This window comes from Terriglobus albidus, assembly GCF_008000815.1.
Taxonomy (GTDB): domain Bacteria; phylum Acidobacteriota; class Terriglobia; order Terriglobales; family Acidobacteriaceae; genus Terriglobus; species Terriglobus albidus_A.
Map to the genome: position 1 here is coordinate 288089 of NZ_CP042806.1, position 115343 is coordinate 403431.

93 protein-coding genes and 1 tRNA gene (2 of these 94 running past the window's edge) are annotated in these 115343 nt (G+C 58.7%); 47 read left to right on the plus strand and 47 right to left on the minus strand.

Features of this window, described 5'->3' with window-relative positions; all coding sequences use genetic code 11:
• The 6 genes from FTW19_RS01150 to FTW19_RS01175 all read right to left on the minus strand — a co-directional run.
• A protein-coding gene (locus FTW19_RS01150; RefSeq protein ID WP_222705515.1) for a hybrid sensor histidine kinase/response regulator crosses the window boundary here: on the minus strand, positions 1-960 show its 5' portion. 1047 nt of this gene lie to the left of the window's left edge; the window shows 960 of its 2007 coding nt (coding positions 1-960); it begins with the start codon at positions 958-960; its stop codon lies beyond the left edge, outside the window.
• Positions 961-967: 7 nt separating this feature from the next.
• Positions 968-7267, minus strand: coding sequence for a HAMP domain-containing protein (locus FTW19_RS01155; RefSeq protein ID WP_222705516.1), 6300 nt, complete (start codon positions 7265-7267; stop codon positions 968-970).
• Positions 7268-7403: 136 nt separating this feature from the next.
• Positions 7404-7814 (minus strand): OsmC family protein, encoded by a 411-nt coding sequence (locus tag FTW19_RS01160; protein ID WP_147645871.1) that lies wholly within the window; start codon positions 7812-7814, stop codon positions 7404-7406.
• Positions 7815-7871: 57 nt separating this feature from the next.
• A complete protein-coding gene (locus FTW19_RS01165) occupies positions 7872-8411 on the minus strand; it encodes an RNA polymerase sigma factor (protein ID WP_187143191.1) in 540 nt (179 codons plus the stop codon).
• A complete protein-coding gene (locus tag FTW19_RS01170) occupies positions 8408-8920 on the minus strand; it encodes a rhodanese-like domain-containing protein (RefSeq protein WP_187143192.1) in 513 nt (170 codons plus the stop codon). Before FTW19_RS01170 ends, FTW19_RS01165 begins: the two co-directional genes overlap by 4 nt.
• Positions 8921-8972: 52 nt before the next feature.
• On the minus strand, positions 8973-9476 hold the full coding sequence (locus tag FTW19_RS01175; RefSeq protein WP_147645874.1) for a rhodanese-like domain-containing protein: 504 nt from the start codon (positions 9474-9476) through the stop codon (positions 8973-8975).
• Between the two features lie 186 nt (positions 9477-9662).
• Here FTW19_RS01175 and FTW19_RS01180 point away from each other — a divergent pair, with 186 nt between their 5' ends.
• The 7 genes from FTW19_RS01180 (at position 9663) to FTW19_RS01210 (ending at position 17367) form a co-directional block, all read left to right on the plus strand.
• Entirely contained in the window at positions 9663-10628 is a 966-nt protein-coding gene (locus FTW19_RS01180; RefSeq protein ID WP_147645875.1) for an alpha/beta fold hydrolase, read from the plus strand.
• Complete coding sequence (locus FTW19_RS01185) at positions 10629-11891, plus strand: DUF4331 family protein (protein ID WP_147645876.1); 1263 nt, start codon at positions 10629-10631, stop codon at positions 11889-11891. It begins immediately after the preceding gene.
• A complete protein-coding gene (locus tag FTW19_RS01190) occupies positions 11888-13024 on the plus strand; it encodes a tetratricopeptide repeat protein (protein ID WP_147645877.1) in 1137 nt (378 codons plus the stop codon). Before FTW19_RS01185 ends, FTW19_RS01190 begins: the two co-directional genes overlap by 4 nt.
• Before the next feature lie 84 nt (positions 13025-13108).
• Complete coding sequence (locus FTW19_RS01195; protein ID WP_147645878.1) at positions 13109-13969, plus strand: helix-turn-helix transcriptional regulator; 861 nt, start codon at positions 13109-13111, stop codon at positions 13967-13969.
• A 65-nt stretch (positions 13970-14034) separates the two neighbouring features.
• The gene (gene kdsA / locus FTW19_RS01200; protein WP_147645879.1) at positions 14035-14847 is read left to right on the plus strand and encodes a 3-deoxy-8-phosphooctulonate synthase; all 813 of its coding nucleotides are present in this window, start codon (positions 14035-14037) and stop codon (positions 14845-14847) included.
• A 305-nt stretch (positions 14848-15152) separates the two neighbouring features.
• Positions 15153-16514, plus strand: a complete 1362-nt coding sequence (locus tag FTW19_RS01205; protein ID WP_246153517.1) for an Nramp family divalent metal transporter — start codon at positions 15153-15155, stop codon at positions 16512-16514.
• 91 nt (positions 16515-16605) lie between these two features.
• A complete protein-coding gene (locus FTW19_RS01210) occupies positions 16606-17367 on the plus strand; it encodes an alpha/beta hydrolase (RefSeq protein ID WP_147645880.1) in 762 nt (253 codons plus the stop codon).
• 219 nt (positions 17368-17586) lie between these two features.
• On the opposite strand, the gene FTW19_RS01215 is transcribed toward FTW19_RS01210, so the two are convergent.
• From FTW19_RS01215 to FTW19_RS01225, 3 genes are all read right to left on the minus strand, one after another.
• Positions 17587-18663, minus strand: a complete 1077-nt coding sequence (locus FTW19_RS01215) for an IS5 family transposase (RefSeq protein WP_147645881.1) — start codon at positions 18661-18663, stop codon at positions 17587-17589.
• 166 nt (positions 18664-18829) lie between these two features.
• Positions 18830-20800, minus strand: a complete 1971-nt coding sequence (locus tag FTW19_RS26000) for a YXWGXW repeat-containing protein (protein ID WP_281292416.1) — start codon at positions 20798-20800, stop codon at positions 18830-18832.
• A 114-nt stretch (positions 20801-20914) separates the two neighbouring features.
• The gene (locus FTW19_RS01225) at positions 20915-22537 is read right to left on the minus strand and encodes an inorganic phosphate transporter (protein ID WP_147645882.1); all 1623 of its coding nucleotides are present in this window, start codon (positions 22535-22537) and stop codon (positions 20915-20917) included.
• Positions 22538-22773: 236 nt separating this feature from the next.
• On the opposite strand from FTW19_RS01225, the gene FTW19_RS01230 reads away from it, so the two are divergent.
• The 4 genes from FTW19_RS01230 (at position 22774) to acnA (ending at position 28003) form a co-directional block, all read left to right on the plus strand.
• Positions 22774-23145: a YciI family protein gene (locus FTW19_RS01230; RefSeq protein ID WP_147645883.1), complete on the plus strand. Its 372-nt coding sequence runs from the start codon at positions 22774-22776 to the stop codon at positions 23143-23145.
• A gap of 5 nt (positions 23146-23150) precedes the next feature.
• Positions 23151-24401: an RNA polymerase sigma factor gene (locus tag FTW19_RS01235; RefSeq protein WP_147645884.1), complete on the plus strand. Its 1251-nt coding sequence runs from the start codon at positions 23151-23153 to the stop codon at positions 24399-24401.
• Between the two features lie 47 nt (positions 24402-24448).
• Entirely contained in the window at positions 24449-24997 is a 549-nt protein-coding gene (locus FTW19_RS01240) for a hypothetical protein (protein ID WP_147645885.1), read from the plus strand.
• Between the two features lie 225 nt (positions 24998-25222).
• On the plus strand, positions 25223-28003 hold the full coding sequence (gene acnA, locus FTW19_RS01245) for an aconitate hydratase AcnA (protein WP_147645886.1): 2781 nt from the start codon (positions 25223-25225) through the stop codon (positions 28001-28003).
• Positions 28004-28560: 557 nt separating this feature from the next.
• Here the strand turns inward: acnA and FTW19_RS01250 are convergent.
• Together FTW19_RS01250 and FTW19_RS01255 are read right to left on the minus strand one after the other, a co-directional pair.
• Entirely contained in the window at positions 28561-29649 is a 1089-nt protein-coding gene (locus tag FTW19_RS01250; protein WP_246153518.1) for an IS110 family transposase, read from the minus strand.
• Positions 29650-30140: 491 nt separating this feature from the next.
• On the minus strand, positions 30141-31709 hold the full coding sequence (locus FTW19_RS01255; protein ID WP_147645887.1) for a hypothetical protein: 1569 nt from the start codon (positions 31707-31709) through the stop codon (positions 30141-30143).
• Positions 31710-31910: 201 nt separating this feature from the next.
• Between FTW19_RS01255 and FTW19_RS01260 the strand changes: the two genes are divergently transcribed.
• The 4 genes from FTW19_RS01260 (at position 31911) to FTW19_RS01275 (ending at position 37486) form a co-directional block, all read left to right on the plus strand.
• The gene (locus tag FTW19_RS01260) at positions 31911-32285 is read left to right on the plus strand and encodes a hypothetical protein (RefSeq protein ID WP_246153519.1); all 375 of its coding nucleotides are present in this window, start codon (positions 31911-31913) and stop codon (positions 32283-32285) included.
• A 120-nt stretch (positions 32286-32405) separates the two neighbouring features.
• Complete coding sequence (locus tag FTW19_RS01265) at positions 32406-34655, plus strand: glycoside hydrolase family 31 protein (RefSeq protein ID WP_147645888.1); 2250 nt, start codon at positions 32406-32408, stop codon at positions 34653-34655.
• A 333-nt stretch (positions 34656-34988) separates the two neighbouring features.
• The gene (rpoD, locus tag FTW19_RS01270) at positions 34989-36686 is read left to right on the plus strand and encodes an RNA polymerase sigma factor RpoD (RefSeq protein ID WP_147650414.1); all 1698 of its coding nucleotides are present in this window, start codon (positions 34989-34991) and stop codon (positions 36684-36686) included.
• A gap of 71 nt (positions 36687-36757) precedes the next feature.
• Complete coding sequence (locus FTW19_RS01275; protein ID WP_147645889.1) at positions 36758-37486, plus strand: endonuclease III domain-containing protein; 729 nt, start codon at positions 36758-36760, stop codon at positions 37484-37486.
• 10 nt (positions 37487-37496) lie between these two features.
• On the opposite strand, the gene FTW19_RS01280 is transcribed toward FTW19_RS01275, so the two are convergent.
• Complete coding sequence (locus FTW19_RS01280) at positions 37497-40292, minus strand: M16 family metallopeptidase (RefSeq protein WP_147645890.1); 2796 nt, start codon at positions 40290-40292, stop codon at positions 37497-37499.
• Positions 40293-40409: 117 nt separating this feature from the next.
• Positions 40410-40613 (minus strand): hypothetical protein, encoded by a 204-nt coding sequence (locus FTW19_RS01285; RefSeq protein ID WP_147645891.1) that lies wholly within the window; start codon positions 40611-40613, stop codon positions 40410-40412.
• Between the two features lie 183 nt (positions 40614-40796).
• Here FTW19_RS01285 and FTW19_RS01290 point away from each other — a divergent pair, with 183 nt between their 5' ends.
• Positions 40797-41231, plus strand: coding sequence for an NINE protein (locus FTW19_RS01290; protein WP_147645892.1), 435 nt, complete (start codon positions 40797-40799; stop codon positions 41229-41231).
• A gap of 299 nt (positions 41232-41530) precedes the next feature.
• Here FTW19_RS01290 and FTW19_RS01295 read toward each other — a convergent pair whose 3' ends face one another.
• Positions 41531-42460, minus strand: coding sequence for a sugar phosphate isomerase/epimerase family protein (locus tag FTW19_RS01295; RefSeq protein WP_187143193.1), 930 nt, complete (start codon positions 42458-42460; stop codon positions 41531-41533).
• Between the two features lie 109 nt (positions 42461-42569).
• On the opposite strand from FTW19_RS01295, the gene FTW19_RS01300 reads away from it, so the two are divergent.
• Both FTW19_RS01300 and FTW19_RS01305 read left to right on the plus strand, forming a co-directional pair.
• Positions 42570-42977, plus strand: a complete 408-nt coding sequence (locus tag FTW19_RS01300) for a hypothetical protein (RefSeq protein ID WP_147645894.1) — start codon at positions 42570-42572, stop codon at positions 42975-42977.
• Between the two features lie 137 nt (positions 42978-43114).
• Positions 43115-43645: an SRPBCC family protein gene (locus FTW19_RS01305; protein WP_147645895.1), complete on the plus strand. Its 531-nt coding sequence runs from the start codon at positions 43115-43117 to the stop codon at positions 43643-43645.
• Here FTW19_RS01305 and FTW19_RS01310 read toward each other — a convergent pair.
• Positions 43614-45290, minus strand: a complete 1677-nt coding sequence (locus FTW19_RS01310; protein WP_147645896.1) for a sensor domain-containing diguanylate cyclase — start codon at positions 45288-45290, stop codon at positions 43614-43616. The genes FTW19_RS01305 and FTW19_RS01310 overlap by 32 nt on opposite strands.
• A gap of 168 nt (positions 45291-45458) precedes the next feature.
• On the opposite strand from FTW19_RS01310, the gene FTW19_RS01315 reads away from it, so the two are divergent.
• Positions 45459-46214: an ROK family protein gene (locus tag FTW19_RS01315; protein WP_147645897.1), complete on the plus strand. Its 756-nt coding sequence runs from the start codon at positions 45459-45461 to the stop codon at positions 46212-46214.
• A gap of 105 nt (positions 46215-46319) precedes the next feature.
• Here the strand turns inward: FTW19_RS01315 and FTW19_RS01320 are convergent, their stop codons facing one another.
• Positions 46320-47402, minus strand: a complete 1083-nt coding sequence (locus tag FTW19_RS01320) for an SPL family radical SAM protein (protein WP_147645898.1) — start codon at positions 47400-47402, stop codon at positions 46320-46322.
• A 574-nt stretch (positions 47403-47976) separates the two neighbouring features.
• On the opposite strand from FTW19_RS01320, the gene FTW19_RS26060 reads away from it, so the two are divergent.
• Both FTW19_RS26060 and FTW19_RS01330 read left to right on the plus strand, forming a co-directional pair.
• Complete coding sequence (locus FTW19_RS26060) at positions 47977-48519, plus strand: hypothetical protein (protein WP_246153520.1); 543 nt, start codon at positions 47977-47979, stop codon at positions 48517-48519.
• Positions 48520-48527: 8 nt separating this feature from the next.
• On the plus strand, positions 48528-48944 hold the full coding sequence (locus FTW19_RS01330) for a hypothetical protein (protein WP_147645900.1): 417 nt from the start codon (positions 48528-48530) through the stop codon (positions 48942-48944).
• 83 nt (positions 48945-49027) lie between these two features.
• Here the strand turns inward: FTW19_RS01330 and FTW19_RS01335 are convergent, their stop codons facing one another.
• Both FTW19_RS01335 and FTW19_RS01340 read right to left on the minus strand, forming a co-directional pair.
• Entirely contained in the window at positions 49028-49291 is a 264-nt protein-coding gene (locus tag FTW19_RS01335; protein WP_147645901.1) for a hypothetical protein, read from the minus strand.
• Between the two features lie 67 nt (positions 49292-49358).
• Positions 49359-50744 (minus strand): TldD/PmbA family protein, encoded by a 1386-nt coding sequence (locus FTW19_RS01340; RefSeq protein ID WP_147645902.1) that lies wholly within the window; start codon positions 50742-50744, stop codon positions 49359-49361.
• Between the two features lie 90 nt (positions 50745-50834).
• Between FTW19_RS01340 and FTW19_RS01345 the strand changes: the two genes are divergently transcribed.
• Positions 50835-51611 (plus strand): SDR family NAD(P)-dependent oxidoreductase, encoded by a 777-nt coding sequence (locus FTW19_RS01345; protein ID WP_147645903.1) that lies wholly within the window; start codon positions 50835-50837, stop codon positions 51609-51611.
• A gap of 159 nt (positions 51612-51770) precedes the next feature.
• On the opposite strand, the gene tldD is transcribed toward FTW19_RS01345, so the two are convergent.
• Positions 51771-53213, minus strand: coding sequence for a metalloprotease TldD (gene tldD, locus FTW19_RS01350; protein WP_147645904.1), 1443 nt, complete (start codon positions 53211-53213; stop codon positions 51771-51773).
• Positions 53214-53439: 226 nt separating this feature from the next.
• On the opposite strand from tldD, the gene FTW19_RS01355 reads away from it, so the two are divergent.
• The 3 genes from FTW19_RS01355 to FTW19_RS01365 are packed head-to-tail and all read left to right on the plus strand — an operon-like array spanning position 53440 to position 55924.
• Positions 53440-54579 carry a DNA cytosine methyltransferase gene (locus tag FTW19_RS01355; RefSeq protein WP_222705517.1) on the plus strand — a complete coding sequence of 380 codons (1140 nt, stop codon included), beginning with the start codon at positions 53440-53442 and terminating at the stop codon, positions 54577-54579.
• Positions 54576-55523 carry a DUF4928 family protein gene (locus FTW19_RS01360; RefSeq protein WP_147645906.1) on the plus strand — a complete coding sequence of 316 codons (948 nt, stop codon included), beginning with the start codon at positions 54576-54578 and terminating at the stop codon, positions 55521-55523. The genes FTW19_RS01355 and FTW19_RS01360 overlap by 4 nt, the downstream gene beginning before the upstream one ends.
• Positions 55520-55924 carry a very short patch repair endonuclease gene (locus FTW19_RS01365; RefSeq protein ID WP_147645907.1) on the plus strand — a complete coding sequence of 135 codons (405 nt, stop codon included), beginning with the start codon at positions 55520-55522 and terminating at the stop codon, positions 55922-55924. Before FTW19_RS01360 ends, FTW19_RS01365 begins: the two co-directional genes overlap by 4 nt.
• A 108-nt stretch (positions 55925-56032) precedes the next feature.
• On the opposite strand, the gene FTW19_RS01370 is transcribed toward FTW19_RS01365, so the two are convergent.
• Both FTW19_RS01370 and FTW19_RS01375 read right to left on the minus strand, forming a co-directional pair.
• On the minus strand, positions 56033-56959 hold the full coding sequence (locus FTW19_RS01370; RefSeq protein WP_147645908.1) for a hypothetical protein: 927 nt from the start codon (positions 56957-56959) through the stop codon (positions 56033-56035).
• 165 nt (positions 56960-57124) lie between these two features.
• Positions 57125-58459, minus strand: coding sequence for an alkaline phosphatase family protein (locus tag FTW19_RS01375; protein WP_187143195.1), 1335 nt, complete (start codon positions 58457-58459; stop codon positions 57125-57127).
• 67 nt (positions 58460-58526) lie between these two features.
• Between FTW19_RS01375 and murQ the strand changes: the two genes are divergently transcribed.
• A complete protein-coding gene (gene murQ / locus FTW19_RS01380; protein WP_246153522.1) occupies positions 58527-59432 on the plus strand; it encodes an N-acetylmuramic acid 6-phosphate etherase in 906 nt (301 codons plus the stop codon).
• A gap of 64 nt (positions 59433-59496) precedes the next feature.
• Here the strand turns inward: murQ and FTW19_RS01385 are convergent, their stop codons facing one another.
• The 5 genes from FTW19_RS01385 to FTW19_RS01405 form a co-directional block, all read right to left on the minus strand.
• Positions 59497-60708 (minus strand): GGDEF domain-containing protein, encoded by a 1212-nt coding sequence (locus tag FTW19_RS01385; protein WP_147645911.1) that lies wholly within the window; start codon positions 60706-60708, stop codon positions 59497-59499.
• A 66-nt stretch (positions 60709-60774) separates the two neighbouring features.
• Complete coding sequence (gene ruvB / locus FTW19_RS01390; protein WP_348641861.1) at positions 60775-61815, minus strand: Holliday junction branch migration DNA helicase RuvB; 1041 nt, start codon at positions 61813-61815, stop codon at positions 60775-60777.
• A gap of 95 nt (positions 61816-61910) precedes the next feature.
• Positions 61911-62390 (minus strand): DUF488 domain-containing protein, encoded by a 480-nt coding sequence (locus FTW19_RS01395; RefSeq protein ID WP_187143197.1) that lies wholly within the window; start codon positions 62388-62390, stop codon positions 61911-61913.
• 11 nt (positions 62391-62401) lie between these two features.
• On the minus strand, positions 62402-62881 hold the full coding sequence (locus FTW19_RS01400; protein ID WP_147645913.1) for a group II truncated hemoglobin: 480 nt from the start codon (positions 62879-62881) through the stop codon (positions 62402-62404).
• A gap of 19 nt (positions 62882-62900) precedes the next feature.
• Positions 62901-63680 carry an SDR family NAD(P)-dependent oxidoreductase gene (locus tag FTW19_RS01405; protein WP_147645914.1) on the minus strand — a complete coding sequence of 260 codons (780 nt, stop codon included), beginning with the start codon at positions 63678-63680 and terminating at the stop codon, positions 62901-62903.
• On the opposite strand from FTW19_RS01405, the gene FTW19_RS01410 reads away from it, so the two are divergent.
• Positions 63679-63990 carry an AbrB/MazE/SpoVT family DNA-binding domain-containing protein gene (locus FTW19_RS01410; protein ID WP_246153523.1) on the plus strand — a complete coding sequence of 104 codons (312 nt, stop codon included), beginning with the start codon at positions 63679-63681 and terminating at the stop codon, positions 63988-63990. The genes FTW19_RS01405 and FTW19_RS01410 overlap by 2 nt on opposite strands.
• 2 nt (positions 63991-63992) lie before the next feature.
• Positions 63993-64385 carry a type II toxin-antitoxin system death-on-curing family toxin gene (locus FTW19_RS01415; RefSeq protein ID WP_147645915.1) on the plus strand — a complete coding sequence of 131 codons (393 nt, stop codon included), beginning with the start codon at positions 63993-63995 and terminating at the stop codon, positions 64383-64385.
• An 8-nt stretch (positions 64386-64393) separates the two neighbouring features.
• On the opposite strand, the gene FTW19_RS01420 is transcribed toward FTW19_RS01415, so the two are convergent.
• The gene (locus FTW19_RS01420) at positions 64394-64900 is read right to left on the minus strand and encodes a GNAT family N-acetyltransferase (RefSeq protein WP_147645916.1); all 507 of its coding nucleotides are present in this window, start codon (positions 64898-64900) and stop codon (positions 64394-64396) included.
• A 47-nt stretch (positions 64901-64947) separates the two neighbouring features.
• Here FTW19_RS01420 and FTW19_RS01425 point away from each other — a divergent pair, with 47 nt between their 5' ends.
• Positions 64948-65658: a methyltransferase domain-containing protein gene (locus tag FTW19_RS01425; protein WP_246153524.1), complete on the plus strand. Its 711-nt coding sequence runs from the start codon at positions 64948-64950 to the stop codon at positions 65656-65658.
• Positions 65659-66063: 405 nt separating this feature from the next.
• A complete protein-coding gene (locus tag FTW19_RS01430; protein ID WP_147645917.1) occupies positions 66064-66837 on the plus strand; it encodes a CHAD domain-containing protein in 774 nt (257 codons plus the stop codon).
• Positions 66838-66968: 131 nt separating this feature from the next.
• Here FTW19_RS01430 and FTW19_RS01435 read toward each other — a convergent pair whose 3' ends face one another.
• Complete coding sequence (locus FTW19_RS01435; RefSeq protein ID WP_187143198.1) at positions 66969-67862, minus strand: LysR family transcriptional regulator; 894 nt, start codon at positions 67860-67862, stop codon at positions 66969-66971.
• Positions 67863-68001: 139 nt separating this feature from the next.
• Here FTW19_RS01435 and FTW19_RS01440 point away from each other — a divergent pair, with 139 nt between their 5' ends.
• From FTW19_RS01440 to FTW19_RS01455, 4 genes are all read left to right on the plus strand, one after another.
• The gene (locus FTW19_RS01440) at positions 68002-71199 is read left to right on the plus strand and encodes an efflux RND transporter permease subunit (protein WP_147645919.1); all 3198 of its coding nucleotides are present in this window, start codon (positions 68002-68004) and stop codon (positions 71197-71199) included.
• A 14-nt stretch (positions 71200-71213) separates the two neighbouring features.
• Complete coding sequence (locus FTW19_RS01445) at positions 71214-72416, plus strand: efflux RND transporter periplasmic adaptor subunit (RefSeq protein WP_147645920.1); 1203 nt, start codon at positions 71214-71216, stop codon at positions 72414-72416.
• Entirely contained in the window at positions 72413-73849 is a 1437-nt protein-coding gene (locus FTW19_RS01450) for an efflux transporter outer membrane subunit (RefSeq protein ID WP_147645921.1), read from the plus strand. Before FTW19_RS01445 ends, FTW19_RS01450 begins: the two co-directional genes overlap by 4 nt.
• A gap of 337 nt (positions 73850-74186) precedes the next feature.
• Positions 74187-75857, plus strand: a complete 1671-nt coding sequence (locus FTW19_RS01455) for a trehalase family glycosidase (protein WP_147645922.1) — start codon at positions 74187-74189, stop codon at positions 75855-75857.
• A gap of 319 nt (positions 75858-76176) precedes the next feature.
• On the opposite strand, the gene FTW19_RS01460 is transcribed toward FTW19_RS01455, so the two are convergent.
• The 6 genes from FTW19_RS01460 to FTW19_RS01485 all read right to left on the minus strand — a co-directional run bounded on the left by FTW19_RS01460 (position 76177) and on the right by FTW19_RS01485 (position 84235).
• A complete protein-coding gene (locus tag FTW19_RS01460) occupies positions 76177-76965 on the minus strand; it encodes an NIPSNAP family protein (RefSeq protein WP_147645923.1) in 789 nt (262 codons plus the stop codon).
• A gap of 30 nt (positions 76966-76995) precedes the next feature.
• Positions 76996-79242: a xanthine dehydrogenase family protein molybdopterin-binding subunit gene (locus tag FTW19_RS01465; RefSeq protein WP_147645924.1), complete on the minus strand. Its 2247-nt coding sequence runs from the start codon at positions 79240-79242 to the stop codon at positions 76996-76998.
• 9 nt (positions 79243-79251) lie between these two features.
• Positions 79252-80259, minus strand: a complete 1008-nt coding sequence (locus FTW19_RS01470; protein ID WP_147645925.1) for an FAD binding domain-containing protein — start codon at positions 80257-80259, stop codon at positions 79252-79254.
• Positions 80256-80945 carry a (2Fe-2S)-binding protein gene (locus FTW19_RS01475; protein WP_147645926.1) on the minus strand — a complete coding sequence of 230 codons (690 nt, stop codon included), beginning with the start codon at positions 80943-80945 and terminating at the stop codon, positions 80256-80258. Before FTW19_RS01475 ends, FTW19_RS01470 begins: the two co-directional genes overlap by 4 nt.
• Positions 80946-81125: 180 nt before the next feature.
• The gene (locus FTW19_RS01480; RefSeq protein WP_147645927.1) at positions 81126-82640 is read right to left on the minus strand and encodes a PQQ-binding-like beta-propeller repeat protein; all 1515 of its coding nucleotides are present in this window, start codon (positions 82638-82640) and stop codon (positions 81126-81128) included.
• Entirely contained in the window at positions 82637-84235 is a 1599-nt protein-coding gene (locus tag FTW19_RS01485; protein WP_147645928.1) for a PQQ-binding-like beta-propeller repeat protein, read from the minus strand. The genes FTW19_RS01480 and FTW19_RS01485 overlap by 4 nt, the downstream gene beginning before the upstream one ends.
• Positions 84236-84576: 341 nt before the next feature.
• On the opposite strand from FTW19_RS01485, the gene FTW19_RS01490 reads away from it, so the two are divergent.
• Positions 84577-85059: a helix-hairpin-helix domain-containing protein gene (locus FTW19_RS01490; protein ID WP_147645929.1), complete on the plus strand. Its 483-nt coding sequence runs from the start codon at positions 84577-84579 to the stop codon at positions 85057-85059.
• Between the two features lie 15 nt (positions 85060-85074).
• Here FTW19_RS01490 and FTW19_RS01495 read toward each other — a convergent pair whose 3' ends face one another.
• On the minus strand, positions 85075-85761 hold the full coding sequence (locus FTW19_RS01495) for a phosphoribosylanthranilate isomerase (RefSeq protein WP_147645930.1): 687 nt from the start codon (positions 85759-85761) through the stop codon (positions 85075-85077).
• Positions 85762-85767: 6 nt separating this feature from the next.
• A complete protein-coding gene (gene trpC, locus FTW19_RS01500; protein ID WP_147645931.1) occupies positions 85768-86550 on the minus strand; it encodes an indole-3-glycerol phosphate synthase TrpC in 783 nt (260 codons plus the stop codon).
• A 33-nt stretch (positions 86551-86583) separates the two neighbouring features.
• Here trpC and FTW19_RS01505 point away from each other — a divergent pair, with 33 nt between their 5' ends.
• The gene (locus FTW19_RS01505; protein WP_147645932.1) at positions 86584-87132 is read left to right on the plus strand and encodes an outer membrane beta-barrel protein; all 549 of its coding nucleotides are present in this window, start codon (positions 86584-86586) and stop codon (positions 87130-87132) included.
• 55 nt (positions 87133-87187) lie between these two features.
• Here FTW19_RS01505 and FTW19_RS01510 read toward each other — a convergent pair.
• Positions 87188-87274, minus strand: a tRNA-Leu gene (locus FTW19_RS01510).
• Positions 87275-87447: 173 nt separating this feature from the next.
• Between FTW19_RS01510 and FTW19_RS01515 the strand changes: the two genes are divergently transcribed.
• A complete protein-coding gene (locus FTW19_RS01515) occupies positions 87448-87687 on the plus strand; it encodes a hypothetical protein (protein WP_147645933.1) in 240 nt (79 codons plus the stop codon).
• Positions 87688-87693: 6 nt separating this feature from the next.
• Here FTW19_RS01515 and FTW19_RS01520 read toward each other — a convergent pair whose 3' ends face one another.
• Positions 87694-89286, minus strand: a complete 1593-nt coding sequence (locus tag FTW19_RS01520) for a M28 family peptidase (RefSeq protein WP_147645934.1) — start codon at positions 89284-89286, stop codon at positions 87694-87696.
• A gap of 796 nt (positions 89287-90082) precedes the next feature.
• Here FTW19_RS01520 and FTW19_RS01525 point away from each other — a divergent pair.
• A complete protein-coding gene (locus FTW19_RS01525) occupies positions 90083-91546 on the plus strand; it encodes a capsule assembly Wzi family protein (RefSeq protein ID WP_187143199.1) in 1464 nt (487 codons plus the stop codon).
• 189 nt (positions 91547-91735) lie between these two features.
• Here the strand turns inward: FTW19_RS01525 and FTW19_RS01530 are convergent, their stop codons facing one another.
• Positions 91736-92665, minus strand: a complete 930-nt coding sequence (locus FTW19_RS01530; RefSeq protein WP_147645936.1) for a LysR family transcriptional regulator — start codon at positions 92663-92665, stop codon at positions 91736-91738.
• A gap of 81 nt (positions 92666-92746) precedes the next feature.
• On the opposite strand from FTW19_RS01530, the gene FTW19_RS01535 reads away from it, so the two are divergent.
• The 6 genes from FTW19_RS01535 (at position 92747) to FTW19_RS01560 (ending at position 99829) form a co-directional block, all read left to right on the plus strand.
• Positions 92747-93955: an MFS transporter gene (locus tag FTW19_RS01535; protein WP_147645937.1), complete on the plus strand. Its 1209-nt coding sequence runs from the start codon at positions 92747-92749 to the stop codon at positions 93953-93955.
• 337 nt (positions 93956-94292) lie between these two features.
• Entirely contained in the window at positions 94293-96107 is a 1815-nt protein-coding gene (locus FTW19_RS01540; RefSeq protein ID WP_147645938.1) for an ABC transporter ATP-binding protein, read from the plus strand.
• A 314-nt stretch (positions 96108-96421) separates the two neighbouring features.
• Complete coding sequence (locus FTW19_RS01545; protein WP_222705518.1) at positions 96422-97987, plus strand: sulfatase-like hydrolase/transferase; 1566 nt, start codon at positions 96422-96424, stop codon at positions 97985-97987.
• 46 nt (positions 97988-98033) lie between these two features.
• Positions 98034-98861 carry an aminoglycoside 3-N-acetyltransferase gene (gene aac(3), locus FTW19_RS01550; RefSeq protein ID WP_147645940.1) on the plus strand — a complete coding sequence of 276 codons (828 nt, stop codon included), beginning with the start codon at positions 98034-98036 and terminating at the stop codon, positions 98859-98861.
• A 73-nt stretch (positions 98862-98934) separates the two neighbouring features.
• On the plus strand, positions 98935-99267 hold the full coding sequence (locus FTW19_RS01555; RefSeq protein ID WP_147645941.1) for a hypothetical protein: 333 nt from the start codon (positions 98935-98937) through the stop codon (positions 99265-99267).
• Positions 99257-99829, plus strand: a complete 573-nt coding sequence (locus tag FTW19_RS01560) for a type II toxin-antitoxin system VapC family toxin (RefSeq protein WP_147645942.1) — start codon at positions 99257-99259, stop codon at positions 99827-99829. Before FTW19_RS01555 ends, FTW19_RS01560 begins: the two co-directional genes overlap by 11 nt.
• A gap of 48 nt (positions 99830-99877) precedes the next feature.
• On the opposite strand, the gene FTW19_RS01565 is transcribed toward FTW19_RS01560, so the two are convergent.
• The 4 genes from FTW19_RS01565 to FTW19_RS01580 form a co-directional block, all read right to left on the minus strand.
• Complete coding sequence (locus FTW19_RS01565) at positions 99878-101944, minus strand: beta-galactosidase trimerization domain-containing protein (protein WP_222705519.1); 2067 nt, start codon at positions 101942-101944, stop codon at positions 99878-99880.
• 296 nt (positions 101945-102240) lie between these two features.
• Positions 102241-104493: a beta-galactosidase gene (locus FTW19_RS01570; RefSeq protein WP_147645945.1), complete on the minus strand. Its 2253-nt coding sequence runs from the start codon at positions 104491-104493 to the stop codon at positions 102241-102243.
• A 233-nt stretch (positions 104494-104726) separates the two neighbouring features.
• Positions 104727-108203, minus strand: coding sequence for a TonB-dependent receptor (locus FTW19_RS01575; RefSeq protein ID WP_147645946.1), 3477 nt, complete (start codon positions 108201-108203; stop codon positions 104727-104729).
• A gap of 200 nt (positions 108204-108403) precedes the next feature.
• A complete protein-coding gene (locus tag FTW19_RS01580; RefSeq protein ID WP_246153525.1) occupies positions 108404-109411 on the minus strand; it encodes a substrate-binding domain-containing protein in 1008 nt (335 codons plus the stop codon).
• Between the two features lie 578 nt (positions 109412-109989).
• On the opposite strand from FTW19_RS01580, the gene FTW19_RS01585 reads away from it, so the two are divergent.
• The gene (locus FTW19_RS01585) at positions 109990-110490 is read left to right on the plus strand and encodes a lasso peptide biosynthesis B2 protein (protein WP_147645947.1); all 501 of its coding nucleotides are present in this window, start codon (positions 109990-109992) and stop codon (positions 110488-110490) included.
• On the opposite strand, the gene FTW19_RS01590 is transcribed toward FTW19_RS01585, so the two are convergent.
• The 4 genes from FTW19_RS01590 to FTW19_RS25660 form a co-directional block, all read right to left on the minus strand.
• Entirely contained in the window at positions 110483-110707 is a 225-nt protein-coding gene (locus FTW19_RS01590; RefSeq protein ID WP_147645948.1) for a hypothetical protein, read from the minus strand. The genes FTW19_RS01585 and FTW19_RS01590 overlap by 8 nt on opposite strands.
• A complete protein-coding gene (locus tag FTW19_RS01595) occupies positions 110704-112782 on the minus strand; it encodes a prenyltransferase/squalene oxidase repeat-containing protein (protein WP_147645950.1) in 2079 nt (692 codons plus the stop codon). Before FTW19_RS01595 ends, FTW19_RS01590 begins: the two co-directional genes overlap by 4 nt.
• Positions 112779-113528, minus strand: a complete 750-nt coding sequence (locus FTW19_RS01600) for a hypothetical protein (protein ID WP_187143200.1) — start codon at positions 113526-113528, stop codon at positions 112779-112781. The genes FTW19_RS01595 and FTW19_RS01600 overlap by 4 nt, the downstream gene beginning before the upstream one ends.
• Before the next feature lie 293 nt (positions 113529-113821).
• Positions 113822-113974: a hypothetical protein gene (locus tag FTW19_RS25660; protein WP_187143201.1), complete on the minus strand. Its 153-nt coding sequence runs from the start codon at positions 113972-113974 to the stop codon at positions 113822-113824.
• A 269-nt stretch (positions 113975-114243) separates the two neighbouring features.
• On the opposite strand from FTW19_RS25660, the gene FTW19_RS01605 reads away from it, so the two are divergent.
• Together FTW19_RS01605 and FTW19_RS01610 are read left to right on the plus strand one after the other, a co-directional pair.
• Positions 114244-114531 (plus strand): PqqD family protein, encoded by a 288-nt coding sequence (locus FTW19_RS01605; RefSeq protein ID WP_147645953.1) that lies wholly within the window; start codon positions 114244-114246, stop codon positions 114529-114531.
• Positions 114528-115343: the beginning of an asparagine synthetase B family protein gene (locus FTW19_RS01610; RefSeq protein WP_147645955.1), read on the plus strand. It continues 1119 nt past the right edge of the window; the window shows 816 of its 1935 coding nt (coding positions 1-816); the start codon lies at positions 114528-114530; its stop codon lies beyond the right edge, outside the window. Before FTW19_RS01605 ends, FTW19_RS01610 begins: the two co-directional genes overlap by 4 nt.

Sequence of the window (115343 nt, forward strand, 5' to 3'; positions counted from 1 at the left end):
CCGGAGTATCTCTTCCATGCGCTTCTGTTCGGTGATGTCGAAGAATGCGCCCACGGCGCCACGAACCTGCCCGGCTTCATCGAAGACAGGAGAGGCGCTCGCCAGAAGTGATTTCGCGAGACCACCATTGCGGCGCAGCTCCAGTTCCGTAAGGCCGGTGGGCTGCATGGTGCGCAGCGATGTTTGCACCGGCATCTCCTCCGCATCCAGTCGCCTGCCGTGCTGGTAGGCGATGTAGCCCGCGGCTGCAAAGGACTGATCGATCGGCTTGTCGGTACTACCCAGGTTGAGAATCTCACGCAAGGCCGCATTGGTAGTGATCTCGTTGCCCTCAGGGCTTTGGGCTACGGCAACACCGACCGGCAGAACCTTCATGATGGATTCCAGCTCGGCGACACGTTCCTGAAGCTGCGCATTGAGAACCCGTAACGCCTGGCTGCGTTCGGCAACGCGCGCCTCCAGCTCGCGGTTCAACTGCTGCAGCTGGCGCGTGGTGCGGTGCAGTTCGGCGAAGACGCTGACCTTTGCCCGCAGAACATCGGGAACCACCGGCACCGAGATGTAGTCCACGGCGCCGCTCTGGTAGGCGCGGATGCGATCGACATCGGTGAGGTGTACGGCGGAGACGAAGATGATGGGCGTCATCTGGAACCGCGGATGCTGGCGCATCATATCGGCCAGTTCGAAGCCGTCCATCTCGGGCATGCTGACGTCCAGAAGCACCACGGCCACGTCGAGCTTCAGCAGGCAGTCCAGGGCCTCGCGCGCAGACGTTGCTTTGACCAGATTCTCTCCCAGATCGCGCAGGACGACCTCATAGCTGAGCAGCTTTCCGGGCTGGTCATCCACCATCAGAATGGTGACCGGCGGCTTTCCTGTCTGCGGCTGAACCTGCACTTGGCCCTCTGCCGGAAGCGGTACGTCCGGGATAGTTTTTGGAGCGTCGATTTGAGCTGCCACGTTCATATCAGCGATGAAGCCACGTTCTTAGTCCGGAAAGCAGCTGGTCAGTATTGACCGGCTTTGCCATGTAATCAGAGGCTCCGGCCTCGAGGCACTTCTCGCGATCTCCCTTCATTGCCTTGGCGGTCAGAGCGATGATTGGCAGCCGGTGGAACTCAGGATTCTGCCGGATGACCTGCATGGTCTCATAACCATCCATCTCCGGCATCATGATATCCATCAGCACGATGGATATGTCAGGTGTTTTTGCAAGTGTTTCGATGGCCTCGCGTCCTGTTCCGGCGGTGAGCACCACCATACCGCGCCGCTCCAGCACGCTGCTGAGCGCGAAGATATTCCGGACGTCGTCGTCCACCACCAGAACCTTGGTCCCGACCAGCGCCTCATCCGACTGATGCAGGCGGTCGAGCATCCGCTGCTTCTCCACCGGCAGGTCGCTGACGACACGATGCAGGAAGAGTGCGGTCTCGTCCAGCAGGCGCTCGGGAGACTCGACGTCTTTCACAACAACGCTGCGGGCGAGCGTATGCAGGCGGGCATCCTCTTCCGGAGAAAGATCCTTTCCGGTGAAGACCACGACCGGAAGCTCGTGCAGTTTCTCGACCTCATGGATCTTCTCGAGGACCTCGAAACCGGTCATATCCGGAAGGCGAAGGTCAAGGACAACGCAGTCGAAGTTGTCCCGTTCGAGAGCGGCCAGGGCAGAGGCTCCGCTGTCGGTAATCTCCACATCGATATCGTCGTAGCCCAGCAGTGCACAGATGCTGGTCTGCTCGGCCGGGTTGTCTTCGACGATCAGCAGCTTCTTCCTGCGGGGCGTCGAAAATTCCTTGATGCGCGTGATGGCCTGCGCCAGACCTTCGGCGGTCGTGGGCTTGGTGACATAGGAGAATGCGCCACGTGACAAGCCATGGTGCCAGTCCTCGTCCTGGGTAAGCATCTGGACCGGAATGTGGCGTGTAAGAGGATCCTGCTTCAGATGATTCAGGACGGCCCAGCCCAGCATGTCGGGCAGGAAGACGTCGAGAGAGACGGCGGTAGGCCGGAACTCACGGGCGAAGGCCAGGGCCTCCGCTCCGCGCATCGCGACCAGCACCTTGAAGCCCTTGTCGCGTGCCATATCGCAAAGGATACGCGCAAAGTGGGGATCGTCCTCCACGATAAGCAGCGTGGGATCGCCGGGCTCGACAGTTGCGCGGTCGTCTTCCACGCGATCGACAATCTGTTCCGCTGTCGCAACAGGAAGACTCAGATTGACGGCGTAGTGGGCTTGAGCGCGCTCAGGATACGACATAACGGCGGCCGTCGGACCGACATAAGTCTGCGGGATATAGAGGGTGAAGGTGCTGCCCTCGCGGGGAACGCTGCGAAGCTGAATTTCGCCGCCGAGCAGGCTTGCGAGCTCACGGCTGATGGCCAGGCCGAGTCCGGTGCCGCCGTACTTACGGCTGGTGCCGGCATCCGCCTGTTGGAAGGCCTCGAAGATAATACGCTGCTTCTCCTGCGGAATACCGATACCGGTGTCGGTCACCTCAAAGGCAATGACGTTGCCGGCGCCGTTGAGAATGGGATGTCCGTCGCTCCATCCGGAGGTAACCGGGAAGACCTTGAGCTTCACGCTTCCCTTCTCCGTGAACTTGAACGCATTGGAGAGCAGGTTCTTCAACACCTGCTGCAGGCGTTTTGAGTCGGTGACCAGGCTGCGCGGCAAATGGGAGTCAGCATCGATATCGAAGCTGAGTCGCCGGTTCTCCGCCTCGTGACGGAAGGGCCGAGCGAGGGCTTCGAGCAAGGTGCCAAAGAAGAGCTCTTCCGCCTCGACGGAGACGGTTCCGGATTCGATCTTCGAGAGATCGAGGATGTCGCTGATCAGATTCAGCAGATCCGTTCCGGCGCCGTGAATGGTGCGTGCGAACTCTACCTGCTTGGGTGTGAGATTGCCGTCCGGGTTGTCGGTCAATTGCTGGCCCAGGACGAGAATGCTGTTCAGCGGTGTACGCAGCTCGTGCGACATGTTCGCCAGGAACTCTGACTTGTACTTCGAGGTCAGCGCCAGCTCCTTGGCCTTGTCTTCCAAAGCGCGGCGAGCCTGCTCGATCTCCTGGTTCTTGCGTTCCACTTCCGCATTCTGTTCGGCGAGCTGCTGTGCCTTCTGCGCGAGCTGCTCGTTCGTGGTCTGCAGCTCGGTCTGCTGCGTCTGCAGCTCGGTTGCAAGCTGCTGCGACTGTTTCAACAGACCCTCTGTCTGCATGGTCGCCTCGATACTGTTCAGCACGATACCGATGCTCGCTGTGAGCTGTTCGAGGAAGGCCATGTGTGAGGCGGTGAAGTAGTGCAGCGTACCGAGCTCGATGACGGCCTTCACGCGGCCTTCAAAGAGCACCGGGAGAACGATGACATTGCGCGGCACAGCTTCAAACAGGCCGGAACGAATCGGCAGCGTTCCCGGCGGCAGATCGTGGATCAGCAGACGGCGCTTCTCGAGCGCACACTGACCAATGAGTCCCTCACCAAGAAGGATGCGTTCCTGATGGGCTTCCGGCGTGCCGGAGTAGGCGGAGAGCAGCACCATCGTCCGCGCATCTTCCTCATCCATCTGATAGATGAGTCCCTGCTGCGCCGCCACCAGCGGAACCAGCTCAGAGAGCAGCAAGCGGCCCACGGTCGCCAGATCACGCTGGCCCTGCAACATGCCGGTAAAGCGGGCAAGGTTCGTCTTCAGCCAGTCCTGCTCGTTGTTACGGTCGGTGGTGAGACGAAGGTTATCAATCATCGTATTGATGTTGTCCTTCAGCTCGGCCACCTCGCCACGCGCCTCCACCTGAATCGACCGGGTAAGGTCACCCTTGGTCACGGCGGTCGCAACCTCGGCGATAGCGCGTACCTGGTTGGTGAGGTTGTCAGCCAGCAGGTTGACGTTACCGGTGAGATCTTTCCATGTACCGGCAGCTCCAGGCACGTTTGCCTGGCCGCCGAGACGACCTTCTACACCGACTTCGCGCGCGACTGTGGTCACCTGATCGGCAAAGATGGCCAATGTACCGGTCATGTTGTTGATGGTCTCGGCCAACGCGGCTACTTCGCCCTTCGCGTTTACGGTCAGCTTCTGCGTCAGGTCACCGTTGGCGACGGCCGTTACCACCTTCACAATGCCGCGCACCTGTTCGGTGAGGTTGTACGCCATGACGTTGACGTTGTCGGTAAGATCCTTCCACGTACCGGCGACGCCCTGCACCTCAGCCTGACCACCCAGCTTACCGTCGGTACCCACTTCACGGGCGACACGCGTTACTTCGCCGGCGAAGGCGTTGAGCTGGTCCACCATCGTGTTGATGGTGTTCTTCAGCTCGAGAATTTCGCCCTTCACGTCTACTGTGATCTTGCGCGAAAGGTCGCCACGGGCTACGGCCGTCGTCACTTCGGCGATGTTACGCACCTGGCCAGTGAGGTTACCGGCCATGGCGTTGACTGAGTCCGTAAGATCCTTCCAGGTACCGGCAACACCGGGCACATTCGCCTGACCGCCGAGACGGCCTTCGGTACCGACCTCACGCGCAACACGCGTAACTTCGGCGGCGAACGAGCGGAGCTGCTCGACCATGGTGTTCAGGGTCTCTTTCAGCTGCAGGATCTCGCCGCGTACGTCTACGGTGATCTTCTTCGAGAGATCGCCCGTCGCGATGGCCGTTGCGACTTCGGCGATGTTACGTACCTGGCCCGTCAGGTTCGAGGCCATGAAGTTGACGTTGTCGGTAAGATCTTTCCACGTTCCGGCGACGCCCGGCACTTCAGCCTGGCCGCCCAGCTTACCGTCCGTACCCACTTCGCGGGCAACACGGGTAACTTCGGCAGCGAAGGCGTTGAGCTGATCCACCATCGTATTAATGGTGTTCTTCAGCTCGAGAATTTCGCCCTTCACGTCTACCGTGATCTTGCGTGAGAGGTCGCCACGGGCGACAGCCGTTGTCACTTCGGCGATGTTACGGACCTGACCGGTAAGGTTGCCGGCCATGGAGTTTACTGAATCCGTGAGATCCTTCCACGTTCCGGCAACACCTGGCACATTGGCCTGGCCGCCAAGACGGCCTTCGGTACCTACTTCGCGGGCCACACGCGTTACTTCACCGGCGAACGCGTTGAGCTGATCCACCATCGTGTTGATGGTTTCTTTCAGCAGCAGGATTTCGCCGCGTACGTCTACGGTGATCTTCTTCGACAAGTCGCCGTTCGCGATGGCCGTAGAAACTTCAGCGATGTTACGCACCTGGCCAGTCAGGTTCGAGGCCATGGAGTTTACCGAGTCGGTAAGATCCTTCCACGTTCCGGCGACACCGGGCACCTCTGCCTGTCCGCCCAGCTTGCCGTCCGTACCCACTTCGCGGGCGACGCGCGTCACCTCGGAAGCAAAGGAGCGGAGCTGATCCACCATCGTGTTCAGCGTCTCTTTGAGCTGCAGGATCTCGCCGCGTACGTCCACGGTGATCTTGCGCGAGAGATCGCCACGGGCTACTGCGGTAGCAACTTCGGCGATGTTACGGACCTGGCCAGTCAGATTCGAGGCCATGAAGTTAACGTTGTCGGTAAGATCCTTCCAGGTTCCGGCAACACCAGGCACAGCAGCCTGTCCGCCAAGCTTGCCTTCGGTACCGACTTCGCGGGCAACACGTGTTACTTCGCCGGCGAAAGCGTTGAGCTGGTCCACCATCGTGTTGATGGTGTTCTTCAGCTCGAGAATTTCGCCCTTCACGTCTACCGTGATCTTGCGCGAGAGATCGCCGCCGGCCACAGCCGTTGTGACCTCAGCGATGTTACGGACCTGGGCCGTCAGGTTACCAGCCATGGAGTTAACCGAGTCGGTAAGGTCCTTCCAGGTTCCGGCCACACCAGGAACCTCGGCCTGGCCGCCCAGCTTACCGTCGGTACCGACTTCGCGGGCAACACGCGTCACTTCGCCGGCGAACCGGTTGAGCTGGTCGACCATCGTGTTGAGGGTCTCTTTCAGCTGCAGGATCTCGCCGCGCACGTCCACTGTGATCTTGCGGGAGAGGTCACCGTTGGCGATAGCCGTAGCGACCTCGGCGATGTTACGCACCTGGCCCGTGAGATTCGAGGCCATGAAGTTGACGTTGTCGGTAAGGTCCTTCCAGGTTCCGCCGACACCGGGCACCTGCGCCTGGCCGCCGAGCTTGCCTTCGGTACCGACTTCGCGGGCGACGCGCGTTACTTCGCCGGCGAAGGCGTTGAGCTGGTCCACCATGGTGTTGATGGTGTCTTTGAGCTCGAGAATTTCGCCCTTCACGTCGACCGTGATCTTGCGGGAGAGGTCGCCGCGGGCGACGGCCGTTGTTACCTCGGCGATATTACGGACCTGGGCCGTCAGGTTGCCCGCCATGGCGTTGACTGAGTCGGTAAGGTCCTTCCAGGTTCCGGCCACCCCAGGCACCACCGCCTGGCCGCCCAGCTTACCGTCGGTACCGACCTCGCGGGCGACGCGCGTCACTTCAGAGGCGAAGGAGCGCAACTGGTCGACCATCGTATTAATAGCCTCTTTCAGCTGCAGAATCTCGCCGCGCACGTCGACCGTGATCTTGCGGGAGAGGTCGCCGCTGGCTACTGCCGTTGCCACCTCGGCGATGTTACGCACCTGGCCGGTAAGGTTACTGGCCATGGAGTTTACGGAATCGGTAAGGTCTTTCCAGGTTCCGGCCACACCAGGCACCGCCGCCTGACCGCCCAGCTTTCCGTCTGTACCGACCTCACGGGCGACACGCGTCACCTCGGAGGTAAAGACGCTGAGCTGCTGAATCATCGTGTTGACGATGTTGGCCGAGCGCAGGAACTCGCCCTCGAGGGGGCGGCCATCGACGTCAAGCCGGACGGTTTGCGTCAGGTTGCCCTGGGCTACGGCGCCGATCGCTCGGGTTACCTCGACCGTGGGACGGAGCAGGTCTTCGACCAGCGTATTAACGCTGGCCTCCATCTCTCCCCAGGAACCCCGACGCTCCTGAAAGCGCGACCGTTCGCGGGTTCGTCCCTCTTTGCCAACGACCTGTCCGACGCGTTTCAGCTCGCCGGCCATCTGCTGGTTGGCTGAGACGATGTCGTTGAAGGAATCCGCGACCTTACCTTCAATTCCCGTCCAGTGATTGGGGAGGCGCACCGAGAAGTCGCCATCGCGCATGCGGCGCAAGGCGTCCAGAACGATCGCAATGTCAAACTGGGATCGGTCCGCGGCAGGGAGTTCAGCAGTAAGTACAGAAGCTGCAAGATCAGTCTTAGCTGACTTGCTGACAACTCGTTTCACGCATCACCCTCACTCAGGTGGTTGAGCGCTTGTTGCTCATCTACCAGACAGAATTTAAATGAAAAACAGGCAAAAGGTCAGATGCCCGATGCGTCAGGGGTGGTTGCTTAGTAACGGGGTCCCCTCACACCGGCAGTTATACAGATACTACGAGCGGTGTACCCACTTCCACTGTTACTTTTGGCGGATGGGTGAGTGTGTTGTGCAGAACACAGTGATGCACGCTGTCATCGACGCCGGCTTGATGCTCCGGAGTCAACTCTGAGGGGGTATGGACGACGATCCGTATCTCCCCCAGCCGAGCCGGGGAGGTCAGCTTCTCCGCGGAGATCTCCACCTCCGTCCCCTCGTACGGCAGCCCCTTCTTCTTCAGATAAGCCACTGCATAGAAGGCGGCGCAGGCGCCAATGGCCGATAGGAAGATCTCCGGAGGCGTCATGGCTTCGTCCCACCCGCCATTCTCCGCCGGCTGATCGGTGTAGAGCGTGTGGCTCCGTGTCCGCATGGAAAACTGCACGTCGCCAATGTGATTGACGGTCACCTTCATCTCGATTCTTCCTTCCGTTGCCCCTGGGGCAGGTCATCCAATTCCTGGCGTCAGCAGTCAGATGGCACGCCCTAAGAGGGCCTCATCGAGCCGCTGACGCACCATAAGACGCGCGCGATGCAGCCGTGACTTCATAGCCGCAAGAGAGATCTTGAGTTCGGCCGCGACCTGCTCCCCCGGCTGCTCGTCCATATCGCGGCGCTGGTACACCTCGCGTAGCCTGGGTGGCAGAGCCTTTACTGCGTCACGCAGCACGGTCTGCAGATAGCGGGCATCCATCTGCTCCTCCATGGCAGGTGTGGGAGAAGCGAGATCGTGCCCCTTTTCTTCAAGCTCTGTCAGCCGCAGCAGGGGCTGCAGGCGTTCGCGCTCGCGCAGGTTACTGCACACACGGCGGGCGATGATGGCCAGCCATCCGCGGAACGACTCGGCCGCACGCAATGAGTCCAGATGCTGATACGCGCGCAACAGCGCTTCGATCAGCACGTCTTCAGCGTCTTCTCGATTGCCGCAGGCGCGCAGCATCTGCCGGTAGATGGCATCTTTATGCTGGTTGGCCAACGCCTCAAAGTCGAATTGGCTGCCGGTCCGGCTCATGTGTTCCGCCGGTTCCACGGCATGTGCGCCAACAGATTGCCCATCATACAAATATCCGTCAACCCGGCGAAGGTCAGGCCGGCCCCGACGACACCGGTCAACAGCAACCATTTCGCATCGAGCAACGCCGATGCCAGCGTACCGAGCAACACCAGCATGCCTGCACCAAGACGCACCTGGCGCTCCAGCGACCACGACGTAGCCGTATCGCGTGCGATGGCACGGCCCTCCGCACGCCATGCCGCGGTACCACCGCATAGAACGCATGCCTCGACCCCGGCACTACGGAGCGCCTGCTGCGCCATGCGGGCACGGGTTCCTGCCTGGCAGAGCAGGACGATGCGCTCTCCGGACTCCCACGAGGCCGAACCTAACGTTTCCAGCGGGCGGTTGACGGCACCCGGCAGATGCCCGGAGGCGAACTCCGATGGAGAACGAACATCCACCAGCCGTAACCGCATCCCTTGTGTGATCCACGCATCCAGAGCCGCCGGGGCAATCTCTTCCATCGTCATTTCTCCCTATACATACAGGAAGAGCGATGACGCCGTGAAAAAGGATTCATTTTGCCGGGTGACGATCCATCAATGCCGTAACGACAAGACATACGCCGACGCAGGCGACCGCCACGAGCCACTTTGGGCTCATAAAGGCGGCAGCAAGCGTAGTAACCAGCACAAGCATCCCGGTGACAAGACGAAACTTCCGCTCGAACGACCAGCCGGCCGGCGCCTGATAGTGCAGAGGCCGCCCTTCGGTATACCACCCTGCCGTACCGCCGCGCAGCACGTAGGAATCTATGCCAAACTCCGCAAGGCGGCGCGCGGCCATCCGGGCACGCGCTTCGCCCTGGCAAACCAGAACGATACGCTCCCCGGGTTCGACAGGGATCGGCCCCAGCGTCTCCAGTGGATGGTTCACGGCCCCAGGCAGATGCCCGGCTGCAAATTCAGGCGCAGACCGAACATCGATCACTCGAACCGGCAGATGCCGTTGCCGCCACCCTTCGAGGATCGCGGAGGGGATCTCCACCACCGTCTTTTTATGTCGTGGCCCCGAGTTCATCGCTCATTCTCCTCAGACGAATAGCAAGGGCCCGCACAACGGCAACAAGGAGTGGGGATCATTCCTTGTTCTGCATCAACGGACGTTTGCGCCGGCGACAAAATCGCTAAAGATTCTGACAGCGCCTCCCTTTACCGCAATGGCCTACTAAGGTTCGGTTCTTCAACAACAAGGGAGTTGTCAATCATGCACCGTAGAGATTTTCTTCGCCTCAGCAGCGCCGCAGCGGCCTATGCAACCGCATGCCCTTTGTTCTTCGGCCAGATCTCCAAAAACTTAAGCGAGCTCAGCGCCGCTGACTTTCATGCGGCACGCCGGTTCCTCACCACATCGCAAGGCCGTATCTCTCATCTCGACCTTGGAAAGGGACCTGCCGCCCTCTTTCTGCATGGCTTTCCACTGAACAGCTTTCAATGGCGCGGTATCCTTCCGCAGCTTGCAAAGACACACCGCTGCATCGCTCCGGACTTCCTTGGGCTCGGCTACACCGAAGTTGCCGAAGGTCAGGAGGTTACGCCCCGGGCCCAGGTCGCGATGCTTGCGGAGTTACTGGATAAGCTCTCCATCGCAGATGTCGATATCGTCGCCAACGACAGCGGCGGCGCCGTTGCCCAGCTCTTCTCTGTTCGCTACCCTCACCGGGTCAAAAGTCTTTTGTTAACCAACTGCGATACCGAGCCCGACAGCCCGCCTCAGGCCGTAGCTCCCGTGATTGAGCTTGGCCGCAAGGGAAGGTTTGCCGACGAGTGGCTGGCTCCGTGGGTTGCGGACAAGCCGCTGGCTCGCTCTGAGATCGGACTTGGAGGCATGTGCTACGCGAACCCCCAACATCCGGGCGACGAAGCCATCGACATCTATCTCGCTCCCCTCGTCAGCTCCGAGAAACGCAAGAAGCTGACCAACGCCTACGCAGCCGCGCTCGCTCCCAATCCGCTGGCTGGCATCAGCGCCAAACTCAAGACATCGTCCATCGCAACGCGGGTCCTGTGGGGCACAGGCGACACCATCTTCTCGCAAAAGAGCCCTGAGTACTTTCATGCCACCGTTGGGAACTCACTTGGTTATCGTCTTGTGCCGGGAGCGAAGCTCTTCTTTCCTGAAGAGATGCCTTCTCTCATCGTCGAAGAAGCCGAGTTCGTTTGGAGCCTGTAAATGAACCTCTACAGATATGCAGCCTCTTATCTGCTCTCACTTGCGGCAGGGATCGTGAGTCTCTTCTTCGTTGCCACCGCGCCTGCCTCCGACCATCTGGATACACCGACCGTCATCAAGGACCCAGCGGCGGATATCGGCGACCTCTATTCCTGGATGTCACCCGACGGCAAACGACTGAACCTGGTGATGGACATCGTGGCCCATAAATTTTCCGACAGGCTGCAGTATGTCTTTCACATCGACAGTGGAAGCCGCTTCGGAACGACCTCTGCAAGCGCCATCGTCATCTGTACATTCGACGTTGCCAACAACGTCGAATGCTGGACAGACAAAGCAGATCATGTCAGAACCGATCATGTCAGGGGCAATCCGAATGTGGAGGCCGGCATCGAAAGTGACGCCCACAGTTTCACGGTCTTTGCGGGCCTGCGGGACGATCCTTTCTTCAACAACGTAAAGGGAACACGGGCCGCATACGATGTTGCAAAGACCGCTCTGCAACACGGGGCCTCCGTGGACGGTGCGGGTTGCCCCCGTTTCGACATATCAACCTCACATACCATTCTCGATACCTGGCGCCATACTAGCGGCGGCCCGGCATCAAACTTCCTCGCCGGATGGAAGACCTCCGCGCTGGTCGTCTCCATCGACGTCAATACCGTCGCGCGCGGAGGCAAGCTGCTGGCCGTCTGGGGATCGGTGCACAGGATGCCTCGCGCGGGAGAGAGCAGACGCACCGGTGTGCCCGCGCCCGGCGAACAGATCGAGCGCACCGCTCGTCCCCTGATCAAGAACGCTCTCGTCGGCGGTCCGCTCGCGCCGGAGGCAATAAGCGACCACCGGAAGGAAGCCTATAACCGTGTCTCGCGCTCAGGATGGCCGCAGTTCACGCGGGACATTGCAGCAACGCTCGGCCTGTATGACAGCTTCGATGGAGAGTGCGGAAACCAGTGGCTGGCTAATGTCCATGCCACTCCCGCACAGCGCTATAAGCCGCTTGCGGACCTGCTTGCGGACGATCGAATCTGGGTCAACAGCGCATCCGGTGTATGCACACAGTTTCTTGCTGTCGAGTTCAATGCCCTTCATCGTTCCGATGCTTTACCCAATGACTGTGGCGGTAGAACTCCTAACTACGACGCAAACAATATCTTTCGCTCGCTCCTGACTCTCGACCGGATGAATGGCGTCGACGATGGCGTGCTGCATGACGACCAACAACACTCCACCAGTACCTTTCCCTTTTTAGCGAAACCATGAATAGACTCGGATTCTCTCTTATCGGCATTGCGATCGGCCTCGGCCTGCAAACATCCGCCATAGGCGAAAGCCGCGCGGACATCGCACGGGAAACAACGGCGGGGGTAATCGCCATCGCGAACCTTGACGCACAGATTGCTCAGGTTGGAACTTCGCCCGGCGTCGAAGATCTGCTCCTGACCAGGGCACGTTATCTGGCGGATTACGATGCTCTGGAGCGGGCTTCCACTCTCACCGAGCAGCAGCAACCATCTACCGTGCAAGCGCTGTTGCAGCGAGCTCGCACGCGGGCTTCACTGCATCGCTTCAGCGATGCACTTCATGATGTCGAGGCCGCAGAGGCCGAGGGAGCTGATCGCGGCCAGACAATACCGTTGCGAGCCTCCATCCTCATCGCGACCGGCAATGCGGCCAAGGTAAGGCCATCCCTCGAAGCCGAGGTTAAACAACATCCCGGCCTTGCCTCGCGCACCATGCTTGCCACGACCTACGCGATGCTCGGGCGCTTGCGCGAAGCAGACCAACTGTATGCCGCAGCTCTGGCCGATCTCCATACAACCCTTCCGTTCCCCTATGCCTGGATCTGTTTTGCGCGCGGCTTAATGTGGGCAGAGCAGGGTCAAGATCTGAAGCGGGCAGAAGGGTTCTATCAACAGGCTCTCAGTTATCTTCCCGAATTCGTAGCGGCCACCATCAACCTTGCGGAGATCGAAGCGGCTCACGGCGAGACACAATCTGCCATCGATCGGCTAACCGGCGTTATCAAGGCTACGGATGAACCGGAAGCCTATGCCTTGCTGGGATCGCTGCATCTGCGAAGCGGTCTTCCAGAACAAGGCCGTCAGGAGATCGATCACGCCCGGCAACGCTTTGACCTGTTGCTGATGCATGCGCCACTCGCGTTTGCCGATCATGCCGCCGAGTTCTATCTCGGCCAGGGCCATGATGCCGAACGCGCGTGGGAGCTTGCGTTGCAGAATCTCCGCAATCGCGAGACAGATCGCTCCGTCGCGCTCGCCGTCAAGGCCGCTCTGGCCTCCGGCAGGCAACACGAAGCGGATTCGCTGCTCCGGACACATGGACCTTCCGTTGGGCTCTATCTTCAGAGCCTCGATCGCACTCTTCCCCAGTAACATGCCCACTCACGTCGCTTCCGTATATCGGAGAAAACGTGCATCTGCCGGTGGTATGCTTCATGGTGCCAGACGTCCAGAGCCGTGCGATCGAAGAGCCACAACAAATCGGTAACGCCGGAGCTTTCCGTCGATCTTCTGCTGCACTCCCCCAGTATTTCGGTGCGCGACATCTATTGCGCCGGTACCTGTAAGGGACACAGCCCGGAAGAACACGCAACCGCAACCGAGCTTGTCTTTCCCTATCGCGGCACCTACGTTCGCCACGTCGGACAAGACCAGTCCGTTGCCGAAGCGAATCAGGTACTGCTCTTCAATCGAGGGCAGGGCTATCGCGTCAGCCACCCCGTCGAAGGCGGGGACGCCAGTTTGTCTTTATTCCTCTCTCCCTCGCTGCTGGCAGAGCTTTCGCCGGTGTCACTTCTGATTGATCGCACCGAGCCCACGTTCCACGCACAGCGGCTTCGCGTCGATACCCGCTCCCAGTCGCTGCTTGCCACGCTGCGGCACCGGTTGCGTCAAGGAGTCGCAGCTTCGATGGAAGCGGAGACTCTCGCCCTGACCCTGGTGCAACATACTCTGGGACCTCGGACCGCCCACACCGCAGGCGGCAGTGCCGGCCGTCAGCGTCTGGTCGATCGGGCCAAGCTGGCTGTCGCAAGCGACCTTGGACGCCGGTGGACACTCGCAGAGGTTGCCGCTGAGGTTCGTTGTTCGCCGGTCTATCTCACACAGGTCTTTCAGCAGGTGGAGGGCATTCCGCTCTATCGCTATCAACTACGGCTGCGGCTCGCACGTGCGCTCGACCTTCTGGAAGAGTATGACGATCTCACCCAACTCAGCCTAGACCTTGGCTTCTCCAGCCATAGCCACTTCAGCGCCGCCTTCCGTGAGACGTATGGCAAGTCTCCGTCTGCCTTCAAGCAATCGGCCCTGGGACGCTGATCGTTCGCTCTCCGTCATCACCGGCACCAAGCGCTGACGATACTTGTGTTCCAATCCTAAGAAGTATGAGTTCCTTTGATCTCTCCGGAGTTCGAGTCGGCGGCGGCAAGCTCTTTCTGATCGCAGGCCCATGTGTGATCGAGAGCGAGGCCCACGTCCGCAAGATGGCGGATGCGATTCAGCGCATTACCTCCGACCTCGGCGTTCCCTATATCTTCAAGGCCAGCTACGACAAGGCCAACCGCACCTCCATCAAGAGCTTTCGCGGCCCCGGCCTGACGGAAGGCTGCCGCATCCTGAAAGCTGTACGCGAAGCCCATGGTCTGCCAGTACTGACGGACGTGCATACACCGCAGGACTGTGCCGCGGTCGGCGAGGCCGTGGACGTGCTGCAGATTCCCGCCTTCCTCTGCCGCCAGACCGACCTGCTGATCGCCGCGGCTGAGACCGGACGCGCCATCAATGTAAAGAAGGGCCAGTTCGTCGCTCCGCAGGACATGCGCCACGCCGCGGAGAAGATCCGCGAGAGCGGCAATGAACGTGTCTTCCTGACCGAGCGCGGAGCCAGCTTCGGCTACAACAACCTCGTCGTCGATATGCGCTCGCTGCCCATCATGCGCGGCTTTGCCCCCGTGGTCTTCGACGGAACCCACTCCGTGCAAACACCCTCAGCCGCCAACGGCGTCAGCGGCGGCCAGCCGGAGTTTATTCCCGTGCTCGCCCGCGCAGCCGTTGCCGCAGGTGTAGACGGAGTCTTCCTGGAGGTCCATGACGACCCGCCGAACGCCAAGAGCGACGGGGCCAACGCATTGCATCTGAATCACTTGAAGCGGATGCTGGAGCAGTTGCTGGCGGTGCATCAGGCTGTACAGATGTAGGGACTGGCAATAATTTTTGTCATTTCGTAGCGACCGGAGGGAGCGGAGAAATCTGCTTCTCTATGAAGGCGTGTCAGCAGATTCGTTTCTGTGTTTTGTTCGAAATTTAGGGTATTCCTCACCCACCCTAGCGTTGCGAGGGTGGGCACCCGGACCGTTCTATAGGTTTTCTGGCCAGCCGAATTTGTCGACACCTCAAGTTCCTTTATCAGGAAACAGAAAAAAGCAGATCTCTGCGGGATGACAAATAAAAACGTCTCAATGCTAGAATTAGGTATGCCTAAATTAGGCTTACCTAAGAATCCGTGATCGAGACCCAGACCAATCCGCAGACGCCGGCTACCGACGCGGCCTCGCACGGCCGTTTCCGCCTGCTGCCGGAGTTGAAGCGCGGCGAGCTATGGACATACTTCGGTCCGGCATTCGTGGCCTCGGTGGCCTACATCGATCCCGGCAACTTCGCCACCAACATCGACGGCGGAACCCGTTACGGCTATCGCCTGCTGTGGGTCTTGCTGTGGTCGAATGCCATGGCCATCATGATCCAGTACCTGTCGGCCAAGCTGGGCATCGTGACGGGACTTACCCTCCCCCAGAACTGCCGCAAGGTCTACTCGCGCGGCACCAACATCTTCCTGTGGGTAGCGGCGGAGATCGCCGCCCTGGCCACGGATCTGGCAGAGTTTCTGGGAGCGGCGCTGGGTTTCTATCTGCTCTTTGGGCCGGCGCTGCTGGAACATGGATGGTCGCGCACCGGTGTGATGTTTGCCGCCGCGATGCTCACCACGGTCTGCGTCTTCCTGATCCTTGCACTCGATCTTGCCGGCTTCCGCTTCCTGGAGTGGGGCATCATGGCCTTCGTCGGTGTGATCGGCATCTGCTACGCCATCGAGATCTTTCTGGTGCACCCGGACTGGAAGCTCGCCGCCTTCCACGCTCTGGTTCCATCCTTTGATCGCGCAGATTTGCACGGCAGCATTTATGTCGCCGTGGGCATGCTGGGCGCTACTGTAATGCCGCATGTGGTCTACCTGCACTCCGCCCTGGTGCAGCCTCGCATCAAGCAGGCGACCCATCGCTCCGGCCTTCCCGGAAGAAACTTCCGGTCGCGCTATCTGCGCTTCGAGCTGGTCGACGTCTTCGTCGCCATGAACGGCGCATGGCTGATCAACTCAGCGATGATCATCATGGCTGCTGGAGCCTTCGCCAGCTTCGCCGCACGCGGCCTGCCGCCGGTGGCAAGCATCGAAGATGCGCACCACACCCTGGGCCCGCTGCTCGGCGGCATCTCGGCGACGGTCTTCGCTGTGGCTTTGCTGTGCTCCGGCCTATCCTCCTCGACAGTCGGCGTCATGGCCGGCCAGGTGGTGCTGGAGGGTTTTCTCAACGTCAAGTTCTCCATCTTCCTGCGCCGCTTTCTGACCATTATTCCGGCGCTTGTGGTCATCGGCCTTGGCCTCGATCCACTGAAGATCCTGATCCTCTCGCAGGTGGTCCTGAGCTTTGCTCTTCCCTTCGCTCTGGTGCCGCTGCTTCTGCTCACCAGCCGCCGCGATGTGATGGACAGCTTCGCCAACCGCAAACGGACGAAGTACGCCGGCTGGCTGATCGTGACGATCATCGTGAGTCTGAATGTGCTGCTGTTGTGGCAGACATTTGTTCGCTAGAGCAATGAAAACGCCGCGGCACTCTTCTTCCGGGCTACCCAGCAACAGGAAAAATGCTCTAGACATACGGCACTGCCGCTAAGCTGGAGTCATGCTGGAAACGCGTGTCACGTTTGCAAACGGCCGCAATCAAACTCTCGTCGGTGATCTGGTCGTTACGAGCCCCACCCACGCCGTTATCCTCTCGCATGGCTTCGCGAGTGACCGCAACGGACGCGGACGTCACCCTGCGCTGGCTGATGCACTGAATGACGCGGGCATCTCCACATTGCGTTACGATTTTGCCGGATGCGGAGAGTCGGATGATGACACACTCACACCCGAAGGCCTGCGCGACGATCTCCGCTCCGCAATCCGTTTTCTACAGCAGCAGGGATTCACACACATCGGACTCTATGGGCACTCGCTTGGGGGAACCATCTCGCTGTGGTCGTTCACGCCGGAGATCAAAGCGCTTGCCGTTACCGGAGCAGCAACCGGGCCGGTACATTACAACTTCGACGAGTTCTTCCCGCAGACTGCGGTCAACAAGCTGCGCCGCACCGGCATCATGCCTGTGCCGTCAAAGTCAGAGCTCAGATCTGTCGTGCTCGCCTCACATGTACTGATGGATAGCTTCAGCACGTTCTCTTCGGAAGAGCTCTTGAGTCCCATCACGGTACCGGTTCTGCTGATTCATGGTGGAGGAGACGATGAAGAGCGCATGCTTGCGGCCACTTCACACGAAGGGATTCATCGTCTTCCAGAGGGATCGGTACTGGAGGTGTTTCCTGAGGCTCCCCATGACATGCATGCTATTTGGCCGCAGGTCACGGAGAAGCTGGCGAGTTGGTTTCGGGAGCATTTGGGTTAGTTGTACTGGGCTAGTTGTACTATGTTCATGCCCTCAGGGGCTGAAGCCCCTGAACCCAAAGGCCCGGGGCGGGACGGCTGAACAGTTTGCGGAAAAACGCGTCTTTTCGCCTGCGGGTCAGTCTGTTGTGAGGGATCGGTGAGTTGTTTTGGTTCTCTATGGCACGTTGTTATGCGGTTTGGGTGGGTTTAGAGGGTGTTTAGACACACTACGGCCGTGTCATGACTGTGCTGGGATGGGAGGTATCAGCTTCACCAGCCGCAGGAGATTATGGGCTGCGGCCATGAGCTGTACCATCCAGTCCACCTTGCGTAGCCCACGCAGCTTGGTCTGTCGCATCGAACGGTCCAGCTTCATCCAACCGAAGACCTTCTCAACCAGTTTGCGTTTCCTCTGACTGATCGCATATCCCGGCTCGCTGCGTTCCTTGCTGTTGAGCCAGTTGGGCCATTTGGGGTTCGGCTCATACTCGGCCACGTGCGGCCTGACCTTGCGACGGCGCAGGGCCTTGATGAACTTCTCGTACTGATAGCCCTTGTCGGCTCCCAGCGTGATCCGCTTTTTACGCTTGATCCGCTTCAACATCTTCAGAGCCGCTGCACGTTCCTCTGTCGTCCCGGCCTGTGTGGCCATGGCCGCCACCACCAGACCGTTGCGGTTCTCGGTGATCACATGGCCCAGATAGCTGGGAACCGATGCTCCGCTGGAGCTCTTGCGATACAGCCGCGCTTCCGGATCGGTAGAGGACTCATGAGTATCACGCAGTAGCTTCTTACCACCCGCTCCCGTCCCACGGTCCGGAGGATCGGCCTTCTCATGGAAGCTGCGCCGGTTGGCCCATGCCTGGATCAGCGTGCCGTCCACCGTGAAGTGTTCTTCGCTGAGCAGCTTGTGCTGGCTAGCTTCCTCCAGCACCGCCAGCAGAAGCTTCTGGCTGGCTTCGCCGGCGATCAGACGCTCCCGGTTCTTGGTAAATACCGTCACGTCCCACACCGGATCGTCAATCTCCATGCCCACGAACCAGCGGAACAACAGGTTATAGTTCAGCTGCTCCATCAACTGCCGTTCCGAGCGAATCGAGTACAGCACCATCAGCAACTGCGCACGCAGCAGACGTTCCGGCGCGATCGATGGTCGCCCTGTCGCCGCGTAAAGCTGCGACAACTCACCATCCATCCGCTTCAGTGCCGCATCCACCATAGTCCGGATCCTCCGCACCGGATGATCCGATGCGATCCGCTGCTCCATCGTTACGTAACTGAACATCCCGCTCTGCTTCGCTTCTTCTCCCCGCATACCTCTCTCTTACGACAATCCCCGAAAAACGAAAAGAGTTTTTCCGCAAACTGTGAAGCCGTCCCCTTAAGCAAGACATTCGCACCTTACCGTGCGAACCCAACTACAGCTTCTAAGCTGATAAAGAGAGGGGAGGCTTCCGCCTCCCCTCTCCATTGAGTGCTTGCTACCGCCCGTGGCCGCGATCTCCGCCACGCGGTTGGTCAGGACGTCCGCCTCCCTGCTGCGGACGTGGGGCTTCCATTCGCTGCTGCGGTTGTTGCTGGCGCTGCTGCATTTGTTCTTGCCGCATTTGCTGCATCTGCTGCTGGCGCTGTTGATCCATCTGCTGACGCTGCTGCTGTTGCATCTGCTGTTGGCGTTGTTGCTGCTCCTGCATGCGCTGTTGCTGCTGCATTTGCTGTTGCTGCTGCCGCTGCTGATCAGCTTGCCGTTGCTGCATCATCTGTTGTTGACGCTCCTGCATCTGCTGCGAACGCTGCTGGTTCTGCATCTCCTGCTGGCGTTGCTGCTGCATCTGTTGTTGACGCTGCTGATCCATCTGCTGACGTTGCTGCATCTGGCGTTGCTGATCAGCCTGACGTTGCTGTTGTTCCTGCACCTGTTGTTGCTGACGCTGCTGCATCTGCTCCTGCTGCGTCTGTTGGCGTTGCTGCATCATCTGCTGCTGACGCTGCTGGTCCTGCTGACGCTGCTGGTCGAAACCACCGCGGTTGATGTTCTGCTGCTGCCCATTCGGATTCTGTCCCGGAGGCACCAGGCCAGGATTCCGTCCGAAGCCGCCGCGCACCGCCTGACTCTGCGGTTGCTGGTTAGGCTGCTGCTGTTGCGTCTGTTGACGCTGTTGCATCATCTGCTGCTGGCGCTGCTGCTCCTGCTGACGCTGCTGGTCGAAACCGCCGCGGTTATTGTTCTGCTGCTGCCCATTCGGATTCTGTCCCGGGGGCACCAGGCCAGGATTCCGTCCGAAGCCGCCGCGCACCGCCTGGCTCTGCGGTTGCTGGTTAGGCTGCTGCCGTTGCTGCATCTGTTGCTGTTGTTGCTGACGCTGCTGCACCATCTGCTGGCGGGCAGCCCACTGCGGGTTCACTGCATTCGGAGCCGGACGCTGGAAACCGTGGTCGGCCTGCAGCGGACGGTTCACCGCAGCAACCTGCGGACGTCCACGATTCGCCGCGAAGAACGCATTGCGGTTCTGCATCGCCTCGCGCTGCACTGCCAATTGCTGCGTCATCGGACGCACATGCTGCTCGCGATAGGCGAAGCGCTCCTGCGGAGCCGGAGGACGATTGATGCCGCCGCGTCCACCGTAGTACGCCACACGCGTGTTGTTGATGTACGTGTTATTGATCACCGTGACATTGCGCTGGTAGACGTAGGTCGCCCGCGGAGGAACACGGTTGCACACGCGGTTGTAGTAAAAGTGCGGTCCATTCCAGTAGCCGCCCTGATAGCCGAAACCGATGTAGCCGAAGCCATAGTTAACGCCGCCGTAGAAACCGATGTGCGGTCCCCAGTAGCCGCGATAGAAGCGGTAGCGGCCGCCATACCAGCCCCAGTAGCCGGGGGTCCAGAGCGCGCCGACATACGGCGGATACACCCACGCACCCGGCACCCAGTAGTAGCCGGTATCGGCGTAGTACCAATAACCAGGAGTCCAGATGTAGTCGGGTCCGGGCGCCTCGGGCTGCTCATACTGCGGCAGTTGAGGCGGAGGGTTGTCGGCGACGACGTCATCAAGCGCGTCCGCGCCCTGCTGGTAGGTGTCGTCGTCATACTGTCCCTGATTGGGATCCTGGTATTGCGCATTTGGATCCTGATTCGCATACTGCGCATTCGGGTCCTGGTTTGCATATTGTGCGTTGGGATCCTGATATGCCGGCTGCTGTTGTGTCTGGGCTGGCTGATAGGTCTGCGCTGTCGGCTGACCGCCCTGGTAGCTTTGTGCCTGGGTTACTGCCTCATTCTGCTGGCTGTTTCCCTGGATGGGCACCTGGGCCATGTTGGAATCAGTAGGATTCCCCGCCCCCGGCTCCTGCAGCGCCGCCTGCACGCTGCTACCCCGGCAGCCGGCCAGCGGCAAAGCCAATAACGCCGCCATCACACTGATTCTGAGAGTATTTCCGTTCCCACCCATAGGTCACCTCTTCATACCGGATCTTTCTCTCCGCCCGGTTGATACCTATAGATAGACACGCCTCTGCGCGCACGCGTTGCCGCATCTTTTTGTTGCAAACGGGGTTGCAGAGGTTTACTTCACGAAGAGGCGAAGCGCGTAGTAGATACCGCCCGCAATCAACGCCGCGGCCGGAAGAGTGAAGAGCCACGCCAGGAGGATGTTGCGGATGGTTTGCATACGCAAGCCGCTCCCGTTGGCCAGCATGGTTCCGGCCACTCCTGAACTCAGCACATGGGTCGTACTCACCGGCAGATGGAAGCGGTCCGCTGCGATGATGGTCGCCGCGGCAACAATCTCCGCCGAGGCGCCCTGAGCGTAGGTGAGATGTTCCTTGCCGATGCGCTCGCCGACGGTGATAACGATGCGGCGCCAGCCGACCATGGTGCCCAGGCCGAGAGCCAGAGCCACCGCGACCTTGACCCACACCGGAATGAACTTGGTTGCGTGATCGAGGTGCTCCTCGTAGTTCTTCAGAGTGTCTTTGTCCGCGGAGGTGAAGGGCGGAACACCCTTTTCCTCATTCGACTTGGCGAGCAGACGCAGGGTCTCGCTCTCGATATACATATCGTTGCGGACGTTACGCTGCTGGTCGTCCGGAACATCGGAGAGCTGATGGTGCGGGGCGACCTGGTGGGTGATCTCGTCAGCCATACGCCGCGCAGCCGGAATAACGTCGGGCACCAGTTCCTTGGAGCGGATGTATGCCGTCAGCACTGTCCTGGCATCATTCACTTCGATGCCCTGCGGAGCGTAGTGCTGGAAGACGCGCGCCGCCGACTCGCTGACCGCAACGAAGTCCTGCGTCTGCGAGAAGCCGAGAGCATGGTTCAGGGCGTAGGCCGTCGGAACCGTGCCGATCAGGATCAGCATGATGAGTCCCATGCCCTTCTGACCGTCGTTCGATCCATGTCCGAAGCTGACACCGGTGCAGGTAAGAATGAGCAGAACGCGGATCCAGAACGGAGGCGGTTCGTTGCCGACCGGCGCCTCGTAGAGCTGCTGGTCCTTCACCACCTGCTTAAGGATGATGAGCATCAGCGCGGCGAAGGCGAATCCAGCGAGAGGAGAGATGAAGAGAGCGCGGAAGACGTTGGCGACCTGACCCCAATCGACTCCGCTGGCTCCGTTGGAGCCATTCATCAACTGGTTGGCGATGCCCACGCCAATCATCGATCCGATCAGGGTGTGCGAGCTGGATGCCGGAAGACCCAGCGCCCAGGTACCCAGGTTCCAGGCGATAGCCGCAAGCAGCAATGCAAAGACCGCGGCAAATCCCGCTCCGGAACCGGCCTTCAGAATGATCTCAATGGGAAGCAGCGAGAGTACCGCGAAGGCGACACCGCCGGAAGAGGTGAGCACGCCGATCAGGTTCCAGATGCCGGACCAGATCACGGCAACATGCGGATCAAGCGAATGGGTATAGATGACGGTGGCTACAGCATTGGCCGTGTCGTGAAAACCGTTGACGAATTCGAAGCCGAGAGCAATAAGCAGGGCGAGACCAAGCAGGATGTACGGCCATCCGCTGAGATTATGAACCCGGCTCAGGTCGTTGGCGACATGAACCCCGGCGTACACAATTCCCGCCAAAATAATGGCGCCGAAGACACCGAAGCTCTTCTTGCCTGGGGTGCGTTTGAGTTTGGCCTGTAATGCAGCGGATTGACTAACGCCTTCTTTGACGGCTACCGTCACAAATACACTCCGACGCGCTCGCCTTAGACAAGCCGCCTCATGGATAGTACCAATCCCGGCAGTGCCGGAGGCTACGGGTTTGTTACAGCACTGTTAAAAACCGGGGTGGTTGCACCATCGCTGGTGAAGCGGTGGAAAATCTGACAATTCTTCCCTCACTTTTTCGTAAGGCCTGTCGATCCATCCCCGGTTTGTTCGATTAACCCGCAGACAGGCAATAAGGAGGCCTGCGACCCATGCAATATCTGCTGCTGATCTACGACAACGAAGCCAAGCTCAACGCCCTTCCCCCGGCGCAACTTGTTGATATGTATGCCGAATACGGCGGCCTGACACAGTCGCTGAAGAACTCCGGCCAATTTCTCGCCGGCCGCCAGCTTCATCCGGTGGCGCAGGCCACGACCGTCCGGGTCAAGGATGGCAAGCAGACGGTCACCGACGGTCCATTTGCGGAGACGAAGGAACAACTCGGTGGCTTTTATATGGTGGAAGCGGCCGACCTCGATGAGGCTGTCGCCATCGCCGCCCGCATCCCCTCCGCCCGTACCGGATCGATCGAGGTCCGTCCCCTCGTGGAACGTCCAGCCGAGCGCAAGGACCAAAACTAAGCATCATGCCGTTACCGACGGAAACCGGGCAGGCCCACTTCGAGACCATCTATCGCGAAGAGGCTGCCCGGGTTCTGGCCACCCTGATCCGCCTGCTCGGCAGCTTTGACCTGGCCGAAGAGGTGACCCAGGAAGCCTTCACCATCGCCCTCCAGCAGTGGCCGATCGAGGGCCTGCCCGCCAATCCCCGCGCCTGGCTGATCTCGACCGCGCGGCACAAGGCGCTGGACCTGATCCGCCGTCGAGCGAGCTTTGCAGACAAACAGACCGAGCTGGTGCACTTCCTGCTGCCTTGCGAACACGAGGCGCCGGCCCAGGAGGCGGCAATGCTGCAGGCAGAGCAGCCGATCGAAGACGATCTGCTCCGCCTGATCTTTACCTGCTGCCACCCGGCTCTGTCGCAGGAGACCCAGGTCGCCCTGACCCTGCGTACCCTTTGTTCCCTAGATACTGAGCAGATCGCACGCGCCTTCCTGGTTCCGGTCGCCACCATGCAGCAGCGCATCGTCCGCGCCAAACAGAAGATCCGCGATGCCGGCATTCCCTACCGGGTTCCGTCGCACGGCGATCTGCCACAGCGGATCTCCGCTGTGGCGCTGACCGTCTACCTGGTCTTCAATGAGGGCTATACCCACAACAACCGCGAGTTTGCCGCAGAGGCCATCCGTCTGGCCCGCCTGCTGCACCGGCTGATGCCCGCCGAGGCTGAACTGACCGGGCTGCTCGCTCTCCTCTTATTGCAGGACTCGCGCGCTGCGGCCCGCCTCTCCACGGAAGGCGACCTTGTCCTTTTACAAGAGCAGGACCGCAGTCTGTGGAATCGCACCCAGATCGACGAGGGTCTGGTGCTCGTGGAAGAAGCTCTACGGCAGGGACCGCCCGGCCCCTATGCGCTGCAGTCAGCCATTGCTGCCCTGCATGCCCAGGCGCAGACCGCCTCAGCCACCGACTGGCCGCAGATCGCAGCGCTCTATACCCTGCTCTATCGCCAACAGGCCACACCGATTATCGAGCTGAACCGCGCAGCCGCTATCGCGATGGCCTATGGAGAAGAGGCCGGCCTCAGATTGCTGGCCGAGATCGAAGAGCGCGGCGACCTGAAATGCTATGGGCACTTCTATGCAGCGAAGGGTGAGCTGCTGCGGCGGCTTAACCGACGCGACGAAGCCGCCGCAGCATATGAACGGGCACTCGGGCTGGTGTGCTCAAAAGAAGAACAACGATTCCTTAGAAAGAGACTCGCAGAGTTGGAATAACGAATTGCCTTCGTCTAAGGCCATCATGTTAATCTGCCTTCGATCCCATGCCTCAATTTCGAAACGTCTTTGAACGCTTCTCTAAGATCTACGCCGGTTTAGGAGACGAGCAGCTTCTGTCACTGGCCAATGATCTCGATCAGCTTGAGCTCGATGCACAGGAAGCATTACAGGCAGAGTTACTGCACCGTCGACTTGAGTTACATAGTGCTGTCGGGGCGGAGACCCCGGAAGAGACTCATCCAGAACATGGCGAAAAGCTCGACGGCCCCGAATCGGAGTGGGTCTTCGAAACTACGAGTCAGGCACTTGCCGCTAAGAGTGCATTGGAAAGTGCGGGCATTCGGGCAATTGTGAATCTTCCGCCGTCGAAGTTTTATGCAAACTCTCCAAGCGTCACCTTCGTATCCAACGGCACGGAAAAACTCCGGGAGATTTATGAAGACCTGCAAGCGTCAGATAACGAGGAACCGGTCGGGGACTTCGTCTTCCCTACCTGCCCCGCATGTGGCCGCGAAGATGTTCTGCTTACCTCGGTCGAACCCTTCAATACATGGGAATGTGAAAGCTGCAGCCACACCTGGCAGGAATCCTGAGACATCTGGCGTATCGCAGCCTTCGGTCGCTACAATAATCGCCATGCGCAGCCTCTTCATCCTGAAGCGGTTTCGCCGCGGAAAACATGACCGCGGCCGCATCCTCCTGTAACCCTCCTTTTCCTGTAGATTTGTTACGCTTCCTACGCCTGCAGATCGCCCCCTTGGACCGTGCGATCTGCGGAAAACCGCGCCCTTTCGAGGCGCAATTTGAGGACCCATACCATGAGCACCGTCAATAGCTTTGGCGCAAAAGCCACACTGACCGCAGGCGGCAAGAGCTACACCTACTACCGCCTTGACGCACTGCACACCGTCCAGCTCACCCGACTTCCGTTCTCGCTGAAGATCCTGCTTGAGAACCTGCTGCGCCGCGAAGACGGAGTCTCCGTCACCGCCGACGATATTAACTTCCTCGTTAACTGGGACTGCTCCGCCGAGCCCAGCCGCGAGATCGCCTATATGCCCGCTCGCGTCCTCATGCAGGACTTCACCGGGGTTCCCGCCGTCGTGGATCTCGCGGCCATGCGCGATGCCATGAAGGCCCTGGGCGGTGATCCGCAGAAGATCAATCCGCTGCAGCCAGCCGAGCTGGTCATCGACCACTCCGTTCAGGTGGATGAATACGGCACCGCCAACGCCTATGAGCTGAACTCGCTGCTCGAGTTCCAGCGCAACCGCGAGCGCTACGCCTTCCTGAAGTGGGGCCAGACCGCCTTCCGCAACTTTTCCGCTGTGCCCCCAGGCATGGGTATCTGCCACCAGGTGAACCTGGAGTACCTGGCTCGCGTTGTCTTCACCACGGACGACAACGTCGCCTACCCCGACACCCTGGTCGGTACTGATTCACACACCACCATGGTCAACGGCCTGGGCGTTCTGGGCTGGGGCGTGGGCGGCATTGAAGCCGAGGCTGCCATGCTGGGCCAGCCCGTTTCCATGCTGGTGCCGCAGGTCGTCGGGTTCCGCCTGACCGGCAAGCTGAAGCAGGGCGCCACCGCCACCGATCTGGTTCTTACCGTCACCGAGATGCTGCGTAAGCACGGCGTAGTCGGCAAGTTCGTCGAGTTCTTCGGGCCTGGCATCAGCGCTCTGCCGCTGGCAGACCGTGCCACCATCGCCAACATGGCGCCTGAGTACGGCGCCACCTGCGGCATCTTCCCCGTCGACGTCGAGACCCTGAACTACCTGCGCCTGACCGGCCGCAGCGAGGAACAGATCGCTCTGGTCGAGGCCTACTACAAGGCCCAGGGCATGTTCCACACCGCAAACGCGAAGGAGGCCACCTACTCCTCCGTGCTGCACCTCGATCTCGGTATGGTGGAACCCTCTGTCGCCGGACCGAAGCGTCCGCAGGATCGCGTTGCGCTCTCCCGCACCGCAGAGAGCTTCAAGTCGCAGCTCCCGTCACTCTTCGGTCCTAACTCCAACAAGAATGGCGACCGTCAGATCGTTCGCTGGCAGGGCGAGGGTGGCCATCTTGCAGCCGACGAAGAAACCAAGAGCAGCAAGCCTACCGAGCCGATCGCCAGCATCAAAGACCGCCTGGGCGTGGACGTCGACAAGTATCTCCACCACGGATCCATTGTCATCGCGGCAATTACCTCCTGCACCAACACCTCGAACCCCAGTGTGATGCTGGCCGCAGGCCTGCTGGCGAAGAAGGCGGTGGAGAAGGGCCTCGTCACGCCGCCATGGGTGAAGACCTCGCTCGCTCCCGGATCGCGTGTCGTCACCGACTACTACGAGAAGGCCGGTCTGACTCCATACCTGGACAAGCTGCGCTTCAACACCGTCGGCTACGGCTGCACCACCTGCATCGGCAACTCGGGTGCGCTGCCCACCGATGTCACCAAGGCGATTGAAGATCACGGCCTGGTGGCGGTCTCCGTTCTCTCCGGAAACCGTAACTTCGAGGGCCGCATCAACTCCGATGTCCGTGCCAACTATCTGATGTCGCCGCCGCTGGTCGTTGCTTACGCACTGGCCGGCCGCATCGACTTTGACTTCGACAACGAACCACTGGGTAAGGGCAAGGATGGCATACCCATCTATCTGACCGACATCTGGCCGTCGCAAGAAGAAGTAGCTGCCACCGTCGCAAGCTCCATCGACAGCAGCATGTTCCACAAGGAGTACTCGACCGTCTCGAAGGGTGACGTCAACTGGCAGAACCTGAAGTTCCCCTCGGGCGACACCTATGGATGGGAGGGTGACTCCACCTACATCCGTCAGGCGCCGTACTTCGACAACATGCCTGCAACGCCGGAGCCGGTGACCGACATCGCCGGAGCCCGCGTTCTGGCGGTCCTGGGTGATTCCATCACCACCGACCACATCTCTCCTGCGGGCTCCATCAAGCTGAACAGCCCTGCCGGAAAGTACCTCACCAGCAATGGTGTGAAGCCGGCCGACTTCAACAGCTATGGCTCACGCCGCGGCAATCACGAGGTGATGGTGCGTGGCACCTTCGCTAACGTTCGCCTGAAGAACAAGCTGGCTCCGGGAACCGAAGGCGGCGTCACGCGTCTTCTGCCCGAGGGTGAGCAGATGTCGATCTACGACGCATCCGTGACTTATGCGGAGCGCGGTACGCCGCTGGCCATCCTCGCAGGCAAGGAGTACGGTTCCGGCTCCTCGCGCGACTGGGCCGCGAAGGGTACGCGTCTGCTAGGCGTACGCTTCGTACTCGCTGAGAGCTACGAGCGTATTCACCGCTCAAACCTGGTAGGCATGGGCATTCTTCCGCTGCAGTTCCTTCAAGGACAGTGCGTCGAGTCGCTCGGCCTGACGGGCGAGGAGGTCTATGACATCCCCGGCCTGAAGGCGATGCTCGACTCGAAGTTTGCCGACGGCAAGGTGATTACGGTGCACGCCAAAGCAGCGGATGGTTCCGTCAAGAACATCCAGGCTCAGGTACGCATCGATACACCGCAGGAGATCCTGTACTACCTGCACGGCGGCATTCTGCAGTACGTGCTGCGTCAGCTTGCAGGCAAGGCCTAGCACAACATCAGAAAGGTCGCTAAGCATAAGGCTCGGAAATATTCCGGGCCTTATGCTTTTGCATGGGTCACCTACCGGAGAAATGCTCTAGTGTTGTGAGTCTAAAGTTTGCGACGAAATTGTTTTCATTCTGAACGTTCGGGGTCATCAACGAATCCGGCCTTCAGCAAAGTTCTTGTCTTAACCGCGAGCGCCAAAGGGAGCTTTGTTTTGCTTAAGGGCACGGCTTTTAGCCGTGCCGTATGGATCCCCACTGAGACGCGGCTTTAGCCGCTGAGGGCATAATCTCGGTACCTCAGCGGCTTCTATGAGACGGCTGTATGGGTCAAGTTTTTTCCTTCATAGAGTTTTTGTATTTGCAGTTGCAGTTGCGGTTGTGTTTTGGATTCATCTCGGGGCTTCTATCCGCACTCGCAGTGAGCCGCTAAGGGACTCGGTGCCTGTTGGGACCCGATGGTGATGAATTGGGGCTGCTATCTGAAGCACGACCTGTATGGCCCAGCCGCTGAGCGCAGTCACCCGGACACGAGATTGTTCTGCTTTGGCCGATCCGCGGTTCAGGCTACGGTGGCCATTGCAGGTTGAGGGAAGTGTTGGAAGCTCTGTCCGCTGCGCCACATGCTGTGCAACAGGACCGCCAGTTTACGGGCCACCGCCACGATAGCTCGCTTTTTTGCTCTCTTGCCTCCACTGGATGCCAGCTTGAGGCCCCAGCGACGCAAGGCTGAGTCAGGACCGAAGCGACCCAGGATGTATTGCGCCGACTGCACCAGCAGACTTCGTAAATATCGGTTGCCGGTCTTGGAGATGCCTAACTCCGGATCCGAGTCCCCCGACTGACTTTGTCCGGGTCGCAGACCGAGCCACGCACCTGCGGAACGGTTGCTTGCTATATTGGGCCGGTCCAGCGTGAGTACATACGTGGCCGCCACCACAGGACCCACGCCTGGAACCGTACGCAGCACACCGATCTCCGGATACCTGGTACCCAGCTTTTCGATCTGTTCTTCCATACTGTCGATCTGACGGTTCAACGTCGCGATCTGCTCCAACAACGGAACCGCTACCGTCGTCAGCACAGACGGAATCGATGCCCGCACCCGCACAGGAAACGACTCGGTGGAACAGGCCGGCAGACGGCCACCGGCGCTTTTGACCAGGCCACGCAACGCGTTGACCAGCATCGTCCGCGCACGTACTAGCGTAGCCCGCGCCTGGATCAGGTTCAGGTCCTGCTGCCGCTCCATGCTGCGGTGAAGCAGCGGCGCCAGCAACTTAGGATCAGACGCCGCGAAGCGAGCCAGCTGCTCGGCATCGTTGCGATCGTTCTTCGATTCACTCGAGCTGATCGCCGCGATCTTGCGCGCATTGGCCACGATCACCTGATGACCTAAAGACTTGAGCAAACGGCTTACCCACGGAGAGTGCGTGCCGCACTCCAGTGCTATTCGCTGCCGCTCCTCGCCCTCGAAATGACGTCGGAACGCCGCCTCCGTACTCTGGATACGACCTTCCTCCATCACTTCCTTCCCTGCGTTCAACAGACAGTAGTGGCTGTAACGGTCCCCTAAATCAAGCCCTACCGTCAGCGCTGGCCTGTCACTCCCCATTTCCTCTAACCACTGCGCTTTGCTAACCTTCTTCATCGGCTGGTCTCCTTGAGCACCCCGAGTGCGTGCGAACAGCTTAGCTGCTTCGCGAGGCCAGCCGTCTCATCCCATCTAAAGCCGCATGTATTTCAGTGCGGGGACGGGACGGCTAAACAGGCTGCGGAAAAACTCGATTTTCGAGAAGCGCAAAAAAAACGATCGCGTCAGAATGACCTATAAGCGATCCGGGGACATTGGGTGATGATTTTCTATCCCCAAATTTGACCCGATTATCCCCTCATATAGAGTTTTTCCGCAGCCTGTAAAGCCGTCCCCTTAAGCAAGACATTCGTACCTGCGGGGCGAAGAGCGCTCGCTGAAACACTAGAACTCTTCATGATTTATGTCACGGACTTTAGACTCGGGGCACTAGACTAGAGCATTTCCCCTGTTACTGGGTATCCCGGGAGTAGCGTGCAGCGGCGTTTTCATTGCGGAAAACGCCCATAGATGCATAAGCCCTGCACGACACCTACAGGAGAAATGCTCTATCGCACGATCTCGATACGAACGCCCTCGGGAACCACTCGCGAGAACTGCTCTAGCTTCTCTCGTACGATCTCAGCCTCTTCAGGTGTGGTTGCAACCACATCAACAGCGGTCTCGGCAGTTGTCCGGTGAGCAATCAGCAGATTACGAATGTGGCCTGCAACGATCCACTCTTTCGGGATATCGGGGTACCACTTCGTATAGATCATCAGGAATTTCACATTGTGTTCCCTGGTGACTGAACGAAGAAACGCAGCAGTCTTGTCATGGGTCGCCGTCTCAAAGGAGCCTAGTCCAACGAGATCGAGTATGTAGATATTCGGGTCGTGATCGAAGGCGACACAGCCCAGGTCATTGACCGCCACAGGCTTGTGATAGAACATCTCTTCGAAACGATGCATCTGCATCTGCTGGAGATAGACGGAGCGGGCCGCATAAGGTACGCGTCCGACAACCTCAGCATAAGTCACGCACCAGATAATCGGCAGAATCAGAATCCATGCGGTGCGACGCCACTGAGCAATGAGACTCATGCAAAGCAGCAGGCAGAAACCGCTCACGGCGGCGTCGTACCGGTAGAACCAGCCTTGCGGCCCGAGAAGAAGAAGAAGAACGATCGCCGCCGTACCAGCAAGAATCGCATTTCGCTTTGTACTGTCGTGACGGACACGGAAGTACGCCGCGGCAAGAATCACCAGGCTGATGAGGAACCGCCCACGATGGATCAGGCTCTCCAGGTTGCCCTTGATGATCTGCATAATGTTGCTCGTCATCGAGCGATTCATGTTGGTGGTTGCCGTGGCCGTGGCGCCTTTGACCAACACCGATGTGGGTAGAAATGGGAGCCCCTTGGATCTCAGGTATAGACCGAACAGCACCAGGGGAGCAGCGCCGAGAATGAAAATCGCAATTGCCGAAGCGCGCTTCTGCTGGAACCAGCAAATCAGGGAAATCGCTAATGTGAATGCCAGGTCCTCATACCGGATTGCCGGGGCAAGCACGGCAGCAACCAGCACAAAGTTCGGCATAGGCCTTCCGGCATAGGCCTCCATCACACCGTAGGCGCAGGCAATTGCCAGAAGGAACTGCAGGGTGTGCTCCATGCCGACAAAACTCAACCCAATGAGGTTGAGCGCGAGCACGATGAAAAACGCGGCCGTCAGGCGATAGAGAAATGGCGATTTTCCATCTTTCCGCACAAGGACATTCCAGCGGTCAAAGAAGCGCCCAAGCAGGAAACAGCATCCCGCACCCGCGACAATGTTGTAGAGCAACGGAATCCAGATACGAACGGCACTCGTGCTGAACGGAACCAGAAGATAGGGCCACAGGATGCTCGACGCCGGAGACGCGGACTCTCCAAAGTTAATGGTGTAGCTGCCGTGCAGCAGACGCTGGGCCAATGCCAGGTGAATATAAGGATCGTCCAGAGCATAGGTAAAGCTTCCGTGGCAGAACCAGAGAACAACAGACAATGTTGCGACGCTCAGCAGGCCATACATTGCCAACAGCATTCGGCTGAAGCCGCCGGTTGCTTGAACTTCTCCAGCAGACTGGACAGTGGACATGTTTCCGAGTGTAGCCGGGTTAACTCAGTGCGGCAAACAATGTTGTATCGCAGTTTTATGAGTTTTTACGCACGCTTCATCCTCTCCCAACGGGCCTGGGCGCTAGGTATGAACTTAGATCCAACTTTCTCGCAGCAACTCTCTATCCCAACACGGGTATTCACAAGTGCCCGCGATGTACATCGGGTGGAGGAAAAGAAAATGATGAACAAACGCTTTGCAGGACTTACTCTCGCGGCTGTGATGATGATGGCGCCTTTTGCCACCCAGGCCGTAGCGCAACAGGGCCCGCCACCTCCGCCACCGTCGGGATATGGCCCGGCGTATGGATGGGATGCGCCTCCTCGTGAGTTTCAGGAGATTCAACGTCAGGGATTCCATGACGGCATCTATGGCGCGCAGAAAGACTTTGAGAACCACCGCCGGCCGACTCCGAACAATCGCGATGAGTATCGTCGTCCTCCGGTAAGTCCGCGCGATCGCTATGCATATCGTATGGGCTTTGAGCGCGGCTATCGCATTGGCTGGGATCACATTATGAATCGCGGCGGCGGCTACGGCTTCTATGGCCGATAACCGGACCTAGGGTCCGTCATCACGCATCACGCGTTGTTTCGAACCGGATAGAATGGCCTGCATCGCTAAACAAAAAGCATGCAGGCCGTTCTGCTTTAATCGCTCCTGGAGTGACTTCGCGTGACCTCTCTTCGCAGACTTCTTCCTATCCTTGCTCTTTCTGTGGCTGCGCTTGCGCAGAACCAGCGCGTTGCCGACCAACGTGTCGGTGAAGCTCCAGTGGATGGCTTTCAGCGCCGCGGCACTGACTCCATCGCTCTGACGATTCCAGGTCTGCGGCCAGGACCGACTGCGATCGACATCAAGGATCTGGTCCTGCATGAATTCACCTTCGAGGGATCGCCCGTCGCTGCATCAAAGCTTCATCTGAAGCAGTTGAGTGAGGGCGTCTATGAGGTCACCTCTACTGCATATGCGGTGGGCGACTGGGAGTTTCAGGTTCACGACGGCGCTGCCGGCTACTACGGTCTCGGCGAGCACTACAACACGCTGAACCACACGCATGAAGTCATTCGGAACCTGTCGCAGGACAACGCATACAGCAAAGGCGCAGGCACATATAAGCCGATTCCCTTCTATCTCTCGACTACCGGTTACGGTCTATGGGTCGACACCACAGCCGAAGCTGTCTTCGACATGAACGCTGCTGACCGCTATGAAGTGAATGTCTCTGTCCCCGCCGAGCGGTTGCGCATTGTGCTGTTCACCGGCCCGGAGTTTCCGAAGATCCTCGATCGCTTCACCGCGCTTGTAGGACGCACCATCCTTCCGCCGTACTGGGCCTTTGCTCCATGGGTCGGCCGCGACTACCACCGCAATGACGCCGATGTACGCGAAGACGTGGACAAGACGCGTGCCCTCGGCCTGCCTGCAAGTGTCGAGCTAATCGATTCACCGTGGTCCACCGGATACAACAGCTACGAGTTCAATCCGAAGCAGTTCTCTGATATCAGCGGCACCATCAAGTACGTCCATGACAATGGCTTTAAGCTGGTGCTGTGGCACACACCCTGGATCAATAACAAGACCAAGACGCCGGGCGAAGCTGGCTTTGCCGACAAGCTCGACGTTGAGAGCTCCAATTACAAGGAAGCTGCCGCCGGCGGCTACTTCGTCAAGAACGAGAACGGCACACCGTATGTTGGAACATGGTGGAAGGGCGAGGGCTCCATCATCGACTTCACCAGCCCGGCCGCGAAGGAGTGGTGGCAGAACCAGGTCCGCAAGGTCATCAAGCTTGGCGCGGACGGCTTCAAAGATGACGACGCCGAGGGTAACTTCATCGGTCCCGTGAAGTTTGCCGACGGCACCGATCCGCGGCTGATGCGCAACCGCTTTGCCGTGCTCTACAACAACGCAATGGAAGAGCTGATCCAAAAAGATCTGAAGGGCAACGGCGTTCTCTTCGCCCGCAGCGCCACCGTCGGCGATCACAACATCGCCATGCTCTGGGGCGGGGATAACGAAGGCAACTTCTCCGAGGAGGACGGCCTGCCCACCATCGTGACCGCAGGGCTGGGGGCTGGTCTTAGCGGGATGGCCATGTGGACCGCCGATCTGGGCGGCTACTTCGGAGGCGCGGAACCAGATCCAGCGAATTTCATGCGCTGGACGCAGGTCGCCGCCTTCTCGCCGGCGATGGAGGTCTTGAATACGAAGAACCGCGGTCCCTGGAGCTACGGCGACGAGGCCCTGAAGAACTACCGCAAATATGCCGTGCTGCACATGAGCCTCTTTCCTTACCGCTACGCGGCGGCGCAGCAGGCCCACAAAACCGGTATGCCGCTGATGCGTGCCCTGGTGCTGAACTACCAGGACGACAAGCAGGCCCGCGAAACCCGGGACGAATACCTCTTTGGCGATGACTTCCTGGTAGCTCCGGTGCTCCATGAAGGGACGCAGCGGCCGATTTACCTGCCTGCGGGCGGCTGGGTGAACTACTGGACCGGAGCGCAGGCCACTGGCGGCAAGACGGTCGTCGTCGATGCGCCAATGGACGTGCTCCCCGTCTACGTCCGCGCTGGAGCGGTGATCGCGAAAATCCCCGAAGACGTCATGACGCTGGTACCTGCCGAGGAGTCCGGCAATAAGGCCGTAAAAGCCCTGGACGATCGCCGTATCTATGAGTTGATTCAACCGTTTACCGGACCGGCCGCAACCACGACCGAAGATTTCGAGGGCCGCACCCTGACCCGCGACGCCGGTTCGCTGAAGATCAAGGGGAAAGCCGCCAAAGTCACCGTCCGCTGGAAGTTCAGCCAGGTACGCTCCGTCTCCGTAAACGGATCCCCGGTAAAGCTCCTGACCGACGCTACCGGGTCCTACGTCGAGCTGAACCACACCGGCGAATCCACCATCGAATGGAAATAACCCAATATTCCTCAGCTTCCGGGGGCGACCGTCCGGAGCGCTGCTGCATCCCTCTTGTAAGTACTTGACCGGGGTACGGAAATGAGTCCTGAAAGCGCTATAGCGCGTCTAAAGAATGTGGTATCCTGTGGTTCGCTGGGATTCTGCGCCCATACTATGCCCTCGCCCTTCGCGGAATAAGAGGAGCTGTGGCCCAGGCGGTATAAACCGCTACTCCGTTTTCCAGCCCCCGTAACAACCCCGGGATACGTGTCGACGATGATCGCCAGACACGAAAATATTTTTACCCCGCGACTCGATCGTGGGAAGGGATGCATTGTGGCTAACGAGGAAATGGATAATTTCGGAGAGACAGCACTAGACCAGGACAGTCTGGATAAGCTGATCGATGCCGGTAAAGAGAAGGGCTACCTCACCTACGGCGAGGCGAACGACCTGATTCCAGGTGACATGACCAATCCAGATGATCTGGATGACCTGCTGACCACCATCAATACGCAGGGTATCGATGTTCTGTCGCCTGACGCAAAGTTCGACAAGCGCGACTCCTACGACCTGGACTCTGAGGATGAGGACGTTGAGCTTGACCTGACTCCGGGACAGCTTGAGAAGACCAACGACCCCGTGCGCATGTATCTGCGCGAGATGGGTACGGTTCCGCTGCTCACCCGTGAGGGCGAAGTTGAGATCGCCAAGCGCATTGAGCGCGGCCAGTTGCGCGTCATGAAGGCTATCTCGCGCTCGCCGATCGTCATTCGCGAGATCCTCGCGCTTGGCGACGACCTGAAGCGCGGCGTACGTAACATCAAGGAAGTTGTCACCTTCGACGAAGAAGAGCTGACCGAAGAGATCCTGATGTCGCGCGTCAAGGCGACCGTCAAGAAGATCGACGCGATCGCCAACCACCAGAAGAAGGCCGAGGAGTACACAGCCAAGCTGGCCGATGGCAAGCTGAAGTCGCACAAGGATCAGCGCAAGCATCGCTGGCTGGTGGGCCGCGAGCGTGTGAAGGCGACGCGCATTGTGCGCGAGCTGAAGTACACCAACTCTGAGAAGAAGCGCCTGCTCGATAAGGTCAATAAGACCGTCGACTCCATGCGTACACTGGAGCGCCAGATCAAGTCGCTGGACCAGAAGTTCGAAGCTTCGCGCTCTGAAGAGCTGAAGAAGGAGTACCGCCGCCAGCAGAAGAACTGCCGCACCGATCTGGAGCGCCTGGAGAGCGAAGCCGGCCTCACCATCGATGAGCTGAAGCGCACGCAGCGCGAGATGATCCAGGGCGACATGGACGCCGAGAAGGCCAAGCGCGAGCTGATCGAGGCCAACCTTCGCCTCGTGGTCTCCATCGCGAAGAAGTACACCAATCGCGGCCTGCAGTTCCTCGACCTGATTCAGGAAGGCAACATCGGCCTGATGAAGGCCGTGGACAAGTTCGAGTACCGCCGCGGTTATAAGTTCTCGACCTACGCCACCTGGTGGATCCGTCAGGCCATCACCCGCGCCATCGCGGACCAGGCCCGCACCATCCGTATCCCGGTGCACATGATCGAGACCATCAACAAGCTGATCCGCACCAGCCGTCAGCTGGTGCAGGAGCTTGGCCGCGAGCCCAGCTCGGAAGAGATCGCGAAGCGTATGGATATCCCGGTCGCGAAGGTCCGTAAGGTCCTGAAGATCGCGCAGGAGCCCATCTCGCTGGAGACGCCGATCGGTGAAGAGGAAGATTCGCACCTTGGCGACTTCATCGAAGACCGCATGGCCGTCTCTCCGTCCGACGCTGTGATCTCAGTGAACCTGAAGGAGTACACCTCGCAGGTGCTGCGCACGCTGACTCCGCGCGAAGAGCGCGTGATCAAGATGCGCTTCGGCCTCGAAGATGGCTCCGAGCATACGCTCGAGGAAGTCGGTCAGAGCTTCCAGGTCACCCGTGAACGTATCCGTCAGATCGAAGCCAAGGCACTGCGCAAGCTGCGTCACCCCAGCCGCAGCCGCAAACTGCGCGCCTTCGTCGATGGCGTGAAGGAAATCTAACTCGCTGCGAGTTAGCATAGAGACAAAGGCCGCGATTCGCTCGCGGCCTTTGTATTGTCTGTATTGCCCAAATGTCTTCGCTTTTTGAACCCACACCGCCGAACATCCTGCCTGAGCTTCATCAGCGGCTGCTTGCCTTCCACGGCAAGCCGGCGCCACGCGATGTGTGGGATCCGCTGACGCAGTTGATCTATTCGCTGCTGTCGGCGCGCACCAAGACGGAAGTATCGCTGCAGATCATCCGCGACCTGCGCAACCGCTTCGATGGCTGGCAAGGTGACTGGACACGGCTGCGCGACGCCTCCATCGCGGAGATTGAAGAGGTCATTCGGCCAATAACGCACTACGAGAAGAAATCACACCAGTTGAAGGAAACGCTTCAACAGATCAGCGACCGTATTGGCGTACTGCGGCTGGAGCCGCTGGGACGATATCGCACGGAGAAGATCCGCGCCTGGATCGAGCAGCTTCCGGGTGTCGGTGTGAAGACCTCCGCCGCTGTCGTCAACTTCACCACACTACGTCGCCGCGCACTGTGTATCGACAGTCATCACCAACGCATTGCGCAGCGATTAGGTCTGAGCTCTCCCAAAGCCGATGCGCGCCAGGTGGAAGCAGACCTGATGGCGCTGGCGCCTGAGGACTGGACGCCGGAGATGCTGGACGAAGATCACTCGCTCTTCAAGCTGCAAGGCCAGACGCTGTGCACGAAGAATGAGGTGCGCTGCGGCAGGTGTCCGCTACTCGATCTATGCCCGACAGGGAAAGAAAGGGCCACGCCGAAGCGCGGCCCTTGGTAGATTGATGACTTTACTGCTTCGGTGTTGCGTCGACGGTCCACTCCTCGATCGGCGCCAGATTCAGATCCTTCAAACCGGCTTCGATCTTGGCCTTGTCGCCAACGGCAACCAGAATCATCTGATCTGGATGGATGTAGGTTGTCGCCGCATCGGCAGACTGCTTTGACGTGACGGCATCTACCTTCGCCGGCAGAGCGCGATAGTAGGTGAGCGGCAGGTCATAGGTGAAGATATTGCCCATGGCGCCAACCACGCCGGCATTGGTTTCGAAGTCACCGGGCAGCGAACGGGCATAGCTGTCACGCGCCATCTTCAGCTCGCTATCGCTCAACGGTTCCTTGCCGATGCGTGTGAGCTCATGCATCAGCTCTTTGGCAGCCGGCGCGGTGACATCCGTCCGAACAGACGCTCCTGCAAAGAACGGGCCGTTGCCGCGGCGGAAAGTGAAGCGCGAGCTCGCTCCGTAAGTGTAACCGTGCTCCTCGCGCAGGTTCATGTTGATGCGGCTGGAGAATAAGTCGCCAAGCATGGTGTTCATCACTACCACCGGAACATAGTCCGGAGTGGAGCGCGGCAGGCCAAGCTGGAAGGCATAGAGCGCCGTCTGCGGAGCTCCGGGCTTATCCACCAGGATCACGCGCTTGGTTGCAGCAGCAGGAGCTGTTGGAGGCTTCGGCACAGATGCCGTTCCCGTCCATCCACCGAAGTACTTGGTTGCCAGGGCACGCGCCTTCGCCAGGGTAATGTCACCGGACAGCACCAAAGCCGAGTTCTTTGGACCGACGTTCTTCGTATAGAAGCCTGACAGATCGGCGGAAGAGATCTCCTTCACCGAATCCGGCTTGCCGAGCGAGTTGTGTCCATAGGCGCTGGTGGGACCGAACAGAGCAGCAACACCGACCTGCTGCGCCACGATCGGCGGCTGGTCACGCTGCTGCAGCAACTGCGTCAGGCGGCGCTTGCGGACACGCTCCACCTCACCGCCATCGAAGGCCGGATGCAAAGCGACATCTGCAAAGAGATCGACTGCGTTGTCCAGCTTCGTCGTCAGTCCTCCTACAGAGACACTCATCGCATCAGAGGTAGCAGTGCCGTTAAGCGAGAGCGCAAGGTCTCCTGTCTGGTCTGCAATCGCTGTCGCCGAGCGAGTCTTCGTTCCCTCGATCAACATTGCTGCAGCGAATCCGGCAACACCGGGTTTATCGGATGGGTCTTGCGAGGCTCCGCTGAGAGAGACCAGATTCGCTGCGAAGAGCGGCAGCTTATGGTTCTCTGCCACATATACCTTCAAGCCATTCGCGAGCGTAAAGGTCTGCGGCACCGGTAGAGCGAACGACGGCGTCGGTCCAGGCTTGGGCGCGGTCTTGCGCCACGCCTGCGCCGCATCGAACTCGGCGGTGTACTCCTTTTCGATCTTGACGTCGGCATCCGTATTCTCCGGACTGCGCGCAACGTCATGAATCACCTTCTCGCCGGGCACACCGTAGACAACGACCCGATGATTGCTCGCCAGCAGATCCTGCGCATACTTCATCACGGAAGAACCATCCGCATTCTGATAGCGGGCGATATCTTTCGGAAGATATCCGGGGTCACCGGTGAAATGGTTGTAGTAGTTCAGCTTGTCTGCAACAACGCCAATGCGCTCCAGGGGACGAATCAGGCTGGCGATGGACTTGGTGCGGGCACGCTCAAGCTCTTCCGGCGTCGCACCGTTCTTCAGAAACTCATCGATCACTGCGTTTGCGGCCTTCTCCAGATCAGCCGCCTTCGTACCGGGACGCGCCGTGATCTCGCAATTGAAGATCGAAGCCACCTGGGCTGACTCGTTGTAGCACTGTGCTGCCTGTGCGATCTGCTGTTCGTAGACCAGCTTCTTATACAGGCGGCTGGAACGCCCGCCGCCCAGCACATCGGCTGTGATATCCATCTCCGCATCGCCCGGAGCAAACGCCTTGGGCGAGAGCCATGCAAGATAGACCTTCTCCAGTTGCACGGTATCGGTCACCGTGAGCCGCTTCTCTTCCGTGATCGACGGCGTAACGACATCGAGCTTCGGTACGGTCTCACCCTTCTGCAGTGGACCAAAGTACTTCTCCACCAGAGCCTTTGCCTGTGCCTTATCGAAGCTGCCGGCGACCACCAGCGTGGCATTATTCGGCGCATAGTAGGTCTTGAAGAAGTCGCGAACGTCCACCAGGCGTGCAGCCTCGATATCCTTGTGCGAACCGATCACGACACCGTGGTAGGGATGGGGCTCTGGGAACAGGTTGCCGTAGACCTCTTCTTCGACAACACCGTAGGGCTGGTTCTCACGCGACTGACGGCGCTCATTGCGCACAACGTCTCGCTGATTGGTCAGCTTGGCGCGGTCCAGCGTATCCAGCAGAAAGCCCATGCGGTCGCTCTCCAGCCACAAGGCCAGATCGAGCTGGTTGGACGGTACCGTTTCGAAGTAGTTCGTACGATCGAAGTTCGTGCTTCCGTTGATATCCGATGCACCGGCGGCTTCAAGGTATTTGAAGTGGTTCTTCTCGCCTACATTCCTCGATCCCTCGAACATCATGTGTTCGAAAAGATGAGCAAAGCCCGTGCGGCCCGGACGCTCATTCACGGCACCAACGTGATACCAGACATTCACGCTGACCAGAGGCAGGGACTTGTCTTCAGTAAGAAGGACCTGCAGACCGTTGGGCAGACGGTACTCTTCGTAGGCGATGGTGGGCGCCTTGATCGCGGATGTCTGCGCTAGAGAAGAGACGGTAAGAACAAGAGCAGAAAAGAGTGCTGCGAGGCGCAGTTTCATAGGGGACCTACTCCGTGAAAGCAGAATTGAGTTCACCCAGAGTATCCCTGCCCGCGCCAAAACGAAAGAGGCTGCGCTATGCGCAGCCTCCAGGTGAAATGGATAAGTTGAGGGAGACTAAGCTGCGGCCGCCGGAGTAAACCCGTCGCAACCGCTGATCGGGGTGACCTTCAGATGCAGGCCGGAATGCTTCGGATGACCGCAGTCATCGAGCATCGTAGCTTCCGCCTGATGGCTGGTGACAATGGTGATAAGTTTGTTGTCTCTATGCGTCTCACCGAAGTGAGAACAAAGACCGCATTGACCGTTCGAAATCTGCATAAGAACCTCCACTCGATTCGATTAGAGATCGCGGCAACGCCCTCACGTTGCCTTGCCAAGCATCATGCGCCTCTTTCCAGAAGCTTGTAAATTCCGACAAAACCGGACCGACATTCTGCTATATATCTACGGAACCGCAACTTCACCGGCTGCGTATCTGGCTGCCAGAGAAAGAGGTATCGGATGACAGGCGACCCTTACACAGCAGGCATGACGGACGCGCAGCGCGCGTACTTCTACTCCGAGTATCAGAATCAGCGTAAGGATGAGGTCGCGGGCATCCTGTTCGCCTTCTTCCTGGGAAGCTTCGGCGCACACCACTTCTACCTGAAACGCAACGGCATGGGTATTTTGTACGCCTGTTTCTTCTGGAGCGGGATTCCTGGCCTGATCGCCCTGGTCGAGTGCTTCTTTATGCCCGGACGTGTGCGGGAGTACAACGCTCTGCTGGCTCTACAGATACAGCAGATGATTCTGAATGGCACACCGGCGCCAGCACCCCCGCCCGCGAACAACCATAATCCCTATCTCGCCAACGGCCGCGTCTGCAGCCAATGCGGTGCACAGTTGGAGCAGGGCGCCCAGTTCTGCCCGAAGTGCGGCACGCGGGTTGCGTAGTTTGTCGAACTTGGTGGGAGCAGCGGGCTTCAGCCCGCTGATAAAGGCGTAAAAGTAAATGGGCTTTATAGCCCTGGGATCTCTTCACCGTCTGGAAAGGCCCAGGGCTAAAAAGCCCATTTTTCTGGATGCTGATTGACCGTGGCCTGAAGGCCACGGCTCCCACCGGGTTCGAGCTTCGCTCGAATAGTTCACCACGGGTGCCCCACCCATCGCGGTGCGATGGATCTTGCTTCTTCATACCAACAACAAAAGCGCGGGCTCTTCAGCCCGCGCTTCGTTGTTGAACTTACATTCGCTTACGACAGCGAATGCAGATAGTCGAAGTCAGCCTTCGCCGCCTCAAGCGGAGGCAGCGTATAAGGAGCTTCCTGCTCGACGAAGATATGCTCGACACCGGTGCCCTTTACACTGGCGAAGATCGCTTTGTAGTCCACCTTCCCCTTGCCGATCTCGGTGCCCTTGGCGCTCTCGCCGGTCTTACCGCTCTCCCAGCTCGAGAAATCCTTGATGTGCAGCATCTTGATGCGGCCGGGGAACTTCTTCACGTAGTCGCCCGGCTTGTATCCGGCGACTGTGATCCAGCCGCAGTCAATCTCGAACTTCACATTGGCCGGGTTGGTGTTCTTGAGCAGGTAGTCGTAGCCCGGAACGCCGTCCACCAGGGCAAATTCCATGGTGTGATTGTGTGCTGCGAAGACCAGGCCGTTCTTCTTGGCCTCTTCACCCACCTTGTTCATGACCTCAGCCAGCTTCTTGAAGTCGTCGCCCGTCAGCGGGGCGACCATCTTCGCGCGCCAGGCAGCGCGTTCGGCGTCTGACATCTCAGCCGGCGACTTGGTCAGCTTCTCCTGGATGAGCTGCTTCGGAACGGACGCCGTCGCGTATTTGCAACCCAGCGCCTTAGCGTCATCGAACGACTTCTGCAGATTGTTGATGTCCCACTGCAGGTGAGCGCTGGGGCACTTCAGGCCGGCATCGTCCAGCACCTTGCGGAACTCGGCTGCGGTTTTAATGGTGCCGTAACCGGCCGTCTCCACTTCCTTGTAGCCCATCCCGGCAATCTGCTTCACGGTGCCCACGGTGTCTTTCATCATGGGATCGCGCACGGTGTAAAGCTGGATACCGATAGGCAGGCCGAGCGGATCGGCCCATGCCATCCGTCCCATCACACCTGCCACCGCTACCGCCGCTGCGCCGCCCACAAACTGCCGCCGATTCATCCGCATCTCTCTTTTCTCCTTGGGGAACCTCGATTGCGAGTCTCTGCGCTTTTCTGGTGGCTTGTCAATCTGCGTCATGTATATTGGCTGCACCCATCCCCCGAGGAGACCATCGATGAAACGCTTCGCCGCGCTTTTGCTCTCACTAACAGCTACCGCCTTTGCCGCCTCCACTCCTATCGCGGGCAGCTGGAAGATCTATGGCGACGTCAGCGGCTATCCCGTCAATGAGAGCTGCACGTTCTCGATCGACAAAGACAACAAGATCACCGGAACCTGCTCGCTCGGCAACAAGTCGTACGACGTGACCGGGACGCTGGAGGACACGAAGCTTACCTTCAAGCACGGTGGCGAGTATGAAGGCCAGGCGCTCATTCTGACCTGGGTCGGCACTCTTGCGGAAGACGGCTCCCTGGCAGGCACCATCGACGTACAGCCTCTCGGCTATCCCGGCACCTTCACCGCCAAGAAGGCAGAAGAAGACAAGCCGAAGGCTGAAGATAAGCCCGCCGCGCAACAGTAGACCATTTTTCCTGTAGGTGTAGTGTAGGGTTTCGGCATCTATGGGCGTTTTCCGCAATGAAAACGCCGCGGTACTTCTCTTCCGGGATACCCAGCAACAGGAAAAATGGTCTAGACATCTCACTCAGGAGGCTTCGCATGTTGAAGCTGATTGCAGCTGTCGTTGTTCTCGCCGTAGCTATCATTCTGATTCTGGCCGCTACCAAGCCGGCCACCTTCCACGTCGAGCGTTCCGCTACCATTGCAGCCCCGCCGGAAAAGATTGCAGCCTTCGTCACCGACTTCCATCGCTGGGATGCATGGTCTCCGTGGGCGAAGCTTGACCCCGCCATGCAGATAGCCTACTCCGGACCCGACTCGGGAACGGGCGCCATCTATCACTGGAAGGGCAACAGCAGGGTCGGCGAAGGCGAGATGGAGATCCTCTCGGCCACGCCGGAAAAGACCGGCATCCGGCTGGACTTCATCAAGCCTTTCGAAGGCAAGAACACCGCGATGTTCTACTACTCCGGCTCGCCTGCAGGCCCCACGACGGTCCGCTGGACCATGGACGGCCCTTCCAGCTTCATGACGAAGCTCATGATGGTCTTTACCAGCATGGATAAGATGGTCGGTCCGGACTTTGAGCGCGGTCTGACTAATCTGAAGTCAGTTGCTGAACATCCGTAGCGGGCATGTGCCCGGCGAAGACCACCCGGTTCCGTCCCGACCGCTTGGCCTGGTAGAGAGCATCGTCAGAGAGCTGACGCAGTGTGTCCAAATCGAGACCGTCAGCCGGATAGATCGCGACACCGATGCTGATGGTGATGGGGATGATCAGACCGTTGATATGCAACGGCCGGTCAAACAGCCGCAGCAGGCTTTCTGCCAGGCTCCTGGCGCCGTCCTCTGACGAGACGTGGTTGACGATCAGGGTGAACTCCTCGCCTCCGGTGCGCGCCAGCGTATCGCTCTGCCGAATACGCGACTGCATGCGCGCGGCTGCCTGTTTCAGGCACTCATCGCCGACCAGATGACCGTAGGTGTCATTGATATGTTTGAACCGGTCGAGATCGAGCGTCATGAGCGCCGCCGGTTTGTCGCTGCGCTGCGCGATGGCAAGCCACTGGTTCATGCGGTCTTCCAACAGCGTCCTGTTCGGCAGCCCCGTCAGATGATCGTGTTGTGCCTGGCGCACCAGCTCCCGGTTGAGTTCCACATGCTCCGTCGTGTCGACCACCAGCAGAAACCGTGCCGATTGGCTCTGGAAGGTCACCGGATACATCGTCATCTCCGCGTGAAAGCTGCTTCCATCCTTGCGGCGGCTGAGCGTCTGGTATCTCTCGAACCTCCGTTCATACTGCAACATCTCCATGCGCGTTGGCGCATCCTCCGGCGGAAAGATCTCCGGCACTGCCAACCCGAGGAACTCTTCCATGCCATAGCCGTAGGCACGCAGCGCAGCCTCGTTGGCCGAGAGGAATCGTCCATCTTCCGGAGAAAAGACGAACATCGGATGCGGATTCCCCTCGTAGAGCAGACGGTACTCCTCGGTAAGGGTACGAACGCGCTCCTGGTCCTCCTCCATGACGCGCAGAATCATGCCGAAGGCAACGAGATACTTGGGTAGATACCACAGGCTGGTGAGTGTGATGAAGGACGATTCCCAACCGGGTCTGTCTCCCATCCACCAGTACAGCGGATACTGTAGCGCCCAGAAGAAGAAGCCCTGAGACGCGATCCACTGTCCCGCGCGATTGCGCGACGGCAGCGTCAGGAACATCAGACCGCAAGCAGTGAAGATCTCCGCCAGAATGACGGCGTAGATCACCTGCATCTGGTTGGTGGCTACCAGCCGGAGCATGGCCACACCGGAGACCACCGCCAGGATATCGAGCACCAGCAGCCGGGCCTTCGACTGCAAACCATAGCTGCGGCGCAACGACCAGTCCGCCAGCACCTCTCCGCCGACAATCAGAACGCAGATCATCCACTTCTGTGCCGTACCGGTATTGATGAGAAGAATTCCAAGGCAGGAAGGAACACTCAGCGCCAGGCCAAAGCTGCACAACTGGCGCAGCGTAAGGTCCTTCTGTCCGAAGGAAAGCAGGAACGCGATTCCCGCGAAGACGATGGCCCATATCCGCACCGTCTCGGTAGCTGGCGAGCTGATATGGGAGATCTGTTCCCACTCCCAGATGGCCATGCTGGTAAGCTCCAGCAGCCAGCCGGCGAGCCATAGCCGGTAGCGACGCTGCGGCCTTCCCTTTTGCAAGGCAGCAAAAAAGAAGGTCAGCAGCGGGACCATGATCAGATCGAATAATTCTTGCCGCATCAGGCTCCCGGACTACAGACCTGCGCCTTACGGTTCAGCAGAGATTTCCAAGGCATCAATTACTGTTACTATCCCATCCGAAACGCCGCATTGCAGCAGAAGTTTTCTGCAAAATCCGCAACGGTAACGGTTTTGAGTAATGTTGAAATGTGATTGGAGCACATTCGCATGAGTAAAGTCCTGGTGATCGATGTCGGCGGCACCCATATCAAAGTTCTGGCCACCGGAAAAAAGACCGCCATCAAGATCGCTTCCGGGCCGGACGCGACCGCCGCCTACATGGCAGAAGAGGTCCTGGCAGCTACCGAATCCTGGCAGTATGACTGCGTCTCCATCGGTTTTCCCGGTCCGGTCATCGGGAACCATCCGGCCGACGAACCGCATAATCTCGGCTCCGGCTGGGTGGACTATGACTATGAAAAAGCCTTCGGGAAGCCGGTCCGCATCCTGAACGATGCCGCCATGCAGGCGCTGGGCAGCTATAAGGGCGGCCGCATGCTCTTTCTCGGACTCGGCACCGGCCTGGGGTCAGCGATGATTCTGGACGGCGCCATCGCGCCCATGGAGCTGGCTCACCTGCCCTATCGCAAGGGCAAAACCTACGAAGAGTATGTCGGCAAAGAGGGCCTGGAACGCCGCGGCCGCAAGCGCTGGCAGCGGTCTGTCCACGACGTCATCGAGCGCCTGCGCACCGCCCTGCTCTGCGAATACGTGATGCTCGGTGGAGGCAACGCCAAGCTGCTGGACAAACTGCCCGAGGGAGTCCTGCTCGGCGAAAACGCGAACGCCTTCGCCGGCGGCTTCCGCCTCTGGGATCCCCCGACAAAAGAGGCGCCGCCACATGCCGCCATCGATGCCGGCCGGGCGCATGTACGCCTGTCAGCGGCCCAGAAGCACCAGGAAGCACACCCCAGGAAAAACTAGTTGGTTGGTTGAATCGTTGAATGGTTCCCTTAGCTGCTGTGGCATCCCGCAGAGTTCACGGGAGGAATACCGGCGTCCTGAGACACCATTCAACAATTCAACGATTCAACCAAAAAGCCGTTGCTGCGCCGGTCCTCTCACAGCAGCCGCAGGAATCTTCTGCGCAGTCTCCTGCGAGAGCAGTGAATCCATCGCACGCTTATTCAGGCCGTGCTTGCGGCAGATGGCCGTTACCATCGCACTCAGACGTGCTGCGTAGGCTTTATCGGCGAAGTCCCGATCCTGGAACTGGCGGGCGTATTCCGGCTCCAGGTCGGGAAAGTGCTCGCGAATGAAGCTCAGGTAAGTAGGTCGCGAACACGGTTTCAGGAACAGCGGGTTGGCCGAAAAGAAGCAGGCTCCATGATCGGCGGCCAGCTTCGCCATGCGATCGATGGCTGTCATGGTGTCGGTAATGCCGGGCAGCAGCGGTGAGTTCAGTACGCCCACGATGATGCCCGCCTGGCGCAGCTTCTGCACGGTTGCCAGCCGCAGGTCAGGACGCGGAGCACGCGGCTCCAGCTTCCGCGCCAGCTCCACATCCGGCGTAGTGATCGTGAGATGCACCACAAGGACACTCTTGCGGGCGATCTCCTGCAGCAGATCGAGGTCACGGACGATGAGCGTGGACTTGGTCACGATGCCGAGACGGATTCCGCTGCGGCGCGCCAGAACCTCCAGCAGGCTCCGCGTCACCTTCTGCCGCCGCTCGATCGGCTGCCATGGATCCGTAGCCGTACCAAGCGCGATCTCGTCCGTGATGTGCCCTTGCTTCTCCAGCCGGCGCAGCTCCTGTTCCAGCAGCCAGGCTGCGTTCTCCTTGACGAAGATCTTCCGTTCGAAGACCTCCGGATCGTGGAAGTTCGGCTGACCCTCCGCAGGCCCGTCCTTCGGCGCCAGGAACTCATGCGTGTAGCGCGCGTAGCAGTAACGGCAACCGAACTCGCATCCGCGGTAGGGATTGATGCTCCAGGCCATCCAGTGCATCCGCTTGGAGACGGAGCGGTTGAGGATGCCGCTGACCTTCATGCCGCAAAACTCGACATCGTGGCCATCATCCACATGTTCGGCATGCGCCGCCATGCGAACCATGCCGGTAGTTTCCGGCAGAATGGGAAAGAGTGTTTTCGCTTTTTCTTCGCCATTCATGAGACGAGCTTAGGCTTGTTTCGGCGTGGTCGTCAACTGTGGATTTGCCTGCTCTGCAGATCTCACGGCTTGCTGCTGGAGCAGCCATGAATCGTCGGAACGCATCTGAATGACTACTTCGTTTGGCAATTGCATTCCCCCGATGATTCATGAAGCCGGAAAATATAGGGTGCGACGCGGCGATTCTCTCTGGAAGATCGCACGATCGACATACGGACACGGCAGGATGTGGCGTGAGATTGAGCACGCGAACCATCTGCGCCCGGGCAAGCCCCTCCTTGTGGGACAATTTCTTCGCCTTCCCCATCTACGCCCAGGGGCCACTTCCTCCAGAGCTCACACTTCTGAGCCGACAGCATCGCAGACGCGCAGCTTGCAGCCCTCAGATCATCAGTCGTTGCCGACACCACCTCACTCGGCACACGTTCCGCATCCGGCTGCTTCAGATCAGGAAGCAGTTCGTCTGGCACGTCCTGTCCTTTTCCCGGCGTTCAAATACAAGCTGGAGCACACCGTTAAAGTCTTCGAGTTCCCCAATTTGCACGTCGTCTGCGAATTTACAGGTGAAATTACGATGCAAAAGAAGGGAATCATCACCAGTGGACTTACCTTCACACCACAAGGCATTGAAGTCGAATACAAAAAAGAAGCAGATGGCGTATTGCGAGACTTCTTCTACAAGTGCACCGGTTCGATCGAGGATGGAAAAGCTAAGGTAGGTTTGGCGGTTGGAGCTACAGTTCGTCAGGGTGACACAGTTTTATCCAGCTCGGAGATTGAGCCCGAGCCTCCGTTTGGCATGAAATACACATGCCAGGGACGAGAGATCAAACTTACGTACAGAGACTTCGATATCACCGGAGTACTCGGTTATGTGATGCATGCACAACCGAGATCCAATAGCAGCAGTCCACAACCGAGTCATGCTCCGGCAGTCAATTGGAGTAAGGTCGTAGGCACTGGCCTCATACTGGCTGCTGTCGTCATTGTTGTTGCAGACATCGCTAAGGATGGCGCGACCTTCGGCGCTGGTGCCGCAGAAAGTCCCCTTTCCTTCGCAGCCGCGGCCCGTCTTATGGGAGCCGGGGTCGCAGCTTTTCGATCTACCGCATACTAGGAACTCAGATGTTACGGTCTACGCTCGACAGGATTATTCCCGCGCTGCTCATCATGCTGGCTCTTTCGCCGCTGTACCTGGCATTTTATTTCATGCACATGTACCAGAGGCACGGCATGCCAACCAATGCTGTCATCACTGTAGGTAGCCCGTATCTCATCCCCACGCTTGCGTATCTCTCTTCCGCGTATCTGTATTGGCGGCTTCCAAACGCTCGCACGATATTCCAGGTGCTCGGTGTCCTTTATGGGGCACTTTATGCCCTTCCTCTCTGGAGGTTAAAGGACTCTCTCAGCTCATGGAGCGTCTTACACGGCAACATCCTGGCGGTAGGTGCGTGGGAAACAGCCGGCGTCGTCCTGCTCGGCCTGCTCTGCGCCGTGCAGATGCTTACACAAATCCGTCGGCCGGCTCAGGCGAACTGAGCCAGCGCTCCCTGACGGCTAAAGATGGCTGACCCGGATGAAGACAAATTCGCCGTACAACTGCGAATGTCTACTAACCACCCTTATCCGCGGTGATAGTGGCGACGGGCCGCCTTATGCCGGCGGTGCGCACGCACCCTGGTGTGGTGAGGACGCGCCATCATCGCGTCGGCGAGAGGAGCAAAGCAGAACAGCACCAGAAGCGTAAGAACGATCGAACGTTTGTACATAATGCCGCGATGATGACATGGTTCGCTGCCGGTGGGAAGAACCTTCTGCGCCACCTGGCTGTGTCTTTTTTGTTTGTCATCCTGAGCCGAAGGCGAAGGATCTGCTTCTCTACCCATACTTCCCAGGCCGACAAAAGGCGACAAAAAGCAGATTTCTCCGCTGCGCTACGAAATGACAAATAAACTAACTCCCCGCAATCGTAATCCCCTCAATTCGAATCGTGGGGCTCGCGCTCGAGGAACGGAACTTCAGATCATTTCCGATCGCCACAATGTTCCGGTACATGTCTTTCAGATTGCCCGCGATCGTGATCTCTTCCACCGGATACGCAAGCTCGCCATTCTCGATCCACAGACCGCTGGCGCCCTGCGAATAATCGCCCGTCACCAGGTTCACACCGAAACCCATCGTCTCCGTCACGTACAGGCCGCTCTTCACATCGCCGATCAACTGCTGCGGCGTGATGCTGCCGGGCTGCAGGAAGAAGTTCCCCGCACCAATCCCCGGAGTCCCCGCCAGACCACGCGACGCATTGCCTGTCGACCGCAGGCCCAGCTTGCGGCCGGTGTAGCTGTTGAGCACGTAGCTCTTCAGCACGCCGTTTTCGACAATGACCGTGCGGCGGGTCGGCAGGCCCTCACCATCGAAGGGCGAGGTACCAAACCCTGCGACACCGTTGAAGACCAAGGTGCCGTCATCGACGATGGTGACGTTCTCACCCGCAACCTGCTCACCAAGCTGACCGGCGAAGAAGCTGGCGTGACGATAGATCGCGTCTCCATTCGCGGCGTCGAAGATATTCGACATCAGGCTGCGCGCGATCTCTGGAGAGAAGACCACCGGAGCCTTCTGCGTGGGCACACGGCGCGCTCCCAGGCGGCGCAAAGCACGGCGCGCAGCTTCCTTTCCAACCTCTTCCGGTGACTCCAGGCCGCCGATATGGCGGGCCGAGGAGTACCAGTAGTCGCGCTGCATGGTTCCTGTCGTGTCCTGCGCGATGGGAGAGACAGAGTAGCCGCAGTAGCTGCGGCGGTACTCGCCGCTGAAGCCACGCGAGTTGACGACGATCTTGCGCGAGGTGGCGGCGTCAAAGGCCGCTCCCGAGGAGTTCTGGATGCGCGTGTCCGCGGCCATAGCCGCGGCCTCACACCGGCGTGCCATCTCGATGCGCTGCTCCACCGGAAGCGAGTAGACATCGTCGAAGTACAGCCCCAGGTCGCCTGCTAGAGAACCAAACTCATCCGTCTCCGGCAGTCCGGCAAAAGGATCTTCACTGGTAATCTTCGCCAGTCCGACTGCACCGTCGATCAGCCGGCGGATGGACGCCTCCGACAGATCCGACGAAGACGTGTTCGCCGTGCGCTGTCCGATGAAGACACGCAGGCCGATGGCGCGCGAGCCCGACTCCTGCAGCGTCTCTACTTGGCCCAGGCGGACGCTGGCGGAGAACTCATCGCCCTCGTAGACAACCGCCTCGGCGTCTGTAGCGCCGGCCTGCAAGGCGCGCTCCACTACCTGCTGCGCGAGAGAGTTCAGATCCAGTTGCTGCGAGAGTTCTTCGGTCGTCATGGTCATTCCGCCTTTAAGGATATCTGCTGGAGCCTCCTGAGTGGAGATAAGCCCTGATGTGCGAGACTTCTCCTCAACAGAGGAGAAGGAATGGAGCACACCTCGCAGTTTGCGACCTACCCCAGCCTGCGTGATCGCGTCGTATTGGTCAGCGGCGGAGCCACCGGCATCGGCGAGGCTATCGTAGAAGCCTTCGCCCGGCAAGGTGCCCGCGTCGCCTTCCTGGACCTGCAGCAGGAGGCGGGCGAAGCTCTCGCATCGCGGTTGCAACAGAATGGCCTTCCGGCTCCCGTCTTTGTGCGCTGTGACCTGACCGACACCGCCGAGGCGCAAAAGGCCCTACGCGCTATAGAGGAGCAATGGGGTGCGCTCGACGTGCTCGTCAACAATGCCGGCAACGACGTTCGCCATGACCTGGAATCGGTTACACCGGAACGCTGGGATCAGTTGATGGCCGTAAACCTGAAGCACCAGTTTTTCCTGTCACAGGCGGCACTCCCCGGCATGCGGCAAAAGCAACGCGGATCGATCGTCAACATGGGATCGATCTCCTGGGTTATCCCCTCGACCGATCTGCCCGTCTACACCACCGCCAAGGCGGCGATCGTGGGCCTGACGAAGACGCTGGCTCACTTGGCCGGCAAGGACAATATCCGTGTGAATTGCGTGATGCCGGGCGCCATTTTGACGGAGAAACAACAACGCCTGTGGCTGACCCCCGAGTACACCGCCACGGTGCTAGGCGCGCAGGCCATCAAACGCATGATTCTGCCTGAAGAAGTAGCGCGCCTGGTGCTCTTTCTCGCTTCGGATGACAGTGCAGCCATCACGAACCAGTGCCATGTGATTGATGGCGGCTGGATCTAGGGAAGCAGTTGAATGGTGGAATCGTTGAATTGTTGAATGGTTCTAAGCGCCCGATCCACTTTGGTTTGTCATCCTGAGTGTAGGCGTAGCCGAAGCGAAGGACCCGCTTTGTCGCTGCCACGGGTGCTTCATTCGTATAGTTTTGAAAATCAAAACCCCTTAATTCGTTCCGCCCACCGTCATCTTGTCGAGCTTCACTGTCGGCATACCCACGCCCACCGGAACACTCTGCCCACTCTTACCGCAGGTCCCGATCCCCTCATCCAGCGCCAGATCGTTGCCCACCATCGACACATACTTCAACGCCTCAGGCCCATTGCCGATCAGCGTTGCACCCTTCACCGGAGCCGTCACCTTGCCGTCTTCGATCAGGTAAGCCTCGCTCGCCGAGAAGACAAACTTGCCGTTGGTGATATCCACCTGCCCGCCGCCGAAGTTCACGGCATACAGACCGCGCTTGACGCTCTTGATGATGTCCTCGGGCATGTCCTCACCGTTGAGCATGTAGGTGTTGGTCATGCGCGGCATGGTGATGTGCTGATAGCTCTCACGGCGTCCGCTGCCGGTGGAAGGAATGCCCATCAAGCGCGCCGACAGCTTGTCCGAGAGATAGCCCCTCAGGATGCCATTCTCGATCAGCACATTCTCGCGCGTCGGCGTGCCCTCGTCATCGACATTCAGCGATCCCCGCCGGTTGGGGATGATGCCGTTGTCGACCACCGTCACCTTCGAGCTGGCAACCTGCTGCCCGATAAGACCCGCGAACGCCGAGGTCTTCTTGCGATTGAAATCAGCCTCAAGGCCATGCCCCACAGCCTCATGCAGCAACACACCGGGCCAGCCGGGGCCAAGTACCACCGGCATCTCGCCTGCGGGAGCGGCGATGGCTCCAAGCTGCAGGATGGCGGTACGTGCCGCCTCGCGGGCGAAGTGTTCGGGCGTCTTCACCGTCTCGAAGTACTCGATCGTAATGCGTCCGCCGCCTCCGCTGCTGCCGCGTGCCGTGTTGGTTCCGTCCTTCGCAATAACAAAAACATTGAACCGCGCCAGCGGCTGCGTGTCGCTGGCAAAGGTGCCATCGCTGGCAGCAACAAGGATGCGCCGCAGCTCATCGTTATAGCCAGCACGCACCTGCGTAATCCGCGAGTCATAGGCGCGAGCAGCACGGTCAGCCCGAAGAATCAGCTCCAGCTTGCCGGCAATCTCAGCATCGGTGCTGGCGCCTGCTACCGGGTAGAGCTCCGGCGTCGTCGGCGAGGTGAATCCCTGCACCTGCTGCTTCGCCGGTCCGCTGGCAATCAACGCTGCGGTACGCGCAGCACGCAACAGACGCTCCGGTGAGAGATCGTCGGTGTATGCAAATCCGGTCCTCTCCCCGCTCAACACCCGGATCCCACAACCGACGCTGATGCCCTGGCTCGCCGACTTCACCAGCGACTCATCGACACCGATCGAAGTCGACGTCACCGACTCAAAATACAAATCGGCATAATCGCCGCCGGCCGAAAGCGCCTCACCCAGGCAGCGCTCCATCAGCCGCTCCGAGACGCCGAGAGTATCGATGAAGTAGCGCTTGTGGTCGGCTGCAGTAGGAATCGTCATAAACAAAATTTTACGCTGGCAAGGTCTAGGCCGTTTTACTTATGATGTCTTGCTATTGGCCCCTTTTAGGGGAGAAGGCCGCTACAGATAAACCTCTTGTGTTTGCGGCCGAAATGTTAGCGCATAAACTACACATATGCAGTCGTCTCGAAGACTCTTCCCCGCAAAACCGCAGCTAGACGTCTTAGAAGGCGATCCCCACAAAAGCGTTGGAACTCAGGGAGGCTTGTTTTACGAGTTTTTCGCTGGTGGAGGAATGGCGCGAGCCGGTTTAGGCGCGGGCTGGAAATGCTTATTTGCAAACGACTTTGATGATCGAAAAGCATCTTCCTACTGTGACAATTGGGGTGACGAAGATTTTCATTTTGGAGACGTCGGCCGTTTAGCGACGAGCGATCTTCCAGGAAAAGCCGATTTGGCATGGGCATCGTTCCCTTGCCAGGATCTTTCCTTAGCAGGAACCGGAGCAGGTCTAAAGGGATCCCGGTCCGGAACTTTTTGGTCGTTCTGGAAACTGGTCCAAGAATTAGCGCGCGAAGGACGCAAGCCGAGCGTCGTTGTGCTAGAGAACGTATCCGGCGCTCTGAGTTCGCACGGAGGGCAAGACTTCAGAGCCCTTATCGGAGCTCTTGCAAAAGAAGACTATCGCTATGGCGCTCTAGTGATTGATGCTGTTCACTTTGTTCCTCAATCGCGACCACGTCTATTTATTGTTGCGATCGACGCAACCATCGAAATACCTCCGGCTTTGATATGCAAAGCACCCGATCCTGCCTGGACACCAGGTGCTCTCCTCAAGGCTTGCGATGTCCTGAGTGATGAAGAACGTCAGCGGTGGGTTTGGTGGAATTTGCCGAAGCCAAGTCCTCGCGAGAAGGTATTCTCCGATCTAATTGAGGAAGAGCCGACGGGTGTCGCTTGGCATACAAGCCCAGAAACCAAACGCTTGATCGAAATGATGAGCCCCATCAATCGCAAAAAGTTACGAGATGCGAAAAAAGAAGGTAGGCGGGTAGTTGGGGCAATTTACAAACGAACGAGGATCGATACCGAAGGGCAGCGGAAACAGCGCGCAGAAGTTAGATTCGATGACATCGCAGGTTGTTTACGAACCCCGGTCGGCGGCTCAAGCCGGCAATTGATCATGGTGGTGGATGGCGAAAACGTACGTTCTCGCCTACTCTCTCCTAGAGAAGCTGCGCGATTAATGGGTTTGGAAGAGAGCTACATCTTGCCCAGCAAATATAACGAGGCATACCACTTGGCTGGAGATGGTTTGGTTGTTCCTGTTGTTCGACATCTCGCCAGCAATGTCCTTGAACCATTGCTAGCAGCTGTTCGCAAACAAGGATGGCAAGTCGCATGAGCCCTGTAGAACTTATTTCATTGCTCTCCGAGTTCGCGACTGACAATAAGTTCAAGGGAAGCAAGGGCGCTTTAAGCGTAGCCCTCGTGATTACCGATCAAGCTCGCAAAAAAGGTCTTCCGCTTGACCCGGACAATCTGATTACCGGCGACGGATCTGGAGGCCAAGTCGCCGGGCTAGGCAGGGGGGCTGTGCAAGCTATCCTTGCTCGACATTCGATTGGCGCGGTACTCGCGAGAGAAGGAGGCAGGACGAGCCGCGGAAGTATTTCCAACATGCGGAGCTACGTGGCTTTTTTGAATGAACTCCATCGGGTCGGGATAGCTGACCTCGATAGGATCGAGACATTTTGGGTTGAGCGCGTACGTGACTTCTTTGCGGCAAAACCTTTCCAAATCAGTTTGGACACTTCGCGGAGTATTCGTAATGTTGTACGCGGCGTAATCGACCAAGCCGAAAAACGTCAGAGTGAGACAACTGGAACTTATTATGCTGGCGCCGTCATGCAGCACCTAGTTGGAGCGAAGTTGGATTGCGCTTTAGGTAAGGGAAAATTTCAACATAATAGCTTTTCAACATCGGATCTTCAGTCTGGTCGTACTGGCGACTTTTTGATCGGCGATGTGAGTATCCATGTCACAACTTCCCCTAGTAATGCAGTTATTGAGCGATGCCGCGAAAATCTGGACGATTCCCTGCGTCCAGTCCTTGTTACTTTGGACCGCCGCCTGACCGCAGCCGCGAGCAATGCAGAAGATGCTGGTCTCGGTGATCGAATTGATATTTTCGACATTGAACAATTCATCGCATTAAACGTCTTTGAATTGGGGAAGTTTGGCGCAGAAGGCCGAAAAACAGCTGTGGCCGAAATCGTCTCTCGCTATAACGAAATCATTGATGAATTCGAAACAGATCCAAGCCTCAAAATCGCATTCAAAAAATGAGGGAGACGCCTGAGCACCGAAGTCGGACTATGCGGGCAGTAAAAAGTCGGAATACGTCGCCCGAACTTGCTGTACGTCGCCTACTTCATTCAATGGGTTACCGCTATCGCCTCCATCGAGCTGACTTACCAGGCAAACCTGACATCGTATTCCCAGGCCGACGTAAGGCCATCTTTGTGCATGGCTGCTTTTGGCATGGCCATAACTGCCCTAGGGGCGCACGTATACCCAAAGAAAATCGTGCCTATTGGCAAGAAAAAATCGATCGTAATCGATCTAGAGATAAGAAAGTAAGTACTCAAATCCGATTAGCTAACTGGAAGAGGCTGATCATCTGGGAGTGTGAAATTCGCTCCGATGATCTTTCCGAGAAACTAAGACAGTTTCTTGATCGAGATTAACTACGGATACAGCAGTAAAACGCCGCATTCTGTGGAGTGGGCGGTAAACAAAAGAGCCCTGCGACCATCTCCTTTTCAGGAGCAGCCGCAGGGCCTTTCCAAACTTGCTTACATGTTCGCCTTGCCGGCGCGCATGTCTTCGTTGAACTGGGGCTTGGTGAAGTTCACCGAGTCCTGCATCTCTTTCTCGTACTCGGCACGGTGATGCATCAGGCCCTCGGTCGGCGTAGCGTACTCGGCTCCAGCCGTAAGCTGGATGACTCCATCCGACGCCAGGGCAGTCGCGACCTTCTTCAGGTCTTCGACCGTGGTATTCAGATACTGCGCATCGCGCGGGTCGAGCACCCATACCGGCTGGCCGCCGCCGAGCACGCCCGAAAGCCAGAAGACTTTCTTCGCAATGAAGTCCAGGCGCTGCTGCTCAACGGTGTCGTTGAAGACGAAGGTCTTGCGCCAGCGCGAGTAGTAGCGGGTGGTCACCGGTACGGGCTGACGGTTGCCGGACTTCACAAACTCCAACTGGCCCTGGTCCATGGTCTTGCGGACGGCGTTGTAGATGAAGCTCTCGGCAAAGGGCTGTTCCATCGCCGGAACGATCTCGGCGAAGGTCAGCGTCATCGACGCCGAGACCTTGGCGTGCAGCACCGGCTGTGCTCCGTCTTCCAGCCACGCCTCGCCGTGGACGATATACGTGTCCGCGCCCGAGGTGGAGGTGTGGAAGGGCCAGGCGAACTTCGAGAAGCTGATCGGCAGGCCGTGCATGGTGACGTAGGTATCCGGCCGCGGATTCTTCAGACGCTTGGCGGCCTCGGCAAAGTAGGTCTTCAGCTCGTCCTGAATCTCCGGGCGGCCGAAGTCGAAGTCGGCGCTGAACTCCAGCGTCTCAGACTTGCCCTCGGGATTGGCGAGGGTGAACTTCGTGGTGGGCTTGCCGGTGAAATCGGCGCCGGAGGTGGTATTGCTGACCGTAAGACCCGCGACGCGGGCGGCCTCTTCGACCTGCTGCTGCAGGCTGAGCTGGGTTGCTGCTGCCATGGTTCGTGTTTTCTCCAAGAATCCTTAATATTTTAGAGCGTTTTCCCTGTTACGGGGCATCCCGGAAGGGGCGTGCAACGGCGTTTTCATTGCGGGAAAACGCCCATAGGCCTCGGAAGCCCTACATTACATCCGCAGGGAAAACGCTCCAGGCCATTTCCAGGTCTATTTCAGGTCAATCGCCTTGCCATCGGCTGTTGGGAGCTGCGCTCCAAGCACGCCCGCCAGAGTGGGGGCAATCTGCCGCATGTCGATGAGCCCTAAGTCTTTACCCGGTTTCAGGCCCGGTCCCATGATGAAAAACGCGGACCGCAGCGCCGGGTCGCTGGCCAGATATCCGTGTGCTCCCAGGTTCCCTACTCCGGTTGCCACCTCCGGCTTCAGCTCCGCAATCGCCTGCCATCCCGGCCGCATGGCCACCAGGAAGGCAGCGTCGGGATAGCCGCCCATGGCCGCCGTCTCGTCGTGGTTGTAGATGTGTCCGATGCCGTTGGCCGGATCGATGGCCAGCTTGCGCAGCAGAGCCAATACCGCCTGCTTCGTCTCCGCATCATTAGGCTCGTTGAGCATGATGGCCGCCGTTCCACCCGAGACCCACGGCATCGCCTTCCATGAGGTGACATTGCCCTTCGCATCCACCGCGATGAGCCCGGCATCGACAAACGCCCTCTTGAGCGAGACGTAGTAATTCACCGGTTCAAAGCCGTGATCGCTCAGGACAGAGAAGACGACATTCTTGTCCTGCGCGTAGGCGGCGTCGTAGATCTCCTTGAGCAGCTTGTCCTCTTCCTGCACGGCTGCATTCGCCGCCTCCGAGAAGGGACCGTGATCGTGCTGCGCCGTATCCAGACCTGCCAGATGTACGGCCAGCAGGCCAGGATGGTACTGATTCAGGATGGCGACCGCGAAGGCGACGCGCTTGTGGTCGTTCGCTACATCGACGACCTTACTGGGGTAGCGGCCAAGGGTCTTTTCGAGATCCTTCAACATGCCCGCGGGCGTCGACGCATTTTCGAGCGTGCTGCCGTCGTCCTGCGGTGAGGGGTTCCAGAACTCCGGGATGTTGTAGTCGATGGGCGCGCCCTGTGTCACCGGCCAGTTCACCGCAGCGGTCTTCACGCCGGCATCGTGCGCGGCCTGCCACAGCGTGGGCACTTTGATGGTGGAGAAGCTCCACCACCATGCCGACGGATCTTTCCCCAGAGGATCGAACGGACGGTTATTCAGCACGCCATGTTTGGCCGGCCAGACGCCGGTCACCAGCGTGGTGTGTGAGGGATAGGTGTAGGTGGGCAGTACACCGGTGACACCGTGGGCGTAGACGCCGTTGTGCATCATGCCCAGCAGAAAGGGCAGCTCCAGCTTGTGTTCTTCGGCGTAGGTGACATAGTCGGGCCGCATGCCATCGACCGAGACCACAACCACCAGAGGCTTTTTCGCCTGCGCCATACAGGCGACGGCAGCCGCAAACAGAACAACAAGAAAACGGAACTTCCGCATGACACCCCTTTTGCGCCAAACCAGAGCCGAACTGACAACTCCATGGGCGCAACTAGATAATTGTCTCGTGCCGATCGATTCTGTCCAACTCGCCAACATTCCTACCGAGAGCCGCAACCCCCGCACCACCACTATCGACTCCCTGCCGACGGTGGAGATGCTGCGCCTGATCAATCGCGAAGACGCGGCCGTGATCACCGCCGTGGAAGCCGAGGTGCCGCACATCGCCGCTGTGTTGGACGCTCTGGTGCCCCGCATCGTGGGCGGCGGACGGCTGTTTTATATCGGCGCCGGCACCTCGGGGCGCCTGGGCGTGCTCGACGCCTCGGAGTGCCCGCCGACCTTCTCCGTTCCTCCGACGCTGGTGCAGGGTCTGATCGCAGGCGGCGACTCCGCGCTGCGTAAATCGAGCGAGAAGTCGGAGGACTCCCGCGAACAGGGAGCAGCGGACTTAAGATCCGCAGGCTTTGCCGATGGCGACACGCTGGTCGGTATCGCTGCCAGCGGACGCACTCCCTATGTTCTGGGCGCGATTGCGTGGGCCCGCGAGATCGGGGCACTGACCGTTGGCCTGTCGTGCGTTCCCGGCTCTCCGCTGTCGCAGGAGGCCGAGATGGAGATCACTCCTCTCACAGGCCCGGAGATCCTGACCGGCAGTACCCGCATGAAAGCCGGCACCGCGACGAAGCTGGTGCTGAACATGCTGTCGACCGGCCTGATGATTCGCACCGGCCTGACCTACGGCAACCTCATGGTGAACGTGCAGCCAACCAACGAAAAGCTGGTCGACCGTGCCGCGCGCATCATCATGGAGATCACCGGCGTGGACCACACGGCGGCAGCCGAATTACTGGACCAGGCCGGCAGCGTAAAGGTCGCAGTCGTAATGCAAAAGCTGGGCCTCTCCAGCGACGCTGCCGTCGCCAAGCTGCAACAAGCTGGCGGCCGGTTACGCGAAGCGTTGGAGAGTTAAGGCATCAACCCACACTGGGTGAATAATCGGATGTGGAGAACCAGGTGATCGGTAACACTATCGTTCAGCGCAGCTCCACTACGGGCGCCAGCGGCGTAGGAGCCCAGTTCTTCTCCATGCAGACCGCGACAGAGTTCCGTCCGGCGCGCTTCGCGCGATAGAGTGCAACGTCGGCGCGGCGATGCATCAGCGGCCAGGCATCGCCATCGCCCAGGTGCATGGTGATTCCGACGCTGATCGTCAGGTGCACTACCGCACTCTCGGTCACGATATCGAGTGCGGCAATGCTGGCGCGGAGACGCTCCGCGATCTCCTGCGCTGCGGTGAGGCCGGTTTCCGGCAGCAGGATCGTAAACTCTTCTCCGCCGGTGCGGGCAAGCACGTCGCCGGCACGGATTAGCCCCAGCATCGCCTCAGCTACCTTCTTCAGGGCGATATCGCCCGCGGCGTGTCCATGGGTATCGTTCACCTGTTTGAAGAAGTCCAGGTCAACTGCCAGGACACTCAGCGCGGTGCGTTTGCGGGCAGCACGCAGCACCTCACGCTCCGCTTCGTCTTCCATGGCACGTACATTCAACACACCGGTACGAGCGTCAGTTCTCACCTGCAGACGAAGCGCACGGTTCATCTCTCGCTCGAAAAACCAGAGATAGACCACAAAGAAGCAGGCGGAGACGAACATCATGGCGGCCAGCGTAGCGAGCCAGAAGGGATCCTGCCGCGCGGGACGGAAGTGGCCGCTGGTGTTGACGTCGTAGCGGAAGAGCACCATCGGCGTGCGGATCGCAATCAAGGTAAGGTGCGCGATCACCACCGTAATGCCCGCCCGCACCACCGTCCGCATCTCGGGATCCTGGTTGCGCCGCAGAATCTGAATCGAGAGTACGCAGAGAGCGAAGATCGGAGTAATGCTGAAGACGAAGGTGTGCGAGAAGCCGGAGAGAAACAGCGTCGAAAAGACCAGTAACTCTACAGCCAGCACGGTCGGCCAGAACCTGCTCTGCAGCGGACGGCGTACGATCGCCCACCGGAACCCCATATAGACGCAGAAGAAGCTGACGATATTGCACAGCGAGGGCAGCAGAATGCTGAGCACCAGAGGAAGCGTGCCAAGCGTCCCCAGAAGTGCATTCCGCAACAGACCGATCAGCGCCGCCGCCGTAAACCAGCGATGAGCCCGCAACTGCGGATGATGCAGCGCAAGAATGCTCATGGCGCCGGCATAGACGACGCCCGTGGCCACATCGCAGATGAAAAGGGTCTGATAGTTGAGCATTGGGCAGAACTCAACAGCGTTTCAATGAGACTAACGGAGTAGTTCCTTTACCTTACGACTTTCAGGTTAGAAAAGGGAGAGTTTTCCCGGCATGGGAATCCCCAGATGGTCGTATGCCAGCCGCGTCGCTACACGGCCACGCGGGGTGCGGTTCAGAAAGCCGATCTGGATCAGAAAGGGCTCGTAAACCTCTTCCAGTGCATCTTCTTCCTCCGCAAGCGCGGCAGCCAGCGTGTTCAGGCCTACGGGGCCGCCATCGTACTTTTCGATGATGGTGCGCAGCAGACGGCGGTCGAGCTCGTCGAAACCGTGGGAGTCGACCTCCAGCATCTCCAGGGCCTTGGTTGCTGTCGGCCGGTCGATCGTTCCATTGCCACGGACCTGCGCATAGTCACGTACCCGGCGCAATAGCCGGTTGGCGATACGAGGTGTTCCACGGCAACGCATCGCGATCTCGGCCGCTCCGTCTTCGTCGCAGGCGATGCCCAGCACCTCGGCCGAACGCTGCACAATGAAGCGCAGCTCGTCGTCGGTGTAGAACTCCAGCCGCAACAGAATGCCGAAACGCGACCGCAGCGGCGAACTCAGCAAGCCCGGACGAGTGGTGGCGGCGACGAAGGTAAACGGCCGCAGCTCCATGACATGCGTCCGCGCCGCAGGTCCCTGGCCGATCATGATGTCGAGCTTGTAGTCCTCGAGCGCGGTATAGAGCTTTTCTTCCAGCACCGGCTGCAGCCGATGAATTTCGTCGAGGAAGAGCACCTGCTTCTCGCGCAGGTTGGTCAGGATGGCCGTCAGGTCGCCGGCGATCTGCAGGGCGGGACCGCTGGTCTGCTGGAAACCGACCTCCAGCTCATTCGCGATGATGGTTGCCAGCGTCGTCTTGCCTAGTCCTGGTGGTCCGAAGAGCAGGACGTGATCGAGTGCTTCGCCACGCGACTTGGCGGCTTCAAGAGCGATGGCAAGCTGTTCCTTGGCTTTCGACTGCCCGATAAACTCGCTGAGTTTTTTGGGCCTCAGCTTCAGTTCGAAGGCGGAGTCCTCATCCGTCGCCCCGGCAGAGACCAGCCGCTCGGCCTCATCTTTGGCGCGGCGATTCAGATCGATCTTTTTGTTTACGAAGCTCGGTTTCGAAAAGTCCACGCAAAAGGCCTGTCAAAGGCGATGGTACGGCGAAAGTCTGCCAACCGCAAACCCGTGAATCAGAAGAGCCAGTTTTGCACGGGAGCCATACTCTCCACCCGTCCATCACCACGGATGTGCAGGACTTCCATATGACGTTCCGCCATTGCGGGACCCAGCAGAAGCCAGCGATGGCAGTGCATGGGATCTTCTTCCGCGCACATGATGGCGGTACTGCTTGCGGCGGCTGTCTTCTCCAGAAGCTCCATGCCAGTCTGGAAACGCGATGTGGCGCGGACTGCAGCGTAATCCACTTCGCCATCGGAACCGTGCACAGCTGCATCGCGCGGTTTGCCGCCGAGCCGGTCGCCCATCCAGACGTAGCGGATGCCGACCTCTGTCAGCGCCGCAGCCAGTGGCGCCCGAGAAAACCACGGCATGCGCCGCGATGCTGGGATGGAACGGATATCGGCGAGCGTTTGGATGCCTTGCTGCCGCAGTAAGTCAATAAGGACAGCCAGTGGATGACGCGAGTGGCCGATGGTGTAGATACGTGTCAATGTGTTTGCTACTAACCCTGGTACGGCCCACCCACTGCACCCCAGCTCCACTGCGGCATCGGTGCAGTCGTATCCTCCGTCGCCGCCAGATCAAGCTTCGAGTTGATCACAGCCAGCCGCGAACCCCACTCCAGATAACCGACAAAGGCCGAGCGGAACTCAGGATCGTCCGGCAGACCAACCTCGTCAGCAGTCTCCAGCAGCAGACTCATCCAGCGGCGGCGCTGCTCGTCTGTGAGATTGCGGCCCATGTGTTTGCGGATCATGTGCGCGTGGCCGCCGTGCTCTTCGCTGTAGACCTTTGGTCCGCCAAGCACCTCGCCGACAAAGGCGGCAACATGCTGCGCGTGATGCGGATCCATCTGCGCGAAGACATCGCGCAGCAACGGCTCCTGCGGTACACGCTCGTAAAAGCGCACGAAGAGACGCTCAAGGGCCGGCGAACCACCGGCCCACTCATAGAGCGTTGGAACTGTTTTCTGCTCGCTCATGCCAGCAGGATACTCTGCCTTAGTAAATCGAGCGCAGCAGGCCACCCTCGGCGCGTACCGCGGCGCCGGTCGTGGCCGCACTTAGCGGACTCGCCAGGTAGACCGCCAGGTTCGCCACCTCGGTATCGTCAATCAGCCGCTGTAGCAGCGAGCTCTGGCGATGCTTCTCGAAGAACTCCTTCTCTGCTTCCTCAGGCGTGGCATTGGGCTTCGAGGCCATCTTCTGCAGGAACTCCACAATACCCTCGCTGCGTGTCGGCCCCGGCATTACCGTATTGACCGTCACATTCGTTCCGCGTGTGGCCTCAGCCATGCCGCGGCTGATAGCGAGCTGTGCCGACTTGGTCATGCCATAGTGCACCATCTCACCTGGAGTCATGATGCCGCTCTCGCTCGAAATGAAGAGAATGCGGCCCTCGTTCTTCTGAAGCATCTGCGGAAAGTAGTGCCGAGCCAAACGCACACCGCTCATCACGTTTACCTCGAAGAGCCGGAACCAATCCGCATCGGTAATGTCTTCAAACTTCTTCGGCTCATAGATCCCGAGATTGTTCACCAGGATGTCGGTCGACGGAACCGCCTTGGTGATGGCCTCGGCTCCCTCCGCCGTCCCAGCATCCGCAACCAGTGTCGTGACCGCAGACCCCAGCTCATTAAGCGCCGCCTTCAGCTTCTTCTCGTCACGACCAGGAACGGTAACCCGCACCCCTTCGGCGACCAGCCCCTTCGTGATTGCCAGACCGATGCCGGCGCTGCCTCCGGTGACGAGCGCGTGTTTGCCCTTGAGCTTGAGATCCATGAACATCCTCCACAGCATCCGATGCCCGAAGTCGCCCGATCGACGCAGCGCACAGAGTTATAACTTTTGTTATACTCACTCTATGGCCACCACCATCAAGATCACTGCGATCGGCAATTCGGCAGGAATCATCCTGCCCAAGGAGACGCTCGCTCGTCTGCACGTCGAAAAGGGCGACGTTCTCTATCTCACGGAGACTGCCGACGGAATCCAACTCACGCCGTACGATGAAGAGTTCGCACGGCAGATCGAGGCAATGGAAACCGTGATGCGCGAGAACCGTGACGTGCTTCGCCGTTTAGCTGAGTAGGGATGCAGGAACCTCTCTGGATCAAGAAGCCGGCAGTCCTGCAGATTCACGCGCGAGAGCTCTCGATCGATGGTGGTGCTCCTGGAGTTCGCGACGAAGGCCTGCTGGAATCGGCATTGGCACGACCGTTGAATACCTTTGCTTATGACGACCAGGCAACTCTGTTCGACCTGGCGGCGGACTATGCCTTCGGCATTGCCCGTAACCACCCGTTCGTGGACGGTAACAAACGCACCGCCTTGTTGGCGTGCGAAGGTTTTCTGTTCTTGAACGGTTACCGCGTCGTCTCGGAGAAAGAAGAAAAGTACCTGATGTACATCTGGATCGCCGCGGGACAGATCAGCCAGGGCGAGTTTACGGACTGGCTGAAACAGCGTGCGACGCCAGTGAAGTAGTTTCCGCTTTACAACCCACGCTGCATCAACAAGCTGTCCAGCGCGCGGTCGAACTTCCAACCCACCCCTTGCAGCACACCGACGCGCACAAAGCCGAGCTTCTCATGTAGCCGCACGGAGGCGGCATTTTCGTCGCCTCCGCCGATCACCGCCACCATCTGCCGCGCACCCCATTCCGTACAGCGCTCCAGCAACTGCTCCATCAGCAGGCGGCCGATACCCTGTCCTGCAGTCTCGTGATGGATATAAACCGAGTTCTCAAGGGTGAACCGATACGCCGCCCGGGGACGATACGGCCCGGCGTAGGCATAGCCCACAACGCGTCCTCCCTGCTCTGCTACCAGCCAGGGCAGGCCCTTCTCAGCAATCACCTTCATCCGAAGTCGAATCTCCTCCACCGTGGGAGGCTCCAGCTCAAAGGTCGCCGTACTGGAACGGACGTAATGCCCGTAGATTTCCGCGATCGCCTCTGCGTCCGACGTCTCTACCGGACGCACCTGTATCTCTGTTGCCATCCCTTCATCTTGCACCGAAGCCGCCTTCGCCTGCACCCTTGATATACGTGGCACGTAAGCAGACAGCTCCGGTCGTTCATCCCTTCGACGCAAAGTACGGCACCGAGACCGGCGGCCTTATCCCCGGAACGAAGCTCAAGACCGGCCACATGCATGACCGCCACAACACCGCCTACCATGGCACCGCACCCTCGCTCTTCGCGCAATTGATGGAGCGCTGGCAGAACACCTGGACTCCCGTGCCGCCCAGCGACTACGCCTTTGTCGATGTCGGCGCCGGAAAAGGCCGCTCCTCTTTTCTGGCCGCTCGCATGCACTTCCGCAGCGTGACCGGTGTCGAACTGAACCCGGTCCTGGCAGGAATCGCGCAGGAGAACATCGCCCGCTTCGCGCCGTACGCCGTCTCCCCCGTCAGCATCGTGGAGGGCGACATCATGACCCTGCCGCTGCCTGCCGGACCATTGCTGCTCTATCTCTTCAACCCCTTCAGCGCCACTGTGCTTCGGCGCCTTCTCAAACGGCTGGACTCCCGGCAGGCCACCGCTCCTACGCCGCTTGACGTTCTCTACGTGAACGACGAGCAGCGCGCCGTTCTGCTGAAACATGGCGGACTGCGCGAGCTGTGGACCGGCGACCTGCACCTCTCCGACGAGGATGACGAGGCCGATCGCGCGACCATCCGCCGCGACGCACATGGGCTTTATGCCGTGGAAGGCTACGAGCGCTGCAGCATCTGGAGATGGCAGATAGACGAGTAGAGCATTTTCCCTGTTGCGAGGGTGTGTCATCAAACTCGTGCCGTCAGCGCCGGGAGCAGATTTTTACGAGATCGAGGAGTGAGGAGAGAACTGTAGCCGGCCTACTGGAACGACGAGTGACGAGGAGATCGGGAAAATCTGCCCCGGCCCTTCGGGTTGCGGCGCAAATTCGCCCATACTTCGTTGTCGGCCTCGACTGTGACCCGCCACAGCCTCCGCCTCGTCTGTACAAATTTGCGCTCGCAACGCTGACGACAGGAGTTTGATGACACACCCTCGGTATCCCGAAAGAGGAGTACAGCGGCGTTTTCATTGCGGAAAACGCCCATAGATGCGGAGGCCCTACTCCACAATTACAGGGAAAATGCTCTAGCCATCCTCCCACTTCCCGACATCTAACCGGAGATGGCACGACCGATCCAGGCACTCCGCGAGCAAGCCACTGCACTGGAAGCCGCACTAGCTGTGTGCGCGGCGAACCCACGAAAGAAGGCCGTGCACCGTCTTCGCACGTGCACACGGCGCATTGAGGCACAGCTTGAACTGCTGATGCAGTTGAGAGATCTACCGTCCTACCGCACGCAGGCTACCGCATTCCGGCGTGCGGTGAAATCCATCCGAAAGCTGGCTGGGCAGGTACGCGATCTGGACGTGCTGCAACAGATGCTACAAGGGTTGCGCCTACCGCAGCACAATCATCGTCAGAAACTGCTCAAGGCGATTGAAGACCGCCGTCAGAAGCGCGCTGACGATTTGAAACAGGACCTGGAGCAACACATTCCAAAGGTGGCGAAAGCAATCGAAGAGCTCTTCACCGCGCTTAAACCGGCTGAAGATCTGGCGCTACCGCTCAGACAACTTCTGCCTCTGGCAGATACCTGGTACCAGCGGCGCACACGCAGCATGAAAGCCGTCCGCGAAGACGACCTGCATACCATTCGTAAGATGGCCAAAGTCGCACGCTACATTGCTGAAACCGGACTTCCGGCCAAGCAGGCTACTACCGTCGCCGCCCGCTATAACCGCCTGCAGCAGAGCGGCGGGCACTGGCACGATGCGCTGCTGCTGACACGCATGGCACGGAAAGAACTGGGGAAAAAAGATCCCCTCACAAAGCTGACAAGTGAGCGCGCAAAGACCCATCACAACAGCTTCGTTCGCCTGCTTAGCGCCGCCTGAGTGCCTATCGACTTTTTGTTTGTCATCCCGTAGGGATCTGCTTCTCTCTTTCCCGAGTAAAGACGTACGGGTAGAGAAGCAGATTTCTCCGCTACCGCTGCGAAATGACAAAAAACTTCGTACCACTGCAATTAGACCTTCCCACCGGCCTCGCGGATGAGCTGCTGCAGATGGCTCAGCACCGTCGATTCGCGATCCGGCGACCAGGCCATCACCAGCTCGATCGATGCATTCTTCTGTTTCAGCGGACAGAAGACAAGTCCGGTCTTCGGCAGCTCCTGCAGCGTATTCGCCGGCAGAATCGCAATTCCTTCACCTGCCTGTACCAGCAGCACGATAGAGCTCCACACATTGGCCGTGTTCACAATCTCAGGCGAAAAGCCTGCTTCGGAGCAGAGCTCGATCATCTTGTCGAAGAGCGATGGCGAGGTTTCACGCACGCACATCACGAAACGCTCGTGCGAGAGCGCGCGGATGTCGACGATACTCCGCGCCAGGGGATGATTCTTCGGCAGCACCGCGTAGAGTGGATCCTTGCGTAGCACCTCGGACTTCAGGAAGTTGGAATAGGGAACCTCCAGCCGGCGGGTAAAGGCAATGTCAATCGTGCCCTCAGCCAATGCCTTCCACTGCAGCGCCGGAATCATCTCATGCAGCGCAATATGGACCCGCGGGTGTGACTGCCGGAAGCGCTGGATCAGCCGCGGAAAGTTCGGCCCAACCCCGCCGGTAAAGAACCCGATACGAATCTCGCCCAGATCACCCGAGGCTGACAGCCGTGCCACCTTGATGGCAGCATCGGCGCCGGAGAGCAGCTTGCGCGCCTCCTTCAGAAATAATTCTCCGGGAGCGGTGAGTACCGTCCGCAGCCGCGAACGGTCAAATAGTTGTACACCGAGCTCCGACTCAAGGTCGGCAATCTGTTCGCTGAGCGCCGACTGTGAGACATACAGGCGGCGGGCGGCGCGGGAAAAACCGCCATAATCCGCGACAGCTACGAAGTAGCGCAGGTGACGCAGTTCCATACCAGTCATCTTATCGGTTTTTCCGATCAAACCCTTCGGAACAAAACGTGCGACTCTTAAGGTTGAAGACCAATCATTATTAGTAAGCCGTTTTCTTGCCGCGTGATCGGCTCGACACTCTCCTTGAAGGAAGACGCCGATGTGGATCGTCAAGCTTGCTCTGAATCGTCCTTACACCTTCATTGTGCTGGCGCTGCTGATTCTGCTGCTCAGCCCGGTGATGATAATGCGCACGCCGACGGACATCTTCCCGAATATCAATATTCCCGTAATCTCGGTCGCCTGGACCTATACCGGACTGAATCCTGAAGAGATCGAAGGCCGCCTTACCACGCCGTATGAAAAGGCGTTGACTACGCTGGTCGACAACATTCAGCACATCGAGTCCACCAGCTATAACGGTGGTGCGGTGGTCAAGATCTTCCTGCAGCCGGGCGCCAGCCTCGACACAGCCAACGCGCAGGTGACCGCAGGCTCGCAGTACCTGCTGCGCCAGCTTCCCGCCGGCATCCTGCCGCCACAGGTCATCAACTTTTCAGCCTCGAGCGTACCGATTCTGCAGCTCGGCATCAGCGGCGAGGGCCTAAGCGAACAGGTCCTCAACGACAACTCCACTAACGTCATCCGTACCCAGCTTGTCACCACGCCGGGCGCCGTGATTCCTTTGCCCTTCGGCGGAAAGCAGCGCCAGATCAACATCGCCATGGATCAGGCGGCGATGCAGTCCAAAGGCATCGCTCCCGGCGAGATGCTCGCGGCTCTCGCGCAGCAGAACGTCGTCACGCCGGCCGGCACCATCAAGATCGGCACCAAGGAGTACGACGTTATTCCTAATGGAGCGCCGCGCTCGGTAGAAGAGATTGCGGCCCTGCCCATCAAGCAGGTCAACGGCACCACCATCTACCTGCGCGACATCGCGACCGTCAGCGACGGCTTCCAGGTGCAAAGCAACGTCGTGCGTCAGGATGGCCGCCGTGGCGTTCTGATCAGTGTGCTGAAGAGCGGTGATGCCTCTACCCTCGACGTTGTGAGTGGCACCAAGAAGCTGCTGCCGCGTGTACAGACACTGGTTCCACCGGAGCTGAAGATCACGCCGTTGAGCGACCAGTCCATCTTCGTGCGCGGCGCGGTACAGGGTGTGATTCGTGAAGCCGTAATTGCCGCGGCTCTTACCGGCCTGATGATCCTGCTTTTCCTCGGGAGCTGGCGCTCGACGCTGATCATCGCTGTCTCCATTCCGCTCTCGATTCTGACCAGCGTCATCATCCTCGGCCTTCTGGGCGAGACGATCAACACCATGACGCTGGGCGGTCTGGCGCTGGCAGTCGGTATCCTGGTCGACGACGCTACGGTCACCATCGAGAACATCGAGCGCTTCCTCGAAGAAGGACAGGGGCTGCACGAGTCCATCCTTGAAGGTGCGGCACAGATCAGTGTTCCGGCACTGGTCTCTACCCTCTGCATCTGCATCGTGTTTCTGCCGATGTTCTTCCTCAGCGGCGTTTCGCGGTATCTCTTCGTTCCGCTGGCCGAAGCGGTGGTCTTCGCCATGCTGGCCTCCTACGTTCTGTCGAGAACGCTGGTGCCCACGCTGGCCATGTATCTGCTGAAGGCCAAGAGCCATCACGGACCGACCGCAACTCGCAATCCACTGGTTCTGTTCCAGCGCGCCTTCGAGCGTGTCTTCGAGAGCATCCGCAGCGCCTACCATGGCCTGCTCGAAACCTTCGTCGCGCATCGCAAGATCTTCATCCCCAGCTTCCTGGGCGTGTGTCTGCTGATGTTCCTGCTGATTCCCTTCCTCGGCCAGGACTTCTTTCCCTCGACCGATAGCGGCCAGTTCATCCTGCATGTACGCGCCGCAACCGGTACCCGCATCGAAGACATGGCGCGCCTGACCGACCAGGTCGAAGAGCACATCCGCCAGGAGATTCCTGCCGACGAGGTCGGCAACATCCTCGATAACATCGGCCTGCCATACAGCCAGATCAATACACAGCACCTGACCAATGGCACGATCGGTCCTTACGATGGCGATGTGATGGTCTCGCTCAAGGAAGACCACCATTCCACTGACCGTTACATCGCGCATCTTCGCCGTGACCTGCCTAAGCTCTTCCCGGGCACGACCTTTTACTTCCTGCCCGCCGACATCACCACGCAGATCCTGAACTTCGGTCTGCCCGCGCCGATCGATATCCAGTTCGAAGGCAGCGATGTGAAGCAGAGCCACGAACTCGCCTCGCAGTTGATGGATGAGCTGCGCAAAGACGTACCAGGACTGACGGACCTGCGCATTCAGCAGCCCTTCGATTACCCCACGCTGAAGGTGAATGTCGATCGCACCAAGGCGCTGCAGGGCGGCTATACCTCCACCGATGTCGCCACCAGCCTGCGTAATACGCTGAGCGGCAGCTTCCAGGTAAACCCGCAGTTCTTCCTCAACTGGAAGACCGGCAACCAGTACCCGCTGGTCGCCCAGACGCCGCAGTACAACATGGACACGCTGGCGGCAATGCAGAATATCCCGCTGAACCGCGGCTCGCTGGGCAACGCAGCCGGACGTCAGCAGGAAACCCTGAACAATGTGGCCACTATCGAGCGCGGCACCGAGATGGGAACCATGAGCCACTACAACATCCGCCGTGTGATCGACATCTACGGCTCGGTGCAGGGCCGCGATCTCGGTGCGGTAAGCCGCGACATCGAACGTATCCTCGACCAGCACCGCAAGACTCTGCCGCGTGGCACCTACATCACACTGCGCGGACAGGTGGAGACGATGAAGTCCAGTTACATCGGCCTTCTGGGAGGCCTGGTCTTCTCCATCGTTCTGGTCTACATGCTCATCGTGGTGAACTTCCAGAGCTGGGTCGATCCGTTCATCATCATCACGGCGCTGCCCGCCGCCCTTGCCGGTATCGTTCTATTCCTGTTCATCACCGCGACGCGCCTCAGCGTTCCCGCGCTGATGGGCGCCATCATGTGCATGGGCGTTGCTACTGCGAACAGTATCCTTGTGGTCAGCTTTGCCAAGCTGCGCTATGAAGATCACGGCGATGCCATCCGCGCCGCCGTAGAAGCCGGTTTCACCCGCTTCCGTCCCGTCATGATGACCGCACTGGCCATGATCATCGGCATGGTGCCCATGGCGCTTGGACTGGGAGACGGCGGCGAGCAGAATGCGCCCCTCGGCCGCGCCGTGATCGGCGGCCTGATGTGCGCCACCGTCGCCACCCTGGTCTTTGTTCCCACCGTCTTCGCGCTGATCCACGGACGCAAGCCGAAGCCCACGAACGTTCCTGTAACTGAGAGCGCGGAGGCGCTGCCGGCGTAACGGAGAAAGAATTTATGAGCGAGACAACACAGCAGACCGTAACCACACAAACGACGACCAATCGCAAGCCTATGTACATTGCCGTGGGCGTGGCCGCTGTTGCTCTGGTGGCCGCTGTCGCCTGGGGCATCCACGATCGCGTTCACGCCGAAAGCGAGTTGAAAGAAGAGACCCGTATCTCCGCCATCCAGACAGTGCATGTTGTACATGCCACAGGAGCCGGCGGGAAAGACGGTCAGGAGCTGATTCTTCCCGGCAATGCGCAAGCCTACACCGATACACCCATCTACGCGCGCACTGGCGGCTATCTGCGCAAGTGGTACGCCGACATTGGCCAGCATGTGAAGCAGGGACAATTGCTAGCGCAGATTGAGACGCCGGAACTGGATCAGCAGCTCCAGGCCGCCGAGGCCGATCTGAAGCAGGCCCAGGCCAACCTCGATCTGGCAAAGACGACGAACGATCGCTGGCAGGCCCTGGTCTCAAAGCGCGCTGTCTCCAAACAGGAGGCTGACCAGGCCCAATCGACACTGGAAGCCCGTCAGTCATTGATGGCTGCATCCGAGGCGAATGTTCGCCGCCTGCAGCAGTTGCAGGGCTTCGAGCGTGTGATCGCTCCCTTCGACGGCACCATCACCGCACGTAATACCGATGTCGGCGCACTCATTACCGCTGCAGGCGGCGGTTCCGGAGCCACCGGAAGCGCCCAGGAGCTCTTCCACCTTGCCGCCGTGGGTAAGCTGCGTGTCTACGTGGCTGTCCCGGAGGTCTACTCCAGCGAGATTCAGGACGGCATGAAGGTCGAACTGACACAGGACGCCACACCCGACCTGAAGTTCACCGGTACGGTCGTGCGCAACTCCAACGCCATCGACCAGAGCTCTCGTACCCTGAACGTCGAGGTAGACGTCGATAACCCGCAGGGCAAGCTGATGCCGGGGGCCTACGTCTTCGCGCACTTCCGTCTTGCTGGCAAAGCAACCGCAGTGACTCTGCCCTCGAATGCGCTGCTCTTCCGCTCGGAGGGCCTGCGTGTCGGTATCGTGCGGGATAACCACGTCCAACTGGTTCCCATTCGCATTGGCCGAGACTTCGGATCTAACGTCGAGGTCATCAGCGGCCTGAATGGCGACGATGCCGTGATCCTGGATCCCTCGGACTCTCTCGAGAACGGCATGGAGGTAAAGATCGCCCAGGCGAAGGGAGCGCAGAAGTGAGTACGAAGAATCTGCTGGCTCTTGCCGTCGTTGCCGTATCGCTTGCCGGCTGCCGTGTCGGTCCAAACTACGTGAAGCCCGACGTCCCGACGGCGCCGACCTTCAAGGAAGGCGACACCTGGAAGACCGCTACTCCCAACGATGCCATGGCCCACGGCAAGTGGTGGGAGATGTACGGCGATCCGCAGTTGAATGCTCTTGAGGAGCAGATCGACCCTGCCAACCAGACGCTGAAGCAGGCTGAGGCCAACTTCCGCGCGTCGCGTTCGGTGATCAAACTGAACCGCGCCGACATGTCGCCGACGCTGAGTGTCGATCCCACGCTGGGCGCAACCCGGGTTACCCCCAATGCTCCCTATCGCGGTAACCTGACGGCGGACAACGGACAGGGCAACTTCATTCTGCCTCTGGATCTGAACTACGAGGTCGATCTGTGGGGACGCATCCGCCGCAGCATCACCGCCGCACAGGAAACGACGCAGGCCTTCGCCGCCGATCTGGAAACCGCACGCCTGAGCCTCCACGCTGAGCTGGCATTGGACTACTTCAACCTGCGTAGCGCCGATGCCCAGAAAAAGCTGCTGGATGAGACGGTCGCCGCCTACAGCGATGCCCTGCAGTTGACCATCGATCGTGCCGACGGCGGCGTCGCTCCGCAATCTGACGTCGCCCAGGCGCGCACGCAGTTGCAGCAGGCGCTGGTGCAGTCGACCGAAGTAACGATCGCCCGAGCACAGTTCGAGCACGCGATTGCAGTGTTGACCGGCAAGCCGCCTGCGCAGCTCACGGTGGCTGCTAATCCTCTCACCCAACAGACGCCGGCACTACCCGGAATCCCGGCGGTACTGCCATCGGAACTCCTGGAGCGCCGGCCGGATATTGCCACAGAAGAGCGCTTGATGGCCGCCGCCAACGAACAGATCGGCATCGCCAAGTCAGCCTTCTATCCGCGTCTGAACCTCGCCGCCACTGTCGGTTTCCAGGGCAGCTCGGTGCTCAACTGGTTCACCTGGCCCAGCCGTGTCTGGGCAGTCAGCCCACTGATCTCGCAGACCGTCTTCGACGCCGGCCGCCGGCGCGCACGCACCGACATCGCGATTGCGCAGTATGACTCCCACGTCGCCAGCTATCGGCAGTCAGCTCTCGATGCCTTCCAGCAGGTAGAAGACAACCTTGTAGCGCTGAAGCAGCTTGAAACCGAAGCGCAACAGCAGCGTGATGCAACCGTCTCCGCAGAGGAGGCTCTGGGACTGTTCCGGACCCGCTATGAGGGCGGAGTGGATACCTATCTGCAGGTCATCACCTCGCAGACCATCGCACTGCAGAATCAGCGCAACGAGATCGACATCCTGCGCCGCCGCCTCGATGCCAGCGTTCTGCTGGTAAAAGCCGTCGGTGGAGGTTGGAACGTCTCGCAGCTTCCGAAAGTCTAAGCCGGGTGCCCAGGGGACCTGGGCATTCGCGTTACGCGCGAACCGCTTTTATTTGTCATTCCGTAGCGCTCGGGGTCCCCGGCCAGCTTTGCTGGCTGGGGTGAAGAGTAGCGAAGGGATCTGCTTCTCTACCGGAACATTCTTGGCATCCCAGCGCTTTTGCACTCGTGGCCCATCACCCACCCTAACGTTGTTGTTCCGTTCCAGGAGATACTTTACAGCCGCTTTGTTCGGAATTCTCTATAAAAGGCCGTGGTAGTGCGCTTGAACCCCATCTGTGAATGGATGGGGTTCGTTTCCGGGAAACGTGCAGACCTAAATCATCATCGAAACGTCTATGCGTTTTTATGCCTTGCTCCTGCTTCTTTGTCTTCCGTACGCCGTCGCGCAGCAGCAGGAGACAGCGCAGCCCCCAGCTCCCAGCGCCCCACCCGCACAAGCGGACGTTACGGTCGAGCAGTACATCCGCAATGGATGGGCGCCGCTGACGCGATCCATGACCGACTGCGCCACCGTGCATGACCCCAAGCTCGCAGGAGCCTCCGTCGTCTACCTTCCCCATGGATATGCCATCCCCTCCGCCGTTGCCGCACTGCGTAGCAAGTGCAACGTCCGTGTCGAACATCTGCCGCACGCCATCGCCAAAGAAGGCGACCTGATGCCGTCGGAGCTGAAGACACCGGGACTGCTCTACCTGCCGCACCGTTACGTCGTGCCCGGTGGCCGCTTCAACGAGATGTACGGATGGGACAGCTACTTCATCCTGCTGGGCCTGTTGAGCGAAGGCCATGAGGCGCTGGCGCGCGGCATGGTGGAGAACTTCTTCTTTGAGATCGAGAACTACGGCGCCATACTCAACGCGAACCGCACCTACTACCTCACGCGCTCCCAGCCTCCCTTCCTCGCGCGGATGGTCGATGAGGTCTATCGCACCATGAATCGCCGCGATCCCGACGCTGCAAAGGCGTGGCTCGAAAAAGCAATGCCCTACCTCGAACGCGACCATACGTTATGGATGAGCGACGCACACAAAGCCGGCGACACCGGGCTCGCACGCTACTTCGACCTCGGCAACGGTCCCGTGCCAGAGATGGAAGATGACAGCACCTACTACGTCGACGTGATCAAGTGGCTGCTGGCCCATCCTGAGGTGAAGACCAACTACCTGACGCAGGCTACTGATGGCCAGGCATGCGCCTCCGGAGCGAGCGCCGTCTGTGCTCACACCGAGTACCAGGGCTGGCGACTGACACCCGCCTTCTATCGCAGCGACCGCGCCATGCGCGAGTCCGGTTTCGACGTCAGCTTCCGCTTCGGCCCCTTCAGTGGATCGACCGAGAACTATGCCCCTGTCTGTCTGAACGCCCTGCTTTATCGTTACGAGATCGATGTCGCCGGCCTTTACACCAAACTCGGCGACGATGCCAAGGCAAAGCAATGGACCGATGCCGCCGAAGCCCGTAAGACGGCGATGAACCGTTATCTGTGGGATGCACGCACCGGAACCTTCGCTGACTATGACTTCGTGCGCCATCGCCGCTCGACCTATCTCTATGCCACGGCGGCCTATCCTCTGTGGGCCGGGCTCGCCACACGCACTCAAGCTGCTTCCACCATGCGCCAGCTTCGTACGCTTTCGCACGACGGCGGCCTGGCGATGAGCAACACCACCAGCGGCATGCAGTGGGATGCTCCCTTTGGCTGGGCTCCGGTGAACTGGATCGCCGTCGATGGCATGAGCTGCTACGGCTACAGCACAGCCGTAGGACGCATTGCCCATGGCTTCATGCACTCTATCCGCGAGAACTATGAGCGCGACGGCACCCTGCGTGAGAAGTACAACGTCGTCGATCCGCAGAAGGATGTCGAAGTAGCCGCGGGCTATAAGAGCAACGTCATCGGCTTCGGCTGGACCAACGCGGTGTACTTAAAGATGAACGGCCTGCTCTTCACAGGCCGTTCCAGTGATTGCGCTTCAACCATTCCAGCGCGTGGGACTCAACAGTAGCTCAGGTGTGTGTCATTGCGCGCGTGAGCCGACAACATCGCAACCATCGACATGGCAGAGAACCTGAAGCGCGGTGCCGTCTCTATACTGGGCGGTAGTTGGGTGGGAGCAGCGGGCTTTAAGCCCGCTGACAAGAAGGTATAAAAACAACGGGCTTTAGCCCAACTTCTCGTGTATCCGGTAAAACCGTGGGCTGAAGCCCACGGCTCCCACCAGGTTTAAGTCACGATTCACGCAGCGAATATCCCGCCCACCGCTGTCCCGATGGATAAGATATTCGGAATCTCACCCTCTCTTAGAGCGGATTGGATGACATACCCTACACCTGCGAGAACGGCAGCGGATTCAGAATCAGGCTGTCGATATTGGTCACGATCGGCTCGAATGCGTATCGCGGTTCGGCCGCAAGCTTCTTCCATTCCGGGTGCGACAAAAAGCCTGCCCATCCCTTTTCCAGCGCGGCCAGATCCGGGAAGGTGAGCATGTAGGTCAGCGACGGGAGCTGCCGCCCGATGAGAAGGTCGCCATAGAAGACCTGCCCGCAGCCGGACTCCTGAAAGATCTTGAACTCGCCGTGATGGAACATCTCAACCTTGCGGACGTGATCGCCATACGTGGAACTGACATAGGTGCGCAGGTGGAAGATGCGCTTCTGCTTCGTATCCGGAGCGGTGAGGTGCGGCCAGCCATCGAATGCAGCCAGCAGCGAGCTCTCCGCATCGACAAAGGGTGAGGCATCCTTTCCGGGAGAGGACCAAAAGGGCTCGGCTGCCTTTAAGAAGGTCTCATCTTTGGCCAATAAAAGATCGAGGTTGGTCAGCGTAAAGAGATCCGAGCTCGGGATCAGCAAGTAGTAGGTCGGTGTCTCCGGACCATAGTTCACCGAAAAGGCGCCGATGGTCTTCATGCCCATGCGGTTCAGCGTGGGGATCAAGGCTTCGCTGAAGTACTTCTCCGTCATCGCCGAGCCAGTGCCGCGGCTGAGGTGGTACTTGCGCAGTTGATAGTACTCGCGCCCGCCGGAAGGCTGAGCAAGCGCTGTGCCGGCTGATGCAGCCGAAGCAACCGATGCGGTAAGTGCGGATTTCAAAAACGTGCGGCGTTGCATGAGAAGGGACTTGCTCCTTAGGCGTTGAAATCAAGCTCGATGTTTTTGGTTGACGGACTGCAAGAGGTCTTCCATGCGTACCGGCAGTTCGCGCACACGGACCCCGCTTGCATGATAGACCGCCGCGGTAATGGCTGGCGCGACCCCGGCCAGGCCGATCTCACCAATACCGCGTGCACCGATCTCGCTCATCGCCTTATCGGGATAGTCCAGGAAGGTGACATCAATCGCCGGAGGACAGTCCGCATGGGTGGCGACCAGATAGTCGGCATAGTTGGCATTTACCGGATGCCCATAGCGCTGATCGTAGATCGTCTCCTCCAGCAGCCCCATCCCAACTCCCATCACAATAGCGCCCTCTACCTGGTTGGTCGCTGCCTTCAGGTTGATGATCTGCCCGCCATCGATGACCGTAACCACCCGCGAAACCCGCAGACGTGCGATGCCTGGGTCCCACTCGACCTCGACAAACTGTGCGCCGAAGCTATGCAGGGAGAGTCCCTTTGCCTTCGGGTCCTGCTGCGATGCGACCGAGGAACCTTCGCCAATGGCGAACCGCAGATTGGCCGAACGCAGTATCTCCTCGAAGCTTACCCCGGAAGCGCTGTTATCCGCCTTGCGATAAACACGCCCTTCAGAAAACGCGAGGTCATCCAGCTTTGCTCCCTTGAAAGGAGAACGCACGCCGTTTACCGCAATCTGTAGCAACTGCTTTGTCGCTGCATTCACGGCATCCTGAATCGCCGGAAACAACGATCCGGTCACGCGCGATCCACCGGAGAGCGGCCCCGGAGGAAGCGAGGTGTCTCCCAGCGCCACTTCGATGCGTCCCATGGAGATTCCGGTGATGTGGTGCACCATCTGCGAAAAGACGGTATAGGTGCCCGTGCCGATATCCTGCGTGGCACAGCCGACGCGCACCGATCCGTCATCACGGAAAGCAAAGTTCGCGGAGGTGGGTATGCGTCCCGCTCCCCAGGATGCACCGGCCATGCCCCAGCCCAGAATCGTTCCGTCGGGCTTCTTCATCGATCCCACAACAGGATTGCGTTTCGCCCAGCCGAACTTCTCCGCGCCCAGCGTCAGACACTCCTTCATATGCCGTGATGAAAACGGGAGCCCATTCGACTCGTCCTTCTCCGGCTCGTTCAGCAGACGAAGCTGTACTGGATCCATCTTCAGCCTGATCGCCAGCTCATCCATCGCGGACTCGAGAGCGAAGAGTCCTGGCACCGCTCCAGGACCACGCATGGCCGTTGGCGTACCGACGTTGCGGCGCGACATTGACGAGCGAACACGCAGGTTCGGCGTGCTCCACAGGAATGGTGTCGACTCACCGCAGTTTTCTCCGACGTTATCGAGTATCGATGTCTCCGACGAATAGTCATGCTGAATGCAGCTCAGCTTGCCCTCAGCGGTCGCGGCCAGCCGCAGGCGCTGCTGCGTGCGCGGACGATGCCCGACGTTTGTGAACTGTGAATGACGATCGGTGACCAGCTTCACCGGACGCCGCAGGTCTCTCGCCGCCGACGCCGCAAGCAGCGAGTGCTGCCAGACCCAGAGCTTGCCGCCGAAGCCCGACCCCAGAAACTTCATGATGATCTGCACGTTCTCAACCGGGACGCCGAGCATCTGCGCCATCGCTGATCGATGATTCACGATCGACTGCGTCGTCTCGTACAGGACGAACTTTCCGTTGTCGTACGTCGCGACCGAAGCATGCAGCTCCATGGGGTTGTGTGTCTCTACAGGAGTGACGTAAGTCGCATCGATCTTGACGGCCCCTAAGGCGAAGGCCCCATCCACATCGCCGCGCTTATAGGCCTCATGCAATGCATCTTCCTGAAGCCCGTCGGAGAGGTCCGGACTGTTGTCCGGCTTCTCTGCTGCGTACGCCACCTTCACCGCACGCGCTGCGGCGCGAGCCTGCTCGATGGTCTCGGCGACAACCACGGCGACGTATTGGCCGGAATAGTAGACGTTCTCATCCTCAAAGGCCGGGCGCGCTTCATCGACACGCGCATCGCGCGGTATGGGCCGATAGAGATGCGGCGCATTGCCGTAGTGATAGATCTTCACGACACCGCGCATCGCCTCGGCTACGGTGGTATCGATGCCCGTGATCTTTCCTTTCGCAATGGTCGCGCAGACCGGCGCCGCGTGCAGCATGCCGGGGAAATTGTGATCCGACGAGTACTTCGCTGTCCCGGTAGTCTTGTACGGCCCATCAATACGTGGCACCGGAGTGCCGATGGTGGTTGCATTGTCCTTCAACATCGCTCCTCCTTATGCGCTGGTGACCGTCGTCAAAGCACGAATCATGCATAGCTTCGCCAGCTCGACTTTGAATGCATTGTCCGTGTGCGGCCTTGCCCCTCTTAGCGCCGCATCCGCCGCTGCGCGAAAGGCACGTTCTGTCGGAGCCTGGCCTTCAAGCGAACGTTCAGCCTCCGGCATGCGCCATGGCCGTGTCCCTACTCCACCCATCGCAACGCGGACATGACGCATCCTGCCGGTCTGTACCTGCATCACGATGGCGGCAGATGCCAGAGCAAACTCATACGAAGCCCGGTCGCGCAGCTTGAGATAGATCTGCTTTGTCTTCTCTGGAAGAGCAGGAAGGGTGACATGAGTGATCAGATCGCCGGGCTCAAGTGCATTCTCGATATGCGGCGTTGTGCCGGGAAGCTTATAGAATTCACCGATCGGAATCATCCGGTTTCCCTTTGCTCCCTGCACATGAATCACGGCGTCCAGCACCATGAGGGCCACATCCATATCCGAAGCATGCGTGGCGATGCACTGATCGCTCACACCCAGAATGGCGTGGTTGCGGTGATATCCGCCGATAGCGGCACAACCTGAACCCGGAGTGCGCTTGTTGCACTCCGCATACGCCAGATCGCGGAAGTAAGGGCATCGCGTGCGCTGCACCAGATTGCCTGAAGTAGTGGCTTTGTTGCGGAGCTGCGCCGAGGCGCCCGAGAGTAGAGCCTGCGAAAGCACAGGATATTCGGCCAGCACCTCCGGCGCCTGCGCCAGATCGGAGTTCCGCACCAGCGCGCCGATCTTCAACGATCCGTCTGACTGCTTCTCTACCTTGGCCAGATCGGGAATGCGGTTGATGTCAACCAGATGCTGTGGCGTCTCCACATCGAGCTTCATGTAGTCGATCAGGTTGGTGCCACCCGCGATGAATCGTATGGTCGCTCCCTGCTGTGCAGTCGGTGTTGCAGCAGCGATCTGAATAGCGGCGTCGGGAGTACCAACGCGTGTCAGCTCAAAGTCGATCATGCGTCTACCCCCTGCTGGCTGACGCGGCTGCGCACCATCTGTATTGCCCTCACAATGTTCGGGTAAGCGCCGCAGCGGCAGATATTGCCGGACATCGCCTCGCGGACATCCTTGTCAGCCGGCCCCCACGGCTCCTTCAGCATTCCTACCGCCGAGACGATCTGTCCGCTGGTGCAATAGCCGCACTGGTAGCCGTCATGCTCCACAAACGCCGCCTGCATGGGATGCATCTCCTGCGGAGTACCCAGGCCCTCGATCGTTGTGATCTCATCGCCCTCATGCATGGCAGCAAAACTCAGGCAGCTATTGATGCGGCGACCGTTGACCAGCACCGTGCAGGCTCCGCACTGTCCGTGATCGCACCCCTTCTTCGTTCCGGTAAGCTGCACGACTTCACGCAGGCAATCGAGCAGTGTGACGCGCGGCTCAAGCTGCAGCGTCTGCCGCTTTCCGTTAATGCTGAGGTGAACCGTCTGGGTTCCGGCGCGGCGTGCAGGGGGCGTATCGGGCGCATCTACGACGTTTGCGATCGCAACCGCCGGCGAAGCGGTCGCAATTCCTGTGGCTCCCAATCTTGAAAGAAATGAACGGCGACTGAGGGAGCTATACGTACCAAATACCGGCGGCTTCCCTTCCCGCGTAGTCCCCGGTTCTGCGACTTCGGACTCCCGCATTTTCGGATTCATACCAAACCTCATTCCTATACAGGCTGCCGTGGAGCCGAGAAGGACATGCTGGCAATACTGCAAATGCCAGATGCCAGTACATCAGAGACGCGCCACACAGGACCTTGGTTTGCTGCAGGATCCGCGAAGAAAAAGAGGCCGGCCGAATGGGCCGGCGCAAGGAGTCGAGTATTTACGGCCTTACTGGCGTTCCTGGGGAAAGCCGAAGGCGTAAATCGTGTTGTCGGCAGTGGCGAGATAGATCATGCCGCTGCCGGTGGCGATGCCACTGGTGGTAACGGGCGAGGCGATCGCCGTTCCGCTGTTCCAGAGAGCTTTGCCGGATTTGGCGTCGTACGCATAAAGCACTGCCGGTCTGCCCTTGGCGCGAGTTGCAGGGTCGGCGCTGCCGCGCTGCTCGCCGGTCGCCAGTACAAAGAGCACGCCATTCAGGATCATCGGGCTTCCAGGCGCCTCCAGTTCCGTGGAGGTCCATGCCATCTGCAACTTGCCATCCGAAAGCTTGTAAGCCACTACCCGGGCCTGCTGCTTCGTCTTGTCTGTCACGACGAGATAGCGCGTGCTTCCGTCCTCCCAGGTGGCCAGCGCCGTTGGCGTGAACTGCAGCTTCTGTTCCTCTCCCGCGGCCGCTACTGCCGCCCCGGTCCCCGCATCCATCAGCATCACCTTGCCGTCAGTCGTTCCCGCGGCGACATACTCCTTCTTGTCGGCAGCAGTAAAGATCATCGGCGTGGAGGCAAAGCCCGCTTCGCTGGTTGCCATCACCTTGGCGCTGAGCGACTTCGGATCGAGCGCAATCAACTGCTTCGTCGTCGTGATGTAGAGATTGCCTTCGGTCGAGAACGCCGGCGCTCCGAGGATGTCACCGCTCTCAGGCTTCCATTGCTTGATGGTTGGATTTGCCGGATCAGTACGGTCCATTGCGAAGAGCGTGTTTGGGCTCGCACCGCAACCCGGCAAGGTCGCCGCATACACGATCTTGTCCACCGACGCGATATCGGAGACCTGACTGCCGGCCGGCACGAACGGCGTAGGCTTCTCGTACTCGTTCCCCGTGCCGTGCGCCATGATATGCAGCGTACCGTCAGTCGTGACGGTGTACATCGGTGTAGCCGCGCGGCCTCCCTGGTTCAACCCGGGAATCGGAGCCCCCTGCTGCCCGAAACCAAAGCCGGTACGGGGCGGGTTCATGCCACCCGGGATCCCCTCTCCTGGCTTACCGACCACGCTGTGATACGGCGCGGCAAGAGGCCGCGTCATGCCTGCCGCAGGCTTCAGCGCCGAGGGCCTTCCCGGCGCGCCAATACTGGTCAACGCGCAGGTCTTCGGCGCCGTCGTATTGAAGCGCTTATCGAAGTAGGGGACGCCAAGGTCGCTGTCGTAGACGTAGAGGTTGCCATCGCCGCCCTGGAAGAGCACCAGGTCTTTGAAGCCCTTCCACCCGATGAAGGTGCCCACCATGATGGGCTCGCTCAGGCCAATCTTCACGCCTTCGACCTTCTGCTTCCAGATGAGCTGGTATCCCGGTTTGGACATCGACGTCGCATTGACCTCCTTGTCCGCCCTCATCCAGTGCGAACGCTGCACGTCGAAACCGGCCGTGTTCCAGTCGGGCCCGTTACGCTGTGCGAAGACGACAGGGGTCAGCGTCAGCGCCGCAATCAGAGTGAGAGTACTGCGTTGCGCTGTCTTCATTTGGCAACTCCGAAGCAATACATCATGCCGTCATAACTGGGGATATACACGCGTCCATTCGCTGCGGTGATTCCCGCGAAGTGATTCCAGCTCGCGATCTGGTTGCCGCTCGACCACAGCATCTTTCCGGTAGCTGCGTCCAGCGCTACCAACACCGCGTGCCTTGAGTAGTGAATACGCGTGTTCGACTGCTGTGACCACGGCCCCTTGGGCAGCATCTCCGGCGTCTTATCCCAGTAGTTGTCGTCCCACTGCTGACGCGCATCTTCTCCGGAGCCATTCACAAAGATCACACCATTCAGGATCACGGCTTCATCGGGATGATCGATATCTTCGCTGGTCCACACTGGCGTAAAGCCGAACTTGCCGCCGGTCTCCGTTACCTTCAGCGTCGTCACACCACCGCCACCCATCTTCGGTGCGGGTGCGTAGTGAGTTGCGCCGATGTACTTCGGATTGGCAGGACCGAAAAACGGCACTACCACGTACAGATCGCCCTTCGCATCCACGTAGGTGCTGATCGCTCCCCACACGCCTTCTTCCGCGAAGTTGCCGTTGAGGTTACAAAGCAGCGGTGTCTGCGCCAGCGGAGTGCGATGGTCGTCACCGCCGAGGTTATCGCGGTCCAGCAGCCAGAGGCGGCACTCCTTCGATGTGCCGATCAGCAGCTTATGCCCCTTCCAGTCCACGGAGACCGGGGTCACATTCACATCCAGGTCGCGCTTGAACATGTACTCGGCATTCTTCGGTGCGTAGAAGTCGTTCAACTGCAGTTCGCCAGACTTGTCGAGTTTTACGCCAATGATGCCGTTACCGAGATGGCCGTTCTCTACATCCCACACTCCGTCACCGGTTCCCATGTAGCTCTCGCCGTCGGGGCTGAGCCCGACTCCGCGCCGTCCCCATAGCCCACCGCCTGAAGGGATAAACGCCGTTGCGATGCGGGTCTTCGTGTCATAAGCAAAGGTCGAGTTGGTCAAACCGCCGCAGCCCTGCGCAGTGCTGGTGTAGATCACACCATTCAGATAGTTCAGCGCGTACGGCTTGCCGTTCGCTGGAATGAACTTCTCTGGCGCCTCCAGCTCTTTTCCGTCGGCAACGTTCATCTTGCGCAGATAGCCGTCCCAACCGATCGCCCAGACGGTCCAATCGCCAGACTTCTCGCCGCGAACAACCACCGGCACCGCCGTCTGACCGCCGGGGCAGAGTGTAGCGCTCGTCTTGGGTGGTTGATAGTCGGTCTTGTAAGTCACATGCCAGATTGTGTTGCCCGTATTCGCATCCAGGCCATAGAGCTCATCCAGCACGCCTACCACAACGGCGATGTTCTTTTTGCCCGCAGGAGTTTCGACGTTTTCTACCAGCAGCGGCGGGAAGAGGTTGTGCATCTCGCGCGGTTTGGAGTCGAGCTGCACCTTCCACAGCAGCTTCATGTTCTTCACGTTCTGTACCGTGAAGGACTTGTCTCCCTGAACCCAGCCGGTGCGTCCCACATCGACGCCCTCGGTCAGGATGTTTACCGCCCATGCGGCCGCCCCGCCGCCCAACAGCAACACGGCAGGTAACAGCAGTTTGTTCCAGCAGAATCGACGCATATGCCAGCCTCGAACCCAATTGCCTTAGGGAGGAAATCTCCCGCAACATATTGAGACGTTTCAATTTCGGACCGGAGATTTGCCCGCCGGAAAGTCCTTCCTGCTTGCGGTTCATCCGTTGTCCGATTTCGCGGGCAAGAGTACGCGGAGAAGAAAGCACTCGTCAACCGCTAAAATTCAGGGTTTTTCGCGGAACTTCGAACAAAAATTTAGCTGCAACCACCCTCTCGGCTGGGGGATCATGGTTTGAATTTGCCTCTTCCGGAAGGACACAAGAAAAATATGAGACGTTTCATTTTTCTCTTGAGTGTTGTCTTCTCCCTCTGCTAGGTTGATCGATCATGCGTGGTCTTCGCCTCCCTCTCGCCGTTGTCGCCGCTACCGTGGCAGCTCTCCTCTGCTCCGCCCGCGGAGCCCAGGCGCAACAACTGCCGGAAGGTCCCACCCGCGACCTGGTGACCAGCACCTGCTCACGCTGCCATGAGTTCGACCGCGTACTCTCGCAGCATCAGGACAAGGATGGTTGGAGCGCCATCGTCAACAAGATGGTCGGACTCGGTCTGCAGGCCAGCGACGACGACATCAAGAAGATCGTGGACTACCTGGCCACGAACCTGCCGGCGGAGAAGGTCGAAAAGCTGAACATCAACAAAATGACCGCCGTGCAATTTGAAACCACACTCGGCATTCCTCGCCCCCTCTCCCGGGCCATCATCGAGTACCGCGATAAGAACGGTGATTTCAAAACACTCGACGACCTCAAGAAAGTTCCGGGCGTAGACCCGGCCAAGGTCGAAGCAAAGAAAGACCGGCTGACAGTCTAAGCTCCGCTTCTCCGTCTAGGCTCCGTTTCTCTCAGCTTGCCTGGCGTTCGTGATGAACGCCTGCAGTTTCTCAGGATCTTTCTTCCCGGGCGCGCTTTCCACGCCGCTGGCCACATCCACGCCCCACGGGCGTAGCGTCCGGATGGCCTCGGCCACATTCTCCGGCCTGAGACCTCCTGCGAGGATGATAGGCATTCCCCGTCGCGCTATCTCAAAACTCGCCCGCGCCAGATTCCAATCGAAGGCCGTCCCTGTGCCTCCGCTGGCAGAAGCAGTCTTCGCATCGACCAGCAGCCGCGCGGCCAACCCATCTTCCGCGATGCGACGCGTACTCGCCTCAAAGGCCTCAGCCTGTTCCAGCCCGGCGGTCACCTGCCAGTGCAGCGTCTGCAGAATCGTGACCGGCGTGCTCAGTCCCTTGCGCAGTCCCAGGATCAGCTCTGGGGTGTAATCCCCGTGCAGCTGCACCCCTGTCAGCCCGGCATACTCCACCGCCGCGCGAATGGCGGCCAGATCAAGCTCGGCGAAGACACCGACCTTCTCGATCGATTCCGGCAGCTCCTGCACAATCGGCGCCACCTGTTCGGGCGTCATCCGACGCGAGCTCGCAGCGGCGAAGACAAACCCAAGCGCATCCGCTCCCAGCTCTGCGGCGAGCTTCGCGTCATCCAGGTTCGTATTGGCGCAGATCTTTACCCACATGATGGCTTATCCGATCAGCTCACGCAGCATGGCGCCCGGCGAGGGCTGACGCATCAATGTCTCGCCGATAAGGAAGGCATCGAAGCCCGCCACACGCAGATTCTCAACATCCTGCCGCGAAGCAATGCCGCTCTCCGCAACTCGCACTACACCGTCCGGAAGCTGCGATGCCAGCTCCACCGCACGTTCGATGGAGACATCGAAGGTCTTCAAATTGCGGCTGTTCACACCGACGCACTCGCAATCCAACTGCAGCGCACGATCCAACTCCTCCTGATCGTGCACCTCGCACAACACATCCAGGCCATAGGTGCGCGCGGTATCGCGCAGCACCCGCAGATCTTCATCTCCAAGCGCCGCCATGATCAGCAGAATGGCATCCGCACCGGCGGCGCGGGCTTCCAGCACCTGGAAGGGCTCGACCATGAAGTCCTTGCGCAGGCAGGGAATCTTCACTGCGGCCGAGACACGGCGCAGATTCTCAAGGCCACCCAGAAAGAAGACCTCGTCGGTCAACACCGAGAGACAGGCCGCCCCTGCCGCTTCAAGCTCAGTGCCCAGAGCCACCGGCTCAAACTCTGCCCGGATCAGCCCCTTGGAGGGCGACGCCTTCTTCAACTCCGCAATCACGGCAGGTCCGGTCTCCGCACGCTCACGCAGTGCGCGGGCAAAGCCTCGCGGAGTATGTGCCGCCGCTGCTTCTTCCAGAGCAGCAAACTCGGCGGCTGCCTTGCGGGCAGAGACTTCTATGCGGGTATTGGCCAGAATACGTTCCAGATGACTCGACATGCCTGTCCCCATTGTAGATACACTGGTGCCAGCATGAAATTCCGTCGCCTTTCGCTGTTGCTCGCCCTTACTGTTGGTGTCTTTACCGTTTCTGCCCGTGCCCAGTTGGGCGTCTATGGCACTGTGAATGTGCAGCAGGTAAGTGTCAGCGGAAAGAATGTTGCTCCGGTCGGTGGCGGCGGCGGCGTTTATTACGACTTCAAACAGATCGGCCGCATCAAGCTCGGTGCCGATGTCCGCGGCAGTGTCGCCAGCAGCAAACAGGGCAACGATAACGGCTTCAACGGCGTAGGAACCCGCATTCATACCGCCCTCGGCGGCGTGCGTGCCAGCACTACGCTTCCCGTGAACTGGATCAAGCCTTATCTGCAGGGTTCAGTCGGCTGGGGTGGCAGCAACTTCGGAGCCTCACAGAATATCAGCGGTGGACTTGCCTATGAGGCCTTTGCCGGCGTTGACCTGAAGGTCGCTCCCATCATGGATGTCCGCCTGGCCGAGTTCGGCATCGGCTCGATTCATGCGAACAACAGTAATCACGAGTTGAAGACCATCAGCTTCGGCGTTGTTCTCCATCTGCCGTAACGAGCGCTTCCGGCTTAAACAGAAAACCCGGCCGTTGGCCGGGTTTCAATCTTTATGGTGCCGAAGAGAGGACTCGAACCTCCACACCCTTGCGAGTACATGGACCTGAACCATGCGCGTCTGCCAATTCCGCCACTTCGGCACGGGACAACCACAACAGCGCGTCGTGGCCTTGCAGAAATATTAGTGTTTCAAACCTTTGCTGGCATGTCAAACCAACACAGGTTTCCCCTAAACAAACATATGCTTGCCCTTCGTTCCCACGGACTGTATCGTTTGTGAAACGTCGCGGCCCCTGGAGCGTCTGAACGAAGCATGAACGACCCGAAACAGGAACAGGTCATCCCCGAGGATCTCGCACTGGAGATCCGTAAGCTCGCCCACGACCTCTCGAATGCCCTCGAGATCATCGTGCAGACCAGCTACCTGCTCTCTACCGCCGAGCTAAAACCGCCCGCCTCAGACTGGCTGGGCATGATGGACTCGGGTGTGCAGAAGGCGCTGGACCTGAACCTGCAGCTCCGCAACTACATCAAGACCCATAGCCCCAAATAACGAGGACTACTTCGCGGCTACTTTCGTCGCAGCGAATGAGCTCTCCGGGTACCACTCCGGTCTGCCCTTGGCATCGGCGACCCGCGTTGCCAGTTGCGCCAGCAGACTGGTGAACTGGGCTGCGCCAACCTTGTCCACCGGCTGATTCAGATCGTCGGAGGGCCGGTGATAGCGCACCGCTACCCAGGTATTGAAGGTCTTCTCCTCCGGGGAGCCCGGGGTCCAGCCGAACTTGAAGGCCAGGGCCGGAATGCCCTGCTTCACAAAGTTCACCTGGTCCGAGCGGATAAACCGGTTCTCATCCGGCTGTTTGTCGAACTGCGGCTCCACATCGTTCAACTGGCACACGGCGCGGGCGTCGTTCCCCAGCGTCGACTCACCAAGCCCTTGAATCTCCAGGTAGCGCAGCGGGAACAGAGGCAGATACATATCCATGTTCAGGTCAGCAACGATCGCCGATTTCGGCACCGTTGGCCTGGTCGCAAAGTACTGCGATCCCAGCTCGCCCATCTCCTCGGCTGCGAGCGCCACAAACAGAATCGACCGCTTCGGGCGAGCACCTGCCGCCAGCAGCTTCGCCGTCTCGATCAGCGAAGCTACACCGGAGGCATTATCCATCGCTCCGTTGTAGAGGTTGTCACCATCCACAGGACGCCCAATCCCCAGGTGGTCAAGGTGCGCGCTGATGACCAGGTACTCCTTCTTCAGCTTCGTATCCGCGCCCTCCAGCAGGCCAACGACGTTCGGGGCATGAAGGTGCTCCGCAGTCTTGATGGCAGTCGTCGCATGCAGCGTTCCCGGAAAAGCGAAGTGAGCCAGCGGCTTGCCGGCGTCGCCAGAGGCCTTGATCTCGGCGAAGCTATGCCCGGCGGAAGCGAAGAGCTTCTCCGCTCCCTTCTCTGTAAGCGCGGCATAGACCTTCATGCCGGGCAGGTTCTCCAGCGCAGGATCGGCATACAGCATGACCGGCGGCGGAGCGTTACGATTTCCCGCTGCGGGGTTCGGCGGAGCCCCCGGACGCGGCGGCGTAAACAGCACCATGCCGATGGCGCCTGCAGCATGCAGCGCCCTCCAGCGCTCCCCAGCGATGCGGGAATAGGCACGCTGCGGCCCCAGCAAGTTCGCCGGAGCACCGCCGTAGATCACCACTACCTTGCCCTTCAGATCTTCGCCGGTGATGTCATCCACGTGCTTCTTCGGAAGTGACAGCCCATAACCGAGAAAGACCATCGGCGCATCCACCGTTCCGGCCCCATCCACATGGGCGTTCAGCTGCAGCTCCGCAGGCAGCTCGTACCGGAGGTTATCCACAGCGAAGCTCGATTTTTCCACGTCAATGGATGTGGGCACGAGTTCAATATCCTGCCCGTATCCATTGGTTCCAGCAGGCTTCAGCCCAATCTGTTTGAACTGAGTTTCCACATATTCCACAGCCTTGAAGTACCCTGGCGAACCGGCGCGCCGGCCCTCCAGTTTGTCATCGGCCAGGTATTGCACGTGCGACCACCAGGCATCTGCGGCAGGGGTCCAGTCTTTTGTCTGGGCGTGAAGAACTGAGGTCAGAACGAGCGCAGAAGCAAGCAGCGGAATACGCGGCACGGCAACTCCAGAATAAGGGATATGGGGAGTATGTCACGAGAGAGCGTTTTCCCTGCGGGTGTGGTCCAGGGCTTTCACATCTATGGGCGTTTTCCGCACTGAAAACGCAGCTGCACCGTTGCACAGAAGTCGTAACTCCGGTATCGCACTGGGGATCGATAAAGATCTTCACGAGAAAAGAACACTCGCACATTTGCATTCTGCGGCAGCGACTGATTTCGATTGCTTCTGGAAGAAGCTATGTTGCCTGCTGACGCTTGGGTAAAGCTGCTTTGATATATTTACGCAATAGCCTCGTTAAGTTTTGGCGCTCTAACGCTGCTTCTGGCTATACCCGGTACACAACGTGAAAAATCAGGCAGTCGCGCTAATACTAGCCGTAGTGAGTTCTTCGGCGTTTCTGCAAGCGCAGTTGAAACACACAACAAATTGGGCAGATGCGCCGACCGTCACGCAGGAGCAGCGGCAAACCACAGGGTTTTTCTCTCCTTTAGTCCATCTTCCTTCTTTGAAGGAGATCGGTGAGTACCACTCGGGCGGTAATTTCATACCGCATGGCACATCCGTATCCCTGGGCGACAGAGAAGTTGAGAGTGAACCGCAAGGTAGTTCGACGGCCACCTACGCTCAATTCGACGCGAGACAGGCCTCCGAGACAACTTCATACAAAGCCTCTAGCTACGTTCCTCTCGATAGTTGGATTTACCCCGCCTTCGATCGATTGGCGGCCGTCGGCCCTCTGCCAACAAGCACCGCGATCCTCCGTCCGTGGACGAGACTGGAATGCGCACGACTGTTGGCTGAGGCACACATTGCCATCAATTACGAGGATGACGATGTAGCAGGTCCCATATTTGCAGCGTTAGATAAGGAATTTCGTAGCGAATCCACAATTATCGACGGAGGCCGAAACGCATCCGCAGGAATAGAGAGCGCCTATAGCCGCGTAACCGGCATCGCTGGAACCCCGATACGGGATGGCTTTCATTTTGCGTCGACGATCACCAACGACTTCGGACGGCCGTTTGGTAATGGAATCAACTCCTACGACGGTCTATCAGGATCTGCACAGTTTGGTCCGTTTGCGGTGTATGGGCGAGCGGAATACCAATATGCGTCCGCGATGCCGGAGTACAGTACCGCGACCAAACAGTTCCTTGCCGCCAACGACGTTCTTCCGGTGGGATGGAATCTACGCTCCGGCACGACAAGTCGCTTGCGGCCGATTGAAGCTTATGTCTCTTTGAACCTCGCGAACTGGCAGCTTTCCTTTGGGCAGCAGAGTCTTTGGTGGGCGCCGGACCGCAGCACGTCCTTGATCCTGTCGAATAATGCCGAAGCTCTGCCGATGTTTCGAATCACTCGCGCTAAGCCGGCGACCCTCCCGAGCTTTCTCAGCAAACTGGGCCCCGTGCACCTCGATATGTTTCTAGCGCGCCAAGGTGGAGTCCATTATGTGGGACTTGGCAGTACGTTTGCGGTTCATGGCACCCCAGACAAACCGTTGAAGCAGCCTCCGTATCTATGGGGTTTCGCCTTCACCGTCAAGCCTACGGAGTACCTTGAGCTTGGCTTTGCGCATACTGTGATCTTTGCCGGTTATAGCCGTCCGCTTACCTTTGAAACCTTCTTCCACACATTCTCCGTAGATGGAAATGGGCAAGAGATCGAGCCTGGCAAGCGTGTCACAGCGTTCAACTTCGCTTATCATCCTCCCTTCCTGCGGCAAAGCCTGGTGCTCTATAGCGAGGCCATGGCCTGGGATAATCCGATTCAGGGAAAGTTTGTTGGGCGCTATGCCTTCTCTCCGGGGATCTATATCCCGCAGATGCCGAAACTGCCAAAGCTGGATCTCCGTTTGGAAGCGGCTTACACCGACCTGCCCAAACTACCGATCCAGGGCTACTTTTACACGAACCACCACTACATTGAGGGCTATACCAATTACGGTCAGATCCTTGGGAGTTGGGTTGGCCCCCAGGGGATTGGTGGAGAGGCTTCCAGCACCTATTGGTTTTCGCCTCGGACAAAAGCCTCAATCAGTTATCGGAAGATGGTCTCAGATGTCGGGTACTTCCAGGGCGGCCATCGGGATGACGTTTCAGGAAAGCTGATTTGGACGCCCAACGCTTCCACAGAAATCTCCGGAGACCTGCAGTACGGGCATTGGAACTTTCCAGCAGTGTCTCCAACATCAAAGTCCGATTTCACGACAACAATCCAGATTCGATTCTTCCCGCAAAATCATCGTGATCACTAGAGTCCTGAGTCTGAAGTTCTGGTCGTAAATTTTGTCATCCTGAACGTTCGGGGTCCCCAGCGAACTTGTTCGCTGATGAGTGAAGGACCTGCTTTTTCAACGCTTCGGATGGCAAAGCTGTTCATGATTTATGTCGGCGAACTCTGGACTCACCACACTAGGGCGTATCTGACATAGGACCCCGAACCATCAGCGGGGCGATGGCTTCGGGTCTCCTCCCGGCGCCATGCCCCGGGGGCGGTATGCCAGCCGAATGAAGTTGTGAACGAGAGGATCTAACGACATGGCTTCGCGTGCATCGGCCTTGCGCCAGGCGAGTCCGATCTTCCATTTCGCTTCTTCCAATCCTGTATCCAGCAAGCGAACATTCGGCACGTGCATCAGATTCGCCGATCGCGGCACCAGACTTACGCCCACACCACCGCGCACCAGATTCAGAACCGTAAACAATTCGTTGACCTCCTGCACGATGCGGGGACTGAAGCCCGCGGCACGGCAGGTTCGCGCCACGTGATCGACAAAGCTGGAAGAGACGCTGCGCGAGATCACAACAAAGGGCTCGTTGCGAAGACTGGCCAATCCCTTTCGGTAGGGCATGCCACGAGGAATGGCCGCGACAAGCCTCTCTTCGAGCACTGGAACGGTCTCCAGATCGGGATGTTCGACAGGCAGGCGTACAAAGCCAACATCAATATCTCCCTGCTCCAGGGCACTGATCTGATTTGGTGTGGACATATCCGCCATCGACACCTGCACCGCAGGAAAGTGCTGACGGAAACGCGTCAGAATATCCGGCAACCCTGCGGCCAGCGAGGCGATGCCGAAGCCGATGCGCAACAAACCCGCCTTGCCATGTACAGCGAGACGCGTGATCTCCTCCGCCATCTCCGCTTCGCGCAACAAACTCTGTGCCCGCTCACGCAGAATCTCGCCTGCCGGTGTAAGCGACACCCGGCGATATCCACGCACCAGCAGCGGTCCACCAACTTTAGATTCCAGTTTTTGGATCTGTTTGGTCAGCGCGGGTTGGGTGACGTGCAACGCCTCTGCCGCCTCACCGAAGTGAAGATGTTGCGCCAGCACGAGAAACGAGCGCAATTCGGGGAGCTCGAGTGCCATTCCTGTACGTTATCAGAATTGCTCTTACGATCTATTGGACAGAATCGATGCGATCCCGGAGCCTAGTAGTAGGTGACTTGCATGGCGCATCCAGACAACACGTTCAACCGTACCGGGATTAAACGGGCAAGGTGGGCGCTCGCCATGCTCTTTGTGGTGGATGGGGTTGGTTTTGGAACCTGGGCGTCGCACGTGCCCGTCTTCCAGCAGCTGCTTCACCTCGAGAATGGATCGCTCACTTTCGTGCTGGTCAGCCTCATCATCGGCGCCATCATCACGATGCCCATCACCGGGCACCTCATCGAGCATTACGGCAGCCGCCGCGTCGCCCGGGTAACAACCGTCGTCTATGTTCTGATGGTCGCACTTCTGGCACAAGCCTCCAACCTGTTCTTCCTGATTCTTTTCGCCGGCATGTATGGAGCAGCAAAGGGCGCGATCGATGTCGCCATCAACGCGCAGGCGGTTACCGTAGAGAAACAATATGGCCAGCCGATCATGAGCTTCTTTCAAGGCTGCTGGAGTGCCGGTGGACTGTTCGGGGCAGGTGCAGCAAGTCTGATGCTGCAGCGCGGCGGTACTGCTCGATTCGATCTCTCACTCACGGCAGGTGTACTCGCCCTGTGCGGCCTGTGGGCGATGCCGTTGCTTGTCTCAGAGACCGACCGCACGACAGGAAAGCCACGCAAACCCGCGAAGTTCATGTGGCCCGATGCCGTTCTGTTACGCCTGGCTGTCCTTGCCTTCTTTGGCCTCATGGCCGAGGGAGCGATCGGAGACTGGGCATCGGTGTATCTGCACTCCAATGTAGGCGTAACGCTCTCGCTCGCAGCCGCGGGTTACGCTGCTTACGCTATTGCGATGGCAGCTGGGAGATTCTCCGGCGACTGGCTGGCGCAGCGTGTCAGCAGCAGGAACATCCTGCATGGCAGCGGCTTTCTGATTGCTTTAGGTATGGCCTGTGCTCTTCTCATACCCTCATGGTGGCCGGCTGTCGGTGGCTTGATGCTTACTGGAATCGGAATTGCAAATATTGTGCCGATCATCTGGGGAGCTGCCGGCCGCGATACACGCATGGGAGCCGGTCCCGCGATCTCGACGGTCACGACCATCGGGTACTGCGGCTTCCTCATGGGGCCTCCGGTCATCGGCTCGCTCTCCGTTGTCATCGGCTTACGTGCGGCGATGGCGGTTATTGCAATCGCCGGCCTTATTGTTGCTGTTGGGCCAGTGTTGTTTCCGATAGAAGCCACCTCGCGAGAGGAAGAGAGACAAGTCATCGGCGTTTGATCTCTTCCATCGGTCAATCAGCACGCGGACTGCATCGGATATTGTTTTCACCTGATACCAATCAGGATTCTGGTAAGCTGTTACTACGATTTTTGACGAAAGGAAAGAACCATGGAGACCACTAATATCCCCAGCGATCCCAGGACACCGGCCGAGTTCTTTCCCAGCGTCTCGCGCAGCTAGACTCTCCCTTCGATAGATTCAGAGTTCTTCAGCGCAGCCTGCGGGCGGCTCTCTCTACCCGTCTCCCCTTTTTCAACTTTGATAGGCATGCGGATGTCCGCGGCCCCTGATTCCTCTGGGAGTTTTTATGAACGAACATTCCAGTAAAAGCGCAATGCGCGAAGTACTGGCTTTCTTATTCCGCCACTGGCGCCGCGAACGGTGGCTGGTTGTGTGGGTGGCGCTCTGCATGATCTTCGCCACAGCCGCTGACCTGCTGATGCCCATCTATGCGGGCAAACTTGTAGATGCAATCGCGATGCATGCGTCCCTGCGTGCACTGGCGCTCCATACCGCACTGCGGGCGATCGCAATGATGGCAGTGCTCGGCATCATGCTTACGGTGCTACGCTACGTGGCCCTGGCAGGGATTATCCGGCTGACATTGCGGCTGATGACCCGTTTTGCCGGCGAGACATTCTGGCGGGTGCAGCGATTTTCGACGGACTGGCACGCGAATAACTTCGCCGGCGCCATCGTGCGTCGAATCACGCGCGGCATGTGGGCCGTGGATGTGATGGATGACATCCTGCTGCTGGAGATGCTCCCGGCCTTGCTGGTACTGGTTGGCTCATCACTCCTGCTCGGGCTGCATTGGCTCAACATGGGTGTGCTTGTGGCCGTTGGCGCTGTGGCGTATATCGCGGTCTCCATCGCGTTGTCGCTGTACTACGTCGCCCCGGCAGCACGGCTGTCGAATGCGCAGGACACACGGATCGGCGCATCCATGGCAGATGCGATCACATGCAACGCAGTCGTAAAGTCGTTCGGAGCCGAAAGGCGAGAGGATTTCCGGCTGGCGAAGGTCGTGGAGAAATGGCGCAGCCGTACCTCGCGCACCTGGATACGGGCAACACTCAACGGGAGTCTGCAGACACTTCTGTTGCAGGCATTGCGCACCGCGGTACTGCTCTATGCGGTATGGCTGTGGTGGCACGGACGAGCGACCGCCGGCGACGCAGCCTTCGTGTTGACGAGCTACTTCATCGTGCAGGCCTACCTGCGCGACATCGGACAGCACGTACGCAACCTGCAACGCGCCGCCAATGAGATGGAGGAAATGGTGGAGTTCCACTCGCATCCCCTCGGCGTAACAGATCACGCCGATGCAAAACCGATCCATGTGCGAGAGGGTGCGATCACCTATGACCGTGTGACCTTCCGCTATGGAATGCACACCGAAGCGCTCTTCCAGAATTTCTCCTTGAAGATCCGTGCCGGAGAACGTGTGGGACTTGTAGGTCATTCCGGATCCGGCAAGACCACGTTCGTGAAACTGCTACACCGCTTGTACGACGTGAATGGAGGAAAGATTGTCGTGGATGGCCAGGATACCTCTCGTGTGACACAGGAATCATTGCGTGCGCAGATGGCACTGGTGCCGCAGGAGCCGATTCTCTTTCATCGCACATTGGCGGAGAACATTGCCTATGGAAGACCGGACGCTTCGATGGAGGAGATCGAGCACGCAGCCCGGCTGGCCAACGCGCATGAGTTCATCCTGCGTCAGCCGAAGGGATATCACACCCTGGTAGGCGAACGCGGCGTGAAGCTCTCCGGCGGCGAGCGGCAGCGTGTCGCGCTGGCACGTGCATTTGTGGCGAACACTCCGGTGTTGGTGCTGGATGAAGCGACTTCAAGCCTGGATTCAGAGTCCGAGGCGCTGATTCAGGAAGCAATGGAACGCCTGATGGCGGGCCGCACGTCGATCGTGATCGCGCATCGGCTCTCAACCGTGCGAATGCTCGACCGGATTCTTGTCTTCGAGCGCGGAAGAGTCGTCGAAGAAGGAACGCACGAGGAGCTTGTACGACGTGACGGCGGCACATACAGAAGGCTGTTCGAACGACAGGCACTCGGCCTTGTAGTACACGATGAGGACACCACAGATGACGAGTCTGACTTCTCGGACAGCGTGGTGAGCTACTAATGGAGTATTCGGAATCCCATACTTCGGTCATTGATTTGCCAGGGTCTTGGACGGAGCGTATGGGATTCAAGCGAAGCTCGAACCGGGATAGACCGTGGGCTTTAGCCCACGGTCTATCCCTACGTAGAAATGGGCTTTAGCCCTGGGTCTTTTCTGTTGATCAGGAAAACGCCCAGGGCTAAAGCCCATTTACTTTCTATCCCTTATCAGCGGGCTGAAGCCCGCTGCTCCCACCAGCCGGGGCCGTTACTCGATGGAGAGCCGTGGACGCAACAATATGGTGGCCAAGCTGCTATCTTTCCAGAGTCATGAGAATGGACCGGCGGCAACTTCTTCAGTTACTCGCACTCTCCGGAGCAGGCGCTGCCACTGCACGTGGCTTCAGTGCTCCTGTCCGCAAGCGGCCCCCTAACATCGTCGTCATCCTGTCGGACGATGTCGGCTACGGCGACGTGGGCTGCTACGGTGCGAACGACGTAAAGACCCCCCACATTGATGAGTTGGCGAAGGATGGACTCCGGTTCACGAACGCACACTGTGATGCAGCGACCTGCACACCTTCCCGCTACGCGTTGCTCACCGGCAGTTACGCCTGGCGCAGAGATGGAATCCAGGTTCTCCCCGGCGATGCGAAGCTTCTGATCCACCCAGATCAACCAACCATCGCGTCAATCCTCAAGAAGGCCGGATATAGAACCGGACTCGTCGGCAAGTGGCACATCGGCCTGGGAAGCGGAACCATCGATTGGAATACTGCCATCGAGCCGGGACCGTGCGAGGTCGGCTTTGACGAAGCATTCTTCTTCGCGGCTACCGCAGACCGTGTACCCACGGTCTACATCCACGACCACAACGTCGTCGGGCTTGATCCCACGGACCCGATTAAGGTCTCGTACCGCGCTAAGATCGGAAATGAACCCACAGGCAAAGAGAATCCAGATCTTCTCAAGATGAAGCTGAGTGAAGGGCATGACGGTACCATCGTCGATGGCGTTAGCCGGATTGGATTCATGACCGGAGGAAAGTCAGCTCGCTGGACAGACGAGAACATGGCAGCAACCTTCACGGACAAAGCCGTCCAATTTATCGAGACTAATCGCGATCAGCCCTTCTTCCTGTACTTCACACCCAGCGACATTCACGTACCGCGCATGCCGAACGAGCAATTCGCTAACCAAAACACCTGTGGCATCCGGTGCGACGTGCTGAATGAACTCGATTGGAGCGTTGGACGCATCATCGACAAGCTCAAGAGCCTGCACCTTGAAGAAGACACGATCGTTATCTTCTCTTCCGACAACGGTCCGGTCGTGAACGATGGCTATGATGACGGGGCGGACCATCATACCGACAGCCACCCGCCCGCTGGGCCATGGCGTGGAGGCAAGTACACCATCACCGAAGGTGGCACACGCATCCCCTTCATCGTGCGTTGGAAAGGAAACGTAAAGCCCGGCGTCTCTGATGCGCTCATCAGTCAGTTGGATCTCACCGCGAGCCTGTCTGAGCTTGCCGGGACGCGAGTTCCTCAGAGCGCTGCGGGAGATAGCCAGAATGTACTGCCCGCACTGCTCGGTCGTTCAAAGATCGGGCGTCAATCTCTCGTCGAAGAAGCACAGTGTCTTGCATTGATCGAAGGCGACTGGAAACTGATCGACCGGGCGCAAAGGCCTGGAACCACTCCTCAACCAAAAGGCCGATATATTCCCGATACCATCCTGGGCGACGCTCCGCGAGAGACTCCGCCACAGTCGGCGATTGAGCTCTATAACCTAAAAGCTGATCCACACGAGATGCACAACGTTGCGGACCAACATCCTGAGATCGTGACAAGGATGAAACGAAAACTCGCAGATATTCGTTCGCGCCAGCCTCACTAAGCCGCGGTCGGGCGGATGTGATCTTCCCGTATCAAGGAGTCCAGGAATGCTTACACTCGCCAATCAGCGCTTTTGGACACGCAGGCTTCTAAGATCGCATCTCGAGGCCATTGGAATGGCGCCAGGCGATGCGGTGATGGTGCATGCTGCACTGCGCTCCGTTGGCCCGATGATTAATGGTCCAGACACACTGATCGACGCAATCCAGGATGTCGTTGGCCCGGACGGCACACTTCTCAGCTATGTTGACTGGAACCCGCAATATGAAGACGCAGCCGATTCGGAAGGACGAGTGCCAGAAGAGTTGAAAGCCGACATTCCTCCGTTCGACCCGAAACGCTCGCGGGCAAGCCGGGACTATGGCGCCTTCGCCGAGTTTGTTCGTACAAGTCCAGGCGCATTGAGGAGCGGAAATCCGGGCGCATCAATCGCCGCCATTGGCGGGAATGCCGCATGGTTCACCACGAATCATCCACTCCAATATGGCTACGGCGCGGGATCGCCCTTCGCCAGGCTGGTTGAGATCAGAGGCAAGGTTCTCATGGCAGGAGCTCCATTCGACACCATGAGTATTCTTCACCACGCCGAGCACATGGCTCACATACCCGGTAAGCGCATTCGCCGCATAGAGGTTCCACTGCTGATCAACGGCAAAACGGAATGGCGGATGATCGAGGAGTTCGATACCGCAGATCCTGTAGTTGAGGGACTCGACGAGAATTACTTTGCCGCGATCGTGGCGGAGTTCCTTACCGATGGACGCGGCAGTGCTGGGGCAATTGGTTCTGCATCTTCGATATTGGTCCCGGCCGCAGACATCGTCGCCTTTGCCGTTCAATGGCTAGAACAGCGATTTCCCGCGATGGAATCATAGTTCTGCATGTAGCGATTGAGATGTGGTACAAACTTGTTACTTCTGTGCTACATTCCAATATAGAGGTGCTGCAATGACGCAAACCACAATCAGCCGCAGCCTCAAAGCGGCCAAGCAAGTAAAGACATCTGCACGCCATGCTACGCGTAGCGGACGGGATGGCCGATTCGAAGATGCTCTCTCGATCGCCGGGCAGCAGGGCCTTCTCAGCGGCAGCCGCACCCTCACAGTCCGCGGCCGTATGCCATCCCTTCTAGTGGAACAGGCCAAGAAGAAAACCGGTATCCAATCCGATTCGAAGCTTCTCGAAGTTGCGCTCGCGAATATTGCCGTCGCCGATGATTACGCTGAGTGGCTGCTGGCGCAACGTGGCACTGTCAGCAGGGATCTGGACCTTGAGTTCTAAATCCGTTCTCGACCAATCACTTCGAAGGCTGAAACCCGAGAAGCATCGCAAATCGCTGACCTACCGCGACCGGGCCGTTCTACCGTTCCTTGCAGATCTGAAGCCGCCATTTCCCAAGCTTTTGCTGGACACGACGGTCTACGTTGACCTACTCCAGAACAAGCTTCCGGCCGAGGCCGACATCGCGTTGCGCGCTGGCAGCCTATGGCACTCGACCGTTAGTGAGGCAGAACTCGCGGCGCTCACAGGGCTCCTCGACCCTGCTCGGTCGGAAACGAAAACAGCTGTTGCTCAGATCGCAGCTTCGATCGATCGCTGGCCAACACACCGCATTCTGACTCCCGACCGTGAGATCTGGCGCGAAGCGGGCATTCTTGCGGGCCTAATAGCTCGTTTACAGCACTATAGACCCAACGAGCGGCGCAAAGCGCTGAACGACGCGCTCACCTTCCTGACCGGCATCAGATACGGATGCGCCATACTCACCCGCAACATCACAGACTTCGATCTGCTGATGCAGCTTGATTCACGAGGACAGGTACTCTTCTACGACCAGATCTGAGGCTGCTGCATTCTCTGGGTAAATATCACCTTCAAGAGAAATCGTCTGTTAGACGAGATCGATAGCCACCACCTCATGTAGCGCGATGGATGGCACCTCCAACCGGACAAAGCCTCCCTCATTCCTATAGTTCGGCTTCGTCCCTGCAACCAGCAGTTGCACCTGTTTCACTTTGCGGCCGGCTGGGATTTGCACTCTAACCTTTTGCGCAGAGATTGGGATGATCTCACGTACCGGACCTTTCATCATCATGGGGTTGGTCAGGTTCACCAGGTGTGCGGCGATGGAGCTCTTCTGCTCCCAGACGGAAACATCCAACACGCCCTTACCCTCGACCGTCAGCGGAGCGGGTTCATCCGTTGCCCAGAGCACGGCATTGCGAAGCAGCCTGGCCTGATCGAAGTTCAGCGTCTCCCAGAAGGTTCGATCGATGTCACCCGGCAGATAGACGACACGTCCCTTGCCTACCTGACGAGCGACGGCGCCGGGCTGTCCAGCCGGCGCATCGTTGCGGGGAAAGACCTCTTCCATCGGAAGGTCTGGATAGGTGGGGACCACCTGCAAGGGATACGTTCCTTCTCCGGCCGGCGTGACCGATACCTGATTCACAGCGTTGATGATGCGTACGGCGTTTTCGAGATCGTGCAGCAGAGGATGATATTGCCCCGATGAGTCTTTCTTCAGGCTCAGGTAAGAGTTCTTCATCTGGCCTTCAACCTTGCCTGCGTAATTGACGCCGAAGAGAGAGGCCAGCCCAAAGTTTGGCTGGCGAACACCCCATTCGTTATACAGCGAGGTCTCATACGTAGCGATCAGGCTGCCGCCATCTCGCACAAACGCCTCAAGCTGTTTGCACTGCTCCGTCGAGAGCGCCGCGATATTCGGAAGGATAAGCGTGCGGAATGGACGGATGTGCTCAGAGTCGAGCAAATGGTCATGGACCATCTCAAATGGAATACGCGCCTCGACGAGTGCCTGATAAAAACCCAGACCTGCGTCCTCGACCTTGGTACGTGCCTCGTCGCCTCCGTAGTACGTTGCAGTCTGTTGAGAGTACACAAGACCGACCCTGGCGAGCGGCCGCTCGTTACGCAAGTAGATCTCGTTCGCTGCGTGCCACTTGTAGATCTCTTCCACGACGGGCATCCAGCGCGGATCGATTATCTTGCAGTCAAACTTCGTGAACCATGGGCGGAGGTCATGCGCGATGCCATCCGCAACCCACATCCGTATCTCGTCGTCACTCTGTACGGAATCTTTCCAGCGGTATTTGTCCTCCAGCCCCATGCTGAAGATACCGACGATCGCTTTGCGGCCCAGCGTGGCACGGTACTCTTTACCGTTCTTCCCGTTGGCCCAAGGAGGTATCAGGCCTGACCGCCCCTGGCGATCTGCGAAGAGCGTTGGAGCCAGCTCGCCGACCGTCTTCATATCGAGCTCGCTCAAAGCGCCGCCGCCTGCGTTGGCAATGTAACTTGCGTTGGGATTGATGCTTTGGATCCTTCCATTCCATAGCCGCCAAAGCTCAAAGAGCCGTTGCTGCCTCCAGAGGATGTATTGCCGCCGCGATGGATCCTGCGGATTGTGCGTGCGAGGAAGCGCCATACCGCTGAAAGCCTGGAAGTTCTTCTGGCAATGCTCGCAGTAGCACATGCCCAACCCAGCCCATCGATTGGTGAAGATGCCTCCGGTCATGTACTTCGTCATGATCTCTTCGTGAACTGCGGTCATGAAGTCGAAGTTGTACGGACCCAGGGCGCAGGTCAGCCAGAAGTCTTTATCAGACGGATGACGGACCTTATCTCCGTTCGCATCCACCATGATCCAATCCGGATGCGCGTCATAGACGTCCTGATGGCAGGCATGCGCATCTGTCCGTGCAACAACAACCATGCCAAGCGCCCGGCAACTCTTCTGCAGATCACCAAAGGTATCCATATCGCCAAGCCACTTGCTGCGATAGTGAAAAGGAACCTGTGTGGGATAGAACGCAACAGCTCCGCCGGCGTTCAGAGTCACCGCATCGATGCGCAGACGCTTGAAGTAGTCCAACCAGAACTGGGGATCGTAGTTGCCTGGATCATCCTCAGCAAAACCGATCTGAGCCCATCGCATGGGTTTGTCGTACCAACCGCTTTGCGGTCCATCTAAAGGGGGTTGCGACCATAGACGAATGCCTGGCTCAAATAGACTGGCGGCTGTAACAGAGGCTGTATATCCCAAAAATGTGCGACGACTGGTTGTCATCTCTTCGACTCTTCACCCTTCCTGCCACCGTTCAGGCAACCGTTGGTTTTAGAGCATTTCTCCTGCTGCTGGGTATCCCGTGAGGAGCGTGCAGCGGCGTTTTCATTGCGGAAAACGCCCAACGATGTACAAGCCCCCCACACTACACCTACAGGAGAAATGCTCTAGCGCAATGCAATGACAGCTGCATCCCTCGCCGGCACGCTGACAACTACCTGTTGTCCTGTGAGCTTGATGCTGAGGTTTCCCCACTTATCCTCAGCCGCGGAAAACGTACCAAGTTCCGGAGCGAGCGCAACCGAAACTGCACGCGACGTCCTGGTTGGATTTGTTATCCACAGGTAGGTCCCACCAGCGCCCTGATGCACACGCGCCTGCACTTCGTCGTCGGCAAGGGTCACCCTTGGAGTGATGCCGGCCGTTTTAAGGAAGCCGGCAAACAACGTCCGGGCTTCCTTGCCATGGTGCAGGTAATAACCGCCCCCAGGAAAAGATCCCATCAGCAGTGTGCGTCCTTTGCCCGTCTGGTTCTCGATAGCGGCAATCGTTCCGCTTGGATAATGGCCTACAGCTTTGCCGCTGCCCTTCGTCTCATACTCCTGGAAGAAGTAACGGCCATCGATGGTGTTGCCGTTGACCTCCATCTTCAGATGATCATGGATGTCGGCTAAGAACTCGACGTATGTCTCGCGCGCGCCGAAGAGCTCATCCAGTCCATAGTTCGGCTGCACCTGCCCAACGTGGCCATGCTCACCGAAATAAGCCGGAAGTCCCTCGCAGACCAGCGTGCCGCCCTTCGTGACGTACTCCTTCAATTTGCCGACAGTCTCCGGATGCATCATGACCGGGTAGGCCAGATAAATCAGCTCGTACTCATCGATATGCTCGAGCGCCACGAAATCCGGCTGGATGTTCTGATCGAAGAAGGCCTGATACGCGCCACGCATCGACTCCGCATAGAAGTCCGTCGAGAGCTGCTGGACATAGTTAAAGAGCTCTGCCTCCGGAACGAAGAGCAGGCCGACATCTCCGCGCACGGGCCGTGACTTCCAGATCTCCGGATGAGCATTGGCCCAGCTCAGAGTCTTTCCGGCCATCTCCGCGCGAGGCGTCACAGAGCCGTCCATGCCAATGGACCCGAATGCGCCGAAGAGCGGGCCGTCCAGCAGAGGACGATAACGGCAGTACAGCAGTCCTCTGGCTCCGCCCGCGAACGAGATCATATTCCAGATCCGCACATCTTCCGGCTCTGTAACGCGACCATCTTCTCTCGGCTTGCCGATCAATTGTGGCTGCATCCATAGCGGTCCGCCCTGTGCCTCGGCATGCCAGAACGGCTTGCCCCGCGCGCCTGCCCGCGTCAGGTCGAAGGATTGCCACTGACGCCAGGACTCCGTACCATGACGCGACTGCACCCAGGTCAGGCCGTAGACATCAACGCGTTTGGCAGCCATCCATTCGTTGTGCACAGCGGAAGGATAGCTCTCCAGCGTCCCGGCTACGCCGTGACACGTGACCAGATGTTTGGGATCGAGCTTGCGATAAAGCTGAATGCGCCAGTCAAACAGGTCGTAGGCGTTATCGATGCGATGTTGCAGCCAATCCAGGCTCTCTGGATAGCCTGAAAAATCACGAGGGGGCTCAATGTCCTCCCACTCCGCGAAGCTGGGACGATGCCAGGTCTTGCAGACTTTGTCCAAGGAACCGTACTTCGTCTTGAGCCACTGCTGCAGCTTCTTCTTACTCGCATCACAGAAGCAGTTTGTCTTGCCGGGGCGGCCACCGTTGTAAGTGGTCTCATTCCACAAGTCATATCCCAGCAGCGCAGGATGGTTGTGATAGTGCTCGATCAATCGGGTGTGGAAGTTCTCTGCCAGCGCTTTCACTTCAGGATTATCGAGACACAAACCAGGAAACCCGCCGACGCCGCTGCTGGCCGACACACTACTATGCGTAATTGAATCATCGCTCGCCTTGTAGCGAGCATTTGGAAACTTGCGGAAGGCCCACTCAGGCGCGGCAGTGTCGAGTGTCGCGATGATGACCTTGATATTGTTCTGCGCGGCAAGGTCCATCATCCTGTCATAGTCGGCCCAATCCCATTTGCCAGGAGCCACCTCAAGCGCCGACCACATGAACCAGTGGCGAAAGGTGTTCATGCCGAGCCGCGAAGCCGTCTGATGATCGCGCTCCCAATCCTCCGTAGGAGGATTGGACTTCCGAAAGTAGACACCGCCGGCGGGAAACACCGATCCCATATCCACCTCAGTCGCTGGTACTGCAGGCGCCGGGTTGACCTCATGCCCTATGAATGCGCCAAGAATGGGTTGAGAGTGACCAGTGGCGGATGACGCGGTGATCATCGCGGTAGAAAGGAGGAAGTCGCGCCGGGTGATTTCGTTACGATCGTCTATCACGGTTGCTCCAAGGGTGTGTGATCACGGTTGAGCGATAGCGGCCCCACTGTAGCATCCCTGCGCAAAGAAGGGCGAACCGACCGCGAATCCGCGCGCGTGCAAACGCACGTCGCCCACCTCTAAGAGCACGAACGAAGTATCTCTATTTTCATTGGGATAGTAGAAAGTGACGTTCAGACCGATGCCCCTCTCACGAGGGGCATCGGTCTTTGCAGATGAAAATCAAAAGCTTGTTAGAAGTTGATCTTCAGCGCGAACTGACCGAAGCGGCGTTCGTCGTTGGCTCCACTGTTGTTGCCGATGCCGCCCTTGGAGGCTGTGATCGGCAGAGGATCTCCAGGGTCGACGTTGGCAACATCATTCAGGCCTTGTTGGATAAAGAGATTGTGATGGTTGAGAAGATCGAAGCCTTCTGCACGGAACTCGATGTTGACCTTCTCATGAATGGGGAAGGTCTTGCTGACAGATGCATCGAAGGTCCATGCGCCAGGTCCGCGGAAGCTGTTCCGGGCGACCATGGTCGCAGGGAATGGGCCCCAATCGGAGATCCCGCCCAGCGCAGGATTACCGAATGTGACGGCTGGCGGAAGGTTGCCGATGACGTAGCTGTTCAGTCCGCCGCCATTCTGGCCATTCGGGATTGATTTGAAGGTGCGTTGTGGGACCGCGCCGGCGCGTGGCGTATAACGCGCGACTTGATAGCCGCTGTTATTGTTCGTACTGTCGAAGTAGCTGAACGGCGTACCCGTCCGGACGGTATAGATGCCCGTTACCTGCCAGCCGCCAACTGTCTGTGCCATGAAACGATTGCCCTTGGCAAAGGAAGGCGTCCGGAAGATGGGGGCGACCACCAGACGATGACGGATATCGAGATCGCCGTTGCCCCGATCGAAACCTGGATTGAATGGCTGCAGATATCCAAGCGCGAACGCGTTGTTGGTCTCAGAGAACGTTGTGCTCAGATCGTCGATCTGATGCGCGAGCGTGTAATTTGCCACCAGGCTCAACCCCGAGTTATGGAGATTTGTACTTTGGAACTGGATGTTCATTGCCTCGTAGTACGAGTCGCCATTGGAACCCCGGTTGTTGATGTTGGAGTACTGGTTCGTCAGCCTTGTGAGCCCTGTGTTCCCACTGCTATCTGATCTTGGGTCGCCAAGCAGCACATTGCCCGAACCGAGAGCATTGATGTTCTTGATGTCATACAGATGGAGCCCGCGAGCGCCGGCATACTGCAGCGAGAGCATCGTATTGCGTGCCAGCTGCTGCTCCAGTGCCGCATCCCAGAACTGCGTCTGCGCCGTGCGGATGTTTTGATCCACATGCCGCAGGCTGGTGGGTGGCAGCGGAACACTACCCGAAGCTCCCCCAAGTGGGCCGGCATTCGAGCTAGTGATCCGCGTATTGTTGACTACAACAACCGCATAGTTCGGAGGATTCTGAATCACGTTGAAGGTGACATTGCCGAAGTTCCGTTCGTAGCTGATGCCGAAGCCGCCACGAATTGAAGTCCTGCCTGTCCCAAATACGTCAAGCGCAAAACCGACACGCGGCGAAACCGTGCCCCACTGCGGATTCCATAGTCCTCCGATAGGGCTCTTTGGAGTGGTAAATACCTGACCATTGCGAATGCCCTGGAAGAGGTTTCCCGAGCCATAGTAGAAGTTCGACTCCAGATCCTTCTTGTTGTTGTGCTGCACGCCATAGTGCTCATAACGCACACCATAGTTCACGGTAAACCGCGGCGTCAGCTTGTATGAGTCCTGCGCATAAACAGCCCAGTCGTGGAAACGATTGCTGCGCGCAAAGTTGGGTTGGGTTGCCGGCAGGTTAATGGAGCAGGCTGCAGTCCGCGTCAGCGCGCCTGTATAGGGGTTGCGCACGCAGGGCAGTGCACCGTTCGGGCTCACCGCGGCCTGGAACTGGAACAGATCGCCGGTGACAAGATTCTGCAGTCCGGCCGTGCGATTGACGCCAACCTGCTCTGAGGCCTGCGCATACGCACCATAGGCGTTATTGGCCTGCAGGTAGAGATACTGTCCACCAAACTGCATGGAATGCTTTCCCTTCAGAACGTTTAAATCCTGATTGATCTGGATCGTGTTTTGCGGTCCGCCGAACGGAAGGCCGCCGTTCGCTGGGTTGAAGTCATAAAATCCCGGCAGTTGGATAAACGTGCTCGTCTTCGGCAACTGGGCATTCACTGAAACGATCAGCGTTGGGACGTTCTGTAATTTCGTGTCATAGGTTACGGGAGCATTGAACCTGCTGAAGCTGAGCTTTGTGCTCGAGACCAGGGCGGGATTGAACTCGTGCGATGCGCTCAGGAGATAGGCCCGGGCCCTGGTGGCGGCGCCTACGTTGTATTGCGAGTAAGGCGACGCGAATGCTGTACCGTTTGCATCTGTCTCCTCATAGTCTGCATAGCGGAAGAACATCCGGGTGCGATCGCTCGGGTTGAAGTCCGCCCGCCCGACGATGTTATAGGTGTTTTGAGGAACACTGCCGCCGGCGTTGATCGGCGCGGTATACGCGACGACGCCGAAAGCCGGGGTGCTGGCCGGAATCCCTGTGATCCCAAGGTCACCCGCGGTGTAAGTCTTCGTGAAATTGAAGTTCTTCCCTCCGGCGTAAGCCGTAAAGAAGGCTTGCGTGTTTGCTGCCGAAAGCGCAAGAAACTGAGGCGTGGGAACCCCGGCAAAGGCGATGCCGGAACTGCGCACCCGGATCCACTCAGTGCTGCCGAAGAAGAACAGCTTATCTTTGACAACCGGTCCACCCACCGCAAAGCCAAACTGATTACGGGTGTACTTGCCCCTGGGCTGACCCGCCTGTGCATTCAACACTGTATTCGCTGTGTAGGCGGAAAGACGGTTGAACTCCCACAGACTGCCGTGGAATGCATTGGTTCCGCTCTTCGTTGTCACGTTGACGATTCCACCCGATGCTCGACCATACTGGGGCTCAAAATTGGAGGTCTGTACACGAAATTCCTGCGTTGCATCGATCGGCACATAGACTCCTATGCCATCCGTGAAGACGCTGATGTTTTCAACGCCATCCAGAAGAATCTCAGTACCGCTGGACCGCTGTCCGTTCACATTGAATCCGACGCCGCGCGTGGTCGCATTCTGCGAGTTTCCACTCGACCCGCCTGAAACGCCCCTGGAATCGCCACTGTTTGTGCTGTCGCCGGCGGACACGTTGCCTGCGAGCGCCACAAAGTCATAGGGGTTGCGTGTAAGACTCGGCATTTGCGAGACCTGGGTTGCGTTGACGATCTGCGACAACTCCTGTGACTGCGTGTTTACCTGTGCGCCCCCCTCAGCGGTCACCTCTACGGTGCTGATGGCTTGCGTCACCGATAACTTGGCATCCACCGTTACTTTGGCTGCCACCGTGACCTCAACACGTGCCGTGTACGCTTGGAAACCACTGGCTTTAATCGCGACCTCATAGGTGGTAGGCTGCAGGCCTGTGACCACAAAAGTACCGTCACTATTGGTCGTTGCGGAACGAACCGCATTTGTCCCCAGGTTCGTAATGGTGACAGCGGCATTGGGAACAACGGCACTGGTAGGGTCGCTCACCGTTCCTGAGATCTGTCCGGTCTCTTGGGCGTATGCGCTTTGATTTGTGAGAGCAAGAATGAACGTTGCTACGCCTAACAGGAAAATTATCTTGTTGAGCAGACTGACTAGACTTTTCATTGGCACTCCTCGACGCTTGCGGCAAGCGTTCGTATGGAGCGCGCTCAGTCCCGTTGCTGTTGGGCCCAGTAACCGGGGCCTTCAGAAGCGCCCCATACGTAAGTCGTTCACGCAGCCACCGCACTAAGAGCAAACAACTAAGGCTGCTGAACCAATGATTATTGCATATTTTTATCAAATATGGTAGTAATTCGCGACCGTCACCGTCCGCCGCCTAATGGCTGGCTCGCTATTCGTTTCCTCAAAATGGGATCCAGGTTCGTCTTATCGATCAGCGCCACCCCCGTATCGACAAACACCGGGAATGGAGAGTTTGGATCCAGGAAATGGTCTGCACTCAAAGGCTTTACGGGATAGTGATGGACTTGATCCAATGCCTTCAGCCCCAGAACGGCCATCGTGTACGGCTTTTGGGAGATCGTCGAATCAATTGTTCCATCCCCCACCAGCTGCAACGTATCGGTGTCCGTATCCATCGCGATCAGCACCCGGTCGGTGGCATTCCGCCGCTTTAAGGCTTCGGCTACGTTCGCACCCGACCTTGATTCCAGGCAAATAAACGCGTCAATCCTGGCAGGACCAGTCCGCGCCAGGTACACCATCGTCTGATCCAACGCCTTACCTGGATCCGCCTTAATGTCGTACACCTCCTCGGTCTTGATCCCATTGAAATCCTTCAGGATGTCCTGATAGCCCTTGAGTCGCTCCTCCAGGTTTGGCTGCCCCGGATTCGTGAAGAACACTACATTTCCTTTCCCGTTCAGTCGCGCCGCCAGGCGCCTTCCGCCCAGCCTACCCGCCTCGAGGTTATTGGTTCCGATGAAGTACAGTCGCTTGCTCTCTGGGGAATCCGAGTCAATCGTAATCACCGGAATGCCTGCCGCAACGGCAGCATCGATCTCCGGCGCCATCAGGCTCGAGCTCGCCACCGAGACCAGAATGCCCGCGGGCTTGCTTGCTACCGCCGCCTTGAACTCATCCACTTCGGCCTGAGGATTTAGACCCGCTGGCCCACGCGTATCCACCGTGACTCCGTATTCCAATCCTGCCGCTGAAAACCCCGCCGCGGCGGTCTTCCAGTACGGCACTTCCGTGTTTGTGGCAATCAGGTAATACCGCTCGTTCTTACTATGCCGGGTGCAGCCCGTAAGCAAGGGAAGCACCACCGTCAAAAGCGCTAAAAAAATCCGTTTGCTCAACGTCATCATCGTCAACCTCCGGAACTTCTCTTGTGAAGCACAGCACTAGAGCATTTTTCCTGTTGCCGGGTATCCAGGGAGAACCGTGCAGCGGCGTTTTCATTGAGGAAAACGCCCATAGATGCACCGGCCCTGCTCTACACCTACAGGAAAAATGCTCTGTCCTCCGTAGTAGGTGGACACCCACGTCATCGTTCGCGTGGGAGCCAGATATTACTCCAAATTGGATGAGGAAAGCTAAGTAGTCTGGAATCAGCGGATACCTTTGAGACGATTAGCGTATTTTCTCCCTGTGCGTGTAATGTGGGGTTCCGCACCTATGGGCGCTCGTTCCGGCCCGTAAGTCATTCAAACAGTGATGTTTGCCGTGATACTAAGATGATGCTGTGTCTATTCAGCCGTTGAAGCCATTTAAGAGATGAAGCTAGAGCAATTCTCCTAAGCTGTAGAGCGGAGTCTCGGGGTCCCCAGCGAACTCGTTCGCTGGGGTGAAGTCTTGGCTGTTGCGCCGTTTTCCAGCGAAGAAAACGGCATTCGCAGATCTATCCAGATCTATCCAGAGCTACCGTATTAGGAGAATTGCTCCGATGACAACGCTGACATCATCACTTTCGAAGCGCCGCTGGTTCAAGCTTTTCAGACAGATTCGACATTTCTGCTGCATGCCATGGAAAGAGCAGAGCATGATCGCCGAAGCCTTCCTTCTGCTTGCCGCAACACGGGCGGCATTGCTTGTTGTCCCGTTTCGTGCGGCGGCAGGGTGGGTTGGAGTCATTGTTCCGCCTAATGCCCCGGGGCTATCGCCGGCCCAGGGACTTGCAGATGAACAGCGCAGGATTGCGGAGGAAGTGGCAACTGTCGTACGGCGAGCGTCCAGCATGGCGATCTTCGAGTCAACGTGTCTGCCACAAGCCCTCGCCGCGCGCATCATGCTCAAGCGGAGAGACGTGTCGAGCGTGATTCACTTTGGTGTGCGACGTGGTGAGGAGAAAAAATTGTTGGCACACGCCTGGCTGGAGGCGGGCGATATGGATGTCACCGGTGGCGCGGTGGCGAGTCAGTATTCTGAGATTGCGCTAGTTATTTGACGGCCTTACGCCGCTCGGCTTCACGGACCAACATCCGCGCGCGAAATGCTTCGGCAATGGAAGCAGCATCCACTTCATAACCGCACGATGCGGCGTAACCAACAAGAGCATCTTCATCGAAAGCCATCACCTGCGCTGGATCATGAGCACCGGTGATAGATCCTGACCTGAGGCTCGCCAAAAATTGGATCGCATTCTGCACGCGCTTTAGCGTCATGGTCGGTTATCCTCTGCGGTTGCCGGTTGTACCCCCAATGCTGTGAGGGCCATCAAAACAGCCGCCGTTGTAAAAATCCGGTAGGGCTCCTCAAGATTGCGGGCAGTGGCGCCGGTCCTGTCGTCGGTGTCAGTACTCACGATGTCAGTGCCAGATGGCCAGCTACCGTCCTCCAGTTGACGACGGGGTAAGGCTTCGGCGCGACGGTGGGCTTCCTGCTGGTCTGACGCATTGCCCAGCCGCAATATTCGTATGATCCAGGCATCGATCCAGGCACTTGGTGCGGATGACCTGTAGGACCAGGCCCAGAGAATAGCGCGATCGACCGATGCGCGATGCCCAGTCACGGAGGCAAGCGCCTCAGCCGCGAGAGCGGTAGACAATGCAGGACACCGCCACCAGTAGGCCGTCCAGGAGCCATCATCATTCTGGGTTTCACGGAGCCGTCTCAACGGAAGGCTTCCGAGTAAAGGCGCTACATTCGCCGCCGTACAGAGATGTTCGGACTGCCACCCATCGTCATTCTCTTTTGTCGCATGACCGCGGTACTGAACAGATACGCCGGCCTGGTAGGTTGATATTCCGCCATGTGGCAAAAGGTGTGCGCTTAGAAACTGCATGGCGTGTGCCGATGCCATCCCCTCATAGCCCATCCGTCGGAACAAATGCACTGCCCATGCTGTTGAGTCTGCATCAGGAGGTAGACACCTGTTCCAACCCCACCCTCCACCGGCTCGCTGACTGCCCAGCAATTTGTTGACTGCGTCCCCTGCCCCTCTGCGTGCATCGGGATCATTGATGCAACCTAGTGCATAACCAACAAAAGCCGTGGCCCATTCGTCACTTGGGCCTAAGTTCGTTCGAAACTCGGTCCACCAACCGCTCTGGTGTTGGCGACTTAATAGAAATTTGATGGCGGCGTTCACGGTGGCCGACAGGCAGGGCGGACGCGAAGTGGCAATGGCGACGGGATGTTCTGGTGGCGTGTCAGACCAGCAATGTTGAGCACTGACATACGCTTTCGCCGTCATCTTCCCCTCGGCCGAGAGAGTCACCTTGAGGTGTGACAGTGCGCGCTCTACATACGGGACCGCATCGCCTGACCGGAGTTCTGTTGCCAGTAACCAACCTAGTGGCCAGGTTTGTTTTGGCATATAGGGATACAACCGGCCTTCAACTTTCAGCAGGCAAGCGGCTTCCGGCTCAGTGCAGATTCCAAGTTTTTCCAGGAGCACGAATAACTGTTGCCAGCGCGGCTCGGAAGCCGGTTGCTCATCGAACATGATCTCGAAGCCGATATCTTTGGTCGGACGAAGCTCCATGAAGTTGATGGCAACGGTGACGATGTCCGCTATCTCGACGAGTTCGTCGAATAACTCCAAAGCAGGCGACGCCTCTCCAGGCCAGGCGATTTCTTCCAGCAGCAGACTGAGCTTTGATTGGCGTACGTTTCTATAGTTGACCCTTAGAAGATCGCCGCGCAGAGGCATGGAGCCGATGTGACTTATCGAAACATTGTCCGGCATGGTGGGAGCCCAGGGAGGAGCCTCCTGGCTGGCCACGGCGGTTTCCGAAATTTGCCCAGCTGCCATGAGAGCCCGCAGTTGTCGCATGCGCAGATCATGGAGCGACGGTTCCGGTAAGGCCGGAAACTTGGCATCGACGGGAAGAAAGACCGAGGCCGGCTGATGCAAACGATCAAAATCCCATTCGAAGAAGATGGCGCGTGTTGGCTTGGCCTGAGAGTCGTCGCTTTCTCCTGACGCGACAAATTCCTGTAGCTGAGGCGGATACTGAGGCGAAGGACGGTTTTGCAGGAACCACGCGAGAGCATCATCGTCGTCGCCGTATGGCTGCACCATCTGGTGCAGATCAGGAGTTTGCGCTCCCGCATTCAATCTGAGTTCTAGGGCCAGCCTCGGGATAGGCGCAAGCTGCTGAGCGGCGCGACGGATGCTCTCACGCGTCTGATCGTCAAGATGAAACTCGGAAAGTACAGGCCAAAGAAACTGAAGACATCCCTCGGCGGCTAGAAAGGGACCAGCAACGGTCGTGGAGCTCTTGCTGCCGCTCATGACTGCTTCGACAGGCAAAGCTGTAAGCTCTCCGCAAATACCTCTGCCGATTGCCTCAAGAGAGAAAGATTGTCCGGCATCTGCAGTTCCAGGACACTGGCCTGGGAAACCAGATGACTCATCATCCGTCCGGCAGCAAGAGGTGGGGCATTGGGGGGCAATGGATCGCGGATCAGATGCCTGGCGAGGTGTAGCACGGCACTTTGGCCGGATAGCTTTCGTATTTGCGGGCTTTCGAGGGATAAACTGCGTGGAAGCAGACAAATCGCAGCCGCAATCCGGAATGAGGAATCTTCCAAATTTTCGTCTTCCGGGATTAGTGCAGGAAGCAATAGCTTTTCATCCCATTGTTCCTCGAAGTCTCCAGGCAGGGTCTTTGCCCAGCGCTCCTGAGCCGTCTCGGGTGAGTGTCCAAGCGCTTGCAGGCTGTCGAGACGCAGCTTGTTACGACGCAATCCGGGGAGTGCGCACACTGTGCTTTCGTCACAGCAGATCACCCTCACCAGATCATCAGCAAGAAGAGACCAGCCTGAACGCTGTAGCGCAGCAGAGAGAGTCGATTTACCCGCTCCCTTAGGACCCATCAAAAGGATGGCCTCGCCGGCTTTTACCAGGGCTGCTGCGTGAAACGCAGGGAGGTTCAACCGGCACAAGACCGTGCGCATCACCGGCTCAAGGAGAAGTTCTCTCAAGTTGCTCTGTGCAACAGATGGGAGAGCTGAGGACCGGACGACGCGGCCGTCCAATGACACGCGAAACCGGCAGCGAACTTTCCCGCCGGTCCCGAAATCGTGTTGGATCCAGGTTTTGTCCTTTTCAAGGATGGGGCCGGTAGCCGCGACGTCGACGTCCTGTAGATCAGCCGCCATCGCATCGGACCAGGAATGAAACCAGGATACGTCGGCGTTGGCAGAAAGCGCTGCAGCTTCCCCTTCGTCAATGCTGAGTCCGTAATGGAACATTCTCTTGGTAGCAATCGACGCGAAAGGCCATGGGGCAGCGCATGAAGTGTCTGCACCTATGCGAAAGAGGCGGATGTTTAGGAATACGCAGTGGTACCGTCACCGGTAGTGTTGCCGCTGCTACCAGCTTGAGTGATCTCTTCAATCTTGCCGTATTCCACCAGTTCTGACTCCACAAACTGAGACTGGTTTGCGGTGAGAAGCACCTCTTCCGAGGGTAATTTCTGCATAAATTCTCCTGAAGGTTCGCCGCAAGGATACGGTACCTGTTCGCCAACTGGCAAGAACTTGTTTTCCGTTACATTCGGAGGTTGATGAAGATTCGTATTTAGATTCCGGGAGTCCACTCGAGAGCATTTTCCCTGTTGCTGGGTATCCCGGAAGAGGCGTGCAGCGGGGTTTTCATTGCGGAAAACGCCCATTGGTGTGGAAACCCTACACTACACCTACAGGGAAAATGCTCTATGGCATATAACTAACGTGCCGATATGAGGTGGGAGTGGACAACGACAAAAATACCTATCACCTGTCCGAGCAGGTTCTAGCCGTTGAGACAAACGGTGAGTACGTGTTAATGGATTATGGATCAGGCAAATTCTTCGGGATTCGCGGCGCAGCCCAAATTTTGGTGCAGCCACTACAGACAGGAATGACATTTGATGCCATGGTGGACCTGGTTCAGCGCCATTACAGGGTTGACGCGGTCCTTGCCGAGACAGATGTGCGGAAGATCCTATCCAGGCTGCTGGATGCGGGGCTGGTTTTAGATAGAGGCGCGCCGCAATGAGCGCAATCGCCGGCTTGTGGCACCGCGATGGTGCGCCGGGAGCCAAGGCGCGACTAGGAAATGTGCTGGCCGCGCTCCGTCACTACGGTCCTGATGTACGCACACTGTGGGGGGACGGTGCTGTTGCGGTTGGCTGCTGTCTTCGCAAGATCCTGCCGGAAGACGGTATGCAGGCACAGCCCATCTCGCCTGATGGAGGACGCACAAACGTTGTCGCGGACGTCCGGTTGGACAACCGCTCCGAGATTGCTGAACTCCTTCGTATTACCCCGAATGACGCTGCAGCGATGAGTGATGCGGCAATCCTGGCTCACGCAGTAGCGCATTGGGGAACCGATTGCTTCCGGTACATTGTTGGGGATTACAGCTTTGCTGCCTGGAATTCCCTGGACCAAAGCTGGCTACTCGCCCGCGATGTTGCAGGCGCTCTTCCTTTGTACTTCTATTCCAACGACAAGATCTTTGCATTCGCCTCTATGCCGATAGGACTCCTCGCATTGGCCGAGGTTCCGGCCGAAGTGAACGAGGAAGGCTTGTTACAGATGCTGGAGAGTGCTCCTCGCGCCTCGGCTGAAGTCACCGAGTGGAGCGCCTTTCAGCATATCCGCAGAGTTCCGGCCGGCCACTTTATTCGCATCGATAGCCGTGGTGAGAGGACTTTTGAACACTGGAGGCCGCCTGCTGAGCTCCGGCTGAAGCGTCCGGAGGATTACTACGAAGGGCTGCGAGAACACTTGAATCGTGCCGTCGCCTGCAGGTTGCGTGGAGTTGGAGATGCGGCATCCCACCTCAGTGGGGGATTGGACAGTTCT

Coding starts and splice junctions, on each gene's coding strand:
- FTW19_RS01160 (WP_147645871.1), bottom strand. CDS start 7,814: ATGAAGGTGACCGTCAATCACATTGGCGACGTGCAGTTTTCCATGCGG.
- FTW19_RS01165 (WP_187143191.1), bottom strand. CDS start 8,411: ATGAGCCGGACCGGCAGCCAATTCGACTTTGAGGCGTTGGCCAACCAG.
- FTW19_RS01170 (WP_187143192.1), bottom strand. CDS start 8,920: ATGGAAGAGATTGCCCCGGCGGCTCTGGATGCGTGGATCACACAAGGG.
- FTW19_RS01175 (WP_147645874.1), bottom strand. CDS start 9,476: ATGAACTCGGGGCCACGACATAAAAAGACGGTGGTGGAGATCCCCTCC.
- FTW19_RS01180 (WP_147645875.1), top strand. CDS start 9,663: ATGCACCGTAGAGATTTTCTTCGCCTCAGCAGCGCCGCAGCGGCCTAT.
- FTW19_RS01185 (WP_147645876.1), top strand. CDS start 10,629: ATGAACCTCTACAGATATGCAGCCTCTTATCTGCTCTCACTTGCGGCA.
- FTW19_RS01190 (WP_147645877.1), top strand. CDS start 11,888: ATGAATAGACTCGGATTCTCTCTTATCGGCATTGCGATCGGCCTCGGC.
- kdsA (WP_147645879.1), top strand. CDS start 14,035: ATGAGTTCCTTTGATCTCTCCGGAGTTCGAGTCGGCGGCGGCAAGCTC.
- FTW19_RS01210 (WP_147645880.1), top strand. CDS start 16,606: ATGCTGGAAACGCGTGTCACGTTTGCAAACGGCCGCAATCAAACTCTC.
- FTW19_RS01215 (WP_147645881.1), bottom strand. CDS start 18,663: ATGCGGGGAGAAGAAGCGAAGCAGAGCGGGATGTTCAGTTACGTAACG.
- FTW19_RS26000 (WP_281292416.1), bottom strand. CDS start 20,800: ATGGGTGGGAACGGAAATACTCTCAGAATCAGTGTGATGGCGGCGTTA.
- FTW19_RS01230 (WP_147645883.1), top strand. CDS start 22,774: ATGCAATATCTGCTGCTGATCTACGACAACGAAGCCAAGCTCAACGCC.
- FTW19_RS01235 (WP_147645884.1), top strand. CDS start 23,151: ATGCCGTTACCGACGGAAACCGGGCAGGCCCACTTCGAGACCATCTAT.
- FTW19_RS01240 (WP_147645885.1), top strand. CDS start 24,449: ATGCCTCAATTTCGAAACGTCTTTGAACGCTTCTCTAAGATCTACGCC.
- acnA (WP_147645886.1), top strand. CDS start 25,223: ATGAGCACCGTCAATAGCTTTGGCGCAAAAGCCACACTGACCGCAGGC.
- FTW19_RS01250 (WP_246153518.1), bottom strand. CDS start 29,649: ATGAAGAAGGTTAGCAAAGCGCAGTGGTTAGAGGAAATGGGGAGTGAC.
- FTW19_RS01255 (WP_147645887.1), bottom strand. CDS start 31,709: ATGTCCACTGTCCAGTCTGCTGGAGAAGTTCAAGCAACCGGCGGCTTC.
- FTW19_RS01260 (WP_246153519.1), top strand. CDS start 31,911: ATGATGAACAAACGCTTTGCAGGACTTACTCTCGCGGCTGTGATGATG.
- rpoD (WP_147650414.1), top strand. CDS start 34,989: ATGGATAATTTCGGAGAGACAGCACTAGACCAGGACAGTCTGGATAAG.
- FTW19_RS01275 (WP_147645889.1), top strand. CDS start 36,758: ATGTCTTCGCTTTTTGAACCCACACCGCCGAACATCCTGCCTGAGCTT.
- FTW19_RS01280 (WP_147645890.1), bottom strand. CDS start 40,292: ATGAAACTGCGCCTCGCAGCACTCTTTTCTGCTCTTGTTCTTACCGTC.
- FTW19_RS01285 (WP_147645891.1), bottom strand. CDS start 40,613: ATGCAGATTTCGAACGGTCAATGCGGTCTTTGTTCTCACTTCGGTGAG.
- FTW19_RS01290 (WP_147645892.1), top strand. CDS start 40,797: ATGACAGGCGACCCTTACACAGCAGGCATGACGGACGCGCAGCGCGCG.
- FTW19_RS01295 (WP_187143193.1), bottom strand. CDS start 42,460: ATGCGGATGAATCGGCGGCAGTTTGTGGGCGGCGCAGCGGCGGTAGCG.
- FTW19_RS01300 (WP_147645894.1), top strand. CDS start 42,570: ATGAAACGCTTCGCCGCGCTTTTGCTCTCACTAACAGCTACCGCCTTT.
- FTW19_RS01305 (WP_147645895.1), top strand. CDS start 43,115: ATGTTGAAGCTGATTGCAGCTGTCGTTGTTCTCGCCGTAGCTATCATT.
- FTW19_RS01310 (WP_147645896.1), bottom strand. CDS start 45,290: ATGCGGCAAGAATTATTCGATCTGATCATGGTCCCGCTGCTGACCTTC.
- FTW19_RS01315 (WP_147645897.1), top strand. CDS start 45,459: ATGAGTAAAGTCCTGGTGATCGATGTCGGCGGCACCCATATCAAAGTT.
- FTW19_RS01320 (WP_147645898.1), bottom strand. CDS start 47,402: ATGAATGGCGAAGAAAAAGCGAAAACACTCTTTCCCATTCTGCCGGAA.
- FTW19_RS26060 (WP_246153520.1), top strand. CDS start 47,977: ATGCAAAAGAAGGGAATCATCACCAGTGGACTTACCTTCACACCACAA.
- FTW19_RS01330 (WP_147645900.1), top strand. CDS start 48,528: ATGTTACGGTCTACGCTCGACAGGATTATTCCCGCGCTGCTCATCATG.
- FTW19_RS01335 (WP_147645901.1), bottom strand. CDS start 49,291: ATGGGTAGAGAAGCAGATCCTTCGCCTTCGGCTCAGGATGACAAACAA.
- FTW19_RS01340 (WP_147645902.1), bottom strand. CDS start 50,744: ATGACGACCGAAGAACTCTCGCAGCAACTGGATCTGAACTCTCTCGCG.
- FTW19_RS01345 (WP_147645903.1), top strand. CDS start 50,835: ATGGAGCACACCTCGCAGTTTGCGACCTACCCCAGCCTGCGTGATCGC.
- tldD (WP_147645904.1), bottom strand. CDS start 53,213: ATGACGATTCCTACTGCAGCCGACCACAAGCGCTACTTCATCGATACT.
- FTW19_RS01360 (WP_147645906.1), top strand. CDS start 54,576: ATGAGCCCTGTAGAACTTATTTCATTGCTCTCCGAGTTCGCGACTGAC.
- FTW19_RS01365 (WP_147645907.1), top strand. CDS start 55,520: ATGAGGGAGACGCCTGAGCACCGAAGTCGGACTATGCGGGCAGTAAAA.
- FTW19_RS01370 (WP_147645908.1), bottom strand. CDS start 56,959: ATGGCAGCAGCAACCCAGCTCAGCCTGCAGCAGCAGGTCGAAGAGGCC.
- FTW19_RS01375 (WP_187143195.1), bottom strand. CDS start 58,459: ATGCGGAAGTTCCGTTTTCTTGTTGTTCTGTTTGCGGCTGCCGTCGCC.
- FTW19_RS01385 (WP_147645911.1), bottom strand. CDS start 60,708: ATGCTCAACTATCAGACCCTTTTCATCTGCGATGTGGCCACGGGCGTC.
- FTW19_RS01400 (WP_147645913.1), bottom strand. CDS start 62,881: ATGAGCGAGCAGAAAACAGTTCCAACGCTCTATGAGTGGGCCGGTGGT.
- FTW19_RS01410 (WP_246153523.1), top strand. CDS start 63,679: ATGAACATCCTCCACAGCATCCGATGCCCGAAGTCGCCCGATCGACGC.
- FTW19_RS01405 (WP_147645914.1), bottom strand. CDS start 63,680: ATGGATCTCAAGCTCAAGGGCAAACACGCGCTCGTCACCGGAGGCAGC.
- FTW19_RS01415 (WP_147645915.1), top strand. CDS start 63,993: ATGCAGGAACCTCTCTGGATCAAGAAGCCGGCAGTCCTGCAGATTCAC.
- FTW19_RS01420 (WP_147645916.1), bottom strand. CDS start 64,900: ATGGCAACAGAGATACAGGTGCGTCCGGTAGAGACGTCGGACGCAGAG.
- FTW19_RS01430 (WP_147645917.1), top strand. CDS start 66,064: ATGGCACGACCGATCCAGGCACTCCGCGAGCAAGCCACTGCACTGGAA.
- FTW19_RS01435 (WP_187143198.1), bottom strand. CDS start 67,862: ATGGAACTGCGTCACCTGCGCTACTTCGTAGCTGTCGCGGATTATGGC.
- FTW19_RS01440 (WP_147645919.1), top strand. CDS start 68,002: ATGTGGATCGTCAAGCTTGCTCTGAATCGTCCTTACACCTTCATTGTG.
- FTW19_RS01445 (WP_147645920.1), top strand. CDS start 71,214: ATGAGCGAGACAACACAGCAGACCGTAACCACACAAACGACGACCAAT.
- FTW19_RS01455 (WP_147645922.1), top strand. CDS start 74,187: ATGCGTTTTTATGCCTTGCTCCTGCTTCTTTGTCTTCCGTACGCCGTC.
- FTW19_RS01460 (WP_147645923.1), bottom strand. CDS start 76,965: ATGCAACGCCGCACGTTTTTGAAATCCGCACTTACCGCATCGGTTGCT.
- FTW19_RS01465 (WP_147645924.1), bottom strand. CDS start 79,242: ATGTTGAAGGACAATGCAACCACCATCGGCACTCCGGTGCCACGTATT.
- FTW19_RS01470 (WP_147645925.1), bottom strand. CDS start 80,259: ATGATCGACTTTGAGCTGACACGCGTTGGTACTCCCGACGCCGCTATT.
- FTW19_RS01475 (WP_147645926.1), bottom strand. CDS start 80,945: ATGAATCCGAAAATGCGGGAGTCCGAAGTCGCAGAACCGGGGACTACG.
- FTW19_RS01480 (WP_147645927.1), bottom strand. CDS start 82,640: ATGAAGACAGCGCAACGCAGTACTCTCACTCTGATTGCGGCGCTGACG.
- FTW19_RS01485 (WP_147645928.1), bottom strand. CDS start 84,235: ATGCGTCGATTCTGCTGGAACAAACTGCTGTTACCTGCCGTGTTGCTG.
- FTW19_RS01490 (WP_147645929.1), top strand. CDS start 84,577: ATGCGTGGTCTTCGCCTCCCTCTCGCCGTTGTCGCCGCTACCGTGGCA.
- FTW19_RS01495 (WP_147645930.1), bottom strand. CDS start 85,761: ATGTGGGTAAAGATCTGCGCCAATACGAACCTGGATGACGCGAAGCTC.
- trpC (WP_147645931.1), bottom strand. CDS start 86,550: ATGTCGAGTCATCTGGAACGTATTCTGGCCAATACCCGCATAGAAGTC.
- FTW19_RS01505 (WP_147645932.1), top strand. CDS start 86,584: ATGAAATTCCGTCGCCTTTCGCTGTTGCTCGCCCTTACTGTTGGTGTC.
- FTW19_RS01515 (WP_147645933.1), top strand. CDS start 87,448: ATGAACGACCCGAAACAGGAACAGGTCATCCCCGAGGATCTCGCACTG.
- FTW19_RS01530 (WP_147645936.1), bottom strand. CDS start 92,665: ATGGCACTCGAGCTCCCCGAATTGCGCTCGTTTCTCGTGCTGGCGCAA.
- FTW19_RS01535 (WP_147645937.1), top strand. CDS start 92,747: ATGGCGCATCCAGACAACACGTTCAACCGTACCGGGATTAAACGGGCA.
- FTW19_RS01540 (WP_147645938.1), top strand. CDS start 94,293: ATGCGCGAAGTACTGGCTTTCTTATTCCGCCACTGGCGCCGCGAACGG.
- FTW19_RS01545 (WP_222705518.1), top strand. CDS start 96,422: ATGGACCGGCGGCAACTTCTTCAGTTACTCGCACTCTCCGGAGCAGGC.
- FTW19_RS01555 (WP_147645941.1), top strand. CDS start 98,935: ATGACGCAAACCACAATCAGCCGCAGCCTCAAAGCGGCCAAGCAAGTA.
- FTW19_RS01565 (WP_222705519.1), bottom strand. CDS start 101,944: ATGCGATGGGCTCAGATCGGTTTTGCTGAGGATGATCCAGGCAACTAC.
- FTW19_RS01575 (WP_147645946.1), bottom strand. CDS start 108,203: ATGAAAAGTCTAGTCAGTCTGCTCAACAAGATAATTTTCCTGTTAGGC.
- FTW19_RS01580 (WP_246153525.1), bottom strand. CDS start 109,411: ATGATGACGTTGAGCAAACGGATTTTTTTAGCGCTTTTGACGGTGGTG.
- FTW19_RS01585 (WP_147645947.1), top strand. CDS start 109,990: ATGACAACGCTGACATCATCACTTTCGAAGCGCCGCTGGTTCAAGCTT.
- FTW19_RS01590 (WP_147645948.1), bottom strand. CDS start 110,707: ATGACGCTAAAGCGCGTGCAGAATGCGATCCAATTTTTGGCGAGCCTC.
- FTW19_RS01595 (WP_147645950.1), bottom strand. CDS start 112,782: ATGAGCGGCAGCAAGAGCTCCACGACCGTTGCTGGTCCCTTTCTAGCC.
- FTW19_RS25660 (WP_187143201.1), bottom strand. CDS start 113,974: ATGCAGAAATTACCCTCGGAAGAGGTGCTTCTCACCGCAAACCAGTCT.